General features: G+C 46.8%; 99 protein-coding genes, 1 riboswitch and 1 other annotated feature (1 of these 101 cut by a window edge). Of the genes, 68 read left to right on the top strand and 31 right to left on the bottom strand.

The features are described from left to right. Positions 1–323 carry the 3' portion of an O-methyltransferase gene (locus EC604_RS13890; protein WP_123064722.1) on the top strand. 88 nt of this gene lie to the left of the window's left edge, so only the last 323 of its 411 coding nucleotides appear in the window; its start codon lies beyond the left edge, outside the window; its stop codon occupies positions 321–323. Between the two features lie 124 nt (positions 324–447). Here EC604_RS13890 and EC604_RS13885 read toward each other — a convergent pair whose 3' ends face one another. Continuing rightward, positions 448–681 (bottom strand): alpha/beta-type small acid-soluble spore protein, encoded by a 234-nt coding sequence (locus EC604_RS13885; RefSeq protein ID WP_090919627.1) that lies wholly within the window; start codon positions 679–681, stop codon positions 448–450. A 204-nt stretch (positions 682–885) separates the two neighbouring features. Further along, positions 886–1863: an aldose 1-epimerase gene (locus EC604_RS13880; protein WP_123064721.1), complete on the bottom strand. Its 978-nt coding sequence runs from the start codon at positions 1861–1863 to the stop codon at positions 886–888. A 248-nt stretch (positions 1864–2111) separates the two neighbouring features. Next, positions 2112–2377: a binding site (T-box leader), on the top strand. Positions 2378–2503: 126 nt separating this feature from the next. Here EC604_RS13880 and trpS point away from each other — a divergent pair. Then, positions 2504–3496, top strand: a complete 993-nt coding sequence (trpS, locus tag EC604_RS13875) for a tryptophan--tRNA ligase (RefSeq protein WP_123064720.1) — start codon at positions 2504–2506, stop codon at positions 3494–3496. A 136-nt stretch (positions 3497–3632) separates the two neighbouring features. Here the strand turns inward: trpS and EC604_RS13870 are convergent, their stop codons facing one another. After that, on the bottom strand, positions 3633–3830 hold the full coding sequence (locus tag EC604_RS13870; RefSeq protein WP_123064719.1) for a hypothetical protein: 198 nt from the start codon (positions 3828–3830) through the stop codon (positions 3633–3635). A gap of 119 nt (positions 3831–3949) precedes the next feature. On the opposite strand from EC604_RS13870, the gene EC604_RS13865 reads away from it, so the two are divergent. Further along, a complete protein-coding gene (locus tag EC604_RS13865; RefSeq protein WP_090919614.1) occupies positions 3950–4165 on the top strand; it encodes an alpha/beta-type small acid-soluble spore protein in 216 nt (71 codons plus the stop codon). A 100-nt stretch (positions 4166–4265) separates the two neighbouring features. Here EC604_RS13865 and EC604_RS13860 read toward each other — a convergent pair whose 3' ends face one another. Continuing rightward, positions 4266–5246 carry a metal-dependent hydrolase gene (locus EC604_RS13860; protein WP_123064718.1) on the bottom strand — a complete coding sequence of 327 codons (981 nt, stop codon included), beginning with the start codon at positions 5244–5246 and terminating at the stop codon, positions 4266–4268. A 479-nt stretch (positions 5247–5725) separates the two neighbouring features. On the opposite strand from EC604_RS13860, the gene EC604_RS13855 reads away from it, so the two are divergent. After that, complete coding sequence (locus EC604_RS13855) at positions 5726–6343, top strand: SCO family protein (protein WP_123064717.1); 618 nt, start codon at positions 5726–5728, stop codon at positions 6341–6343. A gap of 86 nt (positions 6344–6429) precedes the next feature. On the opposite strand, the gene EC604_RS13850 is transcribed toward EC604_RS13855, so the two are convergent. Next, complete coding sequence (locus tag EC604_RS13850; RefSeq protein ID WP_090919605.1) at positions 6430–6777, bottom strand: toprim domain-containing protein; 348 nt, start codon at positions 6775–6777, stop codon at positions 6430–6432. Between the two features lie 170 nt (positions 6778–6947). Beyond that, positions 6948–8165: an MFS transporter gene (locus EC604_RS13845; protein ID WP_123064716.1), complete on the bottom strand. Its 1218-nt coding sequence runs from the start codon at positions 8163–8165 to the stop codon at positions 6948–6950. 214 nt (positions 8166–8379) lie between these two features. On the opposite strand from EC604_RS13845, the gene EC604_RS13840 reads away from it, so the two are divergent. The 11 genes from EC604_RS13840 (at position 8380) to EC604_RS13790 (ending at position 21586) form a co-directional block, all read left to right on the top strand. After that, positions 8380–8835, top strand: a complete 456-nt coding sequence (locus EC604_RS13840) for an ATPase (protein WP_123064715.1) — start codon at positions 8380–8382, stop codon at positions 8833–8835. Between the two features lie 21 nt (positions 8836–8856). Next, positions 8857–10002 (top strand): transglutaminase domain-containing protein, encoded by a 1146-nt coding sequence (locus EC604_RS13835; RefSeq protein WP_123064714.1) that lies wholly within the window; start codon positions 8857–8859, stop codon positions 10000–10002. 108 nt (positions 10003–10110) lie between these two features. After that, entirely contained in the window at positions 10111–12141 is a 2031-nt protein-coding gene (locus EC604_RS13830; protein WP_123064713.1) for a peptidoglycan D,D-transpeptidase FtsI family protein, read from the top strand. Positions 12142–12493: 352 nt separating this feature from the next. Beyond that, positions 12494–14473, top strand: coding sequence for a peptidoglycan D,D-transpeptidase FtsI family protein (locus tag EC604_RS13825; RefSeq protein WP_123064712.1), 1980 nt, complete (start codon positions 12494–12496; stop codon positions 14471–14473). A 249-nt stretch (positions 14474–14722) separates the two neighbouring features. Further along, the gene (locus tag EC604_RS13820; protein ID WP_123064774.1) at positions 14723–15667 is read left to right on the top strand and encodes a metal ABC transporter solute-binding protein, Zn/Mn family; all 945 of its coding nucleotides are present in this window, start codon (positions 14723–14725) and stop codon (positions 15665–15667) included. A gap of 46 nt (positions 15668–15713) precedes the next feature. Continuing rightward, on the top strand, positions 15714–16520 hold the full coding sequence (locus EC604_RS13815) for a metal ABC transporter ATP-binding protein (protein ID WP_240036882.1): 807 nt from the start codon (positions 15714–15716) through the stop codon (positions 16518–16520). Between the two features lie 2 nt (positions 16521–16522). Further along, positions 16523–17482, top strand: a complete 960-nt coding sequence (locus EC604_RS13810) for a metal ABC transporter permease (RefSeq protein WP_123064711.1) — start codon at positions 16523–16525, stop codon at positions 17480–17482. Beyond that, positions 17483–18355, top strand: coding sequence for a metal ABC transporter permease (locus EC604_RS13805; protein ID WP_123064710.1), 873 nt, complete (start codon positions 17483–17485; stop codon positions 18353–18355). A 293-nt stretch (positions 18356–18648) separates the two neighbouring features. Further along, on the top strand, positions 18649–19398 hold the full coding sequence (locus EC604_RS13800; RefSeq protein WP_123064709.1) for a Cof-type HAD-IIB family hydrolase: 750 nt from the start codon (positions 18649–18651) through the stop codon (positions 19396–19398). A gap of 6 nt (positions 19399–19404) precedes the next feature. Further along, the gene (locus EC604_RS13795; protein ID WP_123064772.1) at positions 19405–19893 is read left to right on the top strand and encodes a DUF456 domain-containing protein; all 489 of its coding nucleotides are present in this window, start codon (positions 19405–19407) and stop codon (positions 19891–19893) included. A 64-nt stretch (positions 19894–19957) separates the two neighbouring features. Beyond that, on the top strand, positions 19958–21586 hold the full coding sequence (locus tag EC604_RS13790; RefSeq protein WP_123064771.1) for a putative polysaccharide biosynthesis protein: 1629 nt from the start codon (positions 19958–19960) through the stop codon (positions 21584–21586). Between the two features lie 258 nt (positions 21587–21844). Here EC604_RS13790 and EC604_RS13785 read toward each other — a convergent pair whose 3' ends face one another. After that, the gene (locus EC604_RS13785; RefSeq protein WP_123064708.1) at positions 21845–23131 is read right to left on the bottom strand and encodes a DUF2515 family protein; all 1287 of its coding nucleotides are present in this window, start codon (positions 23129–23131) and stop codon (positions 21845–21847) included. Between the two features lie 141 nt (positions 23132–23272). Between EC604_RS13785 and EC604_RS13780 the strand changes: the two genes are divergently transcribed. From EC604_RS13780 to EC604_RS13755, 6 genes are all read left to right on the top strand, one after another. Next, positions 23273–23617, top strand: a complete 345-nt coding sequence (locus EC604_RS13780) for a thioredoxin family protein (RefSeq protein ID WP_090919572.1) — start codon at positions 23273–23275, stop codon at positions 23615–23617. Positions 23618–24872: 1255 nt separating this feature from the next. Further along, complete coding sequence (locus EC604_RS13775) at positions 24873–25760, top strand: COX15/CtaA family protein (RefSeq protein ID WP_240036880.1); 888 nt, start codon at positions 24873–24875, stop codon at positions 25758–25760. 261 nt (positions 25761–26021) lie between these two features. Further along, complete coding sequence (locus EC604_RS13770; RefSeq protein ID WP_123064707.1) at positions 26022–26741, top strand: Cthe_2314 family HEPN domain-containing protein; 720 nt, start codon at positions 26022–26024, stop codon at positions 26739–26741. Positions 26742–26913: 172 nt separating this feature from the next. Then, positions 26914–27052, top strand: a riboswitch (SAM riboswitch). A gap of 121 nt (positions 27053–27173) precedes the next feature. Next, the gene (locus EC604_RS13765; RefSeq protein WP_123064769.1) at positions 27174–28208 is read left to right on the top strand and encodes a methionine ABC transporter ATP-binding protein; all 1035 of its coding nucleotides are present in this window, start codon (positions 27174–27176) and stop codon (positions 28206–28208) included. Beyond that, entirely contained in the window at positions 28208–28867 is a 660-nt protein-coding gene (locus EC604_RS13760; RefSeq protein WP_123064706.1) for a methionine ABC transporter permease, read from the top strand. The genes EC604_RS13765 and EC604_RS13760 overlap by 1 nt, the downstream gene beginning before the upstream one ends. A gap of 40 nt (positions 28868–28907) precedes the next feature. Continuing rightward, positions 28908–29744, top strand: coding sequence for a MetQ/NlpA family ABC transporter substrate-binding protein (locus EC604_RS13755; RefSeq protein WP_123064705.1), 837 nt, complete (start codon positions 28908–28910; stop codon positions 29742–29744). 126 nt (positions 29745–29870) lie between these two features. Here EC604_RS13755 and EC604_RS13750 read toward each other — a convergent pair whose 3' ends face one another. Further along, entirely contained in the window at positions 29871–30878 is a 1008-nt protein-coding gene (locus EC604_RS13750; protein ID WP_123064704.1) for a DUF2167 domain-containing protein, read from the bottom strand. 224 nt (positions 30879–31102) lie between these two features. On the opposite strand from EC604_RS13750, the gene EC604_RS13745 reads away from it, so the two are divergent. Beyond that, complete coding sequence (locus EC604_RS13745) at positions 31103–31867, top strand: SDR family oxidoreductase (protein ID WP_123064703.1); 765 nt, start codon at positions 31103–31105, stop codon at positions 31865–31867. A 74-nt stretch (positions 31868–31941) separates the two neighbouring features. Here the strand turns inward: EC604_RS13745 and EC604_RS13740 are convergent, their stop codons facing one another. Next, the gene (locus EC604_RS13740) at positions 31942–32187 is read right to left on the bottom strand and encodes a NifU family protein (protein WP_053783253.1); all 246 of its coding nucleotides are present in this window, start codon (positions 32185–32187) and stop codon (positions 31942–31944) included. A gap of 80 nt (positions 32188–32267) precedes the next feature. Here EC604_RS13740 and EC604_RS13735 point away from each other — a divergent pair, with 80 nt between their 5' ends. Then, positions 32268–32522 carry a YuzB family protein gene (locus EC604_RS13735; RefSeq protein WP_123064702.1) on the top strand — a complete coding sequence of 85 codons (255 nt, stop codon included), beginning with the start codon at positions 32268–32270 and terminating at the stop codon, positions 32520–32522. Between the two features lie 6 nt (positions 32523–32528). Here EC604_RS13735 and EC604_RS13730 read toward each other — a convergent pair whose 3' ends face one another. Both EC604_RS13730 and mqnE read right to left on the bottom strand, forming a co-directional pair. Then, the gene (locus EC604_RS13730) at positions 32529–33590 is read right to left on the bottom strand and encodes an NAD(P)/FAD-dependent oxidoreductase (protein WP_123064701.1); all 1062 of its coding nucleotides are present in this window, start codon (positions 33588–33590) and stop codon (positions 32529–32531) included. A gap of 269 nt (positions 33591–33859) precedes the next feature. Beyond that, positions 33860–34966: an aminofutalosine synthase MqnE gene (mqnE, locus tag EC604_RS13725; protein WP_111269507.1), complete on the bottom strand. Its 1107-nt coding sequence runs from the start codon at positions 34964–34966 to the stop codon at positions 33860–33862. Between the two features lie 446 nt (positions 34967–35412). On the opposite strand from mqnE, the gene EC604_RS13720 reads away from it, so the two are divergent. From EC604_RS13720 to EC604_RS13710, 3 genes are all read left to right on the top strand, one after another. Next, positions 35413–35769 carry a HesB/IscA family protein gene (locus EC604_RS13720; protein ID WP_123064700.1) on the top strand — a complete coding sequence of 119 codons (357 nt, stop codon included), beginning with the start codon at positions 35413–35415 and terminating at the stop codon, positions 35767–35769. 527 nt (positions 35770–36296) lie between these two features. Next, on the top strand, positions 36297–40199 hold the full coding sequence (locus EC604_RS13715; protein ID WP_123064699.1) for a carbohydrate binding domain-containing protein: 3903 nt from the start codon (positions 36297–36299) through the stop codon (positions 40197–40199). Positions 40200–40620: 421 nt separating this feature from the next. Next, entirely contained in the window at positions 40621–41262 is a 642-nt protein-coding gene (locus EC604_RS13710) for an NAD(P)-dependent oxidoreductase (RefSeq protein ID WP_123064698.1), read from the top strand. A 120-nt stretch (positions 41263–41382) separates the two neighbouring features. Here EC604_RS13710 and EC604_RS13705 read toward each other — a convergent pair whose 3' ends face one another. After that, positions 41383–41787 carry a VOC family protein gene (locus EC604_RS13705; RefSeq protein WP_123064697.1) on the bottom strand — a complete coding sequence of 135 codons (405 nt, stop codon included), beginning with the start codon at positions 41785–41787 and terminating at the stop codon, positions 41383–41385. A gap of 224 nt (positions 41788–42011) precedes the next feature. Between EC604_RS13705 and rarD the strand changes: the two genes are divergently transcribed. From rarD to EC604_RS13685, 4 genes are all read left to right on the top strand, one after another. Further along, positions 42012–42890: an EamA family transporter RarD gene (rarD, locus tag EC604_RS13700; RefSeq protein ID WP_123064696.1), complete on the top strand. Its 879-nt coding sequence runs from the start codon at positions 42012–42014 to the stop codon at positions 42888–42890. A gap of 234 nt (positions 42891–43124) precedes the next feature. Continuing rightward, on the top strand, positions 43125–43577 hold the full coding sequence (locus tag EC604_RS13695) for an NUDIX hydrolase (protein WP_123064695.1): 453 nt from the start codon (positions 43125–43127) through the stop codon (positions 43575–43577). A gap of 18 nt (positions 43578–43595) precedes the next feature. After that, complete coding sequence (locus EC604_RS13690; protein WP_123064694.1) at positions 43596–44867, top strand: MFS transporter; 1272 nt, start codon at positions 43596–43598, stop codon at positions 44865–44867. Positions 44868–44877: 10 nt separating this feature from the next. Further along, a complete protein-coding gene (locus tag EC604_RS13685; protein WP_151458075.1) occupies positions 44878–45228 on the top strand; it encodes a hypothetical protein in 351 nt (116 codons plus the stop codon). A gap of 603 nt (positions 45229–45831) precedes the next feature. Here EC604_RS13685 and EC604_RS13675 read toward each other — a convergent pair. Together EC604_RS13675 and EC604_RS13670 are read right to left on the bottom strand one after the other, a co-directional pair. After that, the gene (locus EC604_RS13675) at positions 45832–46881 is read right to left on the bottom strand and encodes a glycoside hydrolase family 53 protein (protein ID WP_123064691.1); all 1050 of its coding nucleotides are present in this window, start codon (positions 46879–46881) and stop codon (positions 45832–45834) included. Between the two features lie 380 nt (positions 46882–47261). After that, positions 47262–47489: a hypothetical protein gene (locus tag EC604_RS13670; protein ID WP_123064690.1), complete on the bottom strand. Its 228-nt coding sequence runs from the start codon at positions 47487–47489 to the stop codon at positions 47262–47264. A 247-nt stretch (positions 47490–47736) separates the two neighbouring features. On the opposite strand from EC604_RS13670, the gene ppk1 reads away from it, so the two are divergent. Then, positions 47737–49818 carry a polyphosphate kinase 1 gene (gene ppk1 / locus EC604_RS13665; protein WP_123064689.1) on the top strand — a complete coding sequence of 694 codons (2082 nt, stop codon included), beginning with the start codon at positions 47737–47739 and terminating at the stop codon, positions 49816–49818. Here ppk1 and EC604_RS13660 read toward each other — a convergent pair. Both EC604_RS13660 and EC604_RS13655 read right to left on the bottom strand, forming a co-directional pair. Continuing rightward, positions 49778–51307: a Ppx/GppA phosphatase family protein gene (locus EC604_RS13660; protein ID WP_161556926.1), complete on the bottom strand. Its 1530-nt coding sequence runs from the start codon at positions 51305–51307 to the stop codon at positions 49778–49780. The two genes, ppk1 and EC604_RS13660, sit on opposite strands and share 41 nt — an antisense overlap. A 25-nt stretch (positions 51308–51332) precedes the next feature. Further along, on the bottom strand, positions 51333–51587 hold the full coding sequence (locus EC604_RS13655; protein ID WP_123064687.1) for a hypothetical protein: 255 nt from the start codon (positions 51585–51587) through the stop codon (positions 51333–51335). 236 nt (positions 51588–51823) lie between these two features. Between EC604_RS13655 and EC604_RS13650 the strand changes: the two genes are divergently transcribed. Together EC604_RS13650 and EC604_RS13645 are read left to right on the top strand one after the other, a co-directional pair. Further along, positions 51824–52483 (top strand): YheC/YheD family protein, encoded by a 660-nt coding sequence (locus EC604_RS13650; RefSeq protein ID WP_123064686.1) that lies wholly within the window; start codon positions 51824–51826, stop codon positions 52481–52483. A gap of 356 nt (positions 52484–52839) precedes the next feature. Continuing rightward, entirely contained in the window at positions 52840–52983 is a 144-nt protein-coding gene (locus EC604_RS13645; RefSeq protein ID WP_024632651.1) for a sporulation histidine kinase inhibitor Sda, read from the top strand. Positions 52984–53004: 21 nt separating this feature from the next. Here the strand turns inward: EC604_RS13645 and EC604_RS13640 are convergent, their stop codons facing one another. Together EC604_RS13640 and EC604_RS13635 are read right to left on the bottom strand one after the other, a co-directional pair. Then, the gene (locus EC604_RS13640; RefSeq protein ID WP_192895110.1) at positions 53005–53256 is read right to left on the bottom strand and encodes a hypothetical protein; all 252 of its coding nucleotides are present in this window, start codon (positions 53254–53256) and stop codon (positions 53005–53007) included. A 79-nt stretch (positions 53257–53335) separates the two neighbouring features. Continuing rightward, positions 53336–54337 (bottom strand): NAD(P)/FAD-dependent oxidoreductase, encoded by a 1002-nt coding sequence (locus tag EC604_RS13635; RefSeq protein WP_123064685.1) that lies wholly within the window; start codon positions 54335–54337, stop codon positions 53336–53338. A gap of 510 nt (positions 54338–54847) precedes the next feature. Here EC604_RS13635 and EC604_RS13630 point away from each other — a divergent pair. Together EC604_RS13630 and EC604_RS13625 are read left to right on the top strand one after the other, a co-directional pair. Further along, positions 54848–56041, top strand: a complete 1194-nt coding sequence (locus EC604_RS13630; protein ID WP_123064684.1) for an NAD(P)/FAD-dependent oxidoreductase — start codon at positions 54848–54850, stop codon at positions 56039–56041. Then, positions 56038–56292, top strand: a complete 255-nt coding sequence (locus EC604_RS13625) for a hypothetical protein (RefSeq protein WP_123064683.1) — start codon at positions 56038–56040, stop codon at positions 56290–56292. Before EC604_RS13630 ends, EC604_RS13625 begins: the two co-directional genes overlap by 4 nt. 354 nt (positions 56293–56646) lie before the next feature. Here EC604_RS13625 and hemQ read toward each other — a convergent pair whose 3' ends face one another. After that, a complete protein-coding gene (gene hemQ, locus EC604_RS13620; RefSeq protein WP_123064682.1) occupies positions 56647–57393 on the bottom strand; it encodes a hydrogen peroxide-dependent heme synthase in 747 nt (248 codons plus the stop codon). Between the two features lie 227 nt (positions 57394–57620). Here hemQ and EC604_RS13615 point away from each other — a divergent pair, with 227 nt between their 5' ends. The 9 genes from EC604_RS13615 to dnaI all read left to right on the top strand — a co-directional run bounded on the left by EC604_RS13615 (position 57621) and on the right by dnaI (position 69265). Next, entirely contained in the window at positions 57621–57914 is a 294-nt protein-coding gene (locus EC604_RS13615) for a YuiB family protein (protein ID WP_123064681.1), read from the top strand. A 383-nt stretch (positions 57915–58297) separates the two neighbouring features. Continuing rightward, positions 58298–59833, top strand: a complete 1536-nt coding sequence (locus EC604_RS13610; protein WP_123064680.1) for a DnaD domain protein — start codon at positions 58298–58300, stop codon at positions 59831–59833. A gap of 111 nt (positions 59834–59944) precedes the next feature. Further along, positions 59945–60859 (top strand): tetratricopeptide repeat protein, encoded by a 915-nt coding sequence (locus EC604_RS13605; RefSeq protein ID WP_240036862.1) that lies wholly within the window; start codon positions 59945–59947, stop codon positions 60857–60859. Positions 60860–61002: 143 nt separating this feature from the next. Further along, a complete protein-coding gene (locus EC604_RS13600) occupies positions 61003–62895 on the top strand; it encodes a sensor histidine kinase (protein ID WP_123064679.1) in 1893 nt (630 codons plus the stop codon). A gap of 1 nt (position 62896) precedes the next feature. Next, on the top strand, positions 62897–64420 hold the full coding sequence (locus EC604_RS13595; RefSeq protein WP_123064678.1) for a response regulator transcription factor: 1524 nt from the start codon (positions 62897–62899) through the stop codon (positions 64418–64420). 190 nt (positions 64421–64610) lie between these two features. Next, positions 64611–66083 (top strand): ABC transporter substrate-binding protein, encoded by a 1473-nt coding sequence (locus EC604_RS13590; RefSeq protein ID WP_123064677.1) that lies wholly within the window; start codon positions 64611–64613, stop codon positions 66081–66083. Between the two features lie 80 nt (positions 66084–66163). Beyond that, the gene (locus tag EC604_RS13585) at positions 66164–67093 is read left to right on the top strand and encodes an ABC transporter permease (RefSeq protein WP_123064676.1); all 930 of its coding nucleotides are present in this window, start codon (positions 66164–66166) and stop codon (positions 67091–67093) included. 90 nt (positions 67094–67183) lie between these two features. Beyond that, the gene (locus EC604_RS13580) at positions 67184–68038 is read left to right on the top strand and encodes a carbohydrate ABC transporter permease (protein ID WP_430538781.1); all 855 of its coding nucleotides are present in this window, start codon (positions 67184–67186) and stop codon (positions 68036–68038) included. A 276-nt stretch (positions 68039–68314) separates the two neighbouring features. After that, positions 68315–69265 (top strand): primosomal protein DnaI, encoded by a 951-nt coding sequence (dnaI, locus tag EC604_RS13575; protein WP_090919464.1) that lies wholly within the window; start codon positions 68315–68317, stop codon positions 69263–69265. Between the two features lie 171 nt (positions 69266–69436). On the opposite strand, the gene EC604_RS13570 is transcribed toward dnaI, so the two are convergent. Then, the gene (locus EC604_RS13570) at positions 69437–69592 is read right to left on the bottom strand and encodes a YqzM family protein (protein WP_090919461.1); all 156 of its coding nucleotides are present in this window, start codon (positions 69590–69592) and stop codon (positions 69437–69439) included. Between the two features lie 264 nt (positions 69593–69856). Here EC604_RS13570 and trxA point away from each other — a divergent pair, with 264 nt between their 5' ends. Together trxA and uvrC are read left to right on the top strand one after the other, a co-directional pair. After that, the gene (gene trxA, locus EC604_RS13565) at positions 69857–70174 is read left to right on the top strand and encodes a thioredoxin (RefSeq protein WP_090919457.1); all 318 of its coding nucleotides are present in this window, start codon (positions 69857–69859) and stop codon (positions 70172–70174) included. Positions 70175–70568: 394 nt separating this feature from the next. Continuing rightward, positions 70569–72656 carry an excinuclease ABC subunit UvrC gene (uvrC, locus tag EC604_RS13560; RefSeq protein WP_123064674.1) on the top strand — a complete coding sequence of 696 codons (2088 nt, stop codon included), beginning with the start codon at positions 70569–70571 and terminating at the stop codon, positions 72654–72656. Here uvrC and EC604_RS13555 read toward each other — a convergent pair. Beyond that, on the bottom strand, positions 72625–74322 hold the full coding sequence (locus tag EC604_RS13555; RefSeq protein WP_123064673.1) for a CPBP family intramembrane glutamic endopeptidase: 1698 nt from the start codon (positions 74320–74322) through the stop codon (positions 72625–72627). The two genes, uvrC and EC604_RS13555, sit on opposite strands and share 32 nt — an antisense overlap. Positions 74323–74803: 481 nt before the next feature. On the opposite strand from EC604_RS13555, the gene EC604_RS13550 reads away from it, so the two are divergent. Continuing rightward, complete coding sequence (locus EC604_RS13550) at positions 74804–76123, top strand: TrkH family potassium uptake protein (protein ID WP_429351689.1); 1320 nt, start codon at positions 74804–74806, stop codon at positions 76121–76123. A 33-nt stretch (positions 76124–76156) separates the two neighbouring features. Further along, positions 76157–76828 carry a potassium channel family protein gene (locus EC604_RS13545; protein ID WP_123064672.1) on the top strand — a complete coding sequence of 224 codons (672 nt, stop codon included), beginning with the start codon at positions 76157–76159 and terminating at the stop codon, positions 76826–76828. Between the two features lie 97 nt (positions 76829–76925). On the opposite strand, the gene EC604_RS13540 is transcribed toward EC604_RS13545, so the two are convergent. Next, positions 76926–77849, bottom strand: a complete 924-nt coding sequence (locus tag EC604_RS13540) for a LysR family transcriptional regulator (protein ID WP_123064671.1) — start codon at positions 77847–77849, stop codon at positions 76926–76928. 362 nt (positions 77850–78211) lie between these two features. Here EC604_RS13540 and EC604_RS13535 point away from each other — a divergent pair, with 362 nt between their 5' ends. The 6 genes from EC604_RS13535 to EC604_RS13510 all read left to right on the top strand — a co-directional run bounded on the left by EC604_RS13535 (position 78212) and on the right by EC604_RS13510 (position 84485). Then, positions 78212–78880 carry a succinate dehydrogenase cytochrome b558 subunit gene (locus EC604_RS13535; protein WP_123064670.1) on the top strand — a complete coding sequence of 223 codons (669 nt, stop codon included), beginning with the start codon at positions 78212–78214 and terminating at the stop codon, positions 78878–78880. Positions 78881–79008: 128 nt separating this feature from the next. Next, positions 79009–80751, top strand: a complete 1743-nt coding sequence (gene sdhA, locus EC604_RS13530; RefSeq protein ID WP_123064669.1) for a succinate dehydrogenase flavoprotein subunit — start codon at positions 79009–79011, stop codon at positions 80749–80751. Positions 80752–81027: 276 nt separating this feature from the next. After that, entirely contained in the window at positions 81028–81792 is a 765-nt protein-coding gene (sdhB, locus tag EC604_RS13525) for a succinate dehydrogenase iron-sulfur subunit (protein WP_123064668.1), read from the top strand. A 190-nt stretch (positions 81793–81982) separates the two neighbouring features. Beyond that, the gene (locus tag EC604_RS13520; protein ID WP_123064667.1) at positions 81983–82939 is read left to right on the top strand and encodes a metallophosphoesterase; all 957 of its coding nucleotides are present in this window, start codon (positions 81983–81985) and stop codon (positions 82937–82939) included. A gap of 31 nt (positions 82940–82970) precedes the next feature. Further along, positions 82971–83702: a metallophosphoesterase family protein gene (locus EC604_RS13515; protein ID WP_123064666.1), complete on the top strand. Its 732-nt coding sequence runs from the start codon at positions 82971–82973 to the stop codon at positions 83700–83702. A gap of 144 nt (positions 83703–83846) precedes the next feature. Continuing rightward, positions 83847–84485, top strand: a complete 639-nt coding sequence (locus EC604_RS13510) for a GNAT family N-acetyltransferase (protein WP_123064665.1) — start codon at positions 83847–83849, stop codon at positions 84483–84485. Positions 84486–84755: 270 nt separating this feature from the next. Here the strand turns inward: EC604_RS13510 and EC604_RS13505 are convergent, their stop codons facing one another. After that, the gene (locus tag EC604_RS13505) at positions 84756–85565 is read right to left on the bottom strand and encodes a histidinol-phosphatase (RefSeq protein ID WP_123064664.1); all 810 of its coding nucleotides are present in this window, start codon (positions 85563–85565) and stop codon (positions 84756–84758) included. 32 nt (positions 85566–85597) lie between these two features. After that, positions 85598–86500, bottom strand: a complete 903-nt coding sequence (locus EC604_RS13500) for a LysR family transcriptional regulator (protein WP_090919420.1) — start codon at positions 86498–86500, stop codon at positions 85598–85600. A gap of 450 nt (positions 86501–86950) precedes the next feature. Between EC604_RS13500 and EC604_RS13495 the strand changes: the two genes are divergently transcribed. The 5 genes from EC604_RS13495 to EC604_RS13475 all read left to right on the top strand — a co-directional run bounded on the left by EC604_RS13495 (position 86951) and on the right by EC604_RS13475 (position 91799). Then, positions 86951–87409 (top strand): chemotaxis protein CheX, encoded by a 459-nt coding sequence (locus EC604_RS13495; protein WP_123064663.1) that lies wholly within the window; start codon positions 86951–86953, stop codon positions 87407–87409. 58 nt (positions 87410–87467) lie between these two features. Continuing rightward, complete coding sequence (locus EC604_RS13490) at positions 87468–88241, top strand: SDR family NAD(P)-dependent oxidoreductase (protein ID WP_123064662.1); 774 nt, start codon at positions 87468–87470, stop codon at positions 88239–88241. A gap of 181 nt (positions 88242–88422) precedes the next feature. Next, positions 88423–89802, top strand: a complete 1380-nt coding sequence (locus tag EC604_RS13485; protein WP_123064661.1) for a DEAD/DEAH box helicase — start codon at positions 88423–88425, stop codon at positions 89800–89802. Positions 89803–89827: 25 nt separating this feature from the next. Continuing rightward, the gene (locus EC604_RS13480) at positions 89828–90580 is read left to right on the top strand and encodes an ABC transporter ATP-binding protein (protein WP_123064660.1); all 753 of its coding nucleotides are present in this window, start codon (positions 89828–89830) and stop codon (positions 90578–90580) included. 1 nt (position 90581) lies between these two features. Next, positions 90582–91799: an ABC transporter permease gene (locus EC604_RS13475; protein WP_123064659.1), complete on the top strand. Its 1218-nt coding sequence runs from the start codon at positions 90582–90584 to the stop codon at positions 91797–91799. A 171-nt stretch (positions 91800–91970) separates the two neighbouring features. Here the strand turns inward: EC604_RS13475 and EC604_RS30155 are convergent, their stop codons facing one another. The 3 genes from EC604_RS30155 to EC604_RS13465 all read right to left on the bottom strand — a co-directional run bounded on the left by EC604_RS30155 (position 91971) and on the right by EC604_RS13465 (position 94459). Beyond that, on the bottom strand, positions 91971–92096 hold the full coding sequence (locus EC604_RS30155; protein ID WP_192895109.1) for a sporulation protein YjcZ: 126 nt from the start codon (positions 92094–92096) through the stop codon (positions 91971–91973). A gap of 280 nt (positions 92097–92376) precedes the next feature. After that, positions 92377–93675: an aminotransferase class I/II-fold pyridoxal phosphate-dependent enzyme gene (locus tag EC604_RS13470; protein WP_123064658.1), complete on the bottom strand. Its 1299-nt coding sequence runs from the start codon at positions 93673–93675 to the stop codon at positions 92377–92379. A 166-nt stretch (positions 93676–93841) separates the two neighbouring features. Continuing rightward, complete coding sequence (locus EC604_RS13465) at positions 93842–94459, bottom strand: pyridoxamine 5'-phosphate oxidase family protein (RefSeq protein WP_123064657.1); 618 nt, start codon at positions 94457–94459, stop codon at positions 93842–93844. A gap of 257 nt (positions 94460–94716) precedes the next feature. Here EC604_RS13465 and EC604_RS13460 point away from each other — a divergent pair, with 257 nt between their 5' ends. Beyond that, positions 94717–96174, top strand: coding sequence for a PLP-dependent aminotransferase family protein (locus EC604_RS13460; protein WP_123064656.1), 1458 nt, complete (start codon positions 94717–94719; stop codon positions 96172–96174). 60 nt (positions 96175–96234) lie between these two features. Continuing rightward, the gene (locus EC604_RS13455; RefSeq protein ID WP_090919385.1) at positions 96235–97020 is read left to right on the top strand and encodes an AraC family transcriptional regulator; all 786 of its coding nucleotides are present in this window, start codon (positions 96235–96237) and stop codon (positions 97018–97020) included. Between the two features lie 437 nt (positions 97021–97457). Here EC604_RS13455 and asd read toward each other — a convergent pair whose 3' ends face one another. Continuing rightward, positions 97458–98252: an archaetidylserine decarboxylase gene (gene asd / locus EC604_RS13450; RefSeq protein ID WP_123064655.1), complete on the bottom strand. Its 795-nt coding sequence runs from the start codon at positions 98250–98252 to the stop codon at positions 97458–97460. Positions 98253–98336: 84 nt separating this feature from the next. After that, positions 98337–99467, bottom strand: a complete 1131-nt coding sequence (locus tag EC604_RS13445; RefSeq protein WP_123064654.1) for a YheC/YheD family protein — start codon at positions 99465–99467, stop codon at positions 98337–98339. Positions 99468–99815: 348 nt separating this feature from the next. Between EC604_RS13445 and EC604_RS13440 the strand changes: the two genes are divergently transcribed. Next, the gene (locus EC604_RS13440; RefSeq protein WP_123064653.1) at positions 99816–104162 is read left to right on the top strand and encodes a WIAG-tail domain; all 4347 of its coding nucleotides are present in this window, start codon (positions 99816–99818) and stop codon (positions 104160–104162) included. Positions 104163–104351: 189 nt separating this feature from the next. Here EC604_RS13440 and EC604_RS13435 read toward each other — a convergent pair whose 3' ends face one another. Beyond that, positions 104352–105914: a M4 family metallopeptidase gene (locus EC604_RS13435; RefSeq protein WP_123064652.1), complete on the bottom strand. Its 1563-nt coding sequence runs from the start codon at positions 105912–105914 to the stop codon at positions 104352–104354. A gap of 638 nt (positions 105915–106552) precedes the next feature. Here EC604_RS13435 and EC604_RS13430 point away from each other — a divergent pair. From EC604_RS13430 to EC604_RS13405, 6 genes are all read left to right on the top strand, one after another. Then, positions 106553–107503 (top strand): glycosyltransferase family 2 protein, encoded by a 951-nt coding sequence (locus EC604_RS13430; RefSeq protein ID WP_240036860.1) that lies wholly within the window; start codon positions 106553–106555, stop codon positions 107501–107503. Positions 107504–107561: 58 nt separating this feature from the next. Beyond that, a complete protein-coding gene (locus EC604_RS13425; protein ID WP_240036858.1) occupies positions 107562–108680 on the top strand; it encodes a glycosyltransferase family A protein in 1119 nt (372 codons plus the stop codon). Beyond that, positions 108677–109450, top strand: a complete 774-nt coding sequence (locus EC604_RS13420; RefSeq protein WP_123064650.1) for a glycosyltransferase family 2 protein — start codon at positions 108677–108679, stop codon at positions 109448–109450. The genes EC604_RS13425 and EC604_RS13420 overlap by 4 nt, the downstream gene beginning before the upstream one ends. Next, positions 109447–110178: a sugar phosphate nucleotidyltransferase gene (locus EC604_RS13415; protein WP_123064649.1), complete on the top strand. Its 732-nt coding sequence runs from the start codon at positions 109447–109449 to the stop codon at positions 110176–110178. The genes EC604_RS13420 and EC604_RS13415 overlap by 4 nt, the downstream gene beginning before the upstream one ends. A 986-nt stretch (positions 110179–111164) precedes the next feature. Beyond that, positions 111165–111926, top strand: coding sequence for a GT-D fold domain-containing glycosyltransferase (locus EC604_RS13410; protein ID WP_240036856.1), 762 nt, complete (start codon positions 111165–111167; stop codon positions 111924–111926). A 64-nt stretch (positions 111927–111990) separates the two neighbouring features. After that, complete coding sequence (locus EC604_RS13405) at positions 111991–113637, top strand: glycosyltransferase family 2 protein (protein ID WP_123064648.1); 1647 nt, start codon at positions 111991–111993, stop codon at positions 113635–113637. A 206-nt stretch (positions 113638–113843) separates the two neighbouring features. On the opposite strand, the gene EC604_RS29725 is transcribed toward EC604_RS13405, so the two are convergent. Further along, the gene (locus EC604_RS29725) at positions 113844–114179 is read right to left on the bottom strand and encodes a hypothetical protein (protein WP_151458074.1); all 336 of its coding nucleotides are present in this window, start codon (positions 114177–114179) and stop codon (positions 113844–113846) included. Positions 114180–115343 lie beyond the last annotated feature (1164 nt).

Here is a 115343-nt window from a genome sequence, read left to right as displayed (position 1 = left end):
TGGTTTTTGTGCAAATACGAAATAACGTTATTGGGAAATTTGGAATTCGACATAATCCGATAACGGGTAAAGATGGACGAATGGAAATGGAGGTTGAGGGACTTAATCATGCGCAACGTACTTCCTTCCGCGCCATGGCATTGGAGACTCTGAAATTTAAGCGTAATTGGACACACGGCGAAATAAGCTATGACTTTACCGTCAGACAAGGCATGATTATGATCGATGCGACGATGGAATCCAATTACAACATGGCGAACCTGATGATTCGCTATCCTAGAACGAATACATATCTGGATTCGGGTATGGGATCTGGCTCATGATTGAGAAAAACCAGAGAATGATATCGTTTAGTTTATACACATGTTTAGTACAAATAGAAATAAAGCGGCACTTCCGAAGAAGGCCGCCATCATTTTCAGCAACACTCAAGCAATAATTACGAGCTTACGAACGACCCGATAATTGCTGCTCAGCGATTTGTACCAGACGTTTAGTGATATATCCACCCAGAGATCCAGTCTCACGGGAAGTATAGTTACCGTAGTAACCATCTTGAGGAATTGTTACACCCAGCTCTTGCGCAGCTTCCATTTTCAGTTGTTGCAATGCTGCGTTTGCTTGAGGCACAACCAGATTGTTGGAGCGGCTTCCGCCACCTTGGTTTTGGCTTCCGTACATATGTCTCACCTCCTTGTGGGTTAGTGATGTTAGTATGGATCGAGAATGAGGAAATATACATGATATGGCGTAAGGGAATATATGGATAATCAAACGAAGGCATGTCAACTCAAAAAGCCGATCCAGTGCGGATCGGCTTTTTTTGTCTCCATGCGAGAATAGCAAAAGTTGAGGTCATTCAACTATCCTAAAAAGAAGTCTTGTTTAGTCGATCGGGGGAACAACCTCGATATGGGTGAACAACTCTACAGGTTGCTCTGGTTCGAGACGAATCAGTCCGGTTACGTCAGCAGTCAATTTCAGATTCGGCGCATCCGGCAACCAGGTATAAGGTTCGATACACAAGAATTGATCGGATTCTCCTTTGGTATACAACACCCAGTGTTTGAAAAAAGCTTCATCCACTGAATATTTCAGTGTATAGCCATCTTTTCTCCGCAAATGAGCCACTGCAGGTTGACCTTCCGCAGCGCGAAGCAACGTATCCCAGTCTCGTCCCTGCATGCTAATTCCTTCACCGATAGAGGACCATTCATTATGCAATGTTTGTAGTTCGCCTGTTGGTAACTGCTCATCATTTTGAGCATACAATCCGGAGACAGGCAGCTGCAATGTCCAGTCAGCAGGCTTACCGTCGAGCAAAAACCATGTATGATATCCCATTCCGAAGGGAGCAGGTGTTGAACTTAAATTGGTGACACGCAGTCGCTGGGTCAGTACAGCATTTTTTAAACTGAATGTCATTTCAAGTTTCAGAGGAATAGGGAATTGTTCCATCCAATGCTTTTCATTTTCGGTTAATAATTCGGTAGTGATTGCACAGCCATCTTCATCTTCTTCAATATCACTGACACACCAGGACTGGCTGCGATGGAGACCGTGAATATGGTTGCCATTCGCCGTATTCTGATCGAACTGATAACGTACACCTTCATACTCGAATTGTCCCTGATGGATACGTCCTGGCGGTATGAGCAACGGGACTCCAAAATGATAGGGCTTCTGCAAATAGAAAGCCAGATCGTTTTCGTCCGGGCGACGAACGATATCCCGGTTCTGCACCAAATCGCGAATCGAGATGATGTTATTTCCCAGACGAGGCAGCAGGGTGATTTCCAATTCACGGCTATGTAGGATATACGTGTCGTAACCATTCCATTGACCTTTGGTCACTTGTTTCATATCGATGCTCCTTTTCCCACTTGAAATCTGTCTGCATGCAGTTTTGCTTGCTGAACTGCTGCAGGCGTGTCATTGTGATCATGCCAACTTGTTGAGACATCCTGCAATCCGCTTCACAGCCATAACAGGATAAGCAATACCATCATAACAGATTTTCAAGCTTCGCGAAAAAAAACTCATTCCATTTTGACATTCAGGCTTATGCGCATTAAGATGGAAGTCTAAAAGGTTTTTATGAATTGAATGATATCAAAGCGATGACGGGGACAAGTAGGCAAGGAGTAATCTCTTCAGAAAGCCAGTGGTTGATGTGAACTGGTGTGAACTCTTTTTTGAATGGACCCTTGAGTGTATAGCTGAACAGATCGAGCTTATGCAGGGAGATCTCAGTAGGTTATGCCGGTTATTCCACGTTACGGAACAATGAAGGCTTTTCTTCCTGCTATATCCCTGCATATGAGGGCAGCGGAGTGGAGAGCGAATAAGGGTGGCACCACGGTCTCACGTCCCTTGCGGATGTGGGGCTTTTTTGCGTTCGCAGAGAGCGAATATGCTTCGTGTTCAGGTGTCAGAAGTTAAGAAGAAAGAAGAGCAAAGTTTAAAATTCTAGATTATGTGAATTAGGGAGGCGTATTGGGATATGAAAACCGTATTATCAGGCATTCAGCCCAGCGGTAAGCTTACACTGGGTAATTACATTGGTGCGATTAAAAATTTTGTGAAATTACAACATGACTACAAATGTCATTTTATGGTTGTAGACCTTCACGCTATCACAGTACCACAAGAGCCAGCAGCGCTGCGTGAGCAGTCCGAGGCTGTAGCCGCTTTGTTCATCGCGGCCGGAATTGATCCGAGCAAATCAAACGTATTTCTGCAATCTCACGTACCACAGCATGCTGAACTCGGCTGGTTGATGACTACGCTAACCTCGATGGGTGAGCTGGAGCGTATGACTCAGTTTAAAGACAAATCTTCCGGCAAAGATTCTGTCGGCGCCGGATTGTTCGTTTATCCATCTCTGATGGCTGCAGATATTTTGCTGTATAATGCAGATCTCGTGCCTGTTGGTGAAGATCAGAAACAACATTTGGAGTTGACTCGTGATTTGGCAGGGCGCTTTAACCATCGCTATGGAGAATATTTCACGATTCCTGAGCCTTATATTCCACAAGTCGGTGCGCGTGTCATGTCACTGGATGATGCTTCCTCAAAAATGAGCAAAAGCAATCCCAATGCCGGCAGTTATATCGCGCTGTTAGACCCGCCGGATGTCATTCGTAAAAAAATTAGCCGTGCAACGACGGATTCTGGTCGTGAAGTTGTCTATGATCCGGCGAATAAGCCAGAGGTTAGCAATTTGATGAGCATTTATGCGGAATGTGCGGGTATGACACTGAATGAGGTGGCTGAGCGTTACGAGGGCAAAATGTACGGCCCATTCAAAAAGGAACTCGCCGAAGTAGTTGTCTCTGTGATTGAACCGCTACAAGCAAGATACAACGAAATTCGTGAGTCTGGTGAGCTTGCAGATGTATTAGAGACTTCGGCACGTCGTGCTGAGGAGGATGCTGCGAAGACGCTGGACGCGGTGAAAGCGCGGATGGGTTTCGTTCCTAGACGTAAGCTGTAATTAGGAATACGAGTTCAGCTAAGTCAATTTATTTGGATAAAGCCATTAACGGTTAATCATGTGAATATAGAAGAGGAGGCGGATGAATTCATCCGCCTCCTTTTTTTGACTTATTAACTTCATATATAGCAACAGGCTATGAAGCAGATTCGGAAGCCGAGCGGGCTTCCTGACGTTCTTTTTTCGCCCGAATGACAAATCCCCAAACGATATTAGCCATAGATAGAACAAATAGCAAGGCTGCAAGCCAGCCGTTGTATGAAATCGTAATCGCTGTAACCGTTAACAAAACAATCGAAGAAAATGCAAACCATAAGGATAAGCCTTTGCTCATTGGGAAAAACCTCCATGTACAAATTTATTGAATTTTCGTATAACCTGAAGCGTGCGAGCCATAATAATCTTGCAAGCTTGCAATACATTACAGACACAGATTGAAAGGAGATTTTAAATATGGCTCAAGGATCTCGCTCTTCTAACAACTTGGTGGTGCCTCAAGCGACAGCAGCTCTGCAACAATTGAAAATGGAGGCTGCACAAGAACTGGGTGTAACTATCCCGCAAGACGGATACTATGGTAACTACACTTCCCGTGAGACTGGATCTTTGGGTGGATATATCACCAAACGTCTGGTACAAATCGCTGAGCAGTCTCTGTCTGGCAAATAATTTATATACCAAAGCAGTGAAAGCCCGGAGCGGATAACGCTCCGGGCTTTTCCCGCGCAATCGTTCCTATAACGATTGTGCCCTGCAACCAAGGTCCGCGTCAAGGGCGAGCAGATAAAAGTTTTTTATCCATTTTCTCATCGCTTAGCCAGCCTACGTAGGTATCGATCGTTTTGAAGTTGCGATCCATGATAACTACAGCGACAAACGGATATTGTTTCCGGTGTCGATACCGAACATCAGCCCAGCGAACTTTGTATCCGACAGGAAGTTCCTCTACCTCGGCTACAGCATAAGAGGTGAAATAGAGGAATGCACTAACCTCCGGTGCCTTGCGTGAAGCTGCAACGGCTGCATGAGTGGACGAGGTGGCATGCAGGCTCCAGGTCAGCTCAGAACCATCAATCTTACCAAGCTCATAACTTCCATCCTTATTCGTTTTGACAACATGCCAGCGGCTCCAAGAAATCGTTGGAATCACAATGTATTTGGCTGGTTCCGGGCTGTTATCCATACGTCTCACTTTTCGAACGACCAGCGCCCTCGCGATTGTACGCCATATATAATATATTCCAATCAGGATATACAGCGTAGTAAAGAGCGGAGCAGGTGCAATAAGATCGAAAGCCCATAATAGAATCGCAATCACATGCGTAGTAAATAGGAACGGGTCAAAGATATGAATGATGTTCCACGCAATCCAGCGTTCTGTAAAAGGACGGGCAGCTTGTGTTCCATACGTATTGAACAAGTCTGTGAAGACATGTACGCCTACAGCTACGGCAGTCCAAAGGGCAACATGACCAAGTGAAACTCCTGAAAAAATCAATCCGATCACACCCGTAAGCAGCAACACCCATAACAACAGAAGCGGCAGCGAGTGGGACAGTCCCCGATGATTTCGAATATAGAGCGAGTTGCTTTTAAAACGCAGTGCAGTATCAATGTCAGGGGCCTGGGAGCCAGCGATCGTGCCCACCATGACGGCAGCTGCCAGCATGGGGTCGGTTGCAACGACAGGATCAACATAAGCGAGACCCGCCAGACCAATGCCCATGACAAAATGTGTAGAGGTATCCATAAATCTCTCCTTTATAAGGTGTATCGTCAGTGTATCGTTATCAGATTATTAACCTTCTCTATCTAGGTGATGCCCATATATAGTGTATATTATCCACCTGTATGGATGCAAAACCTGCTGAGCGCTGGGAACAATCTGTTCATTTCCCAACAAATGTACGAACATTGTCAAACTATTCCCTTGGTTATTGTGATAAAATTTATATCGGAAGTCGCGTGGCTGCTTCAATAAACATGTCGCGATGAGACATATTTTGTAAACAACGACCTTGTTATAAGACAAGATATGTCCCGCAGTCCCGCAATGAAGGCACTGTATTATACATATGTATCCCTTGGCCGAAATGATAACGTAGATTTAACTTAGCGCGCTAAACGAAATCATTTTGTATCAGAAAGCTAAGGAAGCTTAACAGAGGGTTTTATGGATTAAATATGTATGCGTATTCACTAGTATATTGTTGGGGGGAAGGGAAAAGGATGCAGGTCATTAAGAAATACAAATGGACATGGATTTTGCTCGGTATTGCACTGATTATGGCGGTGTATTTAATGTGGAACACGGCATTTGCCAGCCAAGAGAAATTACCCGAGATTCGGGAGATCCAATCGTTTTCCATGGAAAATGTGGATGGTCGTAACGTATCGCTGGCGGATACGCAGGGCAAAGTGCGATTGTTCTACTTTTATTTCACCAGTTGCCCTGATGTTTGCCCGATTACGACATTTACACTGTCTCAGGTGCAGGACTTGTTGAAAGAAGATGGAACTTTCGGAGATAAGGCATCCTTTGTATCGATTTCCTTCGACCCAAAAGTGGATACAAGAGAGAAGATCAAAACGTTCGCCGACCGTTTCCACGCGGATTATTCTGGCTGGTATTTCCTGCGTGGGGATATGGATAAAACCAAGCAGTTAGCCAAAGAATCGTTTCAGATTCTGATCGAAGGCGAGAATAAGGATGATTTTGCCCATATGAACATGATTGGTCTGGTGGATGAGAATAACCAGCTGCGCAAGGTGTATAACGCTTTTAATACCGAAGATGTACAGCCGGAAGTCATTGCCGAGGACATTCGCAGGCTGATTAAAGAATAACAATGTAAAATGTTAGGCACTAAGTCTTTAGAAAAGGCTGTCTCTGGTTGCTTTAACCAGGAACAGCCTTTTTGTCGTTGTTCTTTTTAATAGGAAGGTTCGTCAGGATACTGGATATATTCCTCCAGTCCGGCCTTCTCTAATTGCGAGATGATGTATTCATCAGGTGTGCCTTCAACCCCTGCGTACCCACGCCTGGTGTACATTTGTACCGCATCGGGAAAGGCGTCGCGCAGTACACCTCTTATTTTTTTGCCTGAGCTGTCATTGTCCATGAATAAATAAACTTCATCATATCCCACTTGTTTGCGAAGTGTCTCTAGTTTAAGGGAGTTCAGCGTTCCGAATGTGCACAAAATATTGATCTCTGGCCCCACTAAACGTTTGAGTTTACTGCGATCATTCTTACCTTCCACAATGACATGAATAGGCATCGTATTCACCCCTGATTCGAGAGCTGATGTCGACATTCCCCGGGAAATGTTACAGCGAAAATCGACTGAATGTACTTATAGTGTATCTGGAAATGGGGGAATGATGCAAAGTTTAAATTGTACTTGAGAAGGCTCTAACGAATAAGTTGGTCAGGACAAGCTTAGATGCTTCACCCCAGGATGCTATTCGCATCGGAAGATGAGAGCGGGGCAGTATGTCTGGACGTATAATAGGGGAGCAGCAAGATGCCAATCATCAGCAAAATAAAAGCAATGAAATAAGGGGATACGCCCAGCCTCAGCTGTCCAGCTGTAATCGGACCAATAAACGAACCAATAGAGGTGGCAATCGATTGCAGAGAGAAAATACGCCCAAGCTTGCTGCCGCCGCTTAAGTGAATAAAAAGTGTAGCCATCGCGGGAAAAATGATGCCTTTGGACATCCCGAGCACAAATAACACAATGGATAACGAAATTTGAGGAATGGCTGCCATTGCAAAAAAGCTCAAGGACATCAGCAGCACACCAGCAACTAAACGCAGTTTGGGCGAATAACGGTTAAGAAACAGCATGCTGAGCGTAAAGAGCGCACCGATGCTAATGATTGAAAACAGTAAACCCGTCGACATCATGGAGGAGTGTCCGCCTCCCCGCAGCGGTAATTCGAAAAATAGAATACCTTGAGCGCAGGCAATGACCAGGGGCAGCATGAAATAACGCCAGGAAACGGGCAGGAATGCTTTTGGCACATCTGCTGGCGTGGGATCAGAGGTAGCTTTAGCGGAGCCGGAAGGCGCAAGGCCAGGTTTTGCGGGTTCCGTCAATAGCTGCGGCTGGCGAACTAGGCCTCGCGGCATGGTGAGCAGTGCAATGACACCTGTCAGGATGAGCAGATAGCCGAGACTGGAGAAGGTGGCGGAGAAGCCCATGGCACCTACGATAATCGCACCTGCAGCGGGTGACACCACAGAAGCCAGCGTGTGCACGACACCGTGACCCGACATGTATTTTCCTTGCTTCACCGGGTCATTGGAGAGTTGAGCGAGCAGGGCCAGACATGCCGGAGACAGAAAGGCTAATACAAAGCCACTGATGGAGCGTAGCGCGAGTAGTTGCCAAGGGGTATGAATATGAGCCTGTAGAAGCAGGATGAACCCCGCACCTACCAGACTGAACACAATATATCGACGGCTCCCATGTTTATCAATCTGTGTCCCGGCAATCAGATTGCCAGGCAGATGGGTTAGGGAATAGATGCCCATCATCCAGCCGATAAAGGTTGGAGCCGCACCGAGCGATATCGCAAACGGCGTCAGAATGGGATACTGGGCATGCAGATCAAACACAGCTAGAAACAAAAACAGGTATAGCCAGATGGCCGTTTTCACTAGAGCCCCTCCTTGTTAGGCGATGCCTGTTTGTACACAGGTCTTGAACGTGTCCACGTTCGTCGGACGAATCCTCATGGTACTACTTGTACGCCCCGCAGGACGAACTTAGACCGTTTATTTTTGCCGGAGAGGGCTTAGCTGACAGCAGGTTCGGAAATCATGTATAATATTCGGGAAGTCATGAATTAATTCTAATTCGGAAGGTGTAATCATGAACATAGAAGTAATCAAAGAGTTTGTGATGCAGAACTGGCTGGTGATCGTCGTTGCGCTGATCATTTTGTTCTTTGTTCTGAATGTGGTCAAAACGATGTTAAAATGGGCGATTGCCATCATCATTATTGCGGCTCTGCTGATATACAGCGGCATCTCCATTGAACAGATCAAACAAACCGTCACAGACGTGCAGTCCAGCACGATGGACACACTCAAGAAAGAAGCAACAAGCATCATGCTCAAGGAAGCTTCCAAAGCAACCTATTCGGCCGGACAAAATGGTGAGTTTACGATAACCAGTCCTAATGTTGAGCTTAAGGGTAGCACGAAGTCGGATAAAGTCGATGTGACGTTCCGCGGCATTTCGCTTGGAGAATGGAAGATGGGCAACGAAACGATCCGCACATTTGTCGAACAGGCACAAAAAAACAAAACAGCACCTGCTTCGTAGTTATAAAGGAGGAATGAAGACGTGCTGCAAACTTGGCTGGACAGCCTGAAGGAGTTAAATGGGATTACCATTTTGTTGCTATTGATCGTAGCAGCATCCTTATTACAGGGATGGTCCAGAGGGGCTTCACGTTCTGCGGGGAGACTCTTTGGTTTCCTGATGGACGGTATTATGGCGGTCATTGGTATTCTGTTATCCATCGGTCTGACGTTATGGCTTGCGCCTTATGTACAGCAATGGTTGTCTGTACATGCTTCGGCTATGCCTAACCGTGAGTTGAACCGGTGGGAACAGTTGTATTATACGCTGGTTACAGCAATTGCGGATTTCCCGCTGATGCGATTTGCCGTAATATTTGTACTGAGTTACGGCTTGATTCGCATGATTCTTGGATTTTTAACATCCTTCATATTTCGCAGAAGACATGCAGGAGATGAGCAAGCTGCACCAAAAGGGATTTTTAGCCGGCTGACAGGCGCAGTGATCGGGACGGTCATCGGTTCAGTCCGAGGAATCATGGTGATTGCTATATTGTTCATGATCGTCAGTTTATATCCGGGCAGTATGTTCAGCCGTTATGTGGAGGCGTCCCCGATCTATATGCAGGGGGCAAAATCGGTGATTGAGCCTTTGTCTGGTACGTTTATCAAGGACAAGCTTCCGGTATTTACGCAGGCTGTGCAGAAGGAACTTGGAAGTATTCTGCAACGGAAGTATGAGGTGATTGACCACAATATTCCGGCCGATATTGAGCAAGCTGCGCAGGAGATTGTCAAAGGGAAATCGACGGATGAGGCAAAAGCCAGAGCTCTGTATGACTGGGTTGGCACCCGGATTCAATACGACTACGGAAAAGTCGATGATTATGAGCAGAGAGGAATATGGCATGAACAGACCCCGCAGAATACCTTTGATACACGCAAAGGGGTATGTATCGATTATGCCCGCCTCTACGCAGTGATGGCTCGTTCCCAGGGGCTTGATGTGAAGGTTGTTACAGGTCTGGGGTATAACGGTCAGGGAGGTTACGGCCCTCATGCTTGGAATGAAGTCTATTTGAGTAATTCTAATCGCTGGGTTCCGCTTGATCCAACGTGGGCCATCAGCGGAGATTGGTTTAACCCACCTAACTTTGCCGACACGCATCTGAAAGATCAGTCAGCTTGATATACACCGGACACGGATATGGTTCGGAATATGACGACGTTGCCAGGTTATCATGCCGGGAAGTTAACGTTCTGCGGTATGCATCAAGTCATGAAAGAGGTAGGATGAATGAAAAAGCATTCCAATGAGAAGGATGAACTTGCGGACAAACGGCGTTTTAGCTACCGGATGAACGTATTTTTCTTCGCTTCCTTTGTTATTTTTAGTGTAATCATTGTACGTTTGGCCTTTTTACAGTTCGTCGAAGGACCAGAGCTCAGTCAGGAAGAAGCGAGTAACATTACGAAGGATGTGCCGCTTGCTCCGGTGAGAGGAACCATCTATGACTCTACGGGAACAGTGAAACTGGCGTATTCCAAGCCGATTCAGTCCCTGTATCTCACATTGTACAAAAACTACGGGGATGTGGATGGCCAGCCGAATCCGAAAATTGGTGAAGTTCAAGAGATGGCTGCGCGTCTGCATGATGTCTTTGAAAAGTATAAAACTCCCAATACCGAATCCTTGACCGTGGATCAGATTATAGAGGAAATGGATCTGAATTCTCGCAAGGCCAATGGGTTTATGCCACGTCTGATCAAGAGTGATTTGTCCGAAGGAGAGGTTGCTTATTTTCTCCAGCATAAGGATGAATTCAAGGGCATTCAGATCGTGGAAGAAAGTGTACGATACTACGATCCGGATACAGTTGCCGTTCAATCCATTGGTTATTTAAAAAAATTCAAAAGCTCCAAAACGTTGAACAAGTATAAAGAAGTGGATGAAGCAAACAAAACGCAGACTGATCCAGGTCTGGTCTACACGGAGAATGAGTTTGTCGGATTTGATGGACTGGAGCTGCAGTATCAGGATAAGCTGCGGGGCAAAAGTGGTTATACGTCGGTTGACGTTGATCTGCGTAACTTGCCTGAAGGTGTAGCGGGTACAACCCCGCCGCAAAAAGGGTATGATCTGATCTCCAGCATCAACAAAAATGTGCAGGTAAAAACAGAGCAAGCAATTATGGATCAGCTAAGCTGGTTGCATCGTAATCCGGTATCCGGCAGATTGCATCCCAATGCCAAAACGGGCTTTGCCGTAGCGATGGAAGTGGATACAGGGAAAGTTGTAGCTGCAGCCAGTATGCCTGATTACGATACCAATGTGTGGAGAACAGGCAGCATCAGCACAGAAGATTACGATAAAATTAAATATATTTACCAGAATGGTACGATCCGGGGATTCCTGCCTAGTGATTCCAAGAAAAGGGCAGAATCCGTCGTATTGCTCGGTTCAACGATTAAACCACTTAGTGTATTGATCGGTTTGAAGGAAGGTTTCTTTACCACTAACTCGGTGTATATCGACCGAGGTTCAACTACGTTCGGCGGAGATAACCGGCGCGTACAGAACTCGTCGGGGCACGTTTATGGTGCCATGTACCCTCGTGACGCCATTCGTCATTCCTCCAACGTATTTATGATTGACGAAGTTGGTAAGAAGTTGTACGCACGATATGGTGCTAAGGGCGTTGGTGTGTGGGATAAATACATGGAGCAGTTTGGTCTTGGTATAAAAACAGGAGTAGACTTGCCGAATGAATGGGCTGGGCGTAAAGAATATGAAAATGAAACGGAAAGTTCCTTGACCAAACTAGCATATGCTTCCTTTGGACAACAAGGAAAATATACAACCATGCAGCTCGCGCAGTATACCGTGATGCTTGCGAATAAAGGAAAACGCATGGAACCACAGCTTGTTAAAGAGTTCCGGGATTCGGAAGGCAATGTGGTGGAGAAGGTGAAACCGAAGGTACTCAGCACAGCAGACTTCAGTGATGCATACTGGAATGAGGTACAGCGTGGTATGGCTACCGAGGTTTCTGCTTTTGGCGGCTTCCCTTATGATTTTGCCAGAAAAACAGGTACGTCGACACAGAATATTGGAGGGAAGTTGGTGGATAACGGGGTATTTATCGCTTATGCACCCCGTAACAATCCAAAGCTGGCTGTTGCTGTCATGATCCCTGAGGGGGGCTTCGGTTCCAACAGTGCCGCTCCGGTTGCACGTGCGATCTTTGATGCTTACGATCAGGAATTTGGCCTCGATGGCGTTCCGAAAAAAAATAAAGATAAAGAAACAGAAACGAGTACGCAGTAATGCAGTGATCGAGATCCTGCACGCCATACGCTAAAAGGCCCTCAGAACGGGGGCCTTTTTTTGTTGCTTTTTTATGTAACCTAATCAATGGAATTACGTTATATACAGAGGGCAGAGTGCTGGCCAGGATCTAGAGTAAGTATGGGATAACGTTTTATTACTTATGAAAGTATCATATTACGAAAATGTAACCAAAAATAGAAAGACGTTACAGTCTGCTTTTGATAAACTTAAGGGGTGAGAGTTTGCCATTTTGATCTGTTGTCTGTTTGTGTCTGTTATGACGTTTTGATTTGAATAGATAGCGTAACTTTTACATTTTTACACTTGCACAAGAACGGAGAGGGGACATATGTTTAACCGACTCAAAAATAAACCGCCGAACAAAGACGAGAGAGCGGTAAATAAACCTTCCAGCGCAAGGCTGAATGTGTTTTTTTTCGTAGCCTTTGTCATATTCAGCGTTTTGATCTTCCGACTGGCGTTTGTGCAGTTTGTCGAAGGGCCTGAACTGACGTATATGGAATCCACGCGCAATACAAAAGATATCCCTCTAGCCCCGGTGCGCGGCCCGATCTATGATGCGACCGGGAAAGTGGCGCTTGCTTATTCGGAGCCGGTACAGTCACTGTATGTGCTGTTATATGAAGATTATCGTAATGATGATCGCAGGCAGGAAGCCGAGGGACTGGCCCATGAACTTGCGGATATTTTCAAACGATTCAATCCAGGAGACGAGAAGCAGCCAGATGCAGAGGAGATTATTAAAAGACTGGATCTGGATCATCAGAAGACATTCGGTTATGTGCCAAGACTGGTTAAGTCCGATCTGACGACCAAGGAAATTGCTTTTTTTCTAGAGAAAAAAACGGAGTATCCCGGCGTTATGGTGCTGGAAGAGAATGTACGGAGATATGACCCTGATCGTGTTGCTGTGCAGGTTATTGGTTATACACGGGACTTTAAGGGAGCAGGGGCATTGAGGCAATACAAAACGATCATAGAGCAATCGGCTTCTCAACGTGATCCAGGATTGGTGTATTCACAGGATGAGAGAGTTGGATTCGATGGTCTGGAGCTGCAATATCAGCAGGAGCTTCGCGGAAGAAGCGGATATCAATCCATTGATATTGACTCTCGGAATCTGCCTACAGGCACAATGGAGCTGACTCCACCAGAGAAGGGGTACAGTCTGATCTCGACGATCAATAAGGAAATTCAACTCGCGGCACAAAAAGCCATTACGGACGAATTACGAAAGCTTCCAAAGGCGATTACGGGTTATGCCGTAGCTATGGAAGTCGACACAGGTAATGTGGTAGCCATGGCGAGTATGCCGGACTATGACCCGAATGATTGGGACTATGACAAAATCAAATTTGTATTCCGCAATGGAACGACAGAGTCATTTCTGCCTAATGATAAGAAGCCGCGTCACGCCGAATCCGTGGTGTTGCTGGGATCGGTTATTAAACCGCTCAGCGTGCTCATTGGACTAAAAGAAGGACTGTTCACTGCAGGACAGACGTATCATGATAAGGGTTATGCTGTACTCGGCAAAGATGGTCGGCAAGTGAGGAACTCACACTCGGCGTACAATGGAAACATTACTGCGCGGAGAGCTATCGAAAAATCATCCAATGCATTCATGATTGATATGGTGGGCAAGCAGTTGTTAAAAAAATATGGTGGAGACAAGGGCATTGATAAATGGGACGAATACATGAAGAGTTTTGGCTTAGGTGTGTCCACAGGTATTGATCTGCCCAATGAATTTCTTGGCCGATTGGAGTACAGAGAGGGAGAGGGGCGAGAAAGTGCTCTGACACGTCTGGCGTTTGCATCCTTTGGTCAGCAAGCAAAATATACCACGATGCAGCTGGCACAGTACACCACTATGCTGGCGAATAAGGGCAAACGAATGGAGCCACACCTGGTGAAGGAAATCCGGGATGCGGATGGCAATGTGGTGAAGAAGTTTGAGCCAAAGGTTCTTAATGAAGTGCAGTTTGCGGATGCACACTGGAACGAAGTGCATAAGGGTATGGTGACCAAAGTAAGCTCCTTTGACGGGTTCCCTTATGATTTTGCCAGAAAGACAGGAACATCTGAGCAAGGAACCGGACCGAATAAAAAGGAGAACGGTGTATTTATTGCTTTTGCTCCAAGAGACAAACCGAAACTGGCTGTAGCGGTTATCGTGCCGGAAGGCGGTTTTGGATCGGTCAGTGCTTCCCCGATCGCACGCAAAATTTTTGATGCTTATGATGAAGTGTATGGACTGGATGGCATCCCGAAGGGGAAGAAGGATCAAAATAAAGAACAAGATTGATGATTCAGGGCATAAAACAAGAGGAAACAACGGCATACTCATCAAAGTATTGGATAAACTGCTTTAGATTGAACTTCATAAGCAATAGGACAGGCAAGGGAAAATATCCCTTGCCTTTTGTTTTTCCATCGGCTAAAATTTGCACAAGGGAAACATTATTAGACGAGTTTAAAATTTAGTGCATTGCACAACTTAATTAGTTATGGACAAATATTTTAGGACAGGGAAAGGGGAAGATTGATTTTGTTAATGGTGAAGATGAGGAGTATTCAACGTGGAGTCATGACGCTGATAGGAGTTGTTCTGATCATTTTACTTTCAGCTTGTTCGAGTACTTCGGGAGCAGACGGCACTGGTAAAGTGCAGGTCACGGCAACAACAGGCATGATTGCGGATATAGCGCGAGAGGTGGGCGGAGCATATGTTGAGGTTACCGGGTTGATGGGACCAGGAGTAGACCCGCATCTGTATAAGGCATCCCAAGGCGATATTCGCAAACTGGAGCAAGCCAAGGTCATCTTCTATAACGGCCTTCATCTGGAAGGGAAAATGACCAATATTCTGGAGAAAATGTCTAAAAGCAAACAGGTTACCGCAGTTGCCGAAAAAATCCCGGTAGAGGAACTGCATTCCGGTCAAGCAACAGGCGGAACAGAGTATGATCCGCATGTATGGTTTAACGTCAAGCATTGGATGCATGCAACCGAAGCTGTGCGTGACACGCTGGTGGAAGCAGATCCGGATCATGCGGAACAGTATAAGACGCAGGCAGCAGCATATCTGGAGAAGCTGGAAGCGCTGGATACGGAAGTGCGGGAGAAAATAGAGCAGATCCCTGAGGAAAGCCGAGTGCTGGTCACAGCACATGATGCATTTGGTTACTTTGGTCAAGCCTATGGCATTAAAGTGATGGGGCTTCAAGGCATCAGTACGGCAGCAGAATATGGCGCCAAAGATGTAAGTGAACTAAGAGATTTTCTCGTGGAAAATCAAATCAAAGCCGTATTTATCGAATCGAGTGTACCTGCGAAAGCGATGGAGGCCATCATAGCTGGTGCGGCTGAGAAGGGGCATACGGTGGCCATTGGCGGTGAACTGTTCTCCGATGCGATGGGAGCCGAGGGGACGGAAGAAGGCACCTATATTGGAATGGTACGGCACAATGTGGAAACGATAGCGGCGGCTTTGAAATAATAAATCATCTGAAGAGAGGAGAGCTAAGATGAATGATATTAATGCAATGAAACAATCAGTCGTGAATAGAGAAAACGATCAGTTTGGACAAGAACAAGCAACGGTCTCTTCGCCTCTTCGTGTAAGGAATCTGGCCGTGGCTTATCACAAAAAGCCGGTGCTCAGCAATGTATCCTTTGATGTACCCGAAGGGCAGCTCATCGGCATTCTTGGACCGAACGGTGCAGGCAAATCAACGTTGATCAAAGCGGTTCTGGGGCTTGTTCCGAAAATGCACGGTGACATTGAGATCTTTGGACGATCTTATCGTGAAACAAGGCGGCGTATCGGTTATGTGCCACAGCGAGAGTCTGTAGATTGGGACTTTCCGACACATGCGCTGGATGTGGTCATGATGGGACGCTACGGACATCTGGGCTGGTTCCGACGACCGGGGAAAAAGGAAAAAGACCTGGCGGCTCATTGCCTGGAGCAAGTCGGTATGGGGGATTACATGTATCGGCAGATCAGCCAGTTGTCTGGTGGACAGCAGCAGCGCGTATTTCTGGCCAGAGCACTGGTACAGGATGCTGACTTGTATTTCATGGATGAGCCTTTTGCAGGAGTGGACGCCACGACAGAGAAAGCGATCATTTCGCTGTTAGAGCAATTGAAAAAGCAGGGCAAGACTGTGCTTGTTGTTCACCATGACCTGGCAACGGTAGAGGAATACTTCGATCATGTACTGCTACTCAATGGACGTTTGGTTGCCGCTGGGCCAACAAGAGAAGTATTCGTACCTGATTTATTACAGGAAACCTACGGAGGCCGCATTGCGATGATCGGCAGCCGAGCGGAGAAAGGCCAGGTGTAGTTATGTGGAATGGGGTTGTATCTATATTGTCAGACCCGAACACACGCTGGATTTTGCTCGGTTGTCTGCTGCTCGGATTCAGCAGTGGCATTATCGGCTCATTCACCTTTCTTCGTCGTCAAAGTCTGATGGGCGATACACTAGCACATGCGGCGTTGCCTGGAATCTGTATCGCGTTTATGTTGACGGAAACCAAGTCGATCGGATTGTTCCTGTTCGGAGCGCTCATTGCAGGAATTGTGGCGACCTTCGGTATTTCGTGGATAACCAGGTTTTCACGGATTAAGCAGGATGCGGCAATGGGCATTGTTCTGACGGTATTTTTCGGTATCGGTGTCGTGATGCTGACACGTATTCAACACAGCGCTAGCGGAAGCCAAAGCGGCCTTGACAAGTACCTGTTCGGGCAAGCCGCATCGATGGTGCTCACCGATGTGTATGTGATGGGAGGGGTATGTTTTGTATTACTGATTGCATGCCTTGTCTGGTTCAAGGAATTCAAGCTCGTGAGCTTTGACCCGGGTTTTGCAAGAGGCATGGGGTTGCCCGTCGGGGTGCTGGAGCAATTGATTCTGTTGCTAACGGTTATAGCTGTTGTCGCCGGAATTCAGGCGGTAGGCGTGGTGCTGGTTGCGGCACTGCTGGTGACCCCAGCGGCAGCGGCAAGGTGCTGGACCGATTCGCTCGCATTGATGGTGCTGCTGGCTGGATTATTTGGCGCTGTAAGCGGTGCCGCAGGAACACTCTTCAGCACATTTGTTCCTAATTTGCCTACTGGACCTGTAACGGTACTTGCGGCTACGGTGCTGTTTGTTGGATCTGCCCTGTTTGCGCCGAGACGTGGACTGCTCGCCCGCAAGCTGCGTAGCGTTCAGGCGAAAGCAGCTTATATGCGTGAAGAGCAAGGCACGCTGCAGGTGCATACTGCACAGCCTCAAACACAGAAGCAGGGGGAGATGTAGATGGCCACATTTTGGATTATTCTAACCGCAATACTCGTCTCCTCTGCTTGCGCCATTCTCGGTTGCTTCCTGATTCTGCGCCGTATGGCTCTGGTCGGAGACGCGATTAGTCACGCCGTGCTGCCGGGTATTGCGATTGCTTTTCTGTGGAGCGGCTCCAGAGACTCTCTGTGGATGCTGCTGGGTGCAACAGTGTTTGGGCTGTTGACGGTGTTTTTCATTCAGACTCTTCAAGCGGGAGGACTATCTTCGGATGCATCTATCGGTATTGTATTTACGGCGCTCTTTGCTGTGGGGGTCATCCTGATCAGTCTGAATGCACAACATATTGATTTGGATCTGGATTGTGTGTTGTTCGGTGAAATTGCCTATGTGCAATGGGATACGTTAACGCTGTGGGGGTTGGACGTAGGGCCTAGAGCGGTGTGGATGCTGGGGATTACGTTACTCATCATTCTCGTTGTTGTCGGATTGTTCTACAAACAGTTCAAATTGTGTGCTTTTGATCCGGCTCTGGCTGCTGCATGCGGTATTCCGGTGGTTTTGTTCCATTATGCGCTCATGGGACTCGTGTCCATGACGTCCGTTGCTTCTTTTGAAAGTGTAGGCTCCATTCTTGTGGTTGGTATGCTGATTGTACCTGCAGCTGCGGCTTATCTGCTCACGGATCAGCTTGGTAAAATGATTTTGTATGCTGTACTGATCGGTGCAGCTTCCTCTGTTGGTGGTTACCTGATGGCATACGCGATGGATGCTTCTATTGCAGGTTGCATGGTGGCTGTGGCTGGCATTCTGTTTGTACTTGCGTTACTCCTGTCACCGAAACATGGCATTGTACTTCGTTACGTACGCCGTAAATATGCCGCACGTTGAACATAAATCCATAAATTTTAGATGACCGTCTGCATAGCAGGCGGTTTTTGGTGTTCCGTGTTTTCAGAAAAATGGGCCGCGCACCTTCAAAGATTCAAATACAGGTTACTTTGTTGCATATGCATGATCTGTGGTAAAATGTCGTTAGCTGTGACGTCCGGGGCGTCTGCGATTTCGCGGATACCGGGCGATCTTGTTGTTTAAGTAGAGAGAGCTTGGAAAAAGTGGATGTGGGAGTATTATTGATGCAAGATGGTTTATAGGAGAGAGAATACTGGAGGAGGATCTACAGCATGAGTGAACTGAAATATAAATTGCTGGCCCTGGATATGGACGGCACGTTGCTGAATGATAATCATGAAATTACACAGGAGACGGCCAAGTGGATACAGATCGCCATTCGTCGAGGGGTGCATGTGTGCTTGTCTACAGGAAGAGCCGTATACCACGCTATGCCCTATGCGGTACAGCTTGGACTGGAAACGCCAATGGTTACAGTCAACGGCAGTGAAGTCTGGAAAGCTCCACATGAGCTTCACCTGCGTCATCTGATGGACCCGGCGTTAATCCGCAAGATGTATGAGATCGGGGAGAAATATAACAGCTGGTACTGGGCATACTCCGTGGAGGAGCTATATAACCGTGATCGCTGGACGGATAACATCGAAGGGTTAGAATGGCTCAAATTTGGATTTACCACCGAGGATGATGAAATTCGTCATCAGATTATGATGGAGTTGCAGGAAATGGGTGGTCTGCAAATGACCAATTCCTCCCCTGTAAACATTGAGGTAAACCCGGAGAACGTCTCCAAAGCTACCGGTGTAGCTGAAGTATGCCAATTGCTTGGCATCGACATGTCCGAAGTGGTTGCTGTGGGCGACAGTCTGAACGATCTGGCTGTCATTGAAGCCGTCGGTCTGGGTGTTGCAATGGGTAATGCACAGGAGCAGGTAAAAGAAGCAGCGGATTTGGTTATAGGAAGTAATAATGAGGATGGCATTGCACATCTGATTCGTGAACATATTTTGAAGGGGGAGTAACCTTTGCTGGCAACCGTTGGCTGGATTTTAATTGTACTGCTGTTTGCAGTAGGTATGGCAGGTACGGTGTATCCGATCTTGCCGGGTGCAATCGCGATTTTCTTCGCGTTTCTGGTCTACGGCTGGTTCTTCAGCTTTGATCCGTTTGGGGTCTGGTTCTGGATTATTCAGATTCTGATCGTGGTGGTACTGTTTGTGGCGGATTATGTGGTGAGTGCTTGGGGAGTCAAAAAGTTCGGCGGCTCCAAGCTATCGACAACGCTGAGTACCATCGGTGTAATCATTGGCCCGTTTGTGATTCCGGCTTTTGGACTTGTCCTGGGGCCATTCATCGGTGCGTTTATCGGAGAGCTGATCGGCGGTTCCTCGCCTTCCAAAGCATCCAAAGTTGGGTTTGGCTCTGTCGTCGGTCTGTTTACCAGCACGGTGATGAAAATTATTTTGCAACTCGTGATGATTGTTCTATTCATTATTTGGGTGGTTCGATTCGCCTAGAATGTCGGGTTAGCTAGCTTAGGGCCGGAGAGGTCCGGTGTGGGGGAAAGAAGGGGAATTCGTTTTGTCTAAGAAGGAAACATTTATTAAAGGTACGCTCATATTGGCGGCTGCCGCATTGATTGCAAGGGTACTCGGTCTGGTGCAGCGTGTGCCGCTGGAGCACATCCTCGGGGATATCGGTAACGCATCGTTCACGATTTCCAATACGGTGTATTTAATGCTGTTAACTGTCGCAACGGCGGGCATACCGAGTACGCTGAGTAAAATGGTGTCGGAACGCTACGCGCTCGGACGCGCTGGGGAAGCGCAGCAGATATACCGTGCAGCCTTAATCTTTGCAGCCGTGGCCGGTGTGGTCATGTCTGTTCTGTTATGGTTCGCAGCACCATTCTATGCCACCCATATTTCCAAAGTACCGGAATCCGTGAGTGCCATCCGGGCGCTTGCTCCGGCCCTGCTGCTCTTCCCGGCGATCGCGATGATGCGTGGTTATTTCCAGGGACGCGGGAATATGACCGCAGGCGGCATTTCGCAGATCGTAGAGCAGTTTGCGCGCGTAGGCGTAGCGATTATTGTGGCTTATGTGATGCTGCAATGGAATTATGATGATCAGACGATTGCAGCCGGGGCATCCTTCGGTGGTGTGTTTGGCAGTATCGGCGCATTTGCGGTGATGCTGTACTTCACATTGAAGCTCCGCAAAAGTGATCGTGCGGCTCAGCTGCATTATGACCGTGCAGAGCAGCTGCCGATGCGCGGTATTTACACCGATATTTTTAAACTTTCAATTCCGATTGTGTTATCTTCACTTGCTGTCCCAGCTATCAACTTTATCGACTCTTCTCTCGTCGTTCCCCTGCTTAGTGGACGGATCGGTCTGGAAGAAGCGACAGGCGTGCTAGCGATTCTTGGTGCCAAAGCCCAGAGTATAGCCGGTATTCCGCCGATTCTCGCTATAGCGCTCAGTCAGTCCCTTGTGCCTGTCATTTCGGCGGCTTTTGCTCGCAAAGATGAGCTGCATCTGAAAAATCAGGTGACGCTGGCATTGCGTATTTCCATTCTGACGGGAATGCCGATTGTGATTACCCTGTGTGCGGCGGCTTATTCGGTAAACGGTTTGCTGTTCACAACTCCAGACGGCACGCCGATTATTGCATTGCTGACGTTCGGTACCATCTTCCAGATTACAATGATGACGACGAACTCCATGCTGCTCGGGGTTGGGAAACCACGAATCACGATGATTAGTGTAGCGGCAGGGATTATCGTGAAGCTGATTGCGAGTCTTATCTTGGCGCCGATCTTCGGTATTTACGGAATCATCATTGCAACAGCGCTATGTTTCCTGGTCATCACATATCTGAATCTGCGTGTACTGCGTAAAATTGTAGATTTCTCGATTATGGGAGATCGCTGGATTGGATTTATTATTACGGTGCTTCTCGCGGCAGCTGTCGGCTTCGCGGCCAATTGGAGTGGAAACCAGATCTTTGGTGCGTTCTTGCCTGCAAGGGTATCCTTCCTGTTAACCTGTATGGTCGTGGGTGTGCTGGTCGTTGTGGTATATCTCGTGCTGATGGTGGTTCTTCGTGTGTTGCGTAAGGACGAGCTAACTAGTTACCCGCGAATTCTGCAAAAAATTCTCCGTCCGCTTATGCGTCTGCAACGCGGCGCTGGACAACGGGGATAACATCCATGCCATTTCACAACGTGAATATTCTACGTTTGTTGCTAGAGTGAAGGACATTCTCCCGACTTGCCTGCGTAGCGTTCACGCATGAATGGATTTCAGCATGAGTATAGGATAATGGGGATTTAGCCCTCATAAATAAAGCGCCGTCTGCTCTTTGTAGCGGACGACGCTTGTTTTTTATCCAAGGGCAGTCTTCCGTTAAGGTGGAAATGGCTTTCAAGGGGGCATGGCTTGATTCTGCAATTTTACTTCCAATTAGTGAGTGATGACCTGTACATCATGAGCGAGTGCTGTTTTTAACATACCATACCGATGCTCGTGACTCATCTCAAACAGCCAAGGTCTGCGTGGCGCAGTGAGGTATCCGAGGCAATCTCGTGTTTCCAGCCAGTCATGTCTTGTAATCGGCTCATAGGGTGCGTCCTCCCAAACGGCGAGTAACTCAGGAGAGTATAAACGCTGACCTTCCGGCAGCCATTCCTCATTCAATAAAGCATCCGTGTACAGGGTATGGTCTGCTGGCCCTTTCTGGTGCTTGGTAAACAGGCCTGGCCAATATTCGGCTCGTGAGCCACCATGAGGTACGGTTCGCGCGAAGGCCAGTACTTGCTGAAGCACTTGCTCTACACCAAATAACAGGGCATACAGCCCTTTGCCGAACTGGATACGTTCATTCAATTTGCCAAAATGCTCAATGACCCGCCCGGCGAGACCGCCTCCTTGTGCAAGAGGGAAAACGATGTGGTTCAGTCCTGCCAGATTGTGCAGATGAAAAGCAGGTTTGGAGAGGACTTCTTTTTGAAAATAAGGATGTTGCACCACACGGCTCTCAATATAGTTCTGCTCATTAATAATTAAGGCCACACTCAGTATGGAACTGCAACGTTCGAGCCAAAATCGCTCCCAGAACGGCGTCATAAACGCTGATACGTGAAAATGAGACAACAGATGGAAGCAGCTTCGTCCAAGCCGCCGGCTGTGGATATACAGCTGCAACTGAGGATAGGCATCCTGAAAAATAAGGGCATTGCACCGCTCCAGCAAGCGATACATATGCTCACGATCCTTCTGATTTTGCAGATTATGCATCAGGTCACTGTGCAGGTCGGTCATATGATATCCGCCGTTGCGGGACACCATATGTGCCAGCAGTGCCCAATGCAGCTCGGGATACTGCTCGTAGCACTCCAGATAAGCAGCGGTTCGAGTCACATTACTGCGATTCTGCTGCTGTGTTAAGGTTTTGATTTCTTCAAGAATGATGCAGTCCTCTTCACACACCAGTGCACGTTCCTGATTGTTGCGTGAAGGAGATGGCTTGCCTGTTGTAGGGATTAACTTCTCTACCTCAGCTTGCAGAGCAGCAGCCGTATCTGCGTTCCAATTCAGGTCACGCAAAGGATGTCTAAGCCTTGCAGATGCGTGCCAGGCGGCTTGTTTACCTCGCCATACTTCCAGGGCAGCTCCGGGAATGGAGCGAATGATCTGTACAATGGAACCTGAATGCTGGTTTTCCGAAGAGTCACTTCTGGTGGAAGTCATGAATGGAACATCCTTTCATGAATATCTGTGTTTGATATGCCAGGACTTGTGGTTATTCTAAGTATGCGCTGAACATTTGACTTCCAATCACCAATTTGCTTCACTTAGAGGGAGACAAGGTACAGAAAGGGAGATGTGACAATGGAACAGATTACATCCAAGCCGGAATTTGATGTGGCGATTCAATCTCCGCGTTTGACAGTGGCTGTGTTTAAGGCAGACTGGTGCGGGGATTGCAAATACATCGATCCGTTTATGCCTGAGGTGGAAACGAAGTATTCACGTGACTTGACCTTGATTGAAGTGGACGTTGATCAAGTGGGCACAGTAAGTCAGGAGCAAAATATTTTGGGTATTCCAAGTTTTGTAGCCTACACGGATGGACGTGAACTGGTACGTTATGTGAACAAGTTGCGCAAGTCGAGAGAAGAGATTGAGCAGTTTTTGGATCGTGCGGTTGAGGTGTATAACACCATTCACAAGTAAGGCTTAGGTGAGCTTTGTTGCGAAGAGACGGAGCTGTGAAGCGACGAAATGTCGGAGTGCCGGAGTGCCTAAACCGTCCCAACTGACAGAACAATCGTTATACTTTAATTTACAGCGTGAAGAACGAATTCTTGCATGTATGCAAGTCTGTAAGGTACTGGAGCACATACAGGAGCATTAAGGGTGAGCAAAGTACCGTAACGCATAGTACCGCAAAGTAACGCAAAGTAACGCAAAGTAACGCAAAGTAACGCATAGTACCGAATAGTACCGCTGGAATAAACTACCCCGTATCTTACCGCACAAACACAGCAGGAATAAATTACCCCAAGACAGGGGAGAATGTAGACCAAGTATGCAAACACAAGGCTGTCGGTTGAGCCGCATTTTGGCTTAGACTGCCTTGTTTTTATTTTGCTTGAGGTGAATAGTTTAAGGCTTAAGATGAAGCGGGGAGATTGCTGCGTCAATGTTGCGGTGCTGGTGATATGCTATATATCAGCTCACGTCCTTTTCACAGACACTGCAAGGTAACTCATGCTCTAACGATCACCAGAAACGTTATTTGTTCGAATTTAACCCATAAAAAAACCTAACGATCACCAGAGACGCTATTCAGAGCTAAAAGGCTTATTTGCAGAATTATTGCTATGTTTCTAAGAAATAAGCTCCCTGGTGATCGTTAGGTTCTGAAAAGCAGCGTTTGCTGCAAAATAAGCTTCGTGGTGATCGTTAGAATCCAAAGTTGGGGTAGTTAATGATTTGAAATTGATGAATGACAAATGAAATTGATGAATGACAAATGAAACTGATAAATTACAAATGAAACTGATAAATTACAAATGAAAATAATAAATAATAAATGAGGAGTGTCAGGCTAACGAGGCTGGTAATGGATTACATAATTAGATTTGAAAATATAAATATAATGACCTGCTGGTCAATTTTTTAACAGACGTTAACATTTTGTCACAAAGCGCGGCGTCAATGATGCTTTTATCCGTTATAATGAATTTAGTTGTGAAATTAGTGTCAAAGTACAAAACAAGTGCTGTAACGAGCATTCTTATGGAAAGAAAGCGTCAGGCAAGGCCATTACATCGTTCAAAGAAACAAAAGAACACGAGTACCAATAATGAATCAGCATGATTATCAAGCGAAGAACTTTCTTCGCCATCTTAAAACAACAGCGGGTGAGAAAAAATTGAAGCACTTAACATTGTTTAAATGGTTAACCGTATTAACCTGTCTCGTCATGTTCCTGGCTACCTTCGGCGGCGGGATCGTAACTAAAACAGAATCAGGCCTTGGCTGTGGAACAGAATGGCCTTTATGTAACGGAAAGCTTGTGCCGGCTCACACGGTTGCCTCCCTGATTGAGTACTCCCACCGTGCTGTCAGTGCACTGGCAGGACTACTGTCGATCGCATCCTTTGTTGCCTTCTTACGCTTTGGCAAGCAGCGTCGTGATTTGCAATTATTCTCCTTTCTAACCCTTTTATTTGTTATTATTCAGGGAATTATGGGTGCTTTTGCCGTTGTGTTCTCGCAATCTTCCGCGGTCATGGCGCTACACTTTGGGTTTGCACTCATTGCTTTTGCCAGCTCATTGATGATGGCTCTCGGGATCAGGCAGGAGGCGAGATATGGCGGTTTGGAACGTTTGAACCAGTATCCGCGCGTTAGTAAGGGGTTCCGCAACCTGGTTTGGTTTTCAACGATCTATACGTATCTGGTAGTGTATACAGGGGCATTTGTAAGCCACACGAATTCAGCCGGCGGTTGTTCCGGATTCCCGCTCTGTAACGGGCAGATTGTGCCTGAACTCTCTGGCGGTGTAGCTGTGGCCTTTGCCCATCGTCTGGCAGCTGTGTCACTCGTGATCGTGATTGCGATCTTGGGACACTTTGCTTATCGTAAACACCCGGATAACCGTGAATTGCGGACACTCGGTGTGTTATCCGTCGTTTTGATTTTGTTGCAAGTGGTTATCGGTATGTTCATGATGTGGACGATCAATCGCCCAGAAGTTTACATGTTTGTGGCGCTGGCACATATGTTGGATATCGCTATACTGTTTGGTGTCTTGACCTATATGAGCTTCCTCGTGTACAAGCTGCACCGTCCGGTGAACCGTTTCTAAACAGCTTATGAATTTGGTATTTACAAAGAAAGTTTAGTGCATTGTCCTGCAAGCTGCACTGGACCATGTTGGAAAGTCCACCATCCGGTGATGTAGATCATTGGAGAGGTGGACTTTTGTTTGATGTTAGGGGTAGCAGGGCAACCTAAATCAAGTTGTCTTGATTAACGGAATGACACATAGGCTTGATTCATCTTCAGCTGTTCAACAGCTGTGAAAACATATCTATTTTGCATCATCAGTGGAAAGAGGAGGCCTTCTATGCTACGTACGTTACTGGGGGAAAAGCCACGAGTGAATCAAGGGAAGCTGAAGGAAGCCATGGATACCATGGCGTTTACACTGGAGTCTTTTGAAAAACAAATGTATGTGGATCATGATCCAAACCATGATTATCGGAAGTTGTATATATGGACGCAGGGACTAATCTCTTCGTTGGATGAACTGGAGCAGAGTTATTTTGCCGCCGCACATTTTCGTAAAAAAGTAGTTGCAGGCTCGACACGCGATATGAGTTCTGATGAGAAAGCCGAGTACGCCCGGTACGTTTATTTTTATAAAGATGCCTTTATTCGGTGTTTCGCGATACTGGACAAATTAGGTACGGTTTTGAATGAAATTTTCCAACTAAATACATCCAAAACAAAAGTGCATTTCTCCTATTATACCGTTCTGAGGCAATTCGAATATTATCGGGATCATCATGAGTTGGCACAACAATTAATTAAAATCAAGGAAGCGTACCGAGAACCGATGAGCAAATTGCGGAAGCGGCGTAATATGGAGATTCATTACATGAATTCGGAAATGCAGGATGATTTGTGGCAGTTACATCAGACGCTGCGTGGCAAAGTGAAGCTGGAGGATCTGGATCAGCATCTTCTGGAGATGCAACAGGGTGTGGATATGGTCTGTGAAACACTGCATATGGCCTATCGATACATCAATCGAATCTGGCGTAAACAGATTTTGAAACGCTAGCCGTATCAATGATTTTTAAATAATACCATTTGACAAATCGGAATACTTTGATTATACTGAGTTCCAGATCGAAACTTACATGGGATCGTGTCTTTAATACAGCATTTGATGCAGTTCGGCCATTATACATGATGAACTACATGAAACTATATAATCCTACAACTTTATATTTCTCTTATCGAGAGTGGCGGAGGGACAGGCCCGATGAAGCCCGGCAACCGATCAACGATGATGGCATAAATGTTTTCATTGTTGATGTTAGGTGCTAATTCCTACAGAATCATGTTGCACATGATTTTGGCAGATGAGAAGGTCATTTCACGTGAAGAGCCATCTTTGTATCTGCAAAGGGCTCTTTTTTTGCGTAAAACGGGGAGTTTTCCCTTCCTTCGGGTAAAGATATATGTAGGTGATGGGGAAGGAGCAGTACTATTGATTGAACTGGTTGGATTAACCAAAACATATGGCAGACGTGCCAAAACAACGACAGCGTTGGCGAACCTTAATCTGACTATTCAGAAGGGTGAAATTTTCGGCGTGATTGGTCACTCGGGTGCAGGGAAAAGTACATTGATTCGATGTATTAATTTACTTGAGCGCCCAACGGAGGGTGAGGTATGGGTTGATGGTATTAACCTCACCGAACTTAGCAAAAGCGAACTACAGCAGCAACGACGCAAGATTGGTATGATATTTCAGCATTTCAATCTGCTATCTTCGGCAACGGTGTATGACAATGTTGCTTTCCCGTTAAAACTGGTGAATACACCTAAAGACGCGATTGATCGCAAAGTGAAGGAAATGCTTGATCTGGTTGGGTTGGAGCAGCATAGTAACAAATATCCGGCACAGCTGTCTGGCGGACAGAAGCAGCGGGTAGGGATAGCGAGAGCTCTGGCAAGTGATCCGAGTGTTCTTCTATGTGATGAGGCAACCTCGGCGCTTGATCCGCAAACCACCAATTCGATTCTGAAGCTATTGTTGGATATTAACGAAAAGTATAATCTGACCATTGTGCTGATTACCCACGAGATGCATGTCATTCAGAACATCTGTGATCGGGTTGCCGTTATTCATCAAGGTGGCATTGTGGAACAAGGGCCAGTGACGGAAGTATTCATGAAACCGCAGCATGCGATCACACGGGATTTTGTCTCACGGGACAGCGAAGGTGGACTGGCACTGGAGGAAACGGTTATGGCGAACGCCGGAACGGAGTTGGCAGCAGGTGTTTCTTCCAAGTTGGTGAAGGTTTCATTTCTTGGAAATAAAACCTATGAAGCGATTCTGTCGAGAACGGTTCGCAAAACAGGTGTGGATTTCGCCATTCTGCAAGGTACGATCTCTACAATCAAACAGGTTCCTTATGGTCAACTGACGGTGCGTTTTGAAGGTGACTCCGCTGCGATCGAGCAGACCTTGTCTGAACTAACCGCAGAAGGACTTGATGTGGAGGTGCTCCGATAATGGATTTTTCCAAAGTACGCTGGGAAGAGGTTGGTACAGCTTCGATTGAAACATTACAAATTTTAGCTGCATCCGGTTTGTTTACTGTTCTCTTGGGTTTGCCGCTTGGTGTCATTCTGTTTATGACAGGCCGCTCGGCATCATCTGGTTCAAAAATAACTTATATCATATTATCTATTATTGTTAATATTTTACGTTCGGTACCTTTCATCATCTTAATTGTTGCTCTTATTCCGTTTACACGCACGCTGGTGGGTACAGCTACAGGTGTGCTTGGTGTCATTCCACCGCTTGTGATCTCGGCAGCTCCGTATTTTGCACGTCTTGTTGAAAATACATTGCGTGAAGTCGATCGCGGTGTTATTGAAGCGGCACAGGCAATGGGAGCATCCACAGGACAGATTGTTAGAAGGGTGTTGTTACCTGAGGCTTTACCTGGCTTGCTTGCCGGAATTACGATTACCATTGTGACGTTGGTCTCTTATACGGCCATGGCGGGTATGGTTGGTGGTGGAGGTCTGGGTACACTGGCAATTAACTATGGATACTACCGATATCAGAATGAGATCATGATTATTTCTGTTGTATCCATGATTATTTTGGTTCAGCTTCTGCAGATGATTGGCGATCGTCTGGTCATTTATTTCACCCGGAAATAATAGATAGATGGAAAAATAAAAATGTGAAGGGGTTTTACAGATGAAAAAGTGGTCTATTATTCTACTCAGCTTGATGATGATTGCCGTGCTCGCAGCTTGTGGCAACAATAAGAAGTCCGACAGTGGTGCGGATAACGCAGCAGGCGCTCCACGTACTGTTGAATTGAAAGTCGGCGCTTCACCTACACCACATGCAGAAATTCTGGAGAGCATCAAACCCGAATTGGAAGCGCAAGGCATTCGTTTGCAAGTGGTGACGTTTAACGACTACGTACAGCCTAACCAACAGCTGGCAGATGGCAAACTGGATGCAAACTTCTTCCAGCATCAGCCTTACCTTGATACAGAGAACAAAGAGCGCGGTTTTAACCTCGTTGCTGTGACTCCAGTTCACGTTGAACCTTTTGGCGGTTACTCCAAAAAAATTAAATCGTTGGATGAGCTGAAAGATGGCGCTAAAGTTGCTATCCCGAACGACCCATCTAATGGTGGACGTGCCCTCTTGTTGCTCGCGAAAAAAGGTCTGATTACACTTAAAGACAACACAAACATCGCCTCCACTAAACAGGATATTACCGCAAATCCGAAAAACCTGGAGATCATCGAACTGGATGCAGCCATGATGCCTCGTCAATTAGACGAAGCCGATCTGGTATTTATCAATGCAAACTATGCCCTGGAAGCAAACCTCAATCCAGCAAAAGATGCGTTGTTGATCGAAGATCTGCAAGGCAATCCATATGCGAACATTCTCGTGTCCCGTGAAGATAACAAAGATGCAGATGCGATCAAAAAACTGGCAGAAGCTCTTCATTCCGAAACGGTGAAAAAATTCATCAAAGAACGTTACCAAGGTGCAGTTGAACCTGCATTTTAAGGTACTCTAAGAGATCAGCGTAGGTATTGCTGATTTGTATTACAACAAAGGCCGCGGCTCTCGAATGGTGAGAGCGCGGCCTTTCCTCATTGCTGGTAAACTTGGTTGGTTAACTTGAATTTATTATTAAGTATTGTCTGACTTTGAATGTGTATCAGATGAGCGGTAGTACGTTAATTCATTCTGTTCCGCCGCATGCTGCTGCTCGTATTCTTCATAATTATATTCTCGGGTCACCGGATACTGTGTTTCCTCTTGATGTAATGCATCTCTTTTTTGTTGGTATCTGACCCAGCTAAATAACAATATCAAACCAACCAGCCCCCAATACCACCTATGTTTCAAAAATGTCCAAATTCCTTCGTCTTCAGCGGTAAAAGGAATTCCTCCCAGCACGAGACTGTTCAGGCCAAGACGTGATGTTTGGTCGGTTTTATCATTATAATCCTCATACCTGTACCCGGGATTCACTTTCAGATGCTGAAGGACTGTTTTTTCAAAAGCAGAACGACTTTGCTCCAAATTCGCTTTTTCGGTTACAAGAATCGCCGTGATATAGCCCTCGCGTGTTAAAAGATTAACATTATAATTGACCAAGGCTTGTTCGTAACTGTCTTTGAATCCAAGTGCATAAATCAGTTGATGACTGGAAGCATTATAATCAGGTATAACCTCCCACCCCGTTACATGAAGCTCATTTCCTTCTGTTGCATTACGGTTATGTTCAACTTCCCAACGCATATAGTTACTTAATAACTCGTGAGCATCCAATTGATTTTCGTCATCGTCATGAATGTGCCCGCTTTGTACGTATTCAAATATGACAGACCATGAACCGTTGGGATCGTTACTGTACATGCTTCCGATCTCATTCCCGTTCGGCTGATTACCAAGTTCCAGCATGGAGCGTTGTGTATCCGTTTTACCTAGAAATGAGTAGTTTGCTGGAAGCACAAGTGAGGCTTTACCATCGAGAGATACGGTATTCGGGCCATCCACCCATTCGTATTCATTAGATGAGGTGATGTTCTCATTTTCAGCGAAGACGGGTAGGCTGCTTGCGGATAGTATAGAATACATTAGAACCCATGCCATTGTGAACCTAAATGAAGCAGATTTGAACCATTTCTTCATTGAACACGATCCTTTCGAAAATGATAATGGCGTTCTTTTATAGATAAGAAACGACTGTAAGACATTATCATAGGTATGTAAGGTAATCAAGATAAATTTGGATAATCAGGACTTATTTGTATTGTTTAAATAACTGGAACAGATTGTGAGCACATGCAAGTTGTGAGGGAAGGCTAAATCTTTTATACTTAATGAGTGACTGCTCTTTGAAGAGGGGGATGAACGTGAAGGGAAAGATTGCCCTCATAACGGGAAGTGCCAAAGGTCTTGGTAAAATGACAGCCCTCAGTCTGGCAGATCAGGGATGTCACATTGCCCTTAATTATGTTCACAGCAAATCAGAAGCTGAGTTGTTGCAAGCGCAGATTACCGCCAAAGGCGTACGCTGCATTGCCGTTCAGGCGGATATATCGAAAGTAGAAGAGATTCATGCGCTCGTTGATACGGTACAAACGCAGCTGGGGCATATTGATATTCTGGTGAATAACGCAGGCCCATTTGTAAGAGAGCGTCGGGTGTTCGCAGATTATTCAGAAGCAGAAGTGCAGATGTTAGTGCAGGGCAACCTGCTCGGGCCGATGATTCTGGATCAGCTTGTTTTGCCAGAAATGCGTCGCAAGCAGTGGGGACGTATTATTCATTTTGGCTTCAGTCACGCGGGTGAAGCAAGATCCTGGCCTCATCGTGCAGTCTATGCTGCTGCCAAGGTAGGTCTGGTTTCATTTACGAAAACTCTTGCCGTGGAAGAAGCGCCTTATGGGATTACGGTGAACATGGTATGTCCCGGAGATATTCGTGGTGCGAACAAAGAGAAAACGATTGATGACATTGCAGGGATAATTGATAAGGAGACGCCGAGAGGGCGGCCTGGCAGTGGAGAAGATATTGCGCGAGTGATCACGTACCTGTGTCTGGATCATTCGGATTTTATAACAGGCAACATTATGGATGTATCTGGAGGGCTTGATCCGATCCGGCCTACAATTTGATTGAATTACAAAAAAGAGCCTCTCGCTTCTTGCGAAGCGAAAGGCTCTCTGAGGTTTATTTCGTGAAGGATTGATTAGAATACTTGTACGACTTCTTGTACACCCTCAACTTCTTCAAGAAGGGCGCGTTCAATCCCGGCTTTTAAGGTAATGGTGGAGCTTGGGCAACTGCCGCAGGCACCGACCAGTTTCAGCTTAATGATGCCGTCCTCCACGTCGACCAGTTCCACGTCACCGCCATCGCGTTGCAGGAACGGACGAAGTTTATCAAGCACATCAGATACCTCATCATACATGGTGCTTTGTGCGTTTTCGCTCATATTGTTCAACTCCTTTCCTCCCTATATTATATTACAAATGACCATAAATTAAAATGGTCAAACAAAGCAGGTGAACTGAAATGAGACCAATTATTGAATTTTGTGCTAACAATATGCATTTTGGCACGGATGAAGTCATGGATCAACTGGATGAAAATCCGGATTATGACGTGATCGAATACGGCTGTCTGACCAATTGCGGTCAATGTTATATGACTCCTTTTGCCTTGGTCAATGGTGAAGTTGTCACCACGGAAAAAGTAGAAGATCTATATAACGCCATTCTAGCCAAAATAGCTGAAGCGGATGCTTGGGACGCGCTGGATCTCGACTAACCTCAATTAACCGAGATGGCGTTTGGACATCCAGAGCACGCCGCTTTTTAAAATACGAGGCACACGTCCCATCATGGACGTTTTGCCCATGAGCCCAAATCCAGCCTTTTTGCCGAGTGCGCCCAGTGTGCCGCGAAGCTTCAGGGGTTGTGGATTGGGCTTTTCGCCTTTCCAGAGGGCATGCTGAATATGAGCGATCTGTTCACCCTGAACCTCCGCAGCCTGACCACTGGGTGCATAAGGTATACTGGCACAGTCACCTACCACGTAAACGTCGGTATACTCCGGAATTTGATAGTACTCGTTTAATACGACACGACCTTGCGGGTCTTTCGTTACATTGAGGTCTTGAACCACTTTTACCGGTTGAATGCCTGCCGTCCATACGACAGCATCGGTCTGGATCTGTTCATCGCGGTTGTAAATTGCGTTTGGTTCCACCCGAGAAATGGCGATATGTCCTCGTGCTTCAACCTGATGTTCTCCAAACCATTCGTGAACATAAGAGGAGAGACGTTGAGGGAATGCGGATAATACACGTTCACCACGATCCAGAATGCTGATATTCAGGTCGGGTCTGCTTTCGCGTAATTCGGCAGCCATTTCAACACCACTGAGGCCACCGCCCACAATGTGAACATGACCATAAGCTTTAACTTCATTCAGACGCAGATACGTCTCGCGTGTTTTGCTGAAGCTTTGAATGGTACAGCTGTATTCTTCGGCACCAGGTGTATTGTGAAAACGATCCGTACAACCTAGTCCAATGACCAGCTTGTCATATTCAAGCGGTTCCTGACCTTCGAATTCAATCTGACGCTGCTCCAGATTAATGGCAGTCACTTCACCGAAACGGTGTGTCACTTTCTCATTTACTGGAAAATGGATACGCAGGTCGTAATCCGATACCGTTCCTGCTGCGAGTGCGTAATATTCAGTCTTTAATCCTTGAAAAGGACTCCGGTCCACCAGTACAATCTGGGTGTCTGCCGGAATTTTGCCTTCCAAAAGTTCCTTGATGATCGTGAGGCCGCCATAGCCGCCTCCAAGAATGACGAAATTTTTCATGACTCGGCTTCCTTTCTGCATCAGTCCCATGTTATGGGGCTGTAACCTGCGGAGCAGCTATGCCTTCACATAGCTGCTCCGTGTGTTGTTTTAGTTTGAAGATAATTTGAATAATCAAGAATGGGAAAATAAAAATTTAAAATATGAGGTCACAGTGAAGCACCACTCAGATAAAACGTCCCCCTGATTGAAGAGAAAGTATCGTTCTTTGATGAGTGATGCTTCTGTTGCTGTAACGTTTGGCCTAGATCGAAGGAAATCGATCAGATCTATTCGTAAACTTGAATTTCGTTGTAGAATGTATCGCGCTCTACAGGAATGCGGCCTGCACCTTTGACAAGCCAGATCAGCTCTTTACGAGTCAAACCTTCAGGTGTCAGTGCGCCTGCAGCGTGACTGATTTTTTCACGGACAATTGTGCCATGCACGTCCGATGCACCGAAGCTCAGCGCAACCTGAGTCAGTTGTGGGCCGATGTTAATGAAATAAGCTTTCACGTGCTGAATGTTATCCAGCATCAAACGACTGATCGCAATCGTTTTGAGGTCTTCATACGCCGAGTTGCGGCGCATAATGCTTGCGGATTTGCTTTTTGGCTGCATGGACAGTGGAATGAACACCATAAATCCGTTGGTTTCGTCTTGAAGTTCACGAATCTGTGCCATGTGGTTCACGCGATCCTCATAGGACTCAATAGAACCATAGAGCATTGTCGTGTGTGTACGCATGCCCAGGTTATGAGCCGTGCGGTGTACTTCGAGATAGCGATCGACATTCGCTTTATCTACACGCATTTTTTTGCGATATTCATCGGACAAAATTTCTGCACCGCCGCCCGTCAAGGACTTCAGGCCAGCTTTTTGCAGCTCTTGCAATACTTCCTTGATGCTCAGGCCGCTGATGCGAGTAAAGAAATCAATCTCTGCCGCAGTGTAAGCTTTCAGCGTAACATCCGGATATTTTTCGTTTAAAGCACGCAGGGAATCGACATAATATTGAAAAGGAACATGGTTGTTATGTCCACCTACGATATGGAACTCACGCACGCCTGGATGAATATGCTGTTCCACATAGTCGATCATTTCCGGACCGGATAACGTATAAGAGCCTTCCTCACCCTGGTCTTTACGGAAATTACAAAATGCGCAGCGAGCTTCGCATACGTTGGTGAAATAAAGGCTCATGTTCTCAATAAAATAGACTTTCTTGCCGTTCTTCCGCAGATTGGCCTCATTGGCCAGCTGGCCCAAAGTCAGCAGATCATCTGTTTGATACAGATATACGCCGTCTTCTACGCTCAGCCTTACGCCGTTCTGCACTTTCTCAACGATTTCAGCCATTCTTTTGTCGGTGAACGGTGTTACCAATGTAGACATGCTGTTTCCTCCTGTTCTTTACCGGAATTCGAGTTGTGGTGTGTTGAACCAATAAACAGAACTACATAGCAAAGATGCGGTCAACTGCCGCCTTCCTGTGAAAGACTAACTCTTATTACCCGGTGCAGCGTGTGCTGCAATCGAAAAGTTTATTTTTTCAAAAGGAGTCAAAGTGACTCTATATGCATTGGGGACTGAGAACCAGTCTCGAAATGTGAAAAAAATTACAACTCCATATATGACCGTCATCCGAATATCTCATGACAAAATATTGACATTTTCAGAGTGACCACCTATCCATTATAAACCTCGTGCCGCAGGGGTTCAATACACTGGGAAGAAAAAGGAGTTTAGGGGGATCGCGGAAGCGGGCAAACATGACTTGAGCCACTTGACGGGGTGGAGTATAATTTAAAGAAGAGTGATGAAAAGGAGAGTGACCTGGCATGATTAATATCAGCGAAACGGCTGCAGACCGATTGAAAGAGATGCTTGCACAGCAAGAGACCCCTGGAATGTTCCTGCGTCTTGGCGTAGCACCGGGCGGTTGTACCGGATTTTCGTACGCCATGGGCTTTGACGATAAAGAGTCCGATGAGGATATATATATGGACATTCATGACATGAAAGTCGTTGTGGAGAAAGAAAATGTGAAATATTTGAATGGGCTCGAAATTGATTTTGAAGAATCCGGCATGTCCGGCGGCTTCACCATTCACAACCCGAACGCGGTAGCCACTTGCGGCTGCGGTTCATCCTTCCGTACACGCGAAGAAGCAGGCGTACCCGATAAAGATTGCTAATCTGCAATACAGTATGGGGTTGAGCGTGTCCAATCATTAAAGCTTTCAAAAAAGATACAACGACAAAGCACATTTTCGGCGAAGAGGTTTCGCTGGAAGTGTGCTTTTTTGTGCTTCGTGTAGTTTGATAAGTACTCTAAGGCAGTCTGAAGTGGGGGCGTTGATTACGTATTTTCGATATTGACAGTTTGTTCCATGTGTAGGTATATTATTTTGTGCAAACGTTTGCAAAAATTAAGCTGATCATCAACGTATATCCCGTTGTTATACCCAATAATCGTTGGTGTATATGAGGTTATTCATTTCCTGAATATGCAAACGTTTGTTCAGAAGGTGTCATCTTGCTTAGATGGCACGGAGATTTTCCATCAGAGAATCGAAGAATCACAGGATTACAGGAGAGAGGAGGCGCCATAGCAGATTCATTTTCTAGTTCAAACAAAAGATTCGTTAGCAAGGTTCTAATGACTTTCAAATGAATTCAAATTCATGGTCCCCACAGGGGCAACAGATAAGGGAGGAAAAACATGAAGCTTGTGCGCAGGCTAGGCGCATTCCTGTTGGCATTATCCATCGTTGTTTCCACACACACCACAGCAGCTTATGCTGAAATCTCCGCTTCCCATGTGTACCATAACCATATGCCGAATTTCTGGGCTTACTACGATACGTCCAAGTATGCTTCCACACCTGTAGGATCACCCATCCGATACACCTATGACGGGCAAGTCATTGAACTGAAAAAGAATCCCCCAGCAGGTTATCCGTATTTTCTGCCTGGTGGTGCACCAATGCCACATGATGATCTGGTCGCTTATTACACGCATCATGCAAAAACCGGAGCCTATCTCAGTTGGCCATGGCAAGTGGCAGGCGATCTCAAAAATAACCATCCAGCCGCCGGCATGCAGGTAACAATGTCAGGCTCCCTCCTAAACAATGTGGACAGCTTTATGTATACCAATAATGTAAACGGTTACAATAACAAAGCTTGGGGTGTTCCCTGGAAGAATGCGTACAACAATCTGAAAACGACCCATGGAGAACGGACGATGGACCTTGTTCATTTTTCCGGGCACCACTCTATGGGGCCACTTGCGGGCAACGAATATTTGCTCAAGGACTTGATATACCAAAATGCAGTCATGGCTCAACCCTTTTTCCTGGGGGACAGCTTCAAATCTTCCAAAGGCTTCTTCCCGACCGAGCTTGGCTTCTCGGAACGCATTATTCCCGTGCTGGATCAACTCGGCATTGAGTGGTCTGTGATTGGCAACAATCACTTTTCGCGTACCCTCAAGGACTATCCGTTGTTGAACGATCCAGGCAAGGATACGATGGTATCTCCACCAAATCGAGCCGATCTGCAAAACACAAGTAGTGTTGGTTCATGGGTGTCTGCACCGATGTTCAATGAAAAACAGGTCGTGTACAACAAATACCCATTCGCTTCTACACCGCACTGGGTGCGGCATGTGAATCCCGAGACCGGGGCTGAGAAGAAAATTGTTGGTATCCCTGTAGCTCAGGCAGAATCATGGGAAGAAGGCTACCAAGGTTCGGTGAAGGCAGAGGCACTCAAACCGTTTGAGGGGCTAGTGGATCAGAAGCAGTTTTTTGTTATTGCGCATGATGGGGATAACTCTTCTGGCCGTGCAGGTTCCGAGGATACTTGGCGCAATGCAGGCAATGTGACTTATGCACAACCCGGGGTAAAAGGAGAGAGCATCAATGAGTACTTGCGTACGAATACGCCAAAAGCCGACGATGTGGTACATGTGCAGGATGGCTCGTGGATCGATACGCGTGACTCCTCTTCCGATCCGACATGGTATCACTGGCGTCTTCCTTTTGGCATCTGGAAAGGACAGTTCGATGCGTTCAACAAGGCTACCGGCCTTAATCTAGAGCCCAAAAAGAATCTGGAAGGGGTTCAGGAAGGCATGACGGTATCCTTTGAATACGGTTATCACTATCTGGAGCGTAACTTTGCCTTGGAACAGGCAGCGCTCAATTATGCAAAGACAGCCGAACAAATGTGGCTGGATGCCAACCCGAATCATTGGAAACCTTCTACAGCACTGGATCGGGAGATCACCTATGAAGGCAATCAGCTGAATCCATGGATGATGGCTTACCCAGTCAAGGGAGATCCGGCAAACAATTATAAGGGCGGGGCGAACCCGGCAGAGCTGAGTTGGTATTTCCTTTTGCCTGCGCTGGATTCCGGTTTTGGGTACTATGATGAAAATGTGGATGACGGTGTGAAGCCGACACTGTCATTTAATCAGTCTCTGTTTTTCTCCAAGCCATATGTTAACGGCCAGCTGGCTAAGGATCGCACAGGCCCATCAGTCTGGTGGCCTCAGCGTTATCCATATAACCCAGGGAGTTCCAATATCAGTAAGGCAGAGGGATGGACGCTTCATTATTTTGACAATACGTTTGGCATCTACACCTACGCTTATGATGTGAGCGGGATTCGTGATATCAAAGTGAAAGTACGGACTCATCGGGATAAACAGGCGGATGAGAAGGATAATACTTTCCGTGTATATGATCCAGCGGCGCTCAAAGCCAAGGGTGTATCCAACATTGATCCTGCAAAAGTGAGCCCTTGGCAGGAATATCCGATGACCAAGCGTGATTTGAAGCCTGACATCAATGGGGTGGCTTGGCAACCAAACAGTACGGATATGTTTAAACGTGTACCGGCTCAAGAAATCGGGGATATGTATTATACCTATTTCAACGATTTCAGGGATCAACTGGTTGACTATTATATCGAGGCTGAAGACGGTAACGGCAATATAACTCGCAGTGAGATTCAGACGGTATATGTAGGTACGGGAAAATACAAAAAGGATGCTTCCGGTAAAATCGTGGAAGACTCAAACGGAACGATTCAGGGCACACACCCGTTCCTGATGGTGGATCAGACGCCGCCTTCCGCTCCAACCGAGGTGAAATCCACGCGTGTAACGGATCGTAGTGTCACTCTTCAATGGACAGCAGCTACGGACAATGTTGGTGTCGATGGATATGATATCTATCGGAATGGCACCAAAGTGGGCAGCTCCCAGACGACAGAGTATACAGATACAGGACTTGAACCTGCCAAAACCTACACGTACAGCATTAAAGCCAGAGATAAGGCCAATAACATATCTGCTGCCAGTCAAACTTTACAAGTGCAGACACTCGTTGCAGATACTGAGCCACCAACAGCACCGACGAACGTTGTGATTAAAGAGTCTACTTCATCCACTGTAACTGTGGAGTGGGCAGCAAGTCAGGATAATTACGGAGTTGCGAGATACGATATCTATCGTGATGGAAGTAAGGTTGGAGAAGCAACCCAGCTGACGTATACCGATTCTTCTCTCGCTCCTGCAACCAATTATGTTTACACCATCAAAGCGGTCGATGCGGTAGGAAATGTCTCGGCAGCCAGTGAGTCAGTCACGGTAAAGACCAAAGAAGGCAATGTGGTCACCATTTATTACAAACAGGGTTACACCAATCCATACATTCATTATCGTCCGACGGGTGGAACCTGGACGACGGCTCCGGGTGTAAAAATGTCGGCAGCTGAAATGCCAGGATACATGAAAATGACAGTGAATGTAGGCACAGCTGCCGGACTTGAAGCGGTTTTCAACAATGGCAGCGGTACGTGGGACAACAACGGTGGAAAGAACTATCAGTTCCCATTAGGGGGGAGCACCTATAATGCAGGGGTCATCACTCAAGGTGCGCCACAAGTAGATACGGCTCCGCCTAGCGTACCCACAAATCTGACAGTCACCTCAAAAGCTTCCGATCGTGTATCCCTTGCTTGGAGTCCGTCAACGGATAATACAGGTGTAACCGGATACGAAGTATTTAGGGATGGCGTCAACATTGGCATAAGCACAACACCTGCGTATACGGATACGGGATTGAACGCTGCAACAGCTCATGCTTACCATGTTGTTGCTTATGATGCGGCGGAGAACAAATCGGGAGAGAGTGCGGAAATCCGTGTGACGACCGATGCTGCACCAAAGAGCAACAGTGTCACGCTCTACTATAAGCAAGGATACGCGCAGCCTAACATTCATTACCGTCCGGCAGGAGGGACTTGGACGACACCACCAGGTGTTCCAATCCCAGCATCAGACTTACCAGGGTATAACAAAATTACAATTGATGTAGGTGCAGCCACCGGACTGGAGGCCGTTTTCAACAACGGAAGCGGTACTTGGGATAACAACGGGGGCCGCAACTATATATTCCCTCTGGGGGTGAGCACTTATCATGCTGGTGTCATCACACCAGGAGCCCCTGCGGGAGCAACGTTTTCAAGTACTGGTGACAGCCCAGGGACATCTTTTCCAGTAGAGTATATTCAGGTCTCTTCTTGGAAAATGGGACGTAAGAGCGCTTAAGTTCATGGGTATGAACAATAAAGAGAGTAAGGGAAGAAGAAAAATTGAAAATGAGGTCAAGGTATTTCAATAAATACGTGATGTGTATTTGCCCCAATAAAAGATGTTCTTAAAACGGACGGAATGGTGTGGAAGTCTGGAAATAAAGAAGCTTTGTTTATTGATGAACAAGGCTTCTTACTATGGCATTAAGGATATTGGCGGGAGGATATTCATCTGTTTATTTTTAGTACCATGATCAATTTTAGCCTTTGTTATCTGATGAGCTTCATTCCAGCTCCACATATTTCGTGGTTGTATGGTTAAAAGAAAAAGAAAACGTATTGACAAGATAAGTTGTAACATTTATAGTTACATTATGAGTTGGGAAAACAACCTTAACATAATAGTAAACAAACCGAGATCGAAGGAGAGATTGACGATGAAAATTGCAATTATTGGTGCAACAGGTAAAGCGGGAAGTATTATTTTGAAAGAAGCGGCAGACCGCGGGCACGAAGTAACAGCGATTGTGCGTAATGCATCTAAATTAGAAGACAAAAGTCTGAATGTATTGGAGAAAGATGTATTTGATCTGACTCCTTCAGATGTACAAGCCTTTGATGTGGTTGTGAATGCGTTTGGAGCGCCAGCGGGCAAAGAAAACCTGCATGTAGAAGTAGGACAAGCTCTTATACACATTTTGAAAGATGCTCCAAACACTCGTCTGATTGTTGTCGGTGGTGCAGGAAGCTTGTTCACGGACGAGTCCAAAACATTGCGTGTTGTCGATTCCCCAGGATTCCCTGATGCATACAAAGCAACAGCTACTAACCAAGGTAAGAACCTTGAAGACCTGCAAGCCTCTTCGGGTATTCAATGGACATTCCTTAGCCCGGCTGGATTCTTCAATCCGGAAGGCGTACGTACTGGAAAATACCAGTCTGGCAACGATGTGATTTTGGTAAACAGTGAAGGAAACAGCTACATCAGCTATGCCGATTACGCGATTGCGCTTGTGGATGAGATTGAGAACCCGCAGCATAAAAATGAACGCTTTACTGTAGTTGGCGAAGCAAAGTAATAATTGCATATGCTTGTAGGATAAACTAAAAACAAACGGACACTAAGCTTGGATAAGCGAGTGTCCGTTTTTGTTGATATACATTTATGATCTATTATACGCTATCTATTGTCGGGCTCATTATTGACGCTTTGGCATCTTGCTCTCATCCATGTACAGCAGATTCCAGCGATGACCATCTAGATCCGCAAACCCTGCACCGTACATCCAACCGTCTGTTTCTCCTGGCTTGCCAAAGATGCTTCCTCCGGCACGCTCTACATTTTGAATAAAGGAGTCGACTGCTTCTCTGCTCTCGGCACTAATGGAAATGATAATCTCTGCACTATGTGAAGTATCCGCAACAGAGGTGCCAGTGAATTTCTCAAAAGTTGCGTGCGGAAAAAGCATAATCTTCGTTTGGCCAATGGAGATCATGGCTCTTTCGCTGCCAACGTTCATAGCTTGGAATCCTAAGGTATCAAAAAAAGCAGTTGCTCTCTCAACATCTTTGACCGGCAAGTTAAACCAGATATCTTGTGACATCGTCATAGCCCCCATAGAGAAAGATTTTATCTTATTATACGCTATTATGAAGAGAAGCATCGTACTTCGATGAAGTAGTGTGTTTAGACTGCCATGTATATTGTTACAAAATTGTATTTTTATAAGTATTTCTTTACTTATGTTAGGAACGAGGCGTATAATCCGTTGAGACATCAGAGATTAAATAGAGACACAGACAGAGATCATAAAGAGAGGTATGTTTCATGAATAGCGGATTAATTAATGCCATTATTGCGTATGTCATGTGGGGAATTCTCCCACTTTATTGGAAGCTGTTTAACAACGTTCCGGCTGGCGAAATTTTGTCGCATCGGGTGGTATGGTCATTTGTATTTATGGGGATTTTAGTCGCTATCCAGCGCCGCTGGAGTGATGTAAAACGAATCTGGACCAGCCGCTCAACTTTACTGTCGCTCACGGCTAGTGGATTGTTGATTGCGATCAACTGGCTGATTTTCATCTGGGCTGTGAACAACGGTCATGTGGTGGAGACCAGCCTTGGTTATTATTTGAACCCTTTGCTAAATGTGCTGCTTGCCGTCGTTTTCCTTCATGAGAAACCGAACCGGGGGCAATGGCTGGCCATTGCTATTGCAGCGCTTGCCGTGCTGATTATTACGATCGACTACGGACGTTTCCCGTGGATCTCCATTTCACTGGCTGCATCCTTTGGTTTATATGGTCTGGCGAAGAAAAAGATCAAGCAAGATGCGTCAGTAGGTTTGTTGTCAGAGACCGCGGTTGTCCTGCCTGTTGCATTAGGTTATTGGATTTATCTTGGTATTGTGGGTAAAACAACGGCTTGGACATTGCCAGCGCCAATGTTTTTTGAATTGTTGCTTTCCGGCGTTGTAACCGCGTTGCCGCTACTGTTCTTTGCACGTGCAGCTGCCCGCATGTCGCTGTCCACGCTCGGATTTGTGCAATACATCGGTCCAACGATTATGTTGGTTCTGAGCATATTTGTGTTTAAGGAAACCGTTTCCCCTGTGCTGCTGGTTGGTTTCGCCTTCATTTGGATAGCGCTTGTCGTCTATGCTATTGCTTCCATGCGTGCTGCAAAACTGGCGAAGTCAGTCTAGGAACAGAAAGCGACGTAATATCAGAAAATATGTAATATCATAAAATGGTTGAAAGATTACAATCGATCTAGTCTTCCTGATAATGAGCCTTTCCATCCTTAAGGATGAGGAAGGTTTTTTTTAAACCAAATATACAGTTGTAAGACAACTGGAATGATTCTTTTATTTACAAATTAAGGAACGTATGTTCTAATTATAGGGAATGATTTTGTGCGGCGGTGGAGGTTAGGATTGATGGGGCAGCAGGGCATTGTATTCGTTGTGAGTGTTTCTATTGTAAATAAGGGGAAAGTGCTAATTGTTAAGGAGAACAAAGCATCTGTCCGAAATACCTGGAATTACCCCTCAGGCCGAGTAGAGTACGGAGAAGATATAATGGATGCGGCACATCGAGAAGTGAGAGAAGAAACGGGTTATGATGTTAGACTCACTGCTACAACAGGGATTTACAATTTTATAAGCAGTCTTCAGCAACAGGTCGTTTTATTCCATTTTATCGGTGAGATTATAGGTGGTTCTCTGCAACCGGATGCTATAGAAATTGCAGACGCGAGGTGGATTACACCGGAAGACCTGTCCAAATCGGATGTGCTACAATTGCGCGACCGCGAAGTGATGTTGCAGATTACGGATCATATAATGTCTAAAACTGAGTATCCCTTAATGCTTTTTCACAGCATGCTATAGAAATGGAGAAAGATGTTCATGAAGTCCTCGTATTTAACTCGTGCTTTTTATTATCTGTGGACAACCCAAACAGCAGCCAATGCTGCGGACGTATTGTATATTATGGCCCTTACGGTTATGGTACTGGATCGTACAAATTCGCTCGTGTCTGCGGCACTTTTGCCATTGATCCGCAGTGGGGCTCAGTTGTTGAGTAGTTTAGTCGCACCGCTATTCATTCAACGTTTTAAGTTGTCCAGTCTACTCTTTTTTTCACAAACCGGACAGTTTTTGTTGTTCATCTGTCTGGCAGTGTACATACAGCTTAATAGCGTAGAATCCTCATTAGTACTTGTGTTTTCGCTTATATTTGTGATGTCTTTTCTTGATGGATGGACAACGCCAGCTCGTAATGCGCTAATTCCGCGATTGGTAACTCATGAGCAAGGTTTACTCAAAGCCAATGGACTTATGAGCGTCAGCGATCAAGTTGTTCAATTTGCAGGTTGGGGCCTAAGCGGCGTAATTGTTGCATTAATTGGATCAAGTTCAACCTTGTTACTCACAGCGGTTATTTATGGCTTGGCAGCCGCGTTTACACTTGGCGTCAAGGAGACAACTCATGGAGAGATACCGGAGAAGCGTGCGGATGCATCAGCAGATATTTCTCCTGATCTGGGCAGAGGTAGATGGCATACGTTAACGGAAGGCTGGAAAATGATATGGAAGACACCTCGTCTGCGAGTGCTTACGTTCATGGATATGATTGACATGCTTGGTGGCTCTATCTGGGTAGGCGCCTTCACGTTGACTTTTGTACAAGTGGCACTTGGTCAAGGAGAAGAATGGTGGGGTTTTATCAATGCAGCTTATTTTGCTGGGACCATTGGTGGTGGTTTGCTGGTGCTTGCCCTAGCCAGAATCATTGGACAGCGTTATTTTTCAGTCATGATGATAGGGATGGCAGGGTATGGAATACTAACTGCGGTTTATGCGTTAAACTCACAGCCTTTTGTTGCGTTGATTTTAGTCATGTTGATGGGGCCATTTGCTGAGCTTGCTATGATTAACCGGCGTACTTTGATTCAGAGTAGTGTGTCTAATCGCATGTTGCCCAAGGTTCTATCTGCTCAAGCCTCAATGATGCATCTCGTATTTTGCGTTTCACTGTTAGGTATGGCCTGGCTTGCTGAATACATTGGCATTGTGAATCTCTATTTATTTGCAGCTGCACTGACCATCTTAGCCATTGTGGCGGGTTTGCTGAATTTTAGGGCATTTCAGGAAAAAAATCGTCAAATGATGAATTAGGGGGAGAATAATGATGGTTAATGATGAGTTGCTAGAGGGCAAGCCTGGTCGTTCCGTGCTGCCGGGAAGCGGGATTCGTTTCATATCTCCGTTTCTTTTTTCAGTAATCATTGGGATGATCTATACATGGTTAATCGTGAACGAAACGACAAACCGATATCTTGGCACAATATTGCCAAGTACAAATGGTGCGGATTTACATCAATATCTTCCGGTCATCTTTCCTGCATTTGTATTTTCGTATGTTGTACAGAGAAAACACATGATTCTGATCGAAAATATATCGTTTAGCTGTATTCAAGCGGTTATTGCTATCCTCAGTCTTTTTGCATCTCTTATAGTTGTTATGGTGTTCATGTAATTTCGAACAGAATCATTTGAACCCGCCCTCCGAACGCCCAACCTTGGCTTCCTCCAAGCACCCAGTCTATAAGTATAAGGGTGCAATAACGCTCTTCAACGTCAAAAGGCGCTGTCCCTAAGGGTGAGCGCCTTTCATAATCTTTCCTCTTACTCCCGTGAAAAGCCGAAGCACGTTTTAGAAGCCCTTCTTTAAGGAGCAGCGAGTAGTGGAGGGGCGGGAGCGATTCTGGAGAAGCGGAGCGTTCGCGTTTGTCATCGGATGTTCCCCAATGAAGGGGATTCCAAAACCATCCGAGGACAACCAGCGATCGAAAGAACGCCCCGCCCCCGGAACGACCACCCGCGGCTCCCACCAGATTGTTTCCCTATACTCCCGTGAAAAGCCAAAGCACGTTTTAGAAGCCCTTCCTTGAGGAGCAGCGAGTAGTGGAGGGGCGGGAGCGATTCTGGAGAAGCGGAGCGTTCGCGTTTGTCATCGGATGTTCCCCAATGAAGGGGATTCCAAAACCATCCGAGGACAACCAGCGATCGAAAGAACGCCCCGCCCCCGGAACGACCACCCGCAGCTCCCTCCCGCGCATAAGGCTTCTAACCCCCGTGCTTAGTCAATGAACCCTTCCAGGGTAGCCGTTGGCATCATGTTCGACTGCCAAGCGCCTTTGCCGTATCCACCGTTATAACCTGGAGTAGCTTGTGGCTCCCAATAGAATACACCTTTTCCTTTGCCATTCGGCAAATTGCGGATCTGATTTTTCATCGCTGCGACAAAGCTCTTTCCTGCCGCGGGCTGATTGTTGTCCATGCCAATTTCGGAGATCATAATTTCTTTGCCGTACCGATTAATCATATCTTTTGCATTGTTGACCGTGTTCGTCACTGCTGTATTCCAGCCGGAAGCAGAAGGGTAGAGAGACATTGCAATCATGTCAAAATTGGCCCCATTGTTAATTAGTCCACCGATATTCCAGACAAACAGGGCGTTATCGTCTCCGTTTGCAAGATGAACAATGGTTTTGGTACCGCTGCTTATGGATTTTACAGCATTATGTCCCGTATTCACGAGCCAAGCATAATTTTTCATGTTCACCGAAGCTTTGCCATCATCCCACAACATACCGTTGCTGGTTTCGTTGCCGATCTGTACCCAGTCTGGAGTGACACCTTTGCTCTGCATGGTCGTCATAACGTCACGGGTATAACTCCAGACAACATCCATCAACTGTTGGAAACTATAGTTTTTCCATGCGGCCGGTTTAGTTTGTTTACCTGGGTCTGCCCACGAATCGCTGTAATGCAGTGTCAACATGACACTCATACCTGCATTTTTAGCACGTTGTGCTAGAGCGGCAGCACGGTCTTTATTCATATAACCGTTACCATAATCATTGGAAGGATTAACGAAAACACGGATCCGGACAGAGTTAATCTGGTAATCTTTTTTCAGAATATCAATGATGTCGCGTTGTACTCCGTTTTTATCTTTCCATTTGTACCCTTGAGCTTCCATGCCCGGAACCCAACTGATATCAGCTCCTTTGGCAAAACTCGGTGCGGCGCTGGCGTACTGGCCTGCTGGTAGCAGGATAGAAGTGAATAATAAAACAAAAGCTAGCAGAATGCTTGTTTTGAAACCCCTTACATTTCTAAACATAACAACATGCCTCCTCGGTTATAAGTTGAGATGCATCCTCATTATAGCCTCCCGAAATCAAGCTCCTAAAGGGTCCGTTTCCAATATTTTGGTTGTTTTCTTAACCTCTACATCTTTTTTCACACGTTATATCTGTATGTATTATAAAAAAAGACAAAACAAAAAGCCGTCCGAAGACGGCTCTTCTACCCGTGGCGCTTTTTAAAACATTGATCCGTATCCCGCGCCTCCATTACCATCCCATTTATTTGGAAGTAGTGGATCGGGTAAGGGACACGTTCAACATGTGATTAGAAATGTTGACGCACCTCCTTTCCTTGTGGCAAGAGTATACAACACTCTGTTTCAGAAAGCTAGTCTTTTTTTATATTTACGCAAAATTATTTTTCGGTTTGAAACATCGTCGTTTCCCGTGCATAATGACTCTTCGTTCCATTATCATTGCGAATCCGTACACTGTCATCACTGATCTTCTCCACAATGCCGCGACCGACTTCACAATATACACCTGCGGGATCTTCCTGCCATGCGGTAACTACACATTGGGAAAGGGCAGCGGTGAAAAACTCGATATTTTTTTGTAACGTTCTAGGTTTGTTCGATTTCATGAGATACTCCTTTAACATAACGAAAATTTGGGATAATAACGACAGCCGGTCAAATCACACTGTAGTTCACTTTACCTTGTCTATTGTGCTTTGTAAAGGGATGGAAAAAGTTGCGGTCATGAGTTATCATTTACATAAATTTAACACTGCGTTAACATTCCGATGACGCTTGGAGCCGATTACGAATAGTACAATTATAGTAGAAGTTCGAATAAGAATTAACATGCATCACATTCGGAGGCCATACATGCATAAAGATCTCAAGACAGGAAACTATGTTAATCGTGATTTGAGCTGGGTTGAATTTAACAGACGTGTGCTTCAAGAAGCTCAGGACCCTACGACGCCTATCCTGGAGCGGATGAGGTTCCTCGGTATTGTTGCCAGCAATCTGGATGAGTTTGTCAGTGTCCGAGTTGCAGAGACCAAGGAGAAGATTAAGGCAGGATTCACGCAAAAAGACTTTACGGGTTACACCCCTTCGGGACTATACCGCAGATTGATTAAACGAACCGGGGCTATGGTCGCGGAGCAATATAAAACCTATAGAGAGCTTACTCGCCTTCTCACCAAGAAGGGCGTGCACATTCAGGAATACGTAGACCTTAACGTGACACAACAACGTGCAATGGATCAATATTATCATGACATTATTTTTCCGGTGCTTACACCAATGGCTATTGACCAGAGCCGACCATTTCCACTGGTCCACAACAAGTCGGTGTATCTGTCGGTTATGCTGCAAAAAGAAGATGAGCAGCATGGCGAGCCGTTTATGGCGATCGTGCAGGTGCCTTCCAATCTTCCACGAATCGTGAAGGTTCCCTTACGGGCCAATAGCAAAAAGAAATCTTTCATTCTCATCGAAGACCTGATTAAACACCATATTCATACCTTGTTCAGCGGATATATATCGCTGGCAGTACAAGAATTCCGGGTGACTCGCAACGCGGATCTTTCTATTAATGAAGAGGAAGCGGAAGACTTGCTGGAAGCGATCGAAAAAGAACTGCGCCGTAGACTCCGCGGAGCGCCTGTCAGGCTGGAAGTGTGCAAGGATTTCCGCAGTGACGCCCTGCAGGAACTGCAAGAAGAATTTGAGATACAGGACCCTGTTTTTGAGATTGATGGGCCACTTGATCTTAGTTTCCTGGCTGGATTTGTGGACAGCCTCGAAGGTTTCTCGCATTTAAAATATACTCCGGTAAAGCCCGTATATCCGCCTGAGTTTTTGCCAAGAGAGAGCCATTTTGAGTTGCTTCGCAGACAGGACGTGCTGGTTCATCATCCGTATGAATCCTTTGAACCTGTGACGGACTTTATTTTGGAAGCTTCGGAAGATCCACAGGTTCTGGCAATCAAGATGACACTCTATCGGGTGAATGGGGATTCACGTCTTATTCCGGCACTCGCCCTTGCTGCAGAGAGTGGTAAGCAGGTTACAGTGGTGGTGGAACTCAAAGCCAGATTTGATGAAGAACGCAACATTGCTTGGGCTCGGAAGTTGGAGAAAGCAGGTTGTCACGTTGTCTATGGTCTGGTTGGTCTGAAGACACATGCGAAGATCATCCTCGTTGTACGCCGGGAGCAGCAAGGGTTACGGCGTTACGTTCACGTCGGTACGGGGAACTACAACGAGAGTACCGCGAAAGTGTATACGGATGTAGGGTTATTCACCTCTAACCCGATCATTGGTGAAGATGCGTCTGAATTGTTTAACGAAATTACCGGATATTCGGGTCCCAAGGCGATGCAAGCATTTCGTGTGGCACCGGACGGCATGAAGGACGAACTGTTTGCACTGATTCGGCGGGAGACTGAACATGCGCTGAATGGCAAACGTTCTCGAATTATCGCTAAGATTAACTCTTTATCACATCAGGAAATGATAGACCAATTATATGTAGCTTCGCAGGCGGGGGTGCAGATTGACCTGATTGTCCGCGGTGTATGCTGCTTGCGTCCCGGGGTGGAAGGGTTGAGCGAGAACATTCGCGTCATTAGCATTGTAGACCGTTTTCTGGAGCACTCGCGGTTGTTCTACTTCGAAAATGGAGGGAATCCGGACGTATTCATTTCCAGCGCAGATTGGATGTCACGGAACTTGAATCGGCGGATTGAGCTGATGTGTCCCGTATTTGATCCTTCATTGAAAAAAATGCTGGTGGATATCCTCAATCTGTCATTGAATGACAATGTGAAGGCCAGAGAGCTTATGCCAAACGGCAATTATGTATTTGTAAAAAATGAAAAGCCCCCGCTGAGAAGTCAGACGGAGGCCATGGGTATTATCCCTTGGAAGCCTGCTGAATGGAGTGTTTTAACGTAACTCCCCAGGCTTCCTGCAAATCTTTGACGGCATCTTCCAGGCCGTTCAGTTCCAGTAAAGGCTCGTCTGTACAGGTCAACGTGACCTGCAGCGAGTCTTTTTCTTTTACTGCATGAATAGCAAGAATACTTTCCGCACGATTGATCGCTTCGGATGCACGCAGTAACGAGCCGATGCGGTGAGCATGCTGTGTATCCGAATCTTTCAGAATGTCCTCATGCTTCTGCAGCAGTTGAGGCGTTCTTTTTTTGGGATGATAGTCGGCTGCAATGGCACTTAAAATCGTTTCCCTGTGGGACAGACCGTAGATGCTTGCATTCATAATCCAGTATGCCGAGTGCTGCGTGTACCGGAAATAGTTAATCTGTTTGCCGGCCATATGAAGCATAGAGGATGCGTACAAAATTCGCTCATCAGAGGCATCAGGTGTAGCCTCTTGCAAAGCGGTGTATAGGGTAACCGTATCCTGATGAATCCGGTTCAGACGTTTCGCAGGGATCGGCGGGCCGTAATAAAGGAAATTACGGATGCTATCCTTCAATGCATCGGGTGCGGAAGGCTGACCAGCGGCGAGATAGTCTCTCAGAAGCCCGTCGCGAAGTCCTGCTCCGCTTACCACATAACGATCTCCCTGGATGATGCGGAATATAGTACGCAGGATCAATATGCCCGGTACGATAATGTCAGCCCGATCCTTGGCGAGACCCGGCACTTTTTTGCGTTGAGCGGAAGTAAGGTAGGGCAAGGAAAGGGCGATATTTTCCATTGCTTCCTCTCCAATTTCATAGTGATGCGATACTGGGAGAGAATATTGCGTACGCTTTTGCTCTACTTTTGCGAGTGTACGCATTGTACCGCCCAGTCCAATGAGCGGCAAACCGGGATGTTCCCCAATCCAAGCCTGTCCCTGTAATGCCTCAATAACTTCATTGCAAAGGGATTGTTCATTGGCCTCGGTCCATTGATCCTCGCCTCCATAACGGGCATGTGAATTCACGGCACCGATTGGCAGAGAAACACTGTGCAATCTTTCGCGATTGCGGAATACAGTGATCTCCGTACTGCCGCCCCCGATGTCAACGACAAAACCGTCGGTTAGGTCGATTGACTGTATTACACCCAAGAATCCGTAATAGGCCTCACGATCTCCCGAGACACATTCAATCGTAAGTCCAGTCTCACTTTCCAGCCAGGCAATAATCTGCGCCGCGTTGATTGCATTGCGAATTGCCGCAGTGGCCGCCGCCCGAATCAATTCAGTCTGATAAGCCTCACAGGTGGCTTTAAATTGCCGAAGGACGGTTATGGCAGTGGATAGGGATGATCTTTGGATACTGCCATCCAATTCCACAACACCGCTTAGCCGGGCAGCATATTTGTCTTCATGAATAATGCGGTATGCTCCATCTTCACTCACCTCATAGATCACTAGACGAATGGAGTTTGAGCCAATATCAACAATTCCAAGAGTTTTATTATTTCGTGTCATAAGCATCTCCTTCTACAAAGGTCAGTTACCCATAATGTAACAGGGCAGCCATGGCTTCCGGTGAGCCTGGAGGCGTGGCAGAGAAGGGCGTGGTAAACATCACGACGATGATAAAGACGATGAAACAGGCGAATAAAATACAACTTAGGGCAAAGCCGCGATTGCGTTTTTTGATAAACAGACGAATCCCGATTACGAAAAGAAGTACCGTCACCGCGACCAGTACAATCGACATTGCGAAGTAGGCTACACCATAAAGTGATTTGAAAAATGCTTCCATGTCTTCTGAACGCTCCTTAGATCCTCATTTTTAGCCAATACAAGTCATTCTTTAGTAGCATACGACAGATTGAACCGTTTGAAAAGTAAACCAGCGTTTGTCTCAAAATCCGTTACACCAAGCAGGACATGTTCCACAGAAAAGGGGCCCCTGCCTTGGACAATCATCCAAGAAAATCATCCATGGGGTGAGTATGTATAAAGAAGGATCATGGTTTGGAGAGAGGAGATCAACCTATGTCGAGACAGTTAGCAAGCAAATGGCGGAAGACGGCTGCGTTAATGAAATACCCGGTAGCTGCTGCTCATATTCCACAGACAAAGGCATTTAATGCAGCTAATTTGCTGTTTATGTTGCAACGTTATGGAATGGTATACATCAAACCCGTTGTTGGCGGCGGAGGATATGGCGTAATCCGAGTATCCAGCAGTGGTGGGGTTTACAAGTATACACATATGAAGGTTACTCGTTCATTCGCAGGCTTCAGACAGATGTATCGTTCCCTTGTGCGGGCGAAGGCCAAACGAAGATATATGATTCAACAAGGGATTCATCTTGCAACCATTCATGGAAGACCTGTGGATTACAGAGTTAAGGTGGTGAAGACTGCACAGGGCTGGGTATTTCGCTCTTTGGTTGGCAGACTTGCTCGTCCGGGGCTGTGTATAACAAATCTGAGTAAAGGGGGCACGATGCTGTCAGGCAAAAGAGCACTCGCCTTATCACTGCCTCACATCGCGAACCGATACAAACGGCAGGAGATGCGTTCTTTAACTTTAACTTGCACACATATCATGGAAAGTCAGTTTCCTGGCATAGGCCAGCTGGGATTTGATTATGGACTGGATCACTCCGGAAGAATATGGATTTTGGAAGTGAATACTAGACCACAATGAAAATTACTGGAAATGCTAAAGAAAACGGAAGAAAAACCGATAGTATATACAAGAGAAATAGGTTGAAAAGTGTTTGAAAATTTTCAGTTTTGGGTAATACATTCGGAGCATCGACGGAAACTATGAAAATTGCTCTAAATTTCCTTTTAATTCTGAATGGTGCAGAGATGCTATCCATCCTGTGTATAAATAATGTCCACATTATCCACTGATATATATTCTATGTTTTTTCCAATTATCAACAAACTATACACAGGATTTCCACACGTCGTTGTGGATAACAAGAACGCTTGTTCTCTTATCCAATCTCTGATATGATAGTTTTGAGGAAAATAAAGGAAAGGTTGTGGCGGGAAATGGCTATGTTATCCGATGAGATGTTGTTGGATTCCTACCATAAAGCGATCGAGCTGGATCTCGAACGAGATTTCATCGCGCTGCTATTGGCAGAAATCCATAAGCGCAAACTGGGTACCGACGTATCTGCCATTCTTCACTAGAGATCCTCATTGCAGGCAATGTTACAGGTTTCCGGACAAGTCCCATAAATAGACAGGCAGCAGCATGCTGGTCTGACAATGGTGACAATACAACAAGTGATTGCAAACGCTCTCGGTTTCGTCTGCCATGTCAGAGGAAGCTTGAAGTTCGTAGGGGCTGTATGGTCCGGTGTAGTCGTCTAATTTGCCGCATTCTGACAGTCCCTGAAGGCAGTGGGGACAAGCCTGCTCCGGTACAACCAGACCGTTACACAGCGGGCATATATAAGACAAGGGTATCCCTCCTGATCATGAGATTTCTCAAGGAGTAAGATACCCTTTTTTGTACCATATTATGTGAAATTTCTTTGAATTAGCGTTTCATATTACTACTGTGTCCAGGGGACAATTTGGCATCCGGATCGAAGTACACTTTCGCATTATTCACTGCAGTCGGAGCTTCGCCGAACCCAACAGCAATCAGTTTCAGCTTGCCGGGATACGTCGTAATATCGCCAGCAGCAAAAATACCTGGAATAGATGTTTCCATACGGGAATCGACAACGATGGAATTGCTGTCAATTTCGATACCCCACTCAGCAATTGGACCGAGGGACGATACGAAACCAAAGTTAACAATCACATCATCCACTTCAATTTCCTGTGTTTCTTTTGTCTTAACATGAGCAAGAGTAACCTTGGTGATGGTGTCATCTCCGTGAAGTTCCGTAATTTCAGTCGGTGTCACAACGTTAACTTTGGAGTTCATCAGATTTTCCACACTGTGCTCATGTGCACGGAATTTGTCCCGGCGGTGAATCAGAGTAACTTGTTCAGCAATGGGCTCCAGCATAAGAGCCCAGTCTACAGCAGAATCTCCGCCGCCGCTAATCAAAACTTTTTTACCAGCAAAAGCGTTTAAATCACTGATGAAGTAATGCAGGTTGGTTTTCTCAAACTTGGCTGCACCTTCAAGTTCAAGGCGACGCGGTTCAAATGCACCTACACCAGCCGTAATAATAACAGCTTTGGCATGATATTCATTCTCATCTGTTTTTACGATGAAATGCTGTTCTTCTTTTTTCTCCACCGATACCACTTTTTCTTCCAGGCGGATGTTCGGGTTAAAGTGGTTCATCTGCTCGATCAGGTTATTCACGAGTTCCTGAGCAGTAACTTTCGGAAAACCGGCTACATCATAAATGTATTTTTCCGGGTAGAGGGCAGCCAGCTGTCCGCCAAGCTGTGGCATGCTTTCAACCAGCGTAACGGAAGCCTGACGCATACCTCCATAAAATGCAGCGAACAGGCCCGCAGGACCACCGCCGATAATAAGTAAATCGGTCATTTCATGACCGGACGTCTGTGCAGTCAAAAATCAACAACACCTTTCTTATTTTAATAGGTAGAGAACAGTGATTATTTTCGCAAATTAGGTCACATCATCTGCATGGTTTCCAAACTGTCTTTTCTATTATAAACGGTGTAATCTGGGTTGCAAAGTCAGCTGGATCACTAATCTGAGAATAAATGATGAAGTTCTGGTGAGAATAGGATGAAATTGGAAATGAAAGGTTATGAAAAATAACAAAAAAAACCTTGATCTTTACGAGAAATACAGATATCCTTGACCTGTACTATGTGTTTTTTTGTCAAAATTAGAGTCATGATATCAGGTCAAGAAACAACCTTGTTTTGTGGAATCTTGTGGTTAATTTCACAACTATAATCGTCGATATTATACGTACAGAAGTTAATATACACTCACGAATTTTACATTTGTCGTCATATTGGATAAGACCTGAGCAATACTTGTAAGTATGAGCATTTTGCATTCCACCTCAATACCAGGAAGGATGCGAGCGAAACCGGAAGGAGTACAGATATGAGCAGCATTCCCAAAATCGTCATTCTCGGAGCGGGATATGGCGGGATTCTGACAGCTCAGCGGCTGCAGAAGGAACTGAACTACAATGAAGCTGACGTCACATTGGTGAATCGGCATGATTATCACTATATTACAACCCATCTACATATGCCGGCAGCCGGCACGGATAAAATAGAGCATGCGAGAGTTTCTATTTCCAAACTGATCGATGAATTCAAGATTGATCTGGTAAAATCATCTGTGAAGGAGATCCGTCTTCAGGATCGTAAAGTCATTCTGGAGGATGGAACGTTGTCTTATGATTACCTGATCATTGGACTAGGCGGAGAACCTGAAACTTTTGGTATACCGGGTATGCTTGACCATGCGATGACCATTCGCAGCATCAACTCTGTCAGGCTGATTCGGGAACATATCGAATATCAATTCGCAATGTACAAAAACGATAATAAACGAAACCGTATTCGGTTTGTTGTGGGGGGAGCAGGTTTCAGCGGAGTGGAATTTGTCGCAGAACTTGCAGATCGTATCCCGCAGCTATGCAAAGAATTTGACGTAGATACGAAGCATGTACACATCTATAATGTTGAAGCTGCACCCTCGGCATTACCGGGATTCGATCCAGAACTTGTGGAGCATGCAATGAATGTGCTGAAGAAAAAAGGCGTAACCTTTAAAATCGGTGTACCAATCAAGCAATGCCTTCCCGATGGGGTTATTGTTGGAGATGGTGAGAAAATTGATGCGGCCACAGTTGTATGGACAGGAGGCATTCGGGGGAATTCCTTACTTGAGCAGGCTGGTCTTGAAGTGATGCGTGGCCGTGTGAAGGTCGATGAATATTTGCGTGCTCCTGGGCACGAGCACGTATATGTGATCGGGGACAACTCCCTTGTGTTTAACAAGGAGGGCAGACCGTATCCGCCAACAGCACAGATTGCGATGCAGCAAGGTGTGAACTGCGCAAAAAATATTGTCGCAGCCATTCGCAACAAGCAGCCTCAGCCTTTTGAATTCACCAGCAAAGGTACGGTAGCCTCATTGGGTAAAGGGGAAGCCATTGCCGTCGTTGGCGATAAAAAGTACAAGGGCTGGAAGGCAGCACAGCTGAAAAAGCTGGTGGATCTCCGTTACTTGTTCATTATCGGTGGCATTCCGCTGGTCCTGAGGAAAGGACGGTTTTTCGGATGAGACATTGCAGTGTACAGGTTCGCGGTCTGTTAACCCGTGAGGAACTGGATCGCTACAACGGTCTGATGCAGGTCGGGGGTTATTTGGAGGAACAGAATCAGTATGACCTCGCCTACATCGTTCAAAAAGAAGTGGACATTCTCATTCTGCCAGCGATTGAGCGGTTGAAGGAAAAGAGCCGTGACCGTGACCGCGCAACTGCCGAATTTCTCGAATCACTGAAAGCGGTTGATGAAGAGGAGCAGGATTAAGTCTCTATTTAAGTTGAAAGAAGTTACTTTACACAGGGCACTTCGATGACAGAATAACCTTCACATCGCTGTTATCCCCAAATTTTTTTGATTCCCTTTTTTAAAGGGGAAAATTCGGTGATAAATGCGACCGCTTCGCTTTTCCAGGTTTTTTCTGTCCTCTCCGTTTTTTGTGTAAACATTAAACAATTCAACTTATATAGATCCTAATCAAGCTTGAAGTAGGTAATATGTATGAACAAAATCACCGCGGAGCAATACATCCGGCGGTGATTTTTTTCTGTATTGAAATAAAAAGAATCGTCCAGCCTTCCTCAATAGAAGGCTGGACGATTCTTGCATGTATGAAACAAATTACAATTTTAGCATCTCTTCTAGAGTGCTTTCGTTTAGCAAGCTTCCGACATAGAAGGAGCCAAATTCGCCGTAGCGTGCACTTACTTCATCAAAGCGCATCTCGTACACGAGTTTTTTGAATTGAAGTGCATCATCTGCGAACAGCGTAACGCCCCATTCCCAATCGTCAAATCCGACAGAGCCGGTAATAATCTGTTTCACTTTACCCGCATAACTGCGGCCAATCATGCCGTGACTGCGCATCATGGTGCGGCGCTCGTCCATGGACAACATGTACCAGTTGTCGTTCAACTCACGCTTTTTGTTCATCGGGTAGAAACAAATGTATTGGCGCTGTGGCAGAACGGGCTTAAGGCGGGCAACAATCTCCGGATTTTGCATCGGATCTTCGCCCTCTTTGCCCAGATAGTTGCTGAGTTCAACTACACTGACATATGAATAAGCTTTAGTTGTGTACTTGGCAAACGTCGTTTTGTTGAAAGCGTTCTCTACTGCCTTCAAATCTTCAAGCGTCTCGCGCAGATGCATCATCACAAAGTCGGCCTTCTGGCCTACAACTGTATAAACTACAGTACTGCCTTGGGAAGCCTCCTCAACGTTTTTCCAATCATTCCAAAACTCTTGAAGCTCGTCCAGGGCAACAGCACGCTCTTCATCGTCGGCTGCTTTCCAGGCGGTCCAGTTCATCGAGCGAAAATCATGCAGGGCATACCAGCCCTCCAGGGTTGATGCGGCTTCGTTCATGGATTTTGTTCCTCCTGCGGATTATATTTCCAAATCCCGGTAAGGGATGGTTTAGTGCTTTATCGTTATATTGTATCCCAATATGAAGCAGAAGGGCAAATGATCTTCTCGTGAAAATCGGGAGATTTGTCCAGAAAGTTCGTTGCTTCGCCACATTTTTTGCGGTAAACTTACTACTATCCAGAAGGGAAAACCGAAAGTGTGAAAGAAGAGGTGAACGTCAGCCGATGCAGTTTATACCTGTGCTTGTATTAATGGTTTTATTTTTTGTCATGATGTTTGGTATCGGTTTCATTTTGAATATGCTTATGAAGACCACCTGGTTTCCTTCCTATCTGTTCGTCATCGTTATTTTGCCTGTGGTGGTATATTCCTTATGGGATCATTCATCTACGCTCATGTCGCACCTTGGATCATTCCAGCTGGTCGATTACATGACTGGGGTTGCAGGCCTGGCGGGTGCGATTATTAGCGGCTGGACGATTCAGAAGCTGCGTTTGGGCGGATATCGGATGTTCTGATGACTGGAAAGTGAAGGCATATGCCGCAATAACTTGAAAAAGTCTTTATCTTTGACGCAAACGCTTACGCGTGCAAAGGGAAGGCTTTTTTGTTGTGATGAACGGTGAGGGGAATGTTTGTCCGCTTTTTTCATAAGCTTAAGATAAATAGATCTAAACGATTTTCGCTTGTAATCTCGCTCTGTAGCTTTTATAGTATTCTAGCGACTCTTTGGCTCTGCTTATTTGAAAATTCGCCCAATTCTGCGAAAACGTGAACGATGTCGACCTAGGACGAAACGGAGAGAGAACGGGTTGGTTTTTTACCTGTTTTTGAGCATTTGAGGATCGGACATTTATGATAGAATAGAAAAACAACCTTTGGGGAAGAAGGAGATCAGGCTATGCGCATGAAGAATTTGCATCATTTTACGGAACATCATCGCTACTGCGTATACAGGGAGTTTGGATTAAGCGCCCTGGACGACCGCATGCTTACAGGAGCTTACCAGCCTATGGTAGGTGCGTTTGCGGTTGGCTTGTATCGGCTGTTATTTCAGCATCTCCCCGGAGAACAGGTCGGTTATTCCCCGCTTGAGCAACAACGAAGGCTGTTCATGACATTGGGGCTGGAACCTAGCGAGAAAGGACGTAAATATCTCGTGGAACAGGCATCCAAGCTGGAAGCAGTAGGTCTGCTCCAGACGTCGAGGGTCTATATTCCAGAAAATGATGATTACATCTATGAGTATGAACTACAGCCGCCGCTCTCGCCAGGAGAGTTTTTCCGCACACAGCATCTGACACTTTTGCTTCGGGACAAAATTGGCAAGTTTGCTGTGTTGTCGCTGAGAGCTGGTTTTTCGGCAGTTGAAAATGGGGATGCACCTTACGTTGCAGCCAATAAAGAAAATATTTCAGTTCCCTTTTACGATATATTTGAGCTTAACACGCATGTTATTGATTACGAGCTGGAGCAGGCACTATCCGAAGTATCCACATCGGCACAGCGAACAGGCACGAATGATGCCGTGGAAGAAAACACACTGAATTACGCGGACATTATTTTACGTTTCCCGCGTGAGTCGGTAAACCGGCGTTATGTGGAACAACTTCGTTTTGATCATGAACAGCTGGGGATCGTCAATTTTGTAGTGAACAAGTTTAATCTAAGCGTGCAGGATGTATGCCGACTGCTCGACGAGGATGGTGTATTCAGCCCGCAAGGACAACTATTGCTGGATGATCTTCAGCACAAGGCGAGCATGCAATTCAGACAAACGAAGAAACGTCAGGAACAGCAGACGGTACAGGCCGCCAAGGTGGTTGCACTTCGCCAGAATATGGAGGAGCCACAGCCATATAATGACTCTGGTGAACCGCCAGTGGAGCACGTTGTTCAGATGGAGTATTATGTCGAGGTTCCGCCGCAATTTGCAACCAAATGTGATATCCATCAATACAATATGATGCTTCGTAACGAGCCGTACACTCGGTTGTTACAGACATTTTTCCCGGGGGCTGTTCCGGATAATCTGGTTGATATTTTTGAAAAAATTGATCTGAGCTATAAGTTGCCTGGTGAAGTGATCAACGTATTGATTCATTATCTGATGGCACTACTTGTATCGGGCGGCGAGCAACGGATTAATCGTAATTTTGTCGAAGCCATTGCCTCCAATATGTTGCTGAAGCAGGTTAATACGTATGAGAAGGCTGTACAATATATCCGTGATCAGGCGAAGGTCAAAGGCAAGCAGGCTGCAGGAGCAGCTGGAACCCGTACCCGTACATACGGCAAAGGAACCAAAGCCAAACCCGAAATTCCGATTGTACAAGACATAAGCCATGATGGGGAACATGTTTCGGAGGAAGAGTTCGAAGAGATGATGCGATTTGCTCAGGAGATGCAGGCGAGCAAGCAAAAAGGAACGTTATAGTTGTGCTTATACATGCGGGTCCCTTGGAAGAGGTGGCTCGCTTTTTTCAATAGATATACGGGGAAGTCAGAAAGCCAGGGGCACCAACCATTTAGAGGAGGGAGCAGATCGTTGACTACGAATCAGAAAGCCATTGAATGCCTTGAAAATAATGATTATGATGCGGCTTTGACTTTATTTCAGGAAGCATTGAATGATTCAAGGGATGTTCAGTCCTTGACGAATCTGGCCTGGATTTATTATCACGAAGAAGATGATGTAGAGGCGGCTATACATTTGGCTCAGGAAGCAGTGGCGTTGAAACCAACCTCGCATTTTCCATACAGTCTGCTGGGTGAATTACTTGTTCTGACGGAGAGATGGGAAGAAGCCGTGGTAGTATTATCGGACTCCATTGCTGTGGAGCCTTCCCAAGAGGCATACAATAACTTAGCTGTTGCCAAATATCATCTCTGTGAGTGGGAAGAGGCTTCAACTTTATTTTTAAAAAGTGCTGGGCCTTCGGATTACGCCATGTATAGTCATGTTCACTGTTTAATTCAGCTGGGGCAAACCATTGAAGCAAAACACAAACTGGATGCCTTCTTGGAAAGTAATGATGATTTTGTTGGAGAGGTACATGTTGCAGAACTGTACTTGGAGCTTGCATGTTTTTCCGAAGCGGTGCATTGGTTTGAAAAATCCTGGAACACCTATGATAAGTCGCCCGACTGGATAAGTAGATATATTTATGCTTTGGTTCAAACGAATGCAATGGAACGTGCGGTTGAAATTGCAGAAGAATGTATTCGGTTAAAACAAGGTGACATTGAGGAAGCACAGGCAGAAGAGTGCGATGAGGATTGGACAGAAAGTGATAAAGCGGCGTACCTGATCGGATTGCAAAATGAAAAAAAGGAATACGAATATCTTATCCAAAAGATATCTCAAGGTTATGTCCCGCCATTTAAGTTTACAACCTCTTTAAGTTCCAGGTGTTACTTGTTCGGCTGCTCAAGACATAAATATCCTGAATATAGGGATTAAATGTATTTCAGAAATAGCCCTTCTCACTTCGACCGAAGTGAAGAGGGCTATCTTTTGTTTTTGGCATTTATCGTCAGCTATAAAGAGGGCGGAATTAAAGAATCCGAGGTATAAATTAAAGAATAGTTGCGAGGGACAAGTTCATGTCAGAGGACGGGTGCTATAATTCAAGACAGAAAAAAAGCATCAGAGGGGGTACCAGATTGCAAATTGTTAACGTTTACAAAAATTTCTTCAAGAACAATATGTTCATGAAAATGCTGCTCATCTTTTCGATGATCTCGATCGTTACGATTATTACATTGTCATATATTATTTTTCTGTCCGTATCGGACTCCACCATACGCCGGGAGCTGGCGATTCAGAAAGCGGCAATGGAGCATGTCGATCGTTACATGCATCAGCAGTATGAATCGGTCCAAAACATGGTGAGGGATATGCACCAGAATGAGGCGTTATCCGCCAACGTCACCTATCTGATGAACCATTCGTACGCCGAGTATGTTCAGCATATGACCAACGGCTATTACGCCAATCGGGATGACTATTCGGCCGAGGTGCTTAACCATTTTCAGAACATCATCAACCGTAATTCAGACATTCACCAGCTCATGTTATACAGTGCCGAGAAACAGGATTTGTTGACCTTTAATCAGTACAAACCGTTCCGCAAGCTGAACACCAATGCGGCCAGATCTTATATTCCCGATGTGATGGCGATGGAGACGCCCAATATCAGTGCTCCCAATTACTGGATTCGCAAGGCCGTCAATCTATGGGACCCTGAATTGTATGCTATTCGTGTGCCCATTAACAATACTCAGACGTTGCGTAATATCGGTCAGTTCCTCATCTTCTTTGACTCAAAAGGCATCGGCAATGCTCTGGATAACTACGAACGCAATCTGAAGGGGGATATCGTGGTGCTGTCCGCCAAAGGCACGGTGTTGTTCGACTCCAGCGCAAAATACTACGGCAAGAAATATCCCTATGTGGAAGCGGCAGATTCCCTGTTTGACCAGACAGACATGGATGCGATGAAAAAGAATCAGAACCTGTATATAAACCGATTTGTATCCGCTGATCAAGGATATGTGGTGATCGGTACCGTTCCTGTGAAAGAGATGGCAGAATCGTACGCGGGTATTCGCAATACCATTATCTCCATTAGCCTGATTTCCCTGTTGTTTGCCGTGCTGGTTCCGGCTTTTTTCATTATTAACTTTGCCAAGCGTACCCGCAGAATCATTCGTTTCACCCAAAAAGTAAAATACGGCAATCTGTCTGCTCGCATTGATGATGCGAGAGAGGATGAACTGGGACAAATATCGCACAGCTTTAACGAGATGCTGGATGAATTGAATCTGTATATTGAACGGGTATACAAGGCCGAGATCAGACAAAAGGAGACTGAACTGGTAGCGCTTCAGGCGCGAATTAACCCGCACTTCCTTTACAATACACTTGAAGTAATCCGCATGAGGGCTATTTCCCAGGGGGCGAGAGATGTAGGGGAGATGATCTACAGTTTGTCTGTCCTGTTCAAAAGCCTTGTGCAGCAAAAACCTAATTATACGTTGAAGGATGAGATGGAAGCCTGCCGTTTGTATCTGGAGCTGTTCCGTATCCGGTACAAGGATATTTTTATATATACGATTCAGATCGATAGCATCTATTACGGGCATCCGGTGGTGAAGCTTTCACTGCAGCCCATCATTGAAAATTATGTGGTACATGGTATACGAACGGAGCGTAGTGACAATCGATTGTCGATTACGGTGGTGGAAGCGGGTGGTGCCCTGCAGATTGAGGTACGGGACAATGGCAAGGGCATTGATCCGTCCAGGCTTACAGAAATTCAGGAGGAACTGGAACGTCCCGAGGAATCCGGTCAGATGTTTGGACTGCGAAGTGTGCACAGCCGATTAAGGTATCTGTACGGTCCGCAGTTCGGAATTACGATTGTGAGCACGCTGGAAGAAGGCACCATGATCAGAGTGAGATATCCAACCCATTCGGAAGGGAAAGGTGTATGACATGTACAAGGTGTTTATTGTGGACGATGAGCCGTTCATCATTGAAGGTTTATACGATATTGTGGACTGGTCTTCGTTCGGGATGGAAATTGTAAATCATGCAGGCAATGGGCAGGCAGCTCTGCAAGCTCTTCCCGATCAGCCGGTGGATATCCTGATAACGGACATTTCGATGCCCTTGATGAACGGACTCGACCTGATCCAGGAAGCCAGACAATTACAGCCCGAGTTGAAGGTGATTATTCTGAGCGGATTTAATGAATTCGAGTATTTAAAAGAAGGCATGAAGCTTGGCATCGAAAATTATCTGCTCAAACCAATTAATGTGGATGAACTTCAGTCCACGCTTCGGAACACAGCAGCTAAGCTGGACCAGCTTGTCACACCACATCTGGAGGAGAAATACGGCATCCAGATGTTGAAGGATAATATTATGCATCGCTGGCTTACCGGGCAAATTGCCGCAGCAGAGTTTGAGGAACGTGCCCGGTTCATGAATCTCTCACTGGATGCACCTTGTGTTGTTGTCGCCGTGCTGCGTGACATAGCTCAGGCGCACAAGGCAGAGATGTTGTTTGCACAAGTCGAACAGTTGGCGGGAGAATATGCCCGCCTGAACATTTTTCAGGATATGAACGGAGATATCGTGCTTGTAGCCAACATAGAAGACGAACCGGATGAAAAAAACAGGCTGATGCTTGGTTTGCATAAGCTGGCAGACCGGCTGGCGGTGATGTATCCCGATCTGCATATCGGTGCTGGCCGTTTGCTGAAAGGTCTGTATCAGGCTCCAGTGAGTTATGAAGAGGCAAAGAAGGCACTCCAGTATGTGATGATTTACCCTGAACGGAGAGTTATCGACCATGCCATGCTGGATCAACAAGGCCATGCGGCGTTTTCCTTCTTTATAGATTGGAGAGCGTACGCGAAGCTGATTTTGTCCCGCAGCGCAGAGCAGTTGGCGGAGCGGATTCGCACCGATTTTGAATTGCATCGCCATGAACTCACACCTGAGCAGTTACAAAATACGGCACTGGAAGTAGTAATTCGTTTCAAGATGGAGCTGGAGGGCATCAAACATGCGGAGGAAACGGTAATCTATCGGCAAGGACTTCGTCAGGTACTGGATAGTACAACCTTTGATGAACTGGTACATACATTGCAGTTGTTGGCCACCCGGACGATTGAGTCCCTGCTCCAGGATATGCGGAATCCCGTTGTGAATCAGGTGCTTCAGCATATCGACAAGCATTATGCCGAAGAGCTTTCCTTGAAGCTGCTTGGTGCACAGTACCATCTGCATCCAGTTTATTTGGGTCAGCTTTTCCATAAAGAGACAGGGGAGACCTTTGCTGAGTACATCAACAAGTATCGAATCGAACGTGCCAAGGAGCAGCTGCGCAGCTCCAATCTGAAGGTGCAGGAGATCGCCCGGAACGTAGGGTATTGGGATACCGGTTATTTTTATAAACAGTTTCGCAAATATGTGGGCATCTCGCCGACTGACTTTAAAGTATTTGGATAATGAAGTGCAGAGCAATTTAATTATTTGGTGACAAAAACAAGCTAACTGCCCGAATTCCCTTTAATTTGTACCTCGAAACCTTAAGTTTATCTTCTTTTTGTAAGTGCTTTCATTCGATAAGGTTAAAGCAGTTAGTTGAAGGTGCCAAGGGGAACATCAGAAGGAAACACCAAAAGGGAGGATCATGCAAATGAGTAAAGTCAGGAAACATTTATCGCTCGTTCTTTCGTTGTTAATGGCTGTTACACTTGTTCTTAGCGCTTGCGGCAGCAGTAAAGAGGCTTCTGATTCTGGCGGAGCAGGCGATAACCCCGTGCAGTTGATCTGGTACACCATCGGCACACCGCAGAAGGATGTTAACAAGGTTATGGAGGAAGTCAGCAAATATACTAAAGAGAAAATTAATGCTACCGTGACGATGAAAATGGTGGACTGGGGTGACTATACTCAGAAAATGCAAGTGAACGTAGCATCCGGTGAACCGATGGACATTATCTTTACTTCTGCCGGTGGTTTTGACTACGTGCAAAATGCCAGAAAGGGCGCATTCCTCGAACTGGATGATCTGCTTGCCAAATACGGTCAGGACCTGACTAAAACCATTGATCCGGCTTTCCTGAATGGTTCCAAGGTAGATGGTCACAATTATGGTATTCCGGCCAACAAGGAGCTGCCGCAGCAGGAAGTCTGGCGTTTCAACAAAACGCTGCTAGATCAATATAAACTGGATACTTCCGGGATCCGTACGTTAGATAGCCTGGAACCTTTGCTTAAAACAATCCAGGAAAATGAGCCAAGTGTTACTCCTTTTGCCATGGATAAAAACTACGTGCCGTACGTGCCATACGACTATGTAATCCAGAACCTGCCGATGGCCGTAAAGCTGGACACTACCGATTACAAGATCGTGAACATTCTGGAAACACCAGAAATGAAGGAAGCGCTAACAACGATGCACAAATATTATAAAGCGGGTTATGTGTCGGCTGAAGCGGCAACAACAGGCTCTACCAATGATCTGACAACGTCGGGCAACTGGTTCCTGGATCGTGCACAGACCCAGCCGCTCGCAGACAATCTATGGTCGGCAAGTTACGGTTATCCTGTCGTATCCACACCGGCAAGTGACGCCATTATTACCAACACATCGGTACAGGGCTCCATCATGGCAATCTCGGCCAACTCGGAATACCCGGAGAAAGCGATGGAATTCCTGAACCTGCTGAATACAGACCCGGTGCTGCGCAATATGGTGGACTCGGGCATTGAGGGCACACACTACAAAAAAGTGGAAGATACTCATATGGAAAACCTGCCTGAATCCAAAAACTATGATATGCCTTCCTACTCTCTCGGTAATAACATGCTGCTCTATCTGAACAGCAATGATCCGGATGACAAATGGGATGAATTCAAAAAGTTCAATGCAGAAGGCGCGGATTCGCCAATCCTCAGCTTTAACTTTGATGCAAGCAAGGTATCTGCCGAGTTGACGGCAGTACAGAACGTGAAGGAGCAGTATTGGGCAGCATTAATGACAGGTACCATCGACCCGGCAACCAATCTAGATCAAGTGATTGAGAAGTTCAATCAAGCCGGACTGGAGAAAGTGATGGCTGAAGCCCAAAGCCAGCTGGATGCCTGGAGAGCAGAAAACAAGTAAGAAAATGAGAGGAGGGATCGGGCGGCTGTTTGTAGCGTTCGATCCTTTTCTCATTCATAGCCTGAAGGAGGATCCCCGCAATGAGTACATTTTTTAAACATCTGATCAAAAACCGAGTCATGCTGCTCATGGTGCTGCCCGGCGCTATCTGGTTTTTCTTCTTCTCGTACCTGCCGCTTGTAGGCACCGTCGCAGCCTTTAAGCAATACCGCTTCAGTCGTGAAGGCTTCTGGGCCAGCCTGAGGAAGAGTGAGTGGGTAGGGTGGGACAACTTTAAATTTTTGTTCAGCACCAATGATGCCTGGCTGATTACACGCAATACGCTTTTGTATAATATCGCCATCATTTTTCTGGGTCTGGTCTGTGCGGTTGGACTTGCAATCCTGCTCTCCGAACTGATCAACAAACGTCTTGCCAAGCTGTATCAAACCGGGATGTTCCTGCCGTATTTTCTATCCTGGGTCATTGTTGGTTACTTCGTATTCAGCTTCCTGAGTATGGATCGCGGCATGTTGAATCAGATGATTGGCTGGTTCGGATTCGAACCGATTCAGTGGTATTCGGAGGCCAAGTATTGGCCGTATATTCTGATTTTTGTGGCGTTGTGGAAAACGATCGGATACAGCAGTATCGTCTACCTCGCCTCCATTCTGGGTATCGACAAGTCGCTGTATGAAGCCGCCATGATTGACGGTGCGAGCAAATGGCAGCAGATTCGCAACATTACGATACCGTTGCTGTCTCCAATTATTACGATTATGACCCTGCTCGCTGTGGGACGTATTTTCTACGCGGATTTTGGCCTCTTTTATCAAGTGCCGAGAGATTCGGGAACGCTGTATTCCGTTACAAACGTGATCGATACGTATGTGTATCGCGGTCTGAAAACAAGCGGCGAGATCGGCATGAGCACGGCAGCAGGTTTGTATCAATCCGTTGTAGGCTTTGTGCTTGTCATCATCTCCAACTATGTGGTTCGCAAAATCGATAAAGACAGCAGCTTATTCTAGGAAACAAGAAAGGTGTGAACTTCTGTGGCTCATGCTAGGCTTGTCAAAAAACGCGACTTCCACCACGTATCTGCTGCCTGGAACGTGATTATGAATATCATCGCCGGACTCTTTGCATTAATCTGTGTATTTCCGTTTGTCTTTGTTGTCATCATCTCGTTTACGGATGAAAAGGTGCTGGCTCGTGACGGGTATCGTCTGATTCCGGCGGAATGGAGCCTCGCGGCCTATCAGTTTGTGTGGCAGAGCGGGGATACGCTGCTGCGGGCGTATGGCGTGACCATTCTGGTGACGGTACTGGGCACGATCATAAGTCTAGTTCTGATGTCACTGTATGCCTATGCGATCTCTCGCAAGAGTTTCCGTTATCGGAGGTTTTTCTCCATCTTTGCCATCCTGACGATGCTGTTCAACGGCGGCATGATCCCGACATATATGGTGGTTTCTCAGCTACTTGGCATGAAGGATACGATCTGGGCATTAATTCTGCCGCTGGCGATGAACGCTTTTTACATCATGATCTTGCGTACGTTCTACTCGACCAGTGTACCGGATGCAATTATCGAATCGGCGAGAATTGATGGTGCCGGAGAATTTTATACGTTTCTGAAAATCGTCATTCCTTTGTCGCTGCCGGGTCTGGCCACGATTGGTTTGTTTAGTACACTCGGCTATTGGAACGACTGGTTCAATGCCCTTTTATATATTGATAATCCCAATCTGGTGCCGCTGCAATCGATGCTGATGCGAATTGAGTCGAGCATTCAATTTATTCAGCAGAACTCGGCTAGCAGCTCGATGAGTCTGGCTGCCATGCAGTCCATTCCGCAGGATACATCCCGGATGGCCATGGTTGTGCTAGCCACACTGCCGATCATATTCGCTTATCCGTTCTTCCAGCGTTATTTCGTGCAGGGGCTGACGGTGGGTGCAGTGAAAGAATAACCGGAGTCCTCTTAAGAAATGGAGAGTTATAAATTGATGTTATACAAGAATGAAAGAAGAACCGTTACCGAATGAGTCGGGCAGGAGACTATACAACAAGATTTGAAAGAGGGGGACTACCGCTACGACACAATCAAAATCCAACCCGAGTTAGATTGTAACCGAGAGGTTACGCCAATTATAGAGTTCGACGATTTTCCAGATGTATCTGTTGAGTTATTGGTGGCTTTTCTATAGAATGAACAGTATTAAACAACCAAAAGGGGGCTTGAAGCCATGGAATCCTTGGGAGGACTGCTTCAGCAGCTGAACCCTTCCTTTCGTGAGCAGTCGCGGCGAATTATGGCGGATTTGTTGGAAGACCCGTACGTGCGCGAGTTCCGCGCAGGTCATCCTGAACTGAAAGATACACAGCTCATGCCCGATCTGAGCAAGCTGTTTCAGTATGCCAAAGATTCGAAGAACTGCGCGAATTGTCCGGGACTCGACAACTGTCCCAACGATTTTCAGGGTCATTTCTGCAAACTGGAAGTAGAGAATTTCAACGGTAAACCCGAAATTATAGATATTAAAGCACCTTGCTCGAAACAGATCGCCCGGCAAAATGAACATATCATCAAACAGCGGATTCGCAGTTTTTACGTGGATGAGCGTGCCCTAAGTGCTGGATATAATGATGTGGAAATTATGGGTAAAGATCGTATGCGTGCGCCAGCGGTGAACCGTGTGCTTCGTTACATTAGCGAGACCAAGGCCAATGGACTTTCAACGCAGGGGTTATATCTGGAAGGTTCGTTTGGAACGGGCAAAACGTTTCTGATGTGTTATTTGCTACATGAACTCGCGGTTGCGGGGCATACAGGTGTCATCATTTATATGCCTGACTTTGTAGAGGATTTGAAATCCATGATCAGTGAAGGACAGAAGCTCAAGGAAATGACGGATGTTCTGAAAAGCTGTGACCTGCTCATCTTTGACGATATTGGTGCAGAGAACCTGAACCCATGGGTACGGGATCATGTGATGGGCTCTATTCTCAACTATAGGATGAATCGCAAGCCAACGTTCTATACGTCCAATTACAATCTGGAAGGGCTTGAGAAACACTTGAGCTTTACGAACCGGGATGGCGAGGAATCGAACAAAGGTCAACGTCTGATGGATCGGATTCGTCCATTTGTGGATGTTATTCAGGTACGGGGCGAAAATCAGCGGGGGAAGAGTTAAGTCATTTTTCTTTTTAAGACAAGTCCTCATGCCGGAAAGTTACATTGCATTAACAGCTGGAATCATTGTGATCTTACGTTAAAAATAGATGAACCAAAAAAGCCTGGCTTTCGCAATATGCGAGAACCGGGCTTTTTTGGTCTGCGGGAGCCTGAAACTGCCTTGAACATCCTATTCGGTCAGGAATTTAAAAATTACCATACCAAAAAAGATAACAGTCATCAGGCCGCCCATGCCGACAACGCCCATAATCAGATCAAAGAGATCGCTACGCGGCTCTTCGTTCACATGTTCACGCGGGTCGGTCATCCGAATATTAGCGTCCATTGTGTTGCCTCCTTTGAGGATTGACAGCTTGACCTGCAAGCAGGGCTACAATCCGGAGTAATTTTAGTATACTTGGAAAAGAAAGCGTTTGTAAAGATTTTGCAGACGACCTGCTATACCTGTAATTGTGAAGATTTCATGTTGGGAAGATGAACATTAGCTGTTCATTTCACATGTCAAACGCACATGTGTTATACTGGAAGTGTCGTTCACGACGTTACAGGTTAAAATAAAACCGTAAGTATATATAAGGAGGACAATTTCATGGCTATTGTTAACGTATCCGATCAATCCTTTAACACAGAAGTCGAAGGAGAAGGAACGGTTCTGGTTGATTTCTGGGCGCCTTGGTGTGGTCCTTGCAAAATGCTCGCTCCAATCCTGGAAGAGCTGTCCACAGAAGTTGGCGATTCCGTAAAAATTGCTAAAGTAAACGTGGATGAGAATCCAGAGTCTGCTTCCCGTTTCGGCGTAATGAGCATTCCAACACTGATCTTCTTCAAAGATGGTCAACCGGTTGATAAAGTGGTTGGTTTGAACTCCAAAGAAGCACTTAAAGGAATCATCGAAAAACATCAATAAGATGTAAAACACTTTATAAGTGCAGGCTGACACATCGCCTCCGGTTTACATGCCGGGGGCGTTTTGCGTCGATAAGCGATATGTAGGACAATATAAAAGTAATATATAAATGATGTGATAAATTATTTATATTATATAATTGAATATAAAATGAAACTGGAAATTTACATGATTAACGGAGAGGACAGAAATGAACAGGAGAAGCGAAGCTAAAAGCTTTCTGAAAGAAAGCTGCATCGGAAAAATACGCTTTAGCCTTTATCACCGGATTTTCCCTTTGAAAAGGGATCAAAAAAATCTGGGGATAACAGCTACTCTCCAGGTTCTTCTGTCATTGGAGTGTAACATGTAAGGTGAAGGCTTCAATTTTTCGGAAGGGAGGACCCACCGAATTATGGATCCATTTATGCAGGAGTTAGACGCACAGGAGAAGGCATTGGAGCAGATTCGTCACAAGCTTGCATTGCTTCCAGACCTGCCGGGCTGTTATTTGATGAAAAACAGTGAGGGTACGATTATTTACGTCGGTAAAGCCAAAGTGCTTAAAAATCGCGTGCGCTCTTATTTTATTGGCAGTCATAATGGAAAAACACAGCGTCTTGTATCCGAAATCCGTGATTTTGAATACATCGTGACAGGCAGCAATATGGAAGCACTGATTCTGGAGTGTAACCTGATCAAAAAACATATGCCTCGTTACAACGTATTGCTTAAAGATGATAAAACGTTTCCTTATCTTAAAATAACGAATGAAAAGCATCCGCGGCTCGAAGTGACTCGCCGAGTGCTGAAAGATAAAGCCAAATACTTCGGTCCATATCCGAACTCGTATGCGGCACACCAAACGAAAAAACTGCTGGATCGGATGTATCCGCTCCGCAAATGCGGTGTAATGCCAAAGGAAGTTTGCCTCTATTACCATATGGGCCAATGCCTTGCTCCTTGTGTGAAGGAAGTTGGCAAAGAGCAGTATGACGAGATTTCGCAGGAGATCGGGTCATTTCTGAGCGGCGGGCATGAAGAGATTAAAAAGGACTTGCAACGCAAGATGCAGGAAGCCGCTGAAGATTTGTATTTTGAACGTGCCAAAGAGCTGCGTGACCAGGTGATTGCGATTGATGCGATCATGGAAAAACAGAAAATTACGATGGCGGATGCCAGAGACCGCGACGTCTTTGGATTTGCGATTGATAAAGGCTGGATGTGTGTCCAGATTCTATATATGCGTCAGGGAAAAATGATTGAACGTCATGTATCCACCTTCCCGTTCTACGGTGAGGCCTACAATGACTTCATGTCCTATGTAACACAGTATTACAGTGATAATCCGGCGTTGCCACAGGAAATATTACTACCGGAGATGCCGAAAGAACTGCTCTTTGACGAGGCAACAAACGATTCCGCAAAAGTGGATCATGCGAATACATCCGAGGACAAACATTCGGAGGAAACGGTTGAATCCATGCAGGAGGAATTACAAGTCGGGATGAATCAGACCGCTGCTTCGATGCCAGTTGTTGCCGAGACACTTGCAGCTTATGGGGCGGATGCAACCGAGGAAGAAAAGAACAATACAGACGAATTGCAGGATACATCCAATACCAAACTGCCATCCGAGATGGAGGACCCTTCCCAGATGGCTGCTTCTCTGCAAGAGTGGTTGGACATTAAAGTACACATCCCGCAACGCGGACTGAAACGCCAGATGATTACGATGGCACTCGACAATGCACGGGTGGCATTGGAGGAGAAGTTCCGTCTTATTGAGCGTAATGAAGAGCGGACATCTAAGGCTTCCGAGGGATTGGGGCGCTGGATCGGTCTGGAGCAGTTAAGACGAATTGAAGCTTTTGATAACTCGAACATTCAGGGTACGAATCCGGTGTCTGCCATGATTGTGTTTACCGACGGTAAACCGGATAAGAAGGAATATCGTAAATATAAAGTCCGCTCTGTCGAGGGGCCGGATGATTATGAAACGATGCGTGAAGTTATTCGTCGTCGTTATGAGCGAGTGCTTAAGGAAAACTTGACCCAGCCTGACTTGATTGTAGTCGATGGTGGTAAAGGACAGATTTCCGCAGCTGTGGACGTGCTTGAGAACGAGCTTGGGCTATTCATTCCGGTGTGTGGATTGGTGAAGGACGCCAAACACAAAACATCACAACTGATGATTGGTAATCCACCAGAGGTGATTGCTCTGCCGCGGGACAGTCAGGAGTTTTATCTGTTACAGCGGATTCAAGAAGAGGTTCACCGGTTCGCCATCTCGTTTCACCGTGAGCAACGCGGTAAGTCGATGGTTACGTCTAGGCTCGATGCGATTCCGGGTATCGGGGAGAAGCGGCGTAAGCTGCTTTTGAAGCATTTTGGCTCTCTGCGCAAAATAAAAGAGGCCAGCGTCGAAGACTTCCGGCCTCTGTCGATTGGTGATAAACTGGCAAATCAAATTATTGCAGCACTTCGTGATGAGGAGTCGTGACATACGGCTTCTCTTTTTGTTTTGGATTGAAACGGTAGACCACGTATCCAACAATAGCCGGCAGCACAATCCAAAAGATTCCGGCTCCGATGTTCAGCGCGTCTCCCATGAAAATCAAGCTGAGTCCCATCAGCAGGCTGTCGAAGATGACATGTGCAAAAACGACGGCAATAAAGCCGTGACGCAACATGATCAGGCTGAACAGCAATCCGATGACAGTCAGTTCAATCGGGCGTGTAATGACCGGATAGATCGGATAAAGCGTGTGTCCGAGTGCCCAAATAATTGTAGGAATCAGACAGGCGATGAACGTGTTCCGCACAACCTTTTGCATCATTCGAATACCAAACAGTCGGTATACCGCTTCTTCGCCAATACCGGCCATCCATGCCATAATCGGGAAGATCCAGGCATATGTCATGTTATACGTCGATTGATCTGCCGAGGTTGTAGACCATGTACCGATGCTGCGTTCCAGAATAAAGAACAGAACCGATTGTACACCTAGCAGAATAAAAGCCCATAGATAACCGGTGTACATGCTATGCAGCACATACTTGCCATAACCCGGCTCCTTGGCACGAGGCCATGGATTCAATCCGATTTTGCGCCACATGCCGTCCCCAGCGACAAGCGACAGATAGATCGTAGCACTCATCACGATGGTTATGCCGGTCTGAATGAGCATGAGGAACACTAACATGAAGCTTGAGAGCCCCTGTGCCTGGAAGAGAGGCAGCATGTTCAGTGTACCGATCATAGAAGCTGCAAAGTACACCAGTGACAAGACTATACCTCGTTTGAACGATGTATTTGCACGAGCCAGAATGCTGTATATGATGGCAAGTACACCAAGAACAAACGTCAGAAAAGCGTAACCACCGTAAGTTAACCAATTAGCCAGTTGGGTCTGGTCTTTAACATAATCCGTGTGGGATTCCGGTACGGAGAACTCCGAATCGAACGAACGGACAGCTCCATTTTCAAATGTAAAATTCAATTCTAGCTTGGAGTTGCCAATCGTTTTACTTGTATCCGTGTACTTCAGACCCGGCTCGCCATCTCGTGTATCCAGTTGGAGCGTTGGGATGTCATATCCGAATTCTTTCAAAACTCCAGCCGCGATTTCTTCTTTTTCGTTCAATGGCATATTGCCTTCTGCAAGCGACTCTGAAGTGCTTCTAATGCCCTGTTCTTGCTCTGATTCAACGGCCGTATACAGGGAGGAAGGTAATACCCGTTTGAAAGCGACTACCTTGCCTGTTTTCATATGTACGTCAACGTTAAGGTAACCCCCGCTGTTCTGATCAAGCAAACGTACGCGGTACACATCGTAAGGATAGGTTGCTTCCCATTTTTTATTGTACGTGGCAAGCTGTTTCGTCTTCGCCATATAACCGTAAATATCGGAATGGGTCTGATACGTTACAAGGGGTTTACTGGCATTGCTGGGGAGCGTATAGTCATCAACAGAAGCCGCGAATGAACGTGCAGATTGGATCGCTTGATCCTTGCTAATGAAGGATGTTGACGAAATTTCTGTCGTTTGTGATGAAGTCGCAGGAAAGATCTGAAAGACAAAAAATAAAATCAGGCCGATCACCGCAAGCAACCCCAAACGCTTGAAGTTAGCCTTAAGTTGCAAAGGTTGCCCTAAGGGATTCATGGAATGGTGTTCCTCCTTTTTTCAATTACATCGTAATGTAAAGATAGCACAGGGTATGTCCTTAATGCTAATGACAGGGCGAAAACAGGTGTAAATCTTTGAAAATGCATGAAAATGATCGAAAAAATCTGATCTTGCCGTCCGGGTGTAGGTGTTTTTCCCGTTTTGAACAAATTCGATGTTATTTACCCGAAAATCGTTTTGTGTGCATTCGCTGCAGCGCTTATAATTTTGAAGCAAATATGCAAAAATCCGCATGTCTAGGGTCTAACAAGGGAACGAATAGAACGGAAAGAACTAACAGAGCTAGAGCTAACTGAGATATCATCATATACAAGGGTGGATACTAACTCCAGTTGGGTGCATATCAATTCCAATTATATGATGTTTTTTATGAATCATACTTGAGCTCCACAGGGTGGAGTTATTTTCTTTTTTAGCAGAGGTGGATGATACAGAAGTGAAAGCAAATGTTCAATGGATGCGATTATCACCGCCGCGTATTCTGGTATTAGGATTTGCTGGCATTATTATGTTAGGCACACTGCTGTTGATGTTGCCGGTATCGAGCCGAAGTGGTGAAAGTCTTGCATTCATCGATGCACTTTTCACAGCAACGTCGGCCGTCTGTGTAACCGGGCTCGTTGTTGTGGATACGGGAACCTATTTTACAGTGCTGGGTCAGGTGATTATTGCCATTCTGATTCAGATCGGCGGACTCGGCTTTATGACCATGTCTACGCTGGTTGCGATTGCGTTCAAACGGAAAATCTCGCTCAAGGAGCGATTGATCTTACAGGAAGCGATGAATCAGAGCACGATGGAAGGCATTGTGAGGCTGATTCGCAAGGTTGTGATCTACTCGCTTATTTTGGAGGGGATTTGCGGTACATTGTTTGCACTGCGCTGGTCACTTGATATGCCGATTGGGCAGGCTATGTATTACGGTTATTGGCACGCCATCTCCATGTTTAATAATGCCGGGTTTGATATGTTTGGTCATTTCAGCAGTCTGACGGGTTATGTCTATGATCCGCTTGTTAATTTTACCGCCATGTTTCTCATTGTTTCGGGTGGGATCGGTTTTGTGGTGTTGTCCGATTTGGTGGAATATCATAAAACAAAGAAGTTATCGTTGCATTCCAAAGTTGTTTTGCTGATGACGGCTTTGTTAATTATGTTTGGTGCACTGGTCATTTTTGTGTTCGAGTTCAGCAACCCGCGAACGCTGGGCGGCTTGAACTGGGGCGGTAAGTTACTCGGGTCTTTCTTCCAATCTGTGACACCAAGAACGGCCGGGGCAAACACGGTGGATATCGCCGGACTGCGGCAGGCTACGCAATTTTTCATGATTATATTGATGTTTATCGGTGCATCGCCAGGGTCAACCGGGGGCGGCATCAAAACAACAACGTTTCTGATTATGGCCGGAGCAGTCATTGCCATGATGCGCGGCCGGGAGGACATCGTTTTTTTTCGATACCGGCTTGTGCAGGAACGGATTTTCAAAGCACTCACCATTACACTACTGGCACTGTTATTCATTATCACGGTAACGATGATATTGAGTACGACGGAGGACAGTAATTTTCTGATGATATTATTTGAAACGACATCCGCTTTTGGTACCGTAGGACTATCTCTTGGCTTGACGCTTAAACTCACCACATTTGGCAAGTTAATGATCTGTTTTACCATGTTTGCAGGACGGCTTGGACCCATCACGCTGGCGTATGCACTGGGGCAGAAAAAGGGTAAGGATTTATACAGGTATCCGGAAGGCAAAATGATAATTGGTTAGTGATTACTAGGATAGAGGGGTTCGTGAAGAACGATGAAAAAACAGCAGTTTGCGGTCATTGGACTTGGGCGGTTTGGCTCCAGTCTGGCACAGGAATTAATGGAACTAGGTTATGAGGTGCTCGGCATTGATAAAAATGAAGAGCTCGTCGAAGACATGAGTGACCTGGTCACTCACGCTGTCGTAGCGGATGCTACGGATGAAGAAGTGCTCCGCTCACTGGGCATTCGTAATTTTGATTGTGGCATCGTTGCCATTGGTGACGATATTCAGACGAGTATCCTTACCGCGATTCTGCTCAAAGAGCTGGGGGTCAAAACGGTTGTCGCTAAAGCCATCTCTGTTCTTCACGGACGAGCACTCGACAAGCTGGGCATAGACCGTGTCGTGTACCCTGAACGGGATATGGGCATCCGGGTCGCTCACCAATTGGTTACGCCAAACCTGCTGGATTACATCGAATTGTCCAATGACTACAGTATTGTAGAGATGAAAGTACCTGCATGTCTGCACAATAAAACCCTCTCCAGCTTGAATGCACGTGTACGCTTTAACTGCAGCATTGTAGCCCTGCAAAAAGAAGCCGGGGTCATTATTGCCCCGACGGCAATGGATTCGCTGCAAATGGGGGATATTATGGTCATTATTGGCAATAATGATGACATCGACCGGTTTGAAGAAGAAGTCATTAGTGAGGAGAGTTGAGTAGCTCAGTTATGTTGATCGTTATCCTCCTTCAAGAGAATAAACAGCTTTAAAAGCTTGTCCTGATCAATAGAAAAGCTACTCCTTCTTAATGAAATCAAGGCGTTGTTGTCCTTCGTGAGGGCAATGACGCCTTTGCTGTAAAAAATGCAGCAGTCTCCCTGACCCATTGTCTCGCGGTTTCGCTGAGATTTTCCTTTTCCCCATAGATCATGCAAGTTGTTCTTCGGGTCTGTTTCAACTGAGGTAAATGCACGGCAACGAGATCGTTATCTGCCAGCAGCTGTGGACGAAGATAAGATTTGGGAAGCAGGGCAGCGGCTTTACAGGTCGGCAGAAGACGGATAATGGCTTCAAATGAATCAATCTCCATGCGAATGTCAGGCATTACGGTGCAGCGCTGGAACAGATCGTCTGTGAGCTTGCGGTACCATGTTCCTTTGGAAAACGTAATCATGGGCAGGTCCTGCAGATGCTCCATACCTGCTTCCTTACCTGCAAGAGGGTGCGTTAGCGGCACAACCAGCTCCAAATGATCATCAAATAGTGGAACGCAATTGAGTCCCGTTTCGCTAATGGACGAGGCTACAATGCCCACATCGGCTTTTTTATCACGTACAAAAGAAACGATCTCATGGGTCTTGCCTGTTAGCAACTTTAATTCTGCATGAGGATGCTTCTCCATAAAAGCGTTGACGAGTGGGGGTAAGGTGGTCTGAAGTGTCGTCAGGCTCGCTCCTAGCGTAATAGTGCTCTGTTCCTCATCCTTGTATTGAGATAACATGGTGAGAAATTTCTGCTGCTGTTGTTTCTGCTCGACGGCAAAGGTGTAGGCGAGTTGGCCTACGCTGGTTAATTCCAGTCGTTTGCCGCGGCGATGAAAGAGGGATACGCCCAGTTCATCTTCCAGCTTGGAAATTTTACGAGAGAGTGCAGGCTGAGACAGATTCAGTAACTTGGATGCTCGGTTTAGACTGGACTGCTCTACAACCGCTGCAAATGCGTTTAAGTCTTCGAACATGAACACAAACCTCTTTTCATTATGAGTGTGATTCTTGCCCTTGATTAATCGTTTGCCTTATTGTATGGCACTTCAACTTGCTGCCTTCATTGATATATTAGGTTACCATCGCATCGTTGCAATGGTATAACCCTTACAAAACCTTTGTTTCAACACTTATACCTATAGGTTATAACATTTAATAATTATATTGCAATTCCCTTATAAGAAAAAAAGGAGTAACATGAATCGTGACACAAGTTGTTCACACCTGATCAAAACGGAACAATTTGTCGAACCTTCTCATGCAAGAAGGATACGTGTCATGATATACGAATGGTTTTATGAAAACGTTGTATTTAGCGAAAGGGGATCGACATTTTATGAAAGGGTTTTACTCCAGAAAGCTGCACTCCTTGCTTGGCGTCATTCCGCTCAGTCTGTTTTTTCTAGAGCATCTGGTGACGAACTTCTCGGCAGTTGAAGGCGGCAAAGAAGCTTTTAACGGTGCGGTTGCCTTCTTGAACAGCCTTCCGCTCGTCATTGTTTTGGAAACGTTTCTGATCTGGCTGCCGCTGTTCTATCACGGTGTATATGGTCTGTACATTGCTTATCAGGCCAAGCCTAACGTGGGTCGTTACGGTAATGAGCGCAACTGGCGTTATACGTTGCAGCGGATCAGTGGTGTCATCACGTTTGTATTTGTGATCTGGCACGTATGGGAGACGCGCGTACAAGTGGCTCTCGGCAACGTAACTCACGAAGAGTTGGGCGGTGTTATCCATAACATCGTGATGAATCCGGTAACATTTATTCTATATTTAATCAGTGTTGTGGCGGCATCATATCACTTTGCTAACGGACTCTGGTCGTTCCTCGTTAGCTGGGGAATTACAGTGGGGCCTCGTGCACAGCGCGTGTCCTCGTATGTGTGCATGAGCTTGTTCGCACTGGTATCCATCATGTTTATCGCTTCATTGTTTGCTTTCCGGAATGTAGATTTCCAGACAGCTACGTCAATGATTGATGCGGTAAAATCTGTTTTGGTTTAAATTTGGAGAATGAATACTTATAGACTCGATTTTTGAATTAACAAGTAGAGATTGAGTCTATGAATGAACACTTTCTGAGATCTTAAATCTTAATGAATAATGCTTACTTATAAGGGAGTGAACTAGCAATGGCATCATCGAATGTAATTATTGTGGGCGGCGGTCTCGCGGGATTGATGGCGGCGATCAAATCGGCTGAAGCCGGAGTCCATGTTCATTTATTTTCACTGGTTCCTGTTAAAAGATCCCACTCCGTATGTGCCCAAGGCGGTATCAACGGTGCGGTAAATACGAAAGGGGAAGGCGACTCCCCATGGGTACACTTTGACGATACGGTTTATGGCGGAGACTTCCTTGCCAACCAACCACCCGTTAAAGCGATGTGTGAAGCAGCACCAGGCATCATTCACCTGATGGACCGGATGGGCGTTATGTTCAACCGTACGCCGGAAGGTTTGCTCGATTTCCGCCGTTTCGGAGGAACGAAGCATCACCGTACAGCATTTGCTGGTGCGACAACGGGACAACAGCTGTTGTACGCGCTCGATGAGCAAGTACGCCGCTGGGAAGCAGCGGGTCTCGTGACCAAGTATGAGAACTGGGAGTTCCTTCAAGCCGTTGTGGACGATGAAGGGGTATGCCGCGGTATCGTCGCGCAGGATCTGAAAACGATGAAGGTACAAACGTTCCCAGCCGAAGCCGTTATTCTGGCGAGCGGTGGTCCAGGTATTATCTTCGGTAAAACAACAAACTCCGTTATCAATACAGGTACAGCTGCAAGTGCGGTATATCAGCAAGGCGTGAATTATGCCAACGGTGAGTTCATTCAGATTCACCCGACAGCGATTCCAGGAGATGATAAGCTGCGTCTGATGTCCGAATCGGCGCGTGGTGAAGGTGGACGGATCTGGACATACAAAGACGGCAAACCTTGGTATTTCCTTGAGGAGAAATATCCATCCTACGGTAACCTTGTTCCGCGTGATATCGCGACACGTGAAATCTTCAGCGTCTGCGTAGACATGGGACTAGGTGTGAATGGCGAGAACATGGTATATCTCGACCTCTCTCACAAAGATCCGAAGGAACTGGATGTCAAACTGGGCGGAATCATTGAAATCTATGAGAAATTCATGGGTGACGATCCGCGTAAAATTCCGATGAAAATCTTCCCGGCTGTTCACTATTCCATGGGTGGCATGTGGGTAGATTATAATCAAATGACTAACATTCCAGGGCTGTTTGCAGCTGGCGAATGTGAATATCAATATCACGGTGCAAACCGCTTGGGTGCAAACTCACTCGTATCCGCAATTTATGGTGGTATGGTGGCAGGGCCAAAAGCGGCTGAATATATCAAAGGACTTAAGAAGTCCTCTGCGGATATCTCTTCTTCCGTATTTGATGGTTATACGAAGCGTCAAACCGACAAATACGAAGGCATCATGAAAATGCAAGGTACGGAAAATGCTTATGTGATTCACAAAGAGTTGGGTGAGTGGATGACAGCCAACATGACGGTGGTTCGCTACAATGACAAGCTTGAAGCAACCATTGGCAAAATCAAGGAATTGAAAGAGCGTTATGGCAAAATCAACATGTATGACAACTCCGGCTGGAACAATCCGGGTGCGGCATTTACTCGCCAGTTGTGGAACATGCTTGAACTTGCTGAAGCGATGACACTCGGCGCATTGCTGCGTAATGAGAGCCGCGGAGCGCACTACAAACCGGAATTCACAGAGCGTAACGATGAAGAGTTCCTAAAAACAACTATCGCGAGCTGGTCAAAAGAAGGCCCGCAAATCTCGTACGAGCCTGTTGACGTATCCCTGATTCCACCGCGTATCCGGGACTACTCAAAAGACTAAGCTTCCACAAAAATTACAGCAATCCAGATGAATGGATTGCAGTTTCCAGCAAAGCAGCACGAGGTGCACGGCGTAGCGTAGGGAGTGGAAATGCCCGAAAGAAGCGAAGCGTTCGCGTTTATCATCGAATTTTCAACCTAGTAAGGGTGGATCAAACAAATTCGAGGATAATGGCGATCCAAAGGGCATTCCACGACTGGAGCGCCTACCCCGAGTACCAACATAGCTTTGCGCACCAGCAATACAATCATCGTCACCAGAGGAGGGGACAACGATATGGCGGAACAAGCAACAGCAAGCAAAACCGTCAAGTTTATTATCACCCGTCAAGACAGCCCGGAGTCATCTTCGTACACCGAAGAGTTTGAGCTTCCGTACCGTCCGAACATGAACGTGATCAGTGCCCTAATGGAAATCCAGCGGAACCCGGTAAATAAAGATGGAAAGTCCATCGCTCCGGTGTGCTGGGAATCCAACTGTCTTGAAGAAGTGTGCGGCGCCTGCTCCATGATTATTAATGGCAAACCGCGTCAAGCGTGTGCAGCTTTGATCGACAAGCTTGAACAACCCGTTCGTATTGAACCGATGAAAACTTTCCCGGTGGTACGTGACCTTGTCATTGACCGCACTCGGATGTTTAACGCTCTAAAACGCGTTAAAGCATGGATTCCTATCGATGGCACGTATGACCTTGGTCCAGGGCCTCGGATGCCTGAGAAGAAACGTCAGTGGGCTTACGAGCTGTCCAAATGTATGACTTGTGGCGTATGTCTCGAAGCTTGTCCGAACGTTAACGAAAAAACCGACTTTATTGGTCCAGCGGCGCTGTCCCAGGTACGTCTGTTTAACGCTCACCCTACAGGTGAGATGAACGCAGAAGAACGTCTGGAAGCGTTGATGGACGATGGCGGTATTGAAGGTTGCGGAAACTCCCAGAACTGTGTGCGTTCATGTCCAAAAGGCATCCCGCTCACTACGTCTATCGCTGAGATGAATAAACAAACCACCAAGCATATGTTCAAACGTTGGCTGGGTGTATAATGGTGTAATAGCGAAGCAGAGGTTCACGCTGCTTCTCGGAGAAGTCGTGGTCCCGCGCAGAGTTTGGCGGGTCACGGCTTCTTTTGTCATCAACCGAAGTAAGCGGGCATCCTGTGCAAAATATGGTATACTACAGGGATGGATATAGCCTATAACAACTATTAAGAAAACCGACCCGAGGAGGGGAATGATGGGAAAGACACCACGTTTGAACAGCGGCAGCTCGCCGTCCCGGCACTTAAACAGGCCAAACGGTTCGAATGAACCTCTTTTTCCTGGAAAAGAAAAGGATCATGACCCTTCTCGTCGAATGTTCCAACTACGAAAACATGTGATGACTTTAGTAGCGAGTGTGCTGACACTGGGATACGCACTTTGGGAACCTCGGCGTTTACAAGTCAATCATATTGATCTTAAGTTCCCGTCATTTCCCGAAGCGTTTGATGGACTGCGTGTCGTTCATTTCAGTGATGTACACCTTGGTTTTCATACAGGGCAGAAAAAGTTGAGCAAGCTGGCAGGACAGATCAAGGATCAGCAACCGGATCTCATCTGTTTTACCGGAGATATCGTTGAGAGACAATCCGAGCCGATGCGTGAGTGCGTACCGATTCTAGCCTCTATGACAGCAAGGTACGGAAAGTTTGCTGTGCTCGGGAATCATGATTATCGAGGACGGCAACAACAGGACGTGATAGCTATGTTCCGTGAAGCGGGCTTTACCCTGTTACTGAATGAGCATGCCGTTATCGAACGTGGAAACGGGAAGTTTGCAGTAGTAGGTCTGGATGATGCGTTAACAGGCGAGCCCAACTTGGACGAGGCCGTTACAGGGTTAAGTGAGGGTGCATGGAAACTGCTACTTATGCATGAACCGGATTATGCCGATTATGCCGCTCCGCATGGATTTGGGTTGCAACTCTCCGGTCACAGTCATGGTGGTCAAGTTCGTTTTCCCTGGTTCGGTGCAATGACAACTCCACGGGGGTCACGCAAATATGTTCAGGGATTGCATTATACATCTAAGCCCCAGATGCCCGTTTACGTGAATCGGGGATTTGGCATGACGCAGCTTCCCATTCGTTTTCTATGCAGACCTGAACTGACCGTGCTTCGTTTAAGCCGGGATGATGTAAGTGAAAGATAAGGCTTAACAAACATGAATGGGGGTTAATCAGATGGAACGTATAGCGATTGTATCCGACATTCATGGCAACATGACTGCCTGGGAAGCTGTGATGAAAGATATGCAGCGTCGTGGTTTGAACAGGATATTTTGTCTGGGTGATCTTGTGGGCAAAGGGCCGCAACCAGCCGAAGTGGTGGATCAGGTCAGAGCAACATGTGAAGTGGTCATTCGTGGCAACTGGGATGAACTGATCGCAGTGAATCAGGATGTCCGTGATTTCACATGGCAAGCTGAGCGACTGGGAGCCGACAGAGTGGCTTATTTGGCGAGTCTTCCTTTCAGTTATGAGTTCAAATTAAGCGGACGGACCGTTCGATTAGTCCATGCTTCACCGCAAAGTGTCTACCATCGCGTACAGCCATGGGATGAGATGGATAAGCGGCTGGCCATGTTTGATCCTCCAACGGATGATTCAGGGACAGGTGTGGCTGAGGTGGTCGGGTATGGTGATGTCCATAATGCTTTCCTTCAATATCTTGAAGGGAAAATGCTGTTTAACACAGGAAGCGTAGGGAATCCGCTTGATCTGCCACAAGCCTCATATTGTATTCTTGAAGGGGAATACGGCGAGGATAGCCAAAAACCGTTTAACCTTCAGTTTGTTCGGGTTCCTTACGACATTGAACATGAAGTACGGATTGCACAAAAAGCAGAAGTACCGGCACTTGAGGCATATATTCGTGAAATACGCTCAGGTATTTATCGCGGATTACAAGAGTAAATGTAGTATCTTGACCGAATAAAGCTGAACAATTACAGGACATACTACAATTTATGTCATTCGATCAGTAGTATCATGCCGGATCATCCTTAGAGCTTGCTTGTCTTACCGGACTAGAGCCCGTTAGGCAAAGGAGTGATTGTCATGCTTAATCGAAATATGTTAATTCAAGGGCTGCCAGCCTTATGGACAGAGCGTCTTGTACTTCGGTCATTACGTCAAAGTGATTATATCACTTTATCTGAACTCTTATCCGATCCTCAGGTGATTCGTTACGTCAATCGAGGGAGTCAACCTCCACCCATTCGGGCGAGAAAACTACTAAACCAGATTCGGAGCAGCAGTGCCAAACTGGATTCATTGCATTACGGTATCTGTTGGAAAGGCAGAGAGCAAGTAATCGGCATTACCTCTTTTCAACATTGGAATGATCAAAAAGGGACCGCACAGATCGGTTACATCTTGGACAAGGCGTGCTGGGGGAAAGGTGTGGCAACAGAAGCGGTACATCGCCTGCTGACATTCGGTTTTGATGAGCTTCATCTGTGGAGAGTTGAAGCACGCTGTTATGAGGCCAATGGTTCCTCTGAACGGGTACTGCTTAAAATGGGTATGACCTATGAGCGGAATCTTCCGTCATATGGCCTGAACGATGGAGAAGACAAGTCATTCGAAAGCCCCATGGATGTTAAGGTGTATGGCATGTACCGCGAACAGTTCCAGCATGATCTGTATCGGGGACAGCTTCATAAACTGGCATCGAACAAGCCAGGAATATCATAACGTAATAGAGGATAAGGAACTGAAACAAACTTCAATCATTTGTTACACAATTGAAATATAGTTGCAATTGAACTCTAACAGACAAGGGGTAAACTTATCTCATGACCCCCTTTTTGATAATAGATAATGCTGTTGGAACCCGCGATGAGCGGGTTCATTTTTTTGTTTAAAGTTATTGTGCTTGATCTACTAGGGAATAGATAAAACAAGAAAAGAAAAGATCCTCACGCATATTCATGTTACGTGGGGATCTTTGTGTTTCGTTAACTTTTATAGAGGAACAATCTGCATTTGCTTTTGTTTGAAATATACCCACTCGGTGAAACCGATCTCCCGCAGACGTGTGCGTACAAGGTCAAGCTCATCTCCTACCCGGCCGGGGATATGAGCATCTGAACCAAAGGTGACTTTTACACCGAAATGATTGGCACGTTCCAGAATAGCATCGGATGGATACCAACCGCCACTAAGCTTGGTCTTGCCTGAGGTGTTGATCTCAATCGCAACGTTTGCATCGGCTATCACCTGAAGAGCTTCGTCAATCGCATGGTCTGCAACAATTTCGGAGAATGGCGGATAATTGCCTTTCATCGCATCAATATGTCCGAGAATCTGGAACATGCCGCTGCGGGCCGATTCTGCGATTAACGCATAGTAGCCTTCTTTCACTTCAATTTTACGAGCATTACTTAGTCCGTTCCAACGGGTTTTGTTGAAAATACTGATATCTTCCGTGTGATGAACGGAACCGATAATGTAGTCAAACGGGTACTGTCCCAACGTTGTCCGGTACAATTCAGCATGAGTTGGAAAGTAGTCGGATTCGATTCCGAGCAAAACGTCAATTTTACCGGCATATTTTTCTTTTAACGCGAGCACTTCAGCTACATAATGTTGTAATTCAGATTTACCCATTGCAATCCGTGGATGCGCCTGCTCCAGTTCACTTCCAAAGTAAGGGGTGTGATCCGAGATTCCAATAGCCTGAAGTCCTGCCTCAATGCCTGCTTCAATGTAATCCCTGATGTTGCCGTCCGCATGACCGCAGCGAAAATGGTGTGTATGAAGATCAAATTTCATATGGAATCCCTACCCTTTCTTATCCTATGTTTTTATTCCGAACTGATAAATTGAGTCTCCGGCATGCCTTTGAGATCACTCAGAAACTGATGCATCGCCGAATTCAGATAACGACTGGATTTATAGATGACACCTACAGGGTGGCTGACCTCCAGCTCACTTAAAGGAATCATGCGGAGTGTACCTTGCCGCAGCTCCTGTGCAACAGATTGTTTGGAGATAATGGCTGCACCCAGATCAATCTCAACCATTCGTTTCACTTCTTCACTACTCGACAACTCCATGACAACATTGGGTTCGATGTTATATTTTTTGAACACGGCTTCTGTGAACCTGCGCCCAACCGTATCCGGGGACAGTAGAATCAGAGGTGTGCTTCGCAGTACATCAACTGCGGCATGTTTTTTCTTCGCCAGCGGGTGGGAAGGGGATACAACGAGTTCGAATGTATCGTAGTACAGCACCGATGTACTGAGGTTAGGATTCCGTTCGGTAAGATATCCAATTCCGATATCCACCAGACCGTTCTCGACCTGTGTATAAATCTGCGCGGAAGGCAGAGATTGTATGCTTGTTTTAATGAGTGGAAATTGATCCTGAAAGTAAGAGAGCACCCTTGGCAATATTTGAATCGCAATGGACGTTGTTGTTCCGAGTACAATACGTCCTTGTGGCGTTTCATCAAGATCGGACAGCTTTTGTTTCAATTCGTCTACAATATCGAGCATCCGTTCAGCATGTTCCAGAAAAACCTGTCCGCGATCTGTGAGGGTTACGGGTTGATTCCGATCGACGAGAACGGTGTTGAATTCGTCTTCCAGACTTTTGATCTGAGCGGAGACAGCCGGCTGTGTCAGGTTAAGAAGTTCTCCCGCTTTACGAAAACTCATCGTTTTGGAAATAGTAATCAGCGTTTCGAGTTGGCTGATGTTCATATACGGCCTCCTTGCAACAAAATATCCTCTGTATGTCATGTGTCATGCAGTGAATTCCGTGACGGGTTATGTTTCTTTTATCTTAAATTATAGGGGATTACGGAGATCAGAGCAATGAAGGGCATGCGCCTATTAGAAAGTAGACTAACGGACTAAATAAATGGAATAAATGTGTAGCAAGCCAAAATTTTAAATTTTAACTATATACACAACCGGTATAAAAGTCCTATACCCCTTTTACAGTGTCAACGAAGGAATAATATTTCTTTCCAAAAGTGTAAAGCGACAAAAACAGCTATAAACATTTGCTATTCTAATGACGATAAATTATAGTACACAAGGTTTCCTGAATTCTTGATGAATTCTCGTACGTGATAAAGTATAATAAATTTAATGAATATGGGACTTTTGGTGTGTGACCAATAACCCAGTGTGAGGAGGACATATACAGTGAAAGCGGAAGTAATTAACCCATTCCTGGAATCTGCACGCAACGTTTTTGAACAGCTCATCCAGGTTTCGCCTTCCACCGGGAATCTTGGCGTCAAGAATGTAGAGTACATTGCTGACCATGTATGGATCGTGATTGGAATGACGGGACAGTTGAGCGGAAATATTGTTTTTGGTATACAAGAAACGGTGGCATTGAAAATCGTTTCAGCTATGATGGGTGGTTTTGTAATCACCGAGATGGACGATATGAGCAAAAGTGCGATCTCTGAGCTCGGTAACATGATCAGTGGCAATGCAAGTACAATTTTGTCCAACCAAGGCGTTGTCGTGGATATTACGCCTCCTCAGGTTATGCAATCTGAAATTTTAGCCACATTTACTGCAACGAAGGCACTTAGCATTCCTTTGTTGATGGATGGGATTGGCGAGATGGATATTCAGGTGATGATCTCGTAAAATAGAAGCATAGGCCTTCAGGAGGCCCAATGTGTTTTATTACGGGAGGACATCAACCATGCTGAAAGATCAGGTTGTTTTTATAACAGGAGCATCAAGTGGAATTGGTGCGCTCTGTGCACAAATGCTGATCGAGGAAGGAGCCATCCCGATTTTGGCTGCCCGTTCGCGGGATAAGCTGGATCAGATTGGTGCTTCATTACAGGGACGGCATGAACTGCTTACGCTGGATGTTACAGACAGTGAGCAGGTTCAAACGGCTGTAGATGAAATGTTACATAAATACGGACGAATCGATATTTTACTGAATAACGCCGGATACGGAAAATTTGCTGCGATGGCAGACATGTCTGTACAAGAATTCGATGAGATGATGGACGTAAATTACATGGGCATTGTCCGTTGTACCAAAGCGGTGCTTCCACATATGCTGGAACGGGGCAAAGGCCAGATTGTAAACGTTGCTTCGATGGCTGGTAAAATAGGGACAGCCAAATCAGCATCATATACGGCCACAAAGCATGCTGTACTTGGATTCAGCAATGCTTTACGTCAGGAACTGCGCAAGACAGGAGTTACCGTCACGACGATTAATCCAGGCCCTATAGATACACCGTTCTTTGATCGTGCTGATCCTTCAGGGCATTACGTGAACAATGTGCGCTGGCTCATGCTGACACCTCAGAATGTAGCAGGCCACATGATTCGGGCTATGAAGAAACGCAAGGAAGAAGTGAATCTGCCGCGGCTCGCATCAGCTGGCATCTGGCTATATCAATTATTCCCGCGGCTTGCCGATCGATTGTCTCACGGTGTAATGAATCAGAAGTAGAATGTAACGAGTGCACTATATATCGGATGAAGAAGGGCTCCGCCGAGGGGCTTTTCTTTTTTTTGCGCAGACTTGAACATTTCGGCAATAAGATTTGGTAAGCGGGCTTTTTTCGCATATAATGAAAGGTAATGTGATGACAGGCTTTGTTTTTTACGAATAAATTTAAAGGATGGAATACATGACGAATCAAACTTTTGCATCAATTGGCGTAGCAGAGGATCTGGAAACTTTGTTAGCTGGGCACGGCATTAACGAGCCTTCCCCGGTACAGGCACAGACCATTCCAGTTATTTTGGAAGGGAAAGATGTGGTGTCCAAGTCGCAGACGGGAACAGGCAAAACGCTGGCGTATCTGCTGCCGCTGCTGCAATCCATCAAAAGTGATATTAAAGGAACCCAAAAACTGATTATTGCACCAACGCAGGAACTTGCAATGCAAATCGTACGTGAGGCGCAGCGTTACGGTGCGGATCGTGGCATCGGTGTACAAGGTCTGATTGGTGGCGCGGCGGTGAAACGTCAGATCGAGAAATTGCGTGAGCATCCAGAACTGGTTGTTGGTACGCCTGGACGGTTGAAGGAACTGATCACACTTAAAAAGCTGAAAATGCACAATGTATCCACCATTGTTATCGACGAGGCGGATCAGGTGTTCCAGCTCGGCGGTGTAAGTGACGTGGAATTTGTGCTCAAAAGTGCTCTGCGCGACCGTCAGTTAATCTTCCTGTCAGCTACAATTGACGAACATACGGCTACGCTTGCTAAGCGCGAGATGAAAGAGCCTGTTCATATCGGTATTGAACCGGATCGTGCGACGGCTGCCGGACTCGAACATTATTATTTTGTAGAAGAGAGTCGCAACAAGATCGATATGTTGCGTCGTCTTGTTAGACAATATAACCCGGATCGGGCTATCGTCTTTGTGAACGCAACGGAGGACATCGGTGAGGTTGAGGCAAAAATGAATCACCTCGGGCTGAACGCAGCTGCGCTGTACGGAGATGCCGACAAAGTGACTCGCAGCAACGTACTCGCCGCCTTCCGTAACGGCAAAATTCAATTGCTGATTGCCTCCGAGGTAGCGGCAAGAGGACTGGACATTGAAGGGTTGCCAATGGTCATCAACTACGACCCTGCTTTTGACTCAGAGCACTATGTTCATCGCGCAGGCCGGACAGGCCGGATGGGGCGTTCAGGAATTGTGCTGTCCATCGTCGATGAAACGCAAATTTTCATCATGCGCAAATTTGCACGGGAACTCGGTATTGAATTGCAGGAGCGTACACTCTTCGGCGGTAAAGTGTTGGTGGCTGATCCACGGCCGGATACGCGTCCTGAAGGACATTCGTTCTCGCGGAAACCGGGCCAGTCTCGTGATCGCAAGCCAGCTCAAGGGAACCGGAAACCGGGTACGGGAGCAACCATTTCGAATTCGGGTCAGCGTCCCGCAAGCGGCAAACCTAGTGGTAATGGAGGCCGCACAGATAGTGACCAGAACCGCAAAAACAAGGGAGCACCCAAATGGAGAAAAGACAGAGCGCCGCGCTCTGAGGAATAATCGGATGAAAGGGGTGCAGGGATAGATGGAAAATGTTCAATCGCCTGTGCTGCAAATCAGCGGGCTTAGTGGTGGATACAGTGCCAAACGGCCAGTGCTTCATGACGTGAATCTGGAAGTAGGCCGCGGAGAAATGGTCGGATTGATCGGATTAAACGGTGCTGGCAAGAGTACAACGATGAAACATATTCTCGGTCTGATGACTCCGCAACAGGGAGAAGTTCGGGTAATGGGCAAAAAACGGGATGAGGATGCACAGATCTACCAATCTGCGATGGCCTTTGTACCGGAATCTCCCGAATTATATGATGAAATGACCGTCATGGAGCATCTGGAGTTTACGGCAAGGGCGTACAATGTGTCCGAAGCGGATTTTAAACAACGGACAGAGAAGTTACTGGACTTGTTCCGCATGAATGAGAAAAGTACAAGTCTGTCCACACATCTGTCCAAAGGGATGCGTCAAAAGGTCATGATTATGTGTGCTTTTGTAGCAGGACCGCCACTCTATATTATCGATGAACCATTTCTTGGACTCGACCCGCTGGGTATTCGTTCACTGCTTGATTTTATGCTGGAGATGAAAGCAGCCGGGTCTTCCATTCTGCTGAGTTCACACATTTTGTCCACGATTGAAAATTATTGTGACCGCTTCGTTGTATTGCATCGCGGACAGGTCATTGCTCAAGGAACACTGAACGAACTGCGTACGAAGTTCGGGGAGCCAGATACACCGCTGGAGCATATGTTCTACTCCCTCGTGCAAGGCAGGGATTAGTATGGATCTCAAGCTGTTATGGAAGCAACGTCGGACAGGTTTCTGGAATGGAATTTTACCTTATGTGGGCTATGTCATCCAGAGCGGTGTAGCGATGGTTTTTCTGTTTCTCGTTATCGCTTTCTCCGCTTGGTATACATCCTTTGTACAGAATATTCCTGCGGGATTTCCTATTCGCTGGATTGCTTTATTATTGCTGGCTCCGCTTGCACTGTTTAGCAGTTATCGTACATATTTGCTTCCGGCAGATATTGTCTTCCTGCGGCCGCAGGAGTACCGAATGCAGGATTATTTGAAAAACAGCTTCGTGCGTGGCGTTATTTATAAAATGCTGTTGCTGCTTTTCGTCTTTCTTACCTTGTGGCCACTCTATGTAAGGGCAGATGTAGATGCCAAACCATTGGGCTGGTCGATGTTGTTCCTCGTATTATGGAAAGTGTTGTCCAGTTATGGTGCATGGCAAGAACTAAGGATGGTTCAAGCCGGGGCGTCCAAGGGATATCGGATACTACGCTGGGCACTGGCTATCCTTGCCGTTGCCGCCTGGTTATGGCAGCCGCCACTACGCAGCCTTTGGTTTCTGTTGCTGCTGGCCGCTGTTTATATCGTTGCACTGCGTGTACCTGTTAAACACCGAGTTGCTTGGGAACGTCTGATTCAGGTGGAGCAGACGCAGGGAGGCAGAGTGATGCGTACATTAGGCTGGTTTGTCGATGTGCCATCTTCTGGGCAAAAGGTAAACTCTCGCCGCTGGCTCAGTAAATGGGGCAATGGTCTTCCATGGAATGCGGGGCAGGCTTACCGATATCTCATGACTAAAACATTTATTCGAACGGAAGTATTCACTATTGTTCTGCGTCTGATCATCCTGGGTATGCTGCTTTCCTGGTGGACGGCAGGCAGTTACTTCGGAATCGGGGTATATCTGTTCTTCCTGCTGCTTACAGGCATTCAACTGGGGGTGCTGCGCCGCAGTCACAGTGAATCCTTCTGGATCATGATCTATCCGATCTCAGGAGAGAGCCGCCGTTCACAGGTACTCGGTTTTATCTTCCAACTGCATGCTATAGGGGCGCTGCTCATGTGGTTGCCGATGCTGGCAGCAGGAATGGAGGGACTGAGCATGACAGGCGTTGCACTCGTACTCGGTGTACTTGTCATCGTGCTGATGCGTCGTTCGCAGGGCAGTAAATGGCTCAAAGAGGAAGAGGATGAGTAGAAGAACCAAGTTAGCTTAAGCCTTCGTTGAGCTATCAGGTTTATTCAACACAAGTGAATCATGCGTAGGAGCAAGAGAAGAAGGGTATTTCGGGCTGAATCCCGAAATACCCTTCTTTTTAATGTGTGATGTAACTCGTGATGTCATGCGCGTATACATAGCGAAGGCGTATTAGCACAGAAAGGATTTTGTGATGATTACGAGCAGGATAAACAGTACGAGAATGGCACCAATGTTTGTGAATCCTCCAACGCCACAGTATCCGTATCCGCCTCTTGTATCTTCAACTTGGGACATGGGTCATACCCCTTTCGAGTGATGGTTTGGCACGCCCTTGCGTACATCGTATATTATGTGCCATGGCGTTAGGCTGATTGGGCCTCTGCCCGTGCATGTGTGTTTTGGGCATCTGTCCAGTAGGAGAGGAGAAGTACTTAGTGGACGCTGATTGAAGTTTTCTGAAAATATGAATGAAATAAAACGAAAGAACCCTTCGGCAATGACATTAGCTTTCGCAATGTGCCGCAAAGGGTTCTATTCTTGAACCCGTCTAATTTAGACGGTTAATATTTATATTTTATGTCGTTTGCAGATCCTGTACGCCACGATAGATCGTATCGAACAGTTCTTCGAGACCATTTTCCTCGATACAAGAGAAGGCAATCCGCAGATCGGATTCACCGAGTGCAATCGTGCCTACACCATATTGGTGCAACAGATGGCTACGGAGCGCTTCAGCACCGACTTGTTTCAGCTTCAGACACATGAAGTAACCTGAGTTGAATGGATAATAATCCCATACGTCTCCATACTTACCGCTGTCTAGAATCGCTTTAACTTTGTTGGCGCGCCCTTTCATAATCTCAAACTTTTCTTGTTTCTGTGCTTCAAACTCCGGTGCTTTCAGCGCATCCAGAACAAAAGTCTGTGAAGGATGTGGGCCGCTTGAAATCGTTGCACGGATGATGCCAAGTGTTTTTTGCTCTAATGCATGCAAAACAGCAGCATCTTCATGAGCAAATGTAATGAATCCTACACGGAAGCCCCATACGAATTCTTCTTTCGTTGCACCGTCGATCTTCACCGTTAATACACGTGGATGAATATTGGCCAGTTTACCAAAAAGAGACTCATGAATGGAATCTTCAAAGAAGAGGCCAAAGTATGCATCATCTGTAACCACCACGACGTTTACACCCGCTTCTGCAGCTTGACGAATGGCATCTACGATGGCATCTGCTTCTGCACCGCCTGGTGTGTAACCCGTCGGATTGTTCGGGAAGTTAAGCAGAACAATGGCTTTCCCTTTGTCCTTCTGTGCAATCAACGCCTGAAGCAACCCGTTGCTGTTAAAGTTCATTTGATTATCAAACAATGGATAATGGATCAACTGGCCGTGTCGACGAATTCCGAAAGTCAGCTCGTAATTCTCCCAGTTTTTATCCGGATATATAACAGCGTCCCCTTCTTCAGTGAACAGATCGGCTACGATGCTGAGTCCATGAGTCAGTGCGTTCGTTACAATTGGATTCCCGAAAGATTTACCTTCGAGAGAAGGAGTTTCTTTCAGCATCTTATCTCTCCAAACGGTTCTTAATTCAGGTTTGCCTGCAGGCGGCGCGTAAGGATACAGATCCTTCGGCTGGAATGCGGACAACTTTTCCTGAATCACCGGAAGATGCATTGGCACTCCACCCTCCAGAGCGATACCGATCGTTGCATTATAGGTCTTAGCCAAGCTTGCTGCTTCCGCAGATTGACTTAAGATACCTTCTTTAGGAAAATAAATTTCTTTGCCGAGTTGTGACAGCATGGAGTAGACGTGACTGCTGCCGGCCTGAATACTTTCGTTCAACTGTTCAGCCAGTGGATTCATTTTTTTCATCCTTCCAAGTCTTTGTGATTCACTGCCTAACATTATAACACCTTGACATGGCCCCGTCACGGAAATTACGCAATATGACAGTTATATCACTTCACCGCGTTGTTGCGCAGGGAAAGAATGCAACATTAGCATGAATTTAAGGCCGGATCTGGCCGAGTTACTCCTGGTGGTACGGGCAATATTTTCGCATCATTTCAGCCGTTTCATGATCCCGGCCTTCGTTTCGTTTATGCAATTCACCGCTGATATGATCAAATCGTTCAGGGGTCAAATTCTGCCCGAATTTAAACTTGGCGCTGAGTCGCTCCGGTACGATTCGAACGACAGCAACAGCCTTAAGCCTTCCGGTGTACCGGGAGTCTTGTGCATCAATCGGTGCATAACCGCCTTGCGGCTGGAGTTTCTCTATAAATCGCTGCAGAACCTTGCCTTTAATATCAAGATCTTCTACAGGCTCTGCCAGACCTGAAGCCATGACACTTTTGAAAAAAGAGGTTGCAGGACAGGCCAGTTCAGGGTCACTGAAAAAAGAAGGAATCAGCGAGAACTCCTCCGCTACGGTAAAGCTGACGGACGAGTGCTGTTTGATCTGTTTCATTTTTTCCCCGGCTAAACTTCCATGAAAATAAAAGCAACCATCCATATATACAAAATTCAGCGGTGTGACTCTCGGTTCTCCATCCGGGCTGACGGTACCCAGAAATCCGAAAGAGCACTTATCCAGAAATGTAATGATTTCCTGTTCCTCTTCTATTGAAAATTCTTTGCGTCTCATGTGATTTCCCCCATTATTTTAGAAATTGTTAGGACAGGTCTGAATGTAGAAACCATTAGAACATGTCAGAAATATGATTCCAGCATTGTCATTCCATGAAGATAACCATAAAACGAATATTGACAGTAAAATAGATCCAATTTAGATTCATTTTTATAGGCCAATTGGAATGAGTGATCATCGTAAATTAGAAGTAAGACGAAGAAAAGATAGAAGTAAAGATTAAAGAAGGCTTGTTAACGAAGGGGGAGAATCACATGGAATTATGGCTGCCACTTGATTCATACGAGCTCCAATATCGATACAAATATCAAGCGTTATATCACGCACTGCGTGATGCGATTCATTCAGGTACACTGGAAGCAGGAGCGCGGTTGCCGTCTACGCGTTTACTGGCGAAACAGTACGACATGTCGCGCGGGTCGGTAGCCCAGGTATACGATATGTTGCTTGCGGATGGATATGTCCATGCTTATCCGGGAAAAGGAACCTATGTAACGGAATCCTTGTCCGTGCATCACAACGATCAAAGCGAAGCGGTGTTGTCTTTATCTCCATGGGGAGAGCGTCTTCGCGCATTAACTACAGAACACAAACGTTTACGTGAAGAGGTGCAACTGGCACAGGAATCGGTCATCAATTTTCGGATGCAGCGATTGCTTCCAGAACATTTTCCAAAAGCCGAGTGGAAAAGTGCACTCGCTGCGGTTCATCGCAGTGGCTGGCGAGATGTAGGTGGTGCAGCCGGTTATCCCGAGCTGCGGGAAGCGATTGCCGCACATCTTCGCTGGACACGTGGCATTCAAGCGGAAGCTTCCCAGATCGTACTGTTCAGTGGATCGATACAAGGCATTACGCTTTTGTCCCAGTTACTAATTGATGAGGGAAGCCCGGTGGTGCTGGAAAGTCCGGGTTATCAAGGCATTGTACATGCGGTCAGATCTTGCGGTGGTCAGGTGATACCCGCAGAGGTTGATGAAGGAGGTATTATCCCGCAGCATTGGAAAGCACAGACGTTATTTGTCACGCCGACTCGTCAGTTCCCGACCGGAGCGGTGCTAGGGCTGGAACGAAGGCGAGCCTTATTGAACTGGGCATCAAAACAAAATGCCGTTATTGTGGAAGATGATTACGACAGTGAGTTCCGCTGGGGCGGACGACCGATTGAACCACTTAAGGTGCTTGATCGTGAGCAACGCGTGGTATACATTGGTTCCTTCTCCCAAACGATGCCAGCTTCGTTCCGGCTCGGTTATGCGGTATTGCCAAGCAGTCTGGTCGAACCATTGCTGGCTGCCAAAGCTCTGTATGAACCGGTTTCACCTGCGCTACTGGAACAGCGTGCACTAGCCCGATTTATGACACGAGGTGGATATATGCGGCATTTACGTCGGTTAACCCGGCTATATGGGGAGCGTCATGACTTTTTTGTGGAGGAGATGAATCGGTGGTTGCCACAAGCATTCACGATGCAGCCAGGGGATGCTGGTTTGACCATTTATGCGATCTGGAACGGTGACCAAGCAAGTTATGAACGGTTTACCAAAGAGCTCCATAAGCAAGGAGTTTTGTTCCGGGATGTAGAGCAGTATCGCTTGATTCCGGGGCATTCAGCGATTTGTTTCGGGTTTGCTCATCTGCAAAAAGAGGAGATTCGCGAAGGGATAAAGCGGATGCAAGCCGCGTGGGAGAAGTGTACATTTTCGTTTCAGTGAATTCCGCTGTATAATGGGATAAGTGTTTAAAGAGATTAACTGTCAAGGGGGAGTGGCGACATGCTGCAGGCATCGCCGTCATCATTTGTAATTTTGCCCGCTGTCGCCAAAATAGTCTGTGAACCGGGCTGGAAATGGCAGAAGCGGGAAAAACCGATGCAAAATTATGATTTATTTTACGTGTGGAGCGGTGAAGGCACGGTTATTTTGAATGATCAGCCTTACGAGGTTGGCAAAGGAAGCTGTTTCCTGTTTCGTCCGGGAGACCATACAAGCGCAACGCATAACAGGCAGAAACCACTGGTGCTGACGTATATTCATTTTGACGTGGACGAGCCTGTTGTGGATGTGCCTCAGTCTTACCGTGAAGTGCAGGAGACCGTGGAGTTTGAGCATTTGCTTGCACGGTACGTAAGGCTGTTTTTGTCCGATGTGTACGGGCGTGATGAAGAGAGCAGGCTGATTCTGAAGCAGTTGATGATCCATTTGCTGCGGGCGGATACGGAAGAACCTGTGGAGAAAAAGGTAAGTAATCAGTTGTCCGATGTGATTCAGGAGGTGGCGAATTATGTTCGCCAGCATCCCGGAATTACACATCGCGTAGAAGATCTGGCAGCACGAGCCGGTCTGTCGCCGCGTTATTTCTCCATCAAGTTCAAGGAACTGGTCGGATCATCGGTACAGTCCTATATTATTCGTATGCGTATTGAACGGGCAGAACATCTTCTGGTACATACCGGTATGAATGTGACCGAAGTTGCGGATGCACTAGGTTATCGGGATATCTTTTTCTTCAGTCGTCAGTTCAAGCAATATACGGGCAAAAGTCCGTCAGAGATTCGTTAAAGACACGTCAGCGTCTCGTTCGCAAACATCACAACGTTTCAATGCTGGATGGCTAGGGTAAGTAACTAGCATTCCAGATGACCTTACAAGGAGGAACATGTGATGATGAACGGAAAAAGACGGGTTCGTAGCCGCAGAAATTCCATTAAGGGATGCAGTGTTTTTCGGAAACGTATGCGCCGGCTGAGACCCGTTGAAGAACTGCAGGACGTATGGTTCTAACGATTGGAGATATGACTATTTACCTTATAATGAATTGGCGAGCCAGCCGGAGAGAGGCTACGCCATGCATGTATACATGAAATGATATTTAGTTAGGTAATTCAGAATGGCAACATTTCATATCATGAATGATAGGCATGAAAGATAAAGAATAAAGAGGATGGCATAACACCTGATTGCAGGTGCTGAGCCATCCTCTTTATTTACGTATGAGATTAGGGTTGTTTGGGTTTCAGACGACCAAGTAGAGCGCCCATTTTAACAGAATCTCCAGGTTTCAAATCAGGGAGCGGTTCGAAGGTATCGCTCTGCATAAGCAGTACAACGGTAGAACCGAACTCAAAATAAGCCAGATCATCTCCTTGAGCCCAAGCTTGGGTGTCGATATCGGCATATTGAATGCTGCTGACATTCATTGCACCCACTTTGACGACAGCTACTTCACCATAATCATGCTGAATATACGTAATAAGCCGTTCATTGCGGCTGAGCACGGACTTCATATGGGTGAGTCCGAAATCATTCACAGGATAAACTTTGCCTTTGATATGTTCGCTCTCCATCTTACGACCGCTGACAGGTGCATGAATGCGGTGGTAGTCGCGCGGACTGAGATAGAGCACAAACACATAACCATGCTTGTACTTCTCCAGATGAGGAGAGTGGTTTAACAATTCAGCTAGTGTATAATCTTGTCCCTTTACATTCAGAATGGTTCCTGCGGAAATCGGGCCTGCTGCCGTAATTTTGGCGTCGACAGGGCTGATCAACGCATGTTCCGAAAGGTCTAGCGGGCGCATCCCGGGTTTTAATTTGCGAGTGAAGAAATCATTCAGGGAACGATATTCTTTCCAATCCTTCTCGGCTTCCTGTACAGGGATGTTGTAGGTCCGGACAAAATAAGGGATAAATGCTTTGCTTCCCCGGCTTTTGGAGAAAGCTCCCACGGTCCGGGAGATCCATTTGCGCGAAGAAAGCTCAGTCATTAATCGCAACAGCGTTTTTGCCATGAATATCCCCCTTAGGGTTAATACAAACTTCAAGGCCGCAAAAGCGGCCATTCTGCATAATATTGACACAAATCACGAATGAAATCAATACAATCCACGATCATAGGTTTGTGGCTGTCTTGGAATGCTGGAGTTGTGATTGACCAGCAGACGTCCGTACGCCATTGGTTTGTTATATGTCATCTGCCAATGTTCCTGCATGCCAGCCTTACGAAAACCATATCGCTGATCTCTGCCATTGCATTCAATAAAGTAAATTCCTCCGTTTTGGGTCACGCCGAGGTCGAGGCCCAGATCAGCCAGATGAGGCAAATTGGAAGCCAGCGTGTGAGCAATACGAAGGGCAACCATAGTTATTCGGGCTTGTAGCTGGAACAGCTCCGTACTTGGTTCAGCCAGACCAAGTGCTCCAGCAACAGTCATGACTTTGCCGCCTTGCGCAATGTTTGTGACAAACGTATGTGCCGGAGCTGCCTTGGCAAACATGCCAGTGACACTCCATACCCCATCTACCCCGCGCTGCACGGATACTCTCAGATCAACGGGCCTTCCCTCATACCGGATTAGTGGAATCCGTTCTTCAATCAGATAAGCATGGCGGAATATCCTTCTTAGTGTAGCGGAAGGCAATTGTCCCCGGCTTAACTTGAAGGTTGCCCAGCCTTTGCGCGATGCTCTGGTTTCACAGGTTAGTTTCCAATTTCCCTCCTGCTGGAAAAGCCGCATAATGCCATGACCGATGCTGCCGCTACACGGTTTAATGACGAGATCTTGATAATGTTCCATCATGTAAGTGAGGGATTCGGGCGTTGCTTTGACTGCGTGCGGCAGATGATCTTTTAAAAAAGGGTCTTGCCGCAACATATCATGCACATGGTCCTTCCGATAGCGATTACGCACGTTATACACTTGAATGCCTTGCAGGAGCAAACGTGTAATCTGTCGTTGCTCCGTACGGCGAAGCTGGAGCGAACGGTTATGGATTACGGAAGGAAGCGGTATACGCTCACGGACGTAACGACCTTCTTTTTTCACATAAGCCACGCATGTTTTGCGATCCAGATCGATATCCTCCAGCCTTAAAAAACAAGGCGTTAATCCGTAACAGGCTGCAGCCTGTTCATAATTGGCGAGTGATTCCTGACCGGTCCTTCCGGCCGGTATCCCCCGGTACATGCGTGAATCGAACATAATGCCGATCGTTTCTTGGAGCATGACCGTTCCTCCTTCGTTGTTATCGCGCAACCATGAATCTTTTTTAGTATGCCGGCCTGTCAATGCATGGCTGTAACATCGCGATAACGCAGACCGGTGTGCAGACGCACTTTTATACATCCGTTAATGTTCAGACATCATATCTTATGAAAGGAGCGGAAACGGGGCGTGGACAGCTGCCTTGTCTCTTCACTTCGTACTGCCTAATTACGTCAGAGCAGATATAACGTTAACCTAAATAGGCATGAATCTGATCAACGATGTGCAAAAGTAGGCCGGAAAAGTGGCAGATGCCCAGCTCAAAGCATATGATGCCGGAGATGAACGTTAGGGGAAGGAGCTGGCCTCATGAGTAAAAAAGGCAAAAAAAAGGTTATGACGCCTAAACTGCGTCATATCAGTCCCAAATTCAGGGAGCTGGATCTGATGGATCGGCGGCTGGAATTCAGCAAGCCGGAAAAAACAGTGGAAAAAGAGGAGGTTTCGACTTCGGATAGTGCTGCCTCCAAGGAAGTTATTGCTGATACCGCAGCAACATCCGAACAAATCACGTCCGAATCATTAATGAATAAACCCGACGTGGTTGTGGAAGTGCAAGATGTGGAGCAGGAGCAAAAGCAAGCCCAAGACCGGAACCAGGTGCAGGAGCAGCAAATTTCCCCGTTAAATGCAGAAAAGAATAGTGTGGAAAAAGAAAGCGTAGAAAAAGAGTTTCAGATCAGAAGCATTGCTCACCTTCCATTAAAAGAACAGGATAACGACAGCCATTTAACAGGCAAGCGGCGGCTTGAACAATTAAACCAGAACCAGATGCCAGGCTATGAAGGACAGTATATTTATACAGATGACCTCAGTGATTTTGCTGTCACGGAAAGTAAGCTTGCTCCTTTTTCGGTGGATGCCTCCAAGTTGAAATCCGGTGCCGTAGGGAGTGAGGCTCTCCAGGATTATGCAGTAACGAGCATTCATATTGCGGACGGTGCGATTGTTTCTGCAAAGCTGGCTGAGGCTTCGATTGCAGAAGAACATCTGATTGACGGCTCTGTATCAGGTCACAAAATCAGAAATGCATCTATCGCTGGAGACAAAATCCGGGATGGTAGTATTACCTCACAGAAGCTGGGCAATCAGGTCATTGATGCAGCCAAAATAGCGGATGGCTCCATCGGCACAAGGCATCTGAGTCGCTTGCTCGTCACGGAGGAATTAATTCAGAATCAAGCTGTTACTGCTGAGAAAATCGCGATTAGCGGGATTGAGACCCGTCATTTAGCAGGTGGGGCCGTCCATACCTCGAAATTGGCGGATGATGCGGTCACCAGTGCCAAGATTCGTGATGGAGCGGTGACAGGCAGCAAGATTGAAGAGCAATCTATTGATGCACGCCATATTCAGGCCGGTTCGGTGAAACAGTCTCATTTGGCTGAAGGGTCCGTTGGACGTAATCAATTGCTGGCAAGCAGCATCGGCAGTGAACAGATTGAGGATGGCTCGATTCATACACGGCATATTGCGGAACATGCCTTGAATGGGCGACATCTGGTGGATGGTTCGATCGGTTCAGTACAGATTCGAGCTGCTGCTGTAGGCAGCGAACAGATTGGCAATGCCGAAATTGGCAGTGAGCATCTGGTCGATGGAGCCATCATTAGCAGCAAACTGGCGGACCAATCGGTGGGAACAGCGAAATTGCTGGAGCAGGCAGTGACGGCTTCGAAACTGGCAGATCAAAGCGTTGTCGCTTCCAAAATATCAGATGAAGCTGTGCTTGGAAAACATCTGGCCAAAGGTGCGATTCGCGGGGAACATATTGCCAATCGAGGCATTACACCAGTTCATGTTGATAATGGTGCTATACATTCGATACATCTTGCGAGTGGCAGCATCGAGACAACACATCTATCCGAGGGAAGTGTATCTGCAGATGCGCTGGCTTCAGGTGTTGTGCTGGAAAAACATCTGGCAGAATCTTCTGTAGGATCATTCCAATTACAGGATGAAGCAGTCACAACCGCAAAGCTGGCATCAGAAAGTGTAACTGCTGATAAACTTGCTCCAAGTGCGGTTACAAGCAAAGCTATAGCCTCAGGTACGGTCAATTCGTCCCACTTGGCCAAAGCAGCCGTATCAACGACTCATCTGGCTCCCGGCAGTGTTGATTCCGAAGCGCTAAGGCCGTATGCAGTGAAAGCCGAGCACCTGACAGAGCATGCCGTGGGTGCTCCTCACCTGCAGCCGGGCAGCGTTCAGACCGATGCCATATCACGTGCGGCAATTACTACGGACAAAATAGCTCCGGGCAGCGTGACTTCAGCACAGATGGCAGGCGGTTCCATTTTTCCACCACATCTTACAGATCATGCTGTGACATCACCTAAACTCTCACCGGAAAGTGTCTCTACAGATAAGCTGGCTGATCTATCGGTCACCTCGGCCAAACTGGCTGACGGCAGTATCACTTCCGCCAAGATTATGGCAGAAAGCATCGTTGCAAAACATATCCCTGCTGAAACGATTCGTGGATATCATCTGAAGCAGCATACAATCTCGCTGGAGCATCTGTCCGATGAGGTGCGTACGCCAGAATTATTTGCAAACGGCAGCATCCCTGGCAGCAAGCTTCGTCAAAGAACAGTGACGACAGAACATCTGGCCACCGACTCGGTATCCGGCGAGGAATTACAGTACGGGGCAGTGGGGAGCGAACATCTGCAACGAGCATCCGTTGATTCCATACATCTCGCTGAAGGCAGTATAAAATCAGATCATTTGACTGCTCAGGCTGTCCATAGTGCTCATCTGAGAGAAGAGGTGATTCGCAGTGAGCATATCACCGAGCAGGCGATATCTTCCAATCATCTGATGGCCGGAGCGGTGCAGACAGAACATTTGTCTCCACTCTGCATAACAGAAGCGCATCTGCAGCCAGGGCTGATCAGCGGACTGCATCTGCAAGGGGAATCCCTGGGCGCTGCACACCTGCAGCAAGGTGCAGTTCAATCTCGTCATATCCAGGATGGAGCTGTTTTCTCCCACCATATTCAGGAGCGGAGTATTGGAACAGAGCATCTGGAGGAAGAGTCTGTCCGATCCGTCATTTTGCAAGATGGTGCAGTTACTACGTCAAAATTGGCGGATAGCAGTGTGGACGGCAGTAAACTGACAGAAGGTGCAGTATCCAGCATTCATTTGACCGATGAGAGTGTGCAGTCTGCGCATATCGCAGAAGGTGCCGTTCGTGCGGATCATATAGAGGACGGCAGCATCACGGCAAGCCATTTGAACGAAGAAGCTGTAAATACCGCTCATCTGCAAGATAGTGCAGTCACTGCGTCTAAATTGGCGGATGGCAGTGTGGATGGCAGTAAACTGACAGAAGGAGCGGTATCCAGCATTCATTTAACCGAAGCGAGTGTGCAGTCTGCGCATATCGCAGAAGGTGCCGTTCGTGCGGATCATATAGAGGATGGCAGCATCACGGCAAGCCATTTGAACGAAGGAGCTGTAAGCACAGCTCATCTGCAAGATGGTGCAGTCACTGCGTCTAAATTGGCGGATGGCAGTGTGGACGGCAGTAAACTGACAGAAGGAGCGGTATCCAGCATTCATTTGACCGAAGCGAGTGTGCAGTCTGCGCATATCGCAGAAGGTGCCGTTCGTGCGGATCATATTGAGGATGGCAGCATCACGGCAAGCCATTTGAGCGAAGAAGCTGTAAGCACAGCTCATCTGCAAGATGGTGCAGTCACTGCGTCTAAATTGGCGGATGGCAGTGTGGACGGCAGTAAACTGACAGAAGGCACGATATCGTCTGTGCATCTGGCTGATCGTGCTATTGATGGCAGCAAATTAAGTGAGCAAAGTATCACGTCCAGTCACTTAAATGATGGAATCGTGGGCACATCGCATCTAAGTGAAGAGATCTGGAATGCGATTCGCCAGGTCAGTGCAGAAACGCTGGAACAGCTTGCCGAGTTCAAAAGGCAGGAAGCGATGCAGGAAGTACAGCAGTTTATACAGTCGGTTGGCCTGCCTAACGAAGGTCTGTTTGCCTGGGGAGATGATGCGGAATCGTCGCCGGATGCGCCTGCTCAGTTCCAAGCCGGAACTCTTAATCTTCAAGAACTGCTTGGACTGCACAATGATTCGGAAATAGATGCCGTATTAACAGAAGGCGAGTTTGCTATGGAAGTCACTGAAGCTGAAAATGCATTGGATGGAGAAAATGCATTATCGCTGGATGTAGCTGTCACAGACTTATCCAACGCTATCACCCCTCAAGGGTCTAATATGGAGGTGCCAGTCTCCTATACCCTTGAGCCTCAGTCGGTAAAACAAGAGCATTTGTGTGATGGTTCTGTAGGCAGTGAACAGTTGCAGACTGGTGCTGTTCAAGCCGAACATCTGGCATTCCAGCCGGTACGCAGTGTGAGTAAACAGCCTGCTGTGCAGCAGTTTGGCATGGAAGCTTTTGTTTTGCCAGAGAATGAGACGTGTACCGAAGTGACGATTGTGTTTGAAGAGTCATTTGTTTCGGAGCATTATGTCATTGTCGCGATGAGCAATGACCGTGGATTCCAGGTGTCGCTGTTATCCCAAAGCGAGGATGAGGCGGTGCTGGAAGTAACGCGAACAGCGGAATGCAAGCATACGTATGGCTTGCTGTCCTGGATCGCAGCGGGGCCATCGGCTTAAAAAATATACAAAAGCGGTGTCCAGAGTATGTCCCCCGGACACCGCTTTTGCTTGGCGAGCCTGACCGTTCGGACATAAGGGGTGTCGGAACGATACTGCTTTTTTTAACACAAATATAGATGAGATAATAATTAGTTCGACTTTACTTTTTAGGAATGGACGCAGACGTTGCACATACTCGGTTAACGATTACAGTCCTACAGCTTGATAAGCTTTGGTGATGGCAGTAGCCTCGGCAGAATTCGCACCGTAGAGGTCTTTGGCCGCCTGAATGGTTGCCGTTTTGGCTGCTGCAAATTTGGATGTCGGTGTCAGGTAATTCACCAGTGTGCTGTAGAAGATACGTACTGCTTTATCCCGGCCGATGCCGCTAACGGTTACACCGTTATGAGTGCCCCCTTGGGCTGCAAGGTAATAAGCTTTGTTGATGATACCGCTGTTGGTATGCACACCGCCGTTATCCGCACTACCTGTGTAGCGGTCACTATATTTGTCGGGCTGATTATACAGCGTAGGGTTGGACAGGGAGCGCAGTGCGTCACCTGGGATGTTAGGGGTATAGATATCATCGCCCAGCAGCCAGTTTTTGCTTTCAATGGTGTTCCCCATAATATCGGCAAACGCTTCATTCAAAGCGCCCGGTTCATTGCGATATTCCAGGTTGGCCGTATATTCGATGACCCCGTGAGTTAATTCATGACCGACAACGTCCAGGTCAGCAGAGAATGAGCGGAACAACGAGCCGTCGCCGTCACCAAATACAATCTGTGCCCCGTTCCAGAAGGCATTATTATAGTTGGAACCGTAATGTACTGTGGAACGAATCAAAAGTCCATTACCATCCAGGCTGTTGCGGTTAAATTTATTTTTGTAAAAATCGTAAGTAGCGGCAGCATAAGCATGTGCATCTACAGCTGCGCGGTCTGTCCATACATTATCGGAATCTGTAAGCAGCGTGCCTGGCAGAGAGGAGCGATTATTCGCTGTGTAGGTTAGGATGCCCTTGCCCCGAGTGGTATCTTGCAGTTGGTAGGTACTGCCGGATTGCGTTGTCGTCAGCGTTTTGGTGTCACCCAGTACGCCTGTACCTGTACCAGTGGCAAAGTTAATGATATCAAACTGAGATACGATGCTTCCGTCCACGGCGTTAATAAAATATTTGGTTCGCAGCGGTGCAGGTTCAAGCACGTTCACTTCGGTAATGTAAACCAGATAGGTCTGGCCGTCATCTTCATGGTGATAAATTTGGAGTTCAGCCTTCGGCTCAAGCTCCGGTGCACCTAACTCGCCGATCCGGGAAGTCGCTTCTTCCGAAGCTACTTTAATCGCGTCTTCTGCACTGATACTAGGGATTCCGTCATTAGGAATCGCTTGTTCTTCAACAGGCGGAAGTTCACCAAGAGCAGAAGTCACAGCTCCCGTTTTGTCCAGATGAAGGGTCTGTTCAGCACCGTAGACCGGAATACCTTTGATGTACTGTTGCAGACGGAAGTGCCTTACGCCGGAAGTATCCGTGTTACGTTTAATGATTTTGAGTTGGCCTCTGACATCAGAGTTCAGGAACTCTTCCTGTTGTCCAAGGTAATTGTAGATCGTTTCGTCAGGATTGTTGTTCAAAAGGATACTCTCCTCGGAGGCATAAGGGGCCTCAAGCGGATTGGATAGATCAGATGGCGCTGCAGCGGCAGAGGATACGGAAGCGAGCAAAAGAGCTCCTCCAAGAATTGTTGGCATAACTTTGGCAAATTTCATTGTTAACTCTCCCATTCTCATTTAGATTTTGCTTGGAAAAAAAGGGTTTATGCCTAACTCGGCTGGATTTCCGTCTGCATCTGGCAGGGCGGAGTGAGGGGCTCAAACAGAAGTATGTTTAAGAAGCAGGGGTTGTCCCCCTAGTGATTGCGGCAAACCGAAGGTTCTACGGAGAACCGGGATGTTCAATCCGTGTGTGGAATGCGGGAAGAAGAAGCCGGGTTGGGAACGGCATCACTCCTTTCAAGTTCATGGTCTGTTTGTGATACTAAATGGGGAGATCAAACGTCTGAACTAACCGAAGGTCAATAAATGGACAGAAAGGGGTTTTGGGAACGTAAGTTCTTAACAAGGTTAAAAATGTAAATTGTGTGGCTTGAATCGTATAGTATCACAGTGTAAAAGATTGGAAAAGATGCAATTTTAATTTTTTTTGAAAATTGTGTCTAAAGACAGGGAAGAGATGTCATTTTTGAAAATGTTGACGAATCTTGTCGGGCTACAGAATAGGTGTGCTTACACTCTCGCCCAGAACCTAAGTAAGATAAGGACATACGCCGTTTCCACTGCTCCACGAATACATAGAATAACGTGTACTCCCTTGGCATGATCAGGATGGACTGTGGGAGGTGAATTTGTTGCGGAAACAACGTAATAGAGCCAGTTTTGCAACAAAAACAAGAAAAAAGCGTACCAGATGGATATCTGGAAAAAGACGAATCCAATCGAGAAGGAAAAAGGGTACAAAGACCTATGTCATCTCCTTGCCTCCTAACCATTCATTTCATTCGAACGATCGGAGAGAAGCCCATGAGATGATTGGGGAAGTTGTTCAACAAGACAGAGAAGTTCCCCGGCAACCTGTGCTGTCGGTAATTATTCCAGCGATGAACGAGGAACGCACCATTGCTGCTGTAGTCCGTGAAGCGAAACGTATATGCCGCAATGCGGAAGTGCTGGTTATTGTAAACGGGTCAACCGATGGCACAGCGAATGAAGCTGACCGGGCTGGGGCACGTGTACTCCATTATCCTGAAGCGCTGGGACATGATGCAGGACGAAGAATAGGGGCAGCAGCAGCCCGCGGGCAGATCCTGCTGTTCACGGATGCAGACATTCCGATCCCGGCCGAACACCTGGCACCGTACGTTCAGGCTGTGCTAAACGGAGTCGATGTTGCACTGAACAATTACAACGGTCCGGTGACACGGAGCCCTGTTCATCCGGTCGTTGAAGCAAAACATATGTTGAACAGTCTGCTCTCCAGATCCGATCTTGGCGGTGCTTCTATGACAGCCATTCCTCATGCGCTCAGCCGGAAGGCACTTGAGATCATTGGCGTATCTTCGCTGGAAACCCCGCCACTTGCTCATGCCAAAGCGATATTTGGCGGCCTTCGGGTGCAAGCTGTTCATCATGTGCCTGTAGGCAAATGGAATGCTGTGCGCACGAGGGAACGAGGCGGTGCTGATCCACTTAGCCAAGTCGTACTGAACGATCATCTGGAGGCGATTCGCTGGATTACAGATACACGGGGGCCACGGGGGGGTTACCCTGATCTGCAGCGTGTTCGCAGTCTGGCTCAATAGGAAGTTGTAAGAAATGGGGGATTATACGATAGAAACGGCAACATCGGAGGTGACAGCGATGAAAACAAGATCAGGAGTAAGGGCAAAGAGACAGACGCGAGCCAAGCGAATGGCGGCGAGTAGACCCCTGAGCAGAAATCAGGCTGAGGGGAAACGCGCGCCACGTACGAATTTCGGGCGGAGCCGGCGGAATGTCCGGAAGGTGATGCCGGATCTGCGTCCATTTTGGCGGGCAGGCCAGCTTGCAGGCAACCAATTCAGGGAAGATGCTGACAACCTGAATAAACATGCTTCTGATACGTGGCAAGTACACGCGGCGAATCTGCCGGAACAGATCAGCTACGAATCTGCACTGCAGGCAGGCAGGGCGTTTGTTCAAGGCTATGCGAAGTCCTCCGGCTATTTACCAGAGATTGTACCGCTACCCCTCCGACATGTTGCTGCTGCCGTAGTCTGTGCCTGTAATGAGGAAAGCACACTTGGGCAAGTATTGGTACAACTAGGGCGTCTACCCCTCCGTGATATTGTAGTTGTATTAAACGGCACGACGGATAACAGCCTGGAACGCGTGCTGGAGCAACCCGGCATTACACTTGTATATGAACCGGAACGAGCCGGGCATGATGTGGGGCGGGCGCTTGGAGCCAAAATGACAGATGCGGAGAGCGTTTTGTTTGTGGATGGAGATATGGTTATACCTGCGGAACAACTGGCGCCGTTCCTGTTCGCGATTGACCGGGGGCAGGATGTAGCGTTAAATGACCTGACTTCTTTGCTTCCTCCTTTTGCCAAGCAGGACGAAGTCAGCCGTATCAAAGCTTATTTGAATCATACTTTAGGTCGGCGGGACCTTGGCTCGAATTCGATGACCGCTGTGCCCCATGCCCTATCGAGACGAATGATTCAGGCTGTAAAACCTGCTTCGCTGGTCGTTCCGCCGAAGGCACAGATGCTTGCAATCAAGCAGGGACTCAAGGTATCCGCTCCATGCCAGGTGGATGTCATTCGCTCAAACCGACTGCGTGCCGGAAACACGGGTAGTGGTAATGATGTTGCCAGACTGATTCTTGGGGATCATCTGGAGGCACTCGCGTCGTGGATGGGTACAAGTGAACATGCTCTTCGGACCAACCTTCCTTCCCGCGCAGAGGTAGCGTACAGGAGGAATGTGAGATGACGCTGACAAGCATCATTATACCCACTTATAACGGACTCTCATTGCTGAAGCCTTGTGTCGAGGCCATCCGAACATACACAGGAGAAGCGACATCGTACGAGATCATCGTTGTGGATAATGGTTCGAGGGACGGTACTGCCGAATATTGTGCCAAGGAGCGCATCCGGTTTGTCCGTTTACCCGAAAATCGGGGATTCCCTGCCGCTTGTAATGCTGGGCTTCGGATTGCCTGCGGAGATGAGCTGCTGTTGCTGAACAACGATGTTACCGTTACATCATGCTGGCTGGAAAATATGCGCATAGCACTGTACAGTGATGAGCATATTGGCATCATCGGTCCAGTCACGAACTATGCCAGTGGTATTCAGCAGGTGCATATGACGTTTCGGGATGTGCAGCATTTTCAGGAGCTAGCGGCTGGCAATAATGTTTCGGATGTGTCCAGGTGGAAGGAAGTACGCCGAATCGTAGGGCTGTGTATGCTGATGAAACGAAGTGTAGTGGAGGCCGTAGGATGGTTTGACGAAGCGTATTCCCCTGGACACTATGAAGATGACGACTATTGTTATCGGGCAAGGCTGCAGGGTTTCCGTTTGCTGGTATGCAGTGATGTCCTTGTACATCATCAAGGCAGTGCGAGTTTTCAAAAGACAGATCATACGGAATGGAAACAATTGTTGGAGCGTAACCGTTCCATTTTCATAAATAAGTGGCAAGTCGATCCGTGTGAATTTATGGACATATCCGATGAAGGAGGGAACAAGGAATGAAAGGTGTAATTCTTGCTGGTGGCACAGGGACCAGGTTGTACCCTCTGACCCGGCTTATTAACAAACATCTGCTTCCCGTCGGTAAACATCCGATGATTATGTATGGCATCGACAGGCTTCGTCAGGCAGGGATTGAGGATATTCTGATTGTTATCAATAAACATTCCGCTGGTTTGTATACCGAGTATCTTGGTGGCGGAGCGGATCATGGGGTCAGGTTAACGTATCGTATCCAGGAAAAGGCTGGTGGCATTGCCGAAGCGCTTGATCTGGCATCATCGTTTATTCTGCCGGGCGAAAAATTTGTGGTGCTGCTTGGTGATAATCTGTTCAGCGATGATTTGAAACCGTATGTAGAACGATATATGCAGCAACCTGCGGGGACGGCGCGAGTACTGCTTAAAGGGGTGGACGATGCACGTCGCTACGGGGTGCCTGTCTTTGATGAACAACATCCGGAACGTATCGCGTACATCGAAGAAAAGCCAAGCCAGCCGAAGACCTCTTACTGTGTAACGGGCATATACATGTATGATGATTATGTGTTTAGCCTGATTCATAACATTGTACCGTCTGCACGTGGAGAGCTGGAGATTACCGATGTAAACAACCATTATGCATCCGGCGGTGGATTGGAGTATGACATTTTGCAAAACTATTGGAGCGATGCCGGGACATTTGAATCGCTCCAGGAGGCCGCTGTACGTATGAAAGGGCAGCTGCCTTAACCGGAAATAACACGATACAGCCGCGGTGCGGTGCATGGATCGAAACCGATGATGATTGAAGCAAATGATGGAAACAGAATCCTCGCCGGAGCCTTGAAGTAAGCTCCGGCGTTTTGTGCAGCGACAGCGGCCATTCGGGCAAGACAGTGAAGGTGCAGATTACAGGGAAGTGATGTCGGATGTGCAAGGTAGGGGAGAGTAGAGAATAGAAGAGGTCTGGGTAATGCGAGTGTTGTGAAGAGTGGAGGCAGAGCGGTGCAAGTGAATAATGCAGGGAAGTGGGGCATGTGAAAGGTACCGTAAGAGCAGGGAGCAGGAAGGGCGGAGACCGTGCGGGTGGTGGGATCAGAATAAGTAAGGCAGGCCGGACTGGAGCTGTGTTGAGTAGGGGCACGGCAAGTACGGCTGGAAGAGTGGGAAAGGGCAGTATGGCTGGAAGTGTGATAGTCGCTGGCAAAGCAGACAGGGTTGGAAATAGGGTCAATGTGGGCAAGGCAAGTCGGCCCGGAGGCGGGATTAGGGCGGGCAAAGCTGCGAGAGCCCGTGGAGAGGGAAAGGCGGACAAAGCGCGAAGAAGCAGCAGAGCCGCAGGTGATAGAGCGAGCCAGGCAAGCGGGGCAGCCCTGGCTGGCTCTGCCCAAGGCCGCCTGCGCCAAGGCCCCGCCCCGCGCAGGCGCGCTTCTGCGCTGGGCCGGCGCGCCGCGGCCCGCGCCAAGCAGCGCACGGCGATGCGCCGTGCGCCCAAGCCAGCACCGCACGCAAGCTCGCCACAGGCGATGCCTGCCATCGGTGCTGGCCCCGCCCCGCGCCAGACGACACACCCGCAGGGTGTCGTCGTGCCCGCGGGGCGGGAAGGCGCTGCCGCGAGTGCGGGCAGCGCAAACGGCGTGCCGCTGCCGGCTGCGGAGCATGCCGTGCAGGCGGCAGGGCCCGGCGGTTACGCCGCGGGCTACCGCGACGGCGTATTCGCCGGGGGCGAGGCGCTGGTGGCGCAGCACATCCCGCCGGATCATATTCTGCCCGCAGCGGCGGCAGATTTGATCGCGGCGGGCTTCCGCCAGTATGCGCCCAGCCTAACCCGGCTAACCAGCCCTCATGAGATGGCTGGTCATATCATGGCGGCGCTGGATGCAAAGCGCCCCCTGTCTGTCGTTCGCCTCGGGGATGGCGAACTGCTTACGCTGGCAGCAGATACAGTGCTGCCAGCTGCAGAAGTGCAGGAGCTGGCACCGTTTCTGCCCTATGCAGGGGTGCCGTGCTCCACGCCAGACATCCGCGCGACGCTTGCGGAAGCTATTCGGGGTGCAGACTGGGTGGGTGTGCCCATCTCACGTGCTCCGACGTTTCAGGGACTATTATTCCCGGTGCTGCGCCATTTCGGGATCGACTGGTCCCATCTGAAATTGACCAGTTCCACGATCAATTACAGTCTGCATCAGTCCCGACTGTTGCTGCCGATTCTGCAAGGACGGCGTGTGCTGCTTATCGGCAGCCAAGCGGCAGAGCTTGGAGCCTTGCTACAACTGCATGGGGTACAGGTTACGGGCATCATCCCTGTAGTATCAGGCATGGCGGATATTCCGAGGGTGATGCAGCTAACGGCCGAGCACATCTTTGATATCGCTCTGGTCGCAGCGGGCATTCCAGCGGTCGTGTTATGCAGACGTATTGCGGGAGAACTTGGCAGCGTTGCCTTCGATTTCGGACATTTGGCAGACAAATTAGTGACAGGGGAGCTTCAACTCTAGTGAGTCGTATGGGGCGGGGGTACCAGAACCCTGCCTCTGGCACGAGTGGAATGGAGGAAGCAACATGAAGAAATCGGAAATACAGCCTCATCGTGTACGGAAAAATAGTCAGAGCAGCTTACAGAAGAGCAGTCAGCTTAGAGTGGGTACACAATTATCGGGTAGCCATCCTCATCGTACGGGTACATCTGCTAAGGTTTTTCTTCATGCAGCCGGTGGTCGTAATCGGCGTAACGCCTCACGGAAAGGCAAAAGAAGTCATCGTATCCTTCGAAACACCAAGTTATACAAGCAGGGATATAACCGAGGTTACGAAGATGGTGTTCTTCAGGGACAGAATTCATTTGGAATTGTGTTTGAAGGGGTCAGCATCATTATTCCGACCTACAATCAGCGGGATTATGTACTGCAATGTGTGTCAAGCATTGAGAAATATACCCCGGCTCCTTACGAAATCATCGTTGTAGACAATGCTTCTCAAGATGGTACGGCCGACGCACTGCTTCGCAAAGGCGGTATGGTGAGGGTGGCTGCATTGGATGAAAATCGGGGATTCGCTGGAGGAGTTAATCAGGGTCTGATGATGGCAAAGGGACGGCATATCGTTGTGCTGAACAATGATACCTTGGTTACCCCGGGCTGGCTGGAAAATATGATGACGTGTCTTAACAGCGATCCACAGATTGGTGTCGTGGGTCCTGTCACGAACTACATTGGCGGAGATCAGCAGATTGAAGTGCCTTATCGTGAAGTAGAGGAAATGTGGTCTTTCGCTGCCAACCACAATCGTCCCGACGCAGAGAAACATCGAGTGACAGATCGGCTCGTCGGATTTTGCTGGCTGTTTTCCAGAGATCTGTTTGAGCGTGTAGGGTATCTGGATGAGGGTTACGCCGTAGGTAACTTTGAGGATGACGATTGGATTGTACGGGTGCGTATGTTGGGATACCAGCTTGCTGTAGCAGGTGACGCCTTTATCCATCATTTCGGAAGTGTCAGCATGAAGGCGCTCGGGGAGCAGGACTTTAATACAGTGAATAAGAGCAATGAACAATTGTACAGTCAAAAATGGGGAGATCCCCAAGCACTCATCCTGGAAACCTCCAGATTGGCACAGACTCAGTACTCATACTCTCAAACTCGAGCTCAAGCGAGCGTATCTTCGTCAGTGGGAAAGGGAGAGCGACACCAGCGGGCCGCGGATTTCTCTTCTGAAAACAGTCCTGCAACATCACCGTTCAGACGAAGCGGTGATTTCTATCCCGAAGGTGCATTCCTTGTTGATCTTAAGGGGGATGTTTACGTACTAAGAGGTGATCAGCGCCGAAAACTGAACGTTCCTGTTCCACGCGGCATCTCGCCGGTGCTGGTAGCCAAACCTGATCTGCTGGGCATACCTGCGGGTGAACCGCTGGTGTCCGCCGGAGACATATGGAACGAATCGCATGAACCTGACCTTCCTTTTGCTGTAGCTTCTTCTGATCCCGACATGGCAACTATGCACGCAAGCATTGTAGCTGCTGCCGATGCACCGGAAGTTTGGTATCTGGTAACCGAAGGAAAACGCAGGAAATTTGTATCCACCTATGCAGCGGAACGTTGGGGGATAAGCTCCAGACATGTGCATCAAATATCAACCGAACAACTCCATTCGATCCCGGAAGGATGGCCGATTATTGCTCCGCCTCAATTGCTGAACCAGGATCTGTGATGATTACCGTTCGTGGTTTGAAGCAACATGTAAACATGCGGAATGAATAACGCGGCACGCTATGCAGCTTTTACAAAACGTTCGCACGGATCTGTTTATTCCGCATGAAGTTTTAGCAGGATCAATTTTTCAAACGCACTTGGGAAGTGTGATACTACTAATTGGAGAAGGGAAAAGCCCCCCTGTAACAGGAGGGCATAGAATGTTTACCAGTTGTAGATGAATCCTTGGTACTTAGCAATCCAAAACTGATCTGTTTCCGTAGTTCTTGTCACAAGTGAGATAAGCGTAATATATCCATAATATGGGTCATCATCATAATAGTAAGTGGAAGGAACATCAGAACTATTTGGATAATGTAGCTTATTATATGTTACATACTGCTCAACCCACTTTGAAGAAGAATGTGGAGATACAATGTTAGATGTCTCAGATGTATGGTTACCAGTGTTAGTGATGACAGGACTAGACGCCAAAGACGTTGAGGCTACGGTAAAGCAAGCAACGACAGTTAACAAGCCGGTAATTAATTTTTTCTTCATTTCTATCATCCTCTCTTTTTGGAATATATTTACATAATATATAAAAATAATCCAAATGTATATGACATTTAAGATTGGAATTACTATGTTATATGAAAAATATGTGAACTTTATTTAGATTCGCAATAATAAAATTGATATTTCAATAAAGAAAGGAAGAGAACATATTCAGTAAAACGTATCACTGAACTATATACAAAAATAAAGAATGAAAAATGAAAGAATGAACGTTTGGTTATAAGTTTCTCTTGCATCAAGTTTACAGAAAAAAAGATTTGAGAAGAGATTAAAAGCATTGGATTGAGTCTGAGCTCACTCCTTTGTTTAAATGAAAAGTTTATATTACATAATAAAAGCATTTTTTATTGATAGATAGGTTTATTGTGATGGAGTGTGTTCCACTGCACTACTCCAAGCAATTCAAAGAATAACATTAAACATCTTTTGTGATCCCTCTCTCTGACATTACCTAATTTCAAAATTTAAATTTATTTTTTCTATTTTGTTATAGGATTGTTCTATTAGCAGAACCATTGACGATGTAAAGGGTCGGGAGTACATTTATAGCCATAATCCTTATTTAACAGATAGGAATTCATGGTCTAGGTGGGGCTGGTCTGTCTGAGCACCTAGGACTCCATTATGGAAATCGGAGGTATGTCGATGTCATCAGCTAAAAAAGTAGTGTTATGGAGTAAAAAGGGTTGCCATTTCTGCAGAACTTCTGGGGCGGCAGGATGAAGCAATGGCTCTCTGAACGGAATGGATTAAGTCTAACAGGGCTAATGGAGTAGGATCGTAGCGGTTTTTTTACATGAGTGCTATGGATGATATGGGCGGCATGATGTAAGTCCTGACCATATCAGTCAGCTCAATTCAGATAGGTCTGCTTGTTTAGGGATCGGCGACCAGTCTTCCTTCAATCATGCTCATTCTCTTTTAAGGAAAGCTTATATGAACGCTTATTTACACCTCTGATATCGTTATAGAAAAAATCTATTAGAAGCACGGTTGACCGGTTCGCCGGGGCAGTGATAAGCTGTGTGAAATTAAAACAAACCAAACTCATAGGAATAATCGATTTTTCGATTTTGATGCTCAATCATTGATTTAGATGCGCTACATTATAGTTTCATAAAATCACCTTATTTCAAGGAAGGCGGA

This window comes from Paenibacillus amylolyticus, from assembly GCF_003719335.1.
Lineage (GTDB): Bacteria > Bacillota > Bacilli > Paenibacillales > Paenibacillaceae > Paenibacillus > Paenibacillus amylolyticus_D.
This window is presented reverse-complemented; position numbering and strand designations above follow the sequence as displayed.

Excerpts from the sequence above, each read along its gene's own strand:
- asd (WP_123064655.1), bottom strand. The coding sequence starts at position 98,252 with ATGGCAAAAACGCTGTTGCGATTAATGACTGAGCTTTCTTCGCGCAAA.
- EC604_RS13545 (WP_123064672.1), top strand. The coding sequence starts at position 76,157 with ATGAAAAAACAGCAGTTTGCGGTCATTGGACTTGGGCGGTTTGGCTCC.
- sdhA (WP_123064669.1), top strand. The coding sequence starts at position 79,009 with ATGGCATCATCGAATGTAATTATTGTGGGCGGCGGTCTCGCGGGATTG.
- EC604_RS13730 (WP_123064701.1), bottom strand. The coding sequence starts at position 33,590 with ATGAAAAATTTCGTCATTCTTGGAGGCGGCTATGGCGGCCTCACGATC.
- rarD (WP_123064696.1), top strand. The coding sequence starts at position 42,012 with ATGAATAGCGGATTAATTAATGCCATTATTGCGTATGTCATGTGGGGA.
- EC604_RS13465 (WP_123064657.1), bottom strand. The coding sequence starts at position 94,459 with ATGAGACGCAAAGAATTTTCAATAGAAGAGGAACAGGAAATCATTACA.
- EC604_RS13470 (WP_123064658.1), bottom strand. The coding sequence starts at position 93,675 with ATGAATCCACTGGCTGAACAGTTGAACGAAAGTATTCAGGCCGGCAGC.
- EC604_RS13520 (WP_123064667.1), top strand. The coding sequence starts at position 81,983 with ATGGGAAAGACACCACGTTTGAACAGCGGCAGCTCGCCGTCCCGGCAC.
- EC604_RS13590 (WP_123064677.1), top strand. The coding sequence starts at position 64,611 with ATGAGTAAAGTCAGGAAACATTTATCGCTCGTTCTTTCGTTGTTAATG.
- EC604_RS13715 (WP_123064699.1), top strand. The coding sequence starts at position 36,297 with ATGAAGCTTGTGCGCAGGCTAGGCGCATTCCTGTTGGCATTATCCATC.
- EC604_RS13720 (WP_123064700.1), top strand. The coding sequence starts at position 35,413 with ATGATTAATATCAGCGAAACGGCTGCAGACCGATTGAAAGAGATGCTT.
- EC604_RS13805 (WP_123064710.1), top strand. The coding sequence starts at position 17,483 with ATGGCCACATTTTGGATTATTCTAACCGCAATACTCGTCTCCTCTGCT.
- EC604_RS30155 (WP_192895109.1), bottom strand. The coding sequence starts at position 92,096 with ATGTCCCAAGTTGAAGATACAAGAGGCGGATACGGATACTGTGGCGTT.
- EC604_RS13435 (WP_123064652.1), bottom strand. The coding sequence starts at position 105,914 with ATGAAATTTGCCAAAGTTATGCCAACAATTCTTGGAGGAGCTCTTTTG.
- sdhB (WP_123064668.1), top strand. The coding sequence starts at position 81,028 with ATGGCGGAACAAGCAACAGCAAGCAAAACCGTCAAGTTTATTATCACC.
- EC604_RS13770 (WP_123064707.1), top strand. The coding sequence starts at position 26,022 with ATGCTACGTACGTTACTGGGGGAAAAGCCACGAGTGAATCAAGGGAAG.
- EC604_RS13850 (WP_090919605.1), bottom strand. The coding sequence starts at position 6,777 with ATGCCTATTCATGTCATTGTGGAAGGTAAGAATGATCGCAGTAAACTC.
- EC604_RS13800 (WP_123064709.1), top strand. The coding sequence starts at position 18,649 with ATGAGTGAACTGAAATATAAATTGCTGGCCCTGGATATGGACGGCACG.
- EC604_RS13475 (WP_123064659.1), top strand. The coding sequence starts at position 90,582 with ATGGATCTCAAGCTGTTATGGAAGCAACGTCGGACAGGTTTCTGGAAT.
- trxA (WP_090919457.1), top strand. The coding sequence starts at position 69,857 with ATGGCTATTGTTAACGTATCCGATCAATCCTTTAACACAGAAGTCGAA.
- EC604_RS13860 (WP_123064718.1), bottom strand. The coding sequence starts at position 5,246 with ATGGATACCTCTACACATTTTGTCATGGGCATTGGTCTGGCGGGTCTC.
- EC604_RS13505 (WP_123064664.1), bottom strand. The coding sequence starts at position 85,565 with ATGAAATTTGATCTTCATACACACCATTTTCGCTGCGGTCATGCGGAC.
- EC604_RS13755 (WP_123064705.1), top strand. The coding sequence starts at position 28,908 with ATGAAAAAGTGGTCTATTATTCTACTCAGCTTGATGATGATTGCCGTG.
- EC604_RS13655 (WP_123064687.1), bottom strand. The coding sequence starts at position 51,587 with ATGGAAGCATTTTTCAAATCACTTTATGGTGTAGCCTACTTCGCAATG.
- EC604_RS13840 (WP_123064715.1), top strand. The coding sequence starts at position 8,380 with ATGAACATAGAAGTAATCAAAGAGTTTGTGATGCAGAACTGGCTGGTG.
- EC604_RS13625 (WP_123064683.1), top strand. The coding sequence starts at position 56,038 with ATGAGACATTGCAGTGTACAGGTTCGCGGTCTGTTAACCCGTGAGGAA.
- EC604_RS13760 (WP_123064706.1), top strand. The coding sequence starts at position 28,208 with ATGGATTTTTCCAAAGTACGCTGGGAAGAGGTTGGTACAGCTTCGATT.
- EC604_RS13750 (WP_123064704.1), bottom strand. The coding sequence starts at position 30,878 with ATGAAGAAATGGTTCAAATCTGCTTCATTTAGGTTCACAATGGCATGG.
- hemQ (WP_123064682.1), bottom strand. The coding sequence starts at position 57,393 with ATGAACGAAGCCGCATCAACCCTGGAGGGCTGGTATGCCCTGCATGAT.
- EC604_RS13445 (WP_123064654.1), bottom strand. The coding sequence starts at position 99,467 with ATGCTCCAAGAAACGATCGGCATTATGTTCGATTCACGCATGTACCGG.
- EC604_RS13455 (WP_090919385.1), top strand. The coding sequence starts at position 96,235 with ATGCTGCAGGCATCGCCGTCATCATTTGTAATTTTGCCCGCTGTCGCC.
- EC604_RS13600 (WP_123064679.1), top strand. The coding sequence starts at position 61,003 with ATGTCAGAGGACGGGTGCTATAATTCAAGACAGAAAAAAAGCATCAGA.
- EC604_RS13630 (WP_123064684.1), top strand. The coding sequence starts at position 54,848 with ATGAGCAGCATTCCCAAAATCGTCATTCTCGGAGCGGGATATGGCGGG.
- EC604_RS13660 (WP_161556926.1), bottom strand. The coding sequence starts at position 51,307 with ATGACACGAAATAATAAAACTCTTGGAATTGTTGATATTGGCTCAAAC.
- EC604_RS13510 (WP_123064665.1), top strand. The coding sequence starts at position 83,847 with ATGCTTAATCGAAATATGTTAATTCAAGGGCTGCCAGCCTTATGGACA.
- EC604_RS13865 (WP_090919614.1), top strand. The coding sequence starts at position 3,950 with ATGGCTCAAGGATCTCGCTCTTCTAACAACTTGGTGGTGCCTCAAGCG.
- EC604_RS13705 (WP_123064697.1), bottom strand. The coding sequence starts at position 41,787 with ATGTCACAAGATATCTGGTTTAACTTGCCGGTCAAAGATGTTGAGAGA.
- EC604_RS13690 (WP_123064694.1), top strand. The coding sequence starts at position 43,596 with ATGAAGTCCTCGTATTTAACTCGTGCTTTTTATTATCTGTGGACAACC.
- EC604_RS13740 (WP_053783253.1), bottom strand. The coding sequence starts at position 32,187 with ATGAGCGAAAACGCACAAAGCACCATGTATGATGAGGTATCTGATGTG.
- EC604_RS13825 (WP_123064712.1), top strand. The coding sequence starts at position 12,494 with ATGTTTAACCGACTCAAAAATAAACCGCCGAACAAAGACGAGAGAGCG.
- EC604_RS13405 (WP_123064648.1), top strand. The coding sequence starts at position 111,991 with ATGAAGAAATCGGAAATACAGCCTCATCGTGTACGGAAAAATAGTCAG.
- EC604_RS13595 (WP_123064678.1), top strand. The coding sequence starts at position 62,897 with ATGTACAAGGTGTTTATTGTGGACGATGAGCCGTTCATCATTGAAGGT.
- EC604_RS13490 (WP_123064662.1), top strand. The coding sequence starts at position 87,468 with ATGCTGAAAGATCAGGTTGTTTTTATAACAGGAGCATCAAGTGGAATT.
- EC604_RS13460 (WP_123064656.1), top strand. The coding sequence starts at position 94,717 with ATGGAATTATGGCTGCCACTTGATTCATACGAGCTCCAATATCGATAC.
- EC604_RS13570 (WP_090919461.1), bottom strand. The coding sequence starts at position 69,592 with ATGGACGCTAATATTCGGATGACCGACCCGCGTGAACATGTGAACGAA.
- EC604_RS13650 (WP_123064686.1), top strand. The coding sequence starts at position 51,824 with ATGTCGAGACAGTTAGCAAGCAAATGGCGGAAGACGGCTGCGTTAATG.
- EC604_RS13485 (WP_123064661.1), top strand. The coding sequence starts at position 88,423 with ATGACGAATCAAACTTTTGCATCAATTGGCGTAGCAGAGGATCTGGAA.
- EC604_RS13585 (WP_123064676.1), top strand. The coding sequence starts at position 66,164 with ATGAGTACATTTTTTAAACATCTGATCAAAAACCGAGTCATGCTGCTC.
- EC604_RS13695 (WP_123064695.1), top strand. The coding sequence starts at position 43,125 with ATGGGGCAGCAGGGCATTGTATTCGTTGTGAGTGTTTCTATTGTAAAT.
- uvrC (WP_123064674.1), top strand. The coding sequence starts at position 70,569 with ATGGATCCATTTATGCAGGAGTTAGACGCACAGGAGAAGGCATTGGAG.
- EC604_RS13675 (WP_123064691.1), bottom strand. The coding sequence starts at position 46,881 with ATGTTTAGAAATGTAAGGGGTTTCAAAACAAGCATTCTGCTAGCTTTT.
- EC604_RS13810 (WP_123064711.1), top strand. The coding sequence starts at position 16,523 with ATGTGGAATGGGGTTGTATCTATATTGTCAGACCCGAACACACGCTGG.
- EC604_RS13780 (WP_090919572.1), top strand. The coding sequence starts at position 23,273 with ATGGAACAGATTACATCCAAGCCGGAATTTGATGTGGCGATTCAATCT.
- EC604_RS13480 (WP_123064660.1), top strand. The coding sequence starts at position 89,828 with ATGGAAAATGTTCAATCGCCTGTGCTGCAAATCAGCGGGCTTAGTGGT.
- EC604_RS13440 (WP_123064653.1), top strand. The coding sequence starts at position 99,816 with ATGAGTAAAAAAGGCAAAAAAAAGGTTATGACGCCTAAACTGCGTCAT.
- EC604_RS13420 (WP_123064650.1), top strand. The coding sequence starts at position 108,677 with ATGACGCTGACAAGCATCATTATACCCACTTATAACGGACTCTCATTG.
- ppk1 (WP_123064689.1), top strand. The coding sequence starts at position 47,737 with ATGCATAAAGATCTCAAGACAGGAAACTATGTTAATCGTGATTTGAGC.
- EC604_RS13785 (WP_123064708.1), bottom strand. The coding sequence starts at position 23,131 with ATGACTTCCACCAGAAGTGACTCTTCGGAAAACCAGCATTCAGGTTCC.
- EC604_RS13880 (WP_123064721.1), bottom strand. The coding sequence starts at position 1,863 with ATGAAACAAGTGACCAAAGGTCAATGGAATGGTTACGACACGTATATC.
- EC604_RS13830 (WP_123064713.1), top strand. The coding sequence starts at position 10,111 with ATGAAAAAGCATTCCAATGAGAAGGATGAACTTGCGGACAAACGGCGT.
- EC604_RS13855 (WP_123064717.1), top strand. The coding sequence starts at position 5,726 with ATGCAGGTCATTAAGAAATACAAATGGACATGGATTTTGCTCGGTATT.
- EC604_RS13775 (WP_240036880.1), top strand. The coding sequence starts at position 24,873 with ATGTTCCTGGCTACCTTCGGCGGCGGGATCGTAACTAAAACAGAATCA.
- EC604_RS13815 (WP_240036882.1), top strand. The coding sequence starts at position 15,714 with ATGAAACAATCAGTCGTGAATAGAGAAAACGATCAGTTTGGACAAGAA.
- EC604_RS13710 (WP_123064698.1), top strand. The coding sequence starts at position 40,621 with ATGAAAATTGCAATTATTGGTGCAACAGGTAAAGCGGGAAGTATTATT.
- EC604_RS13645 (WP_024632651.1), top strand. The coding sequence starts at position 52,840 with ATGGCTATGTTATCCGATGAGATGTTGTTGGATTCCTACCATAAAGCG.
- EC604_RS13540 (WP_123064671.1), bottom strand. The coding sequence starts at position 77,849 with ATGTTCGAAGACTTAAACGCATTTGCAGCGGTTGTAGAGCAGTCCAGT.
- EC604_RS13735 (WP_123064702.1), top strand. The coding sequence starts at position 32,268 with ATGAGACCAATTATTGAATTTTGTGCTAACAATATGCATTTTGGCACG.
- EC604_RS13580 (WP_430538781.1), top strand. The coding sequence starts at position 67,184 with ATGAATATCATCGCCGGACTCTTTGCATTAATCTGTGTATTTCCGTTT.
- EC604_RS13670 (WP_123064690.1), bottom strand. The coding sequence starts at position 47,489 with ATGAAATCGAACAAACCTAGAACGTTACAAAAAAATATCGAGTTTTTC.
- EC604_RS13555 (WP_123064673.1), bottom strand. The coding sequence starts at position 74,322 with ATGAATCCCTTAGGGCAACCTTTGCAACTTAAGGCTAACTTCAAGCGT.
- EC604_RS13415 (WP_123064649.1), top strand. The coding sequence starts at position 109,447 with ATGAAAGGTGTAATTCTTGCTGGTGGCACAGGGACCAGGTTGTACCCT.
- EC604_RS13610 (WP_123064680.1), top strand. The coding sequence starts at position 58,298 with ATGCGCATGAAGAATTTGCATCATTTTACGGAACATCATCGCTACTGC.
- EC604_RS13615 (WP_123064681.1), top strand. The coding sequence starts at position 57,621 with ATGCAGTTTATACCTGTGCTTGTATTAATGGTTTTATTTTTTGTCATG.
- EC604_RS13870 (WP_123064719.1), bottom strand. The coding sequence starts at position 3,830 with ATGAGCAAAGGCTTATCCTTATGGTTTGCATTTTCTTCGATTGTTTTG.
- dnaI (WP_090919464.1), top strand. The coding sequence starts at position 68,315 with ATGGAATCCTTGGGAGGACTGCTTCAGCAGCTGAACCCTTCCTTTCGT.
- EC604_RS13685 (WP_151458075.1), top strand. The coding sequence starts at position 44,878 with ATGATGGTTAATGATGAGTTGCTAGAGGGCAAGCCTGGTCGTTCCGTG.
- EC604_RS13500 (WP_090919420.1), bottom strand. The coding sequence starts at position 86,500 with ATGAACATCAGCCAACTCGAAACGCTGATTACTATTTCCAAAACGATG.
- EC604_RS13885 (WP_090919627.1), bottom strand. The coding sequence starts at position 681 with ATGTACGGAAGCCAAAACCAAGGTGGCGGAAGCCGCTCCAACAATCTG.
- mqnE (WP_111269507.1), bottom strand. The coding sequence starts at position 34,966 with ATGTCTACATTGGTAACACCGTTCACCGACAAAAGAATGGCTGAAATC.
- EC604_RS13425 (WP_240036858.1), top strand. The coding sequence starts at position 107,562 with ATGAAAACAAGATCAGGAGTAAGGGCAAAGAGACAGACGCGAGCCAAG.
- EC604_RS29725 (WP_151458074.1), bottom strand. The coding sequence starts at position 114,179 with ATGAAGAAAAAATTAATTACCGGCTTGTTAACTGTCGTTGCTTGCTTT.
- EC604_RS13820 (WP_123064774.1), top strand. The coding sequence starts at position 14,723 with ATGGTGAAGATGAGGAGTATTCAACGTGGAGTCATGACGCTGATAGGA.
- EC604_RS13550 (WP_429351689.1), top strand. The coding sequence starts at position 74,804 with ATGCGATTATCACCGCCGCGTATTCTGGTATTAGGATTTGCTGGCATT.
- trpS (WP_123064720.1), top strand. The coding sequence starts at position 2,504 with ATGAAAACCGTATTATCAGGCATTCAGCCCAGCGGTAAGCTTACACTG.
- EC604_RS13515 (WP_123064666.1), top strand. The coding sequence starts at position 82,971 with ATGGAACGTATAGCGATTGTATCCGACATTCATGGCAACATGACTGCC.
- EC604_RS13535 (WP_123064670.1), top strand. The coding sequence starts at position 78,212 with ATGAAAGGGTTTTACTCCAGAAAGCTGCACTCCTTGCTTGGCGTCATT.